Genomic DNA, 115,343 nt, shown 5'->3' with positions numbered 1-115,343 from the left:
CTACGTCATGCATTTCATTTGGTTAGTCAATTTGGCACTCATCAAATATCCAAGAAAGAACAGCAAACCCCTATTACCAATGCCATGAACAAAGACATACTGACAGTAAGTCCTAACATGGAATTAAGTGCGGCAGCCGAATTCTTTATCGAAAATAAGTATGGATGCTTACCTGTAACCGAAGGTAACAAGCTTATCGGCATCCTCACACCAGTCGATTTCGTTAAACTAGCTGATAAAATGCTAAAAGAATTAGTCTAGATTAAGCACTTGCAAGCTGTTCATTAGAGATAGGAAGTACCACTTGCACTTCTTTCTCTACATGAACATCAAGTGCTTGCACACCAAAATCTGTTTCAGATAACTCAAAGCTAACGGTTTGCCCTTTTCTAAGCGTCTTATGGCCATTACAAGCAATTGACTTGTAATGTACAAACACGTCACTTTCCGTTTCTCTTTTAATGAAACCAATTCCCTTAGCATCATTAAACCATTTAACTTTTCCAGTTAATCGCTCCATTACCTTCGCCTCTTTTTTTATTTTTATTAAAGTAAGCGCAAGGTTAGCGATCAACATTGACCACTAACCTTTATCTATTTATAAAGATTCAATACTAATTTTTTGCTCTTCTAACTTACTAACCATCAATTGCAAGTCATCACATTTCGCTCGCTCTTTTTCAACAACTTCAGCTGGAGCTTTAGCAACAAAACTCTCATTTGATAACTTACCTTGTATACGCTGAAGCTCTTTAGATGACTTATCAATTTCTTTTTGCAGACGAGCTAACTCTGCGTCTTTATCAATCAGCCCAGCCATTGGTACCAATACTTCCATGTCTCCAACCAAAGCCGTCGCAGACATAGGCGCTTCGTCACCTGTTGCCAACCAAGTAACCGTATCTAACTTCGCTAAGGTTTGTAAGAATGTTAAATTCGCATCAAGACGCATTCGATCTTGCTCAGAACCATTACGACACAAAATCGCCAAAGGTTTAGAAGGAGAAATGTTCATTTCACCTCGGATATTACGAATTCCTTCAATAACACCCTTTAACCACTCCACATCCGCTTCTGCTTCTGCATCTTTCTTGGCATCTTCTGCTACTGGATATTGACCTAACATGACAGATTCACCCTCAACACCAGCTAAAGGAGCAACCCGCTGCCAAATCTCTTCCGTCAAGAAAGGCATCATTGGATGAGCTAAACGCAAGAAAGCTTCTAAAACTCGAACCAAGGTACGACGCGTACCAGTTAGTTGAGCGGCCGTAGCATTTTCGTCCCAAAGTACAGGTTTGGATAATTCCAAATACCAATCACAATATTCATGCCACATAAACTCATAAAGTGCTTGAGCAGCCAAGTCAAAACGGTGAGTTTCAAAAGCACGATTTACGGCATCTTCAGCATGCTGTAACCGAGAAATAATCCACTTGTCCGCAAGAGACAATTCAACATCCGTACCGTTTTGACCACAATCTTGGTCTTCTGTATTCATCAAAACGTAACGAGTAGCGTTCCAAATTTTATTACAGAAATTACGGTAGCCCTCCAAACGATTTAGATCGAACTTAATATCACGACCACCTGACGCCAAAGAACAAAGTGTAAATCGTAAAGCATCTGTACCATAAGACTGTATACCTTCGGGATAAGTCTCACGTGTGTTCTTCTCCACTTTAGCCGCTAGACGAGGCTGCATCATGCCATAAGTCCGTTTCGCAACAAGAGATTCAATATCAATACCGTTAATCAAATCCAATGGATCGATGACATTGCCTTTCGACTTAGACATTTTATCGCCACGTTCATCGCGAATAAGACCTGTAATGTAAACCGTTTTGAAAGGAACTTTATTCGTGAATTTCAATGTCATCATGATCATTCTGGCAACCCAGAAGAAAATAATATCGAAGCCAGTTACCAGCACGTTAGATTCACTAAATTCTTTAAAATCTTGAGTTTCTTCAGGCCAGCCCTGTGTTGCAAATGTCCATAGAGCAGAAGAAAACCAAGTATCTAGAACATCTTCATCTTGTGTTAATTCAAGCTCAGCCGACAAACTGTATTTAGCTCGAACATCTGCTTCATCTTTACCCACATAAAATTTGCCATCTGCATCATACCAAGCAGGGATTTGATGCCCCCACCAAAGCTGACGAGAAATACACCAATCCTGCAAATCACGCATCCATGCAAAATAGGTGTTCTCCCATTGTTTAGGAACAAACTGGATATCACCATTTTCAACTGCTTCAATTGCAGGTTTAGCTAAACTCTCAACCGCTACATACCACTGATTCGTTAAATAGGGTTCAATAACGGTATTACCACGTTCACCACGAGGTACTTTCAATTTATGATCAGCTATTTTCTCAAGCAAACCTAAAGCATCAAAGTCAGCAACAACCGCTTTACGAGCATCAAAGCGATCCATGCCACGATATTTTTCTGGCGCAGTATCATTGATAGTCGCATCGTCTGTTAAAATATTAATCAACGGCATGTCATGACGCTTGCCGACTTCATAGTCGTTAAAGTCATGGGCAGGTGTAATTTTCACACAGCCAGTACCAAACTCTTTATCGACATATTCATCAGCAACAATTGGAATACGACGCCCCACCAACGGTAACTCAACTTCTTTCCCAACAAGCGAAGTAAAACGCTCATCATCCGGCGCAACAGCAACGGCTGCATCACCAAACATAGTTTCTGGACGAGTTGTAGCAACTACAATGTAATCTTTACCGTCATCCGTTTTCACGCCGCCCGCTAATGGATAGCGGAAATACCACATAAAACCATTTTCTTCTTCTGAAATAACTTCCAAATCAGAAATGGCCGTATGCAAGACAGGATCCCAATTAACTAAACGCTGACCGCGATAAATAATCCCTTCATCATAAAGACGGACAAACACTTCTTGAACAGCGGCGGACATACCTGGGTCCATCGTGAAGCGCTCTTTCTCCCACGCAACAGAGTCCCCCATAACTCGCATCTGATCTGAAATAGTACCGCCAGACTGATCTTTCCATTCCCATACTTTCTCAAGGAACTTCTCACGCCCAAGATCATGGCGAGTAAGATTCTCCGCGGCTAATTGACGCTCTACAACCATCTGTGTCGCAATTCCCGCATGGTCACAACCTGGCTGCCATAATGTTCGACTGCCTTTCATGCGCTCACGACGAATCATGGCATCCATCAGGGTATGCTGAAAAGCATGCCCCATGTGAAGACTACCAGTAACATTTGGCGGTGGAATCATGATAGAAAAAGGAGATCCGTTGCCTTGAGGGGCAAAATAGCCACCCTCTTCCCAACGTTTATAAATAGGCTGTTCAATACTCTGAGGTTGGTAAGTCTTTTCCATTATGGTGTCTTAAAGCTCTTATGTAGCGGTCAATTTGATTTTGCAGAATTATAACTTGTCGGGACAAGATAAAAAATAACATGCGTATTATTAAACGTATCAACCATGCACAAAGCACACGGAAGGTTAATTTTTTGGAGTATCAGAGTCAGACGAATACAAAGTCTGTATCACTTCTGACACAAGCTCCGGTAATCGTTTTTCAAGAACGCTTGCAATCGCTTTTGCAATGAGCTCTTGTGAAAAACCACCAGACGAGACGTCCATTTCTTCTGTTTTCTGTTCATTATCCAAGTCATCAAACGTTTGAACTAAATGCTCTTCTTGGCTAGCGCATGTAGCCACCTGTTCAGCAACAACATCCATTAATATAGGAATATCATCTTGATTCCGAAAGGCTGAAACCAAGGTTTCTTCATCTGGTTCAAGAGCACCACCTTCATGATGAGCAGCTAAATCTGACATAGGGAAAACCAACATTAAGAAAACAAAATACAACAATGGGGTCTATTACCCCCCAACCAATCATTTATTACTTCAACTTTCGCACCGAAGACAACAAAAGTCCACCCTCCCTAGTAAATCGAAATAATCAGAAAAAAATAACATCTTGATCAGGTTAATTTTTTCGACAAAAAAGCAGTGATAAAAAATCATCACTGCCTTTTAAAAGCCTTATTTTGTCAGATAAACTTACGCTTTAGATAATAAATAGCGAGTAAGTAACGCGACAGGTCGACCACTTGCACCTTTCGTTGCACCACCAGCCCATGCTGTTCCTGCAATATCTAAATGCGCCCAAGGGTAGGACCCTGTGAAACGAGACAAGAAACATGCAGCTGTTACAGAACCTGCTTCGGGACCACCAATGTTAGCGATATCGGCAAAATTACTATCTAACTGCTGCTGATACTCTTCATCTAATGGCATTTGCCAGATTTTATCAGCCGCCGTCTGACTTGCCGATTTCAACTCTGCAGCCAAATCATCATTATTAGCATACATACCAGAATTAACGCTACCTAAAGCAACAACACAAGCACCAGTCAAAGTAGCAATATCGACAACAGATTGTGGTTTAAAGCGCTCAATGTATGACAAGGCGTCACACAATACCAAACGCCCTTCAGCATCGGTGTTTAGAATTTCAACCGTTTGACCAGACATGGTCTTAACAATATCACCCGGTTTAGTTGCACGGCTACTTGGCATATTTTCCGCAGCGGCAATAACCGCAGTAAAGTTAAGCTTTGACTTCAATTCACATATCGCTTTCATGGTACCAAAAACGCTTGCAGCACCACACATATCATATTTCATCTCGTCCATCTTAGGGCCAGGCTTCAACGAAATACCACCAGTATCAAAGGTAATACCTTTACCTAGCAATACATGAGGCGCCTCATCTTTTTGACCACCACGATAATGCATCACAATTAAATAGCTTGGCTGATCACTGCCACGACCAACGGACAACAGGCAATGCATACCTAGCTCGTCCATTTTATTTTCGTCTAGCAACTCAACATCGATTCCATATTCTTCACCTAAATGCTGAGCTTTCGATGCTAAATAACTTGGCGTACAAACGTTGCCTGGTAAATTACCAAGCTGACGAGCGAAGGCTGAACCACTTGCTGTTGCGGTACCAATTACTAAGGCCTCTTCGTCCGCGCCCTCTAAAAGCAAAGACTCGACCTTCGTCGCTTTACTAGCATCATCTTGCTTGAAGCCAAGAAAGTTATAAAAACCCTCATTAAGCCACTGAGCAACCAAAGCAGTAACCTCGGACTGAGAACGTTTTTTCATAACAAGTGATGCACTAGCTAACGCAACAGACGCATAAGGCAAACCTTTTATCTGAGCCGCAACAGCCGCAACAACTTTACGAGCTTGCATATCACTTAATTCAGCATCTTTGCCAACGCCAACTAATAATGCAGCTTGGGCAAAATCTTGAGTCAAACTTGGTAATAGTAAAGTTTGCGCAACACTACCTTTGAAAACACCGGTTGCACGCAATTGAGAAACTTGTCCTGCTGAGCTTTCATCGACCCAAGCAGTCGAGTCAGGAAAATCCCCCTCACTAGGGACAAAAACAACAAGCAAATCAGCTTGAACTGTAGATAAGCGATCAAATAACGCCATATTCATGGAAAATTCCTCAAAAAAATAACTTTTTAAAAAAACTGGATAATGTTCTTCTTACCGCGAGATAATGGGGGCTTTAAATATGTAATCAACTCTACGGTTAAAAACCGATATTCATCCAGAGGTGACTTTGAGACTATTCAGATACTTAGCGAAAGAGGTGCTGGTGTCAACAGCTGGCGTCACGCTAATTTTACTACTCGTGATACTAAGCGGCCGTTTCTCTTTCTACTTGAACCGTATAACTGAAGGTAAAATGACCTTCGAGTTTCTTTTTGTCATTCTTGGTTATCATATCCCTAGCTTCATCCAGATGATTTTACCTCTGGCTTTTTTCTTGTCTTTATTACTCGCATTTGGCCGCTTATATATAGAAAATGAAATGTCAGTACTTTTTTCTAGCGGTATTAGTAAAATCAAACTGGCTGGTTACACCTTAGGTATTGCTTGTATTGTCAGCTTAACTAGTGGAGGAATTAACTTCTGGCTTGCACCATTTAGCGAATATCGCGCAGCAGAAGCATCCCAAGCACAAGACCAGTTATCTGCATTTGATTTACTCATACCAGGTCGTTTTGAAGGCAGCGGTCAACGAACCACTTATATAGAAAACTTCACACCTGATGAAGGATGGATAAACAATATATTTCTTTCTGATGTTACCAGTAAAAAAGGCAAAAACATTCCCACTCAAATGTTCGCGGATTACGCAGAACAAATTCGAGTCAGCTCAAAGAACAACGAAAAATACCTCATATTCAAAAACGGCATTCGTTATGAAGGCAAACCAGGCACCGCAAATTATCGCATTACTCAATTCGATACTTATGCTGTTCGCATGGAAACCACCGAAAGTGATGTAATTAACGAAGCCTACACAAAAAGTACAATTGATTTAATCAATAGCACCAAGCTTCTTGATCAAGTCGAATTACAATGGCGTATATCTCTTGTTGTCATGATTCCAATTCTTGCAATCATTGGCTTATCATTAAGCCAAGTAAACCCAAGACAAGGACGCTTTTTCAAAATGCTCCCTGCCATTCTATTGATGATTTTTTATATCGCGCTATTAATTTGGGGGCGTACCGCTTTAGAAAAAGGAAAACTCCCCATTCAATTAGGCCTTTGGTGGATACACGGTATTTTTACTCTTATTGCAGCGGCCTTATTTATCCAATACAACCAAATATTTGAACGTCGCAAAGCACGATTACCTAAAGTAACCAAATCAAGCTCAAGCGAGTAATCCCTATGAAGAAAATAGATAAATACATCGCAAGCAGTGTTTTATGGTCATTTTTAATTGTGACTGTTGTACTGCTCGGTTTGGATTTTGCGCTTACTTTTATTGAGCAAATAAAAAAAGTAAACGACAACTACACCATTCAATCTTTACTCCAAGTAATTTCTCTGCGGGTGCCTGGTAAACTAGCCGAATACATCCCTATAGCATCACTCATAGGTACATTAATGGGGCTTGGCACACTAGCAGCCACATCAGAACTAACAGTTATGCGAGCAGCAGGAATGCCAATCTGGCGAATCGGCTTTGCCGCCTGCCAGCCTATTATATTGATTTCTTTATTAGGCATGGGTATTTCAGAATTCATTGCCCCCATTGCAGCTCAAAAAGCGAATCTAATAGAGAAATTTCAGGATCAAAAAACAGATACTTTTTCATTAACCGGTGGCGTTTGGCTAAAAGCAGACAACAACTTCGTATACATAGATGCGGCGGACAGTGAGGGCAAGTTATACGGCATACAAATTTTCTCACCTGAAGGACAAGAGCTAAAAAATATCAAAAGTGCAGACAGTGCCCAGCACATAGATGGCTCACTGTGGCAATTAAATGCAGTCACAGAAACAAAATTCTCTCCCAATCACATCACAGCAACTAGTATGGATAGTGCAGAATGGAATGTCAGTATAATGCCAGAACATTTATTTTTAGCCTCCCAAGAGCCTGACTCCCTATCCTTAAGCCAGTTAATGAGCTACCAGCAATATTTGCGTCAGCAGAACCTTGACGCTTCTCAATACGAACTAGAGTTTTGGATGACAACCCTTCGTCCGATAGCCTCCCTTGCTTTGGTCCTCGTCGCTTTATCAAGCGTTTTTGGACCATTAAGATCATCAACAATGGGAGGACGTATTTTCTCAGGTGTAATAATAGGTTTAGCTTTTCAAAACGCCTTAAATTTATTCGGTCGAATGAGTGTTGCGGTCGATTTCCCACCAGCCATTGGCGTAAGTATCCCAATTGCAGTGTGTTTATTTGCCGGCATTATATTAATGCGACGCAGAGGCTAACTACCTAAACAACTGAGCTTAAAAGCCAGAAAATAGAAAGCTAACTTCTGCATTAGGCTTCGAAGTATTCCTTAAGTAGCTATATATCGGGCAATTCTCGATAAAGCATCTTGCAATCTCGATCCATCACAGGTGTAAGCAAAACGAACGTATTTATGTGCATCCTTGATGCCAAAGTCCGCACCAGGGGTTAACGCTACTTTTTCTTTTTCCAACAATGCCAAACACCAAGCCATAGCGTCATTAGTAACACTCGATACATCCACATAGACATAAAATGCACCATGCGCTGGTGCAACGACAGGCAAACCAATCTTTTCTAACCCTTCAAGCAAGACTAAACGTCGAGTATTCATGGTTTGACGTCGCTCTTCACATTCAGCCAACACCTCCGGCGTGAAAGCACTGAGTGCCGCATACTGAGAAACACTTGGCGCGGAAATGAATAAATTTTGAGCCAATTTCGTCGCCCCCTCTATTGCCCACTCAGGCACAACTAACCACCCTAGTCGCCACCCTGTCATGGCAAAGTATTTAGAGAAACTATTAACAACAAAAATATTCTCATCTATTGATAGCGCCGAAAAATCTTCACCCTCATATACGAGGCCTTGATAGATTTCATCAACCAATAAATGACCACCCAGCTCTTGTACTTTTTGCCAAGCTTGCGATATATACTCTTTATTCAATACAGCACCTGTTGGATTCGACGGAGACGCTAACCAAAGACCGGCAGTTTTTTCATCCCAGTTTGTCGACAAAGCATCCAAATCCATTTCAAACCCATCACTAGCTTCAGTTTCAACCAATTTAGCGTTCGCTCCAACTTGTACTAAAAAATGGCGATTACAAGGATAGCAAGGGTCTGGCATAAGAACATTTTCGCCAATATCAACCATTAAGGAAGCCATTAATAAAAGCGCCCCAGAGGCACCAGGTGTGACAATAATTCGCTCTGGAGATACGGCAACTTGATAACGAGAAGAATAGTAATCACTGATAGCAGACTTTAACTCTGGCAAACCGGTAGCTGAGGTATAGCCTGTATCTCCCTCTTTAATCGCCTGTATTCCTGCTTTAGCAACCGACTCAATCGCTACGAAGTCTGGCTCGCCAACTTCAAGATGAATCACATCTTCACCTTGAAGCGCCAATGCTTTGGCACGCGCCAAAATAGCCATCACTTGAAAAGGAGCAATTTGCTCAACTCTTGCCGCCAATTTATGCTTTTTCATTCAGTATTCTCAGTCTTATTCAAAAAAATCGTAACATTTTGCGCAAAAAATGTGGTTAACCGTCAAATTATCTGGTAAGTTTCCGGCCGAAAATAAACCACCTAATTTTATCGTTTACAGGTTACCACAACGGATACCTGCGAAGTGAGGCAATGCGTATGCCAAAAATGAACCCTGATTCATTAATGAAAGACTTCACTCCTTATGTTGCTAAGGACGGCGAAGAATACATGAACGAGAAGCAGTTGGCGCACTTTAAAAGCATCCTGCTCAACTGGAAACAAAACCTAATGGAAGAGGTTGATCGTACAGTAAACCACCTAAAAGAAGAGGCGGTAAACTATGCAGATCCAAATGATCGTGCCAGCCAAGAAGAAGAGTTTAGCTTGGAGCTTCGTGCTCGAGATCGTGAGCGCAAGCTAGTTAAGAAAATCTCTCAGACGGTTGAACTAATCGATTCTGATGATTACGGCTATTGTGAAGAGTGTGGCATTGAAATCGGCATCCGCCGTCTAGAAGCTCGCCCAACAGCAACCATGTGTATTGATTGCAAAACACTAGCTGAAATCAAAGAGAGACAAATCGGCGGTTAACTTATAGCGCTTAATTATAAGTGCTTAGTTACGCTGATTCTTTGCCTGTTATGTATCGTGGCCGTTTTGCACCTTCGCCAACCGGCCCACTCCATTTCGGCTCGCTAGTTAGTGCATTAGCGAGCTATTTGGATGCAAAAAAACACCAAGGAAAATGGCTTATCCGCATTGAAGATGTGGATGGCACTCGTTGCAAAAAGAGCTTTTCAGAAAAAATACTCAATACTCTTAGTAGCTACCACCTCTTTTCGGACGAAACAGTCAGAACACAAAGTAATCACACTGAAATATACGAACAACAACTTTCCTACCTGAAAAATCAACAACTCGTTTTTCCATGCAACTGCACACGTCAGTTCCTGACCCAAAACAACGGTAATCATCCTGCTATGTGCAAAAGCACAATCAGCCGCCCTCATTCATGGAGGTTAAAGACAAGCGATTTACTATATCAATATGAAGACCCAATTCAGGGAAGCTTAAATTTTGCTGACGACTTGAGCAATAATTGCCCCGTATTAAAAAGAAAAGACGGTTACTTTTCTTACCAACTTGCAGTTGTTGTGGATGATCATCTACAAAACATAACCCATCTTGTAAGAGGGGCTGATTTAATCGAAACAACAGCGCAACAATTATACTTGTACGATCTATTTAAATGGACACCACCAAACATTTCCCACATCCCGCTCATCACCAACACATCAGGTGAGAAAATCAGCAAGCAAAATCATGCTAAGCCAATAAAAGATGGTCATTTGCCTACACTTCTACGAGCGCTACATTATCTAAGCATCAATTTAAATTCGCCATCTTCTATATCAGAAGCCCTGTCTTTGGCGATAGAGGCTTGGGAACCTAGCAAGCTTAATGGACTTAAACACCTCCCTCTAAAGCAGCAAGATCAACACTTCATATCTTAACCCTCCCATCCCCCTTAAATAGACATTTCACATCTCGACCATTTTGCAGACTAATGTGTATAATCGTTACACTAGTAACGATAGGTGACAGTTTTATGCATAGCATCATGATTATCTGCCCAGACAATTCTTTACTCAAAGAGTCTGAAAAATGGCTATCTCGGTATGGTTTTCAAGTAAATATAGGGAACTCATTAGAACAAGTGGAGAGATACTACGAACTGAGTGAATTTGACCTATTACTAATTGACCAAGAAATCATTAACACCTTAGGTGACAGCGCAACAGAGCTGATAAATACACCTCGCCGCATTATATTGGATGCTAAGCCAAGTTTAAGCACAGGAACTCACAGCATGTCCCTTGGCGCCGCCTATTACCTTCCACTCCCCACCGATCCGGAAACTTTATTAAAACACGTTGTAAACACCCTAGAGAGCGAAGAAGCGACCGAACAAACCACAACACAAACCCAAACGCTTTTTTCAAACACGGAAACAGAAGAAACCTTACCACTAGGAACCCCTGGCAGCGGAATTATCGGACAATGTCCTCCTATGCTTGAACTGTTCACAGATATTAAAAAAATTGCAGCAACAGATGCGACAACGTTAATTAGGGGGAGTCTGGAACAGGTAAAGAATTAGTCGCTAAAGCCATCCATAACGCCAGCCTGAGAAAACACAATCAAATTGTTAGTATTAACTGTGCCGCCATTCCAGAAAACCTGATCGAATCCGAGTTATTTGGCCATGAAAAAGGCGCCTTTACTGGTGCAACAGCGGCCCATGACGGTTTAATTAAAACAGCTGACAAAGGCACCTTATTTCTCGATGAAATAGGCGAACTACCTCTCGAAGCCCAAGCCAGACTACTAAGAGTCTTACAAGAAGGCGAAGTTCGTCGAGTTGGTGCCACCGAATACAAAAAAGTGAGCATCCGCCTTATCGCAGCAACCCATAGAGATCTATTTGATATGGTCAGAAAGGGACTATTTCGAGAAGATTTATACTACCGCCTGTATGTTATGGAACTCCTCCTACCACCTTTAAGAGAGCGAGGAGATGACATATCCATGATTGCCAAAGTACTACTTGAAAAGGCTTGCCAAAAACACAAAAAACCAGCCTACCACTACAGCCGTGCATTTGATAAAGCCATTCGGTCACACCATTGGCCAGGTAATGTTCGAGAACTTGAAAACGCAATAGAAAGAGCGGTTATCTTAAGCCCTTTAGAGAAAATCGAAGCGGCTAATTTAAAACTCGCAGACCAGCAAAGCCAAAACACCTTAAAAGCCGGCACCTTTGAGCCCCTCTTGCAACCTAAAGGCACAACCCTAGACGACTATTTAAAACATTTCGTGCTTACGCACCAGGATAAGATGACAGAGACCCAACTTGCACATTCTTTGGGCATATCAAGAAAAAGCCTATGGGAAAGAAGACAAAAACTACAAATACCCAAAAAAGTAACACCATGAAGGTAACACTTGATACCAAAATACCCAAAACAAACCCTGAATATTGTAAAAAAAGTGAACAGTATTTTCTTAAAACTTAATAAAATCAGCACCTTATTATTTTTGGCACAACAAATGCCTTATACATGGCACAACGATAAGAAGATTGGCTAAGAATAAAAATAAGTTAATCGTCGGATGTAGGTTCTTAAAAATAAAAATAAAAAATAAGAACACCATGACCTCTTCAAATAAAAATAAAATTTGAGGTCGTGGATGGAAAATCGCTTTGGATAATTGATCTTTTTAGATATAAAAGCCTTCGGGCAATGAAAACAATGCAATAATAAAAATAAGACTTGAGTAGAACTGCAGAAGCAGCACTGACTTTGTTTTCGGAACTAGTATCTTCATGTATCCAAAGCGATTATTTTATTTTCTAGTCAGAAAATAACATGTCGCTCTAAACTATCTCTTCTTTCAACACACCAAATTCGTTCAAACAAAACCAATATCCGTGTAACTTTGCTCTATCACGTGTAGAATATCCTTTTCGTTAACTTATAAAAATTTGTTGTCCAATGCTCACAGGATTTAAATCTCTGGTACGTAAAGCTACCTCACTGTTTGCCTCACCACAGGCACAGACTTACCCTATCATTATCCCTCGCAGCCATCACAGCTTATCTCGACAAGACTTAAGCCCAAATGCCGTAAAAGTACTGTATCGCCTAAATAAAGCTGGCTACGACGCTTACCTTGTCGGTGGTTGTATTCGAGACCATATCATTGGTGCGAAAACAAAAGATTTTGATGTGGTTACTAACGCCACGCCTGAAGAAGTTCATGCGACTTTTTCAAACTCTAGGCTCATTGGTAGACGCTTCAAACTCGTTCACGTTACATTTGGTCGTGAAATCATTGAAGTCTCTACTTTTAGAGCGGGTTCAACACAAGAGGATAACGAAAGCACTCCTCAAACATCATTAAAAGGTAAAGACTCTGCTCGCTCAACACACGGCATTGTTTTACGTGATAATGTCTACGGCAGTATCGAAGAAGATGCTGAACGTCGTGATTTCACCTTCAACGCACTTTATTACAATGTTAAAGACTTCAGCATTCACGATTTTTGCGGTGGATTAAAAGACATTGAAGACAAGGTTATTCGCATCATTGGCGACCCTCGCCAACGATACCAAGAAGATCCAGTACGCATGTTACGTGCGATTCGCTTTGCTGGTAAATTAGGGTTCGAAATAGAAGCCTCTACCGCAGCGCCTATCAAAGAAATGGCGCATTTATTGGACCACATTCCGCCAGCTCGCCTGTTTGAAGAAGTATTAAAACTACTTGGTAGCGGTAATGGCATAGAAACCTTTGCTCTATTACGTAAATACGGCTTGTTCCGCTATTTATTCCCAGATACAGATGCATTATTACAAAGTGGTTGGAAACGAGGCGACATTGATCCTGAAGCATTTATTCTGCAAGGCTTAAAAAATACAGACAATCGCATTCAAAACGACAAAACCACAGCACCCTATTTTCTATATGCCATCCTACTTTGGCCAAGTGTTGTATTACGTCACGAAGAATTCGAAGCGCAAGGCATGCCAACAACACCCGCCTTGCATCAAGCAGCGAATATGGTGCTCGACAACCAAGTAGCGTCAACCGCAATTCCTCGTCGCTTCTCTACGCCAATGCGTGAAATTTGGGATATGCAGTTCCGACTACCAAAGCGTTACGGAAAACGCGCATTTATATTACTTGATCACCCTCGCTTCCGCGCTGGATTTGATTTCTTACTTATCCGAGAACTTAGTGGTACACAATTAGATGGTCTAGGAGATTGGTGGGAAGCATTCCAACATGCTACGGAAAGTAAGCAGCGAGAGTTGATTAAAAACATTGACGCTCGCACCAGCGACAAAGAGGGCCCGAAAAAACGCCGCCCGCGCCGCCGAAGAAAAAGTAATGGACCCGCAACAACAGAGACAAACTCGCCAAGCGAAGCCGCTAGCGAATAAGAGGATACGCTGTGATACAAGCTTATATTGGCCTCGGCAGCAATCTTGAAAATCCAATCGCACAACTTGATCGCGCGATTGAGACCCTGAAAAAACACGATCGCTTACAGGCTTTTCGTGTTTCTTCAATTTATGGCAGCAAACCTGTTGGCCCTCAAGATCAGCCTGACTATATTAATGCTGTTGCATCTTTTGAAACTGAACTATCTCCTATTGAACTCCTAGATTTATTACAAAGCATCGAACAAAAACAACGTCGAATAAGAGAACGTCATTGGGGGCCGCGCACCCTTGATTTAGATCTGCTATTGTATGGCTCCGAGGAAATACAACACCCTCGATTAACGGTGCCTCACCCTTATATGTTAGAACGAGGGTTTGTTATGTGCCCACTTAATGACCTTGCTCCAGATAGGCTCTTAGCAAATGGCAAAACAGTTGCTGAGCAGTTACACCAACTTGATACCAACGATTTGGTTTTTATCAAAGAAGTATAAAAATATGTATTCAGATAACTCACAAAAAAAGCTTATGAAACCTATCACTCTATCCACGCTTAAGAAAATGAAAGCTGATAAAGAGAAAATCACCTGCCTCACATCCTATGATGCATCATTCACTCATGTCATGAATGTTGCGGGGGTTGAAACAATTTTAGTCGGCGACTCCTTAGGTATGGTTGTTCAAGGCCAAGACAGCACCCTTCCAGTGACGATTGAAGACATGTGTTATCACACAGCAGCAGTGAAACGTGGTAACAGCAACGCTTTCATTCTTTCTGACATGTCATTCATGAGTTACAGCAAACCAGAACAAGCTCTCGATAACGCAGCGAAATTGATGCAAGCTGGTGCGAGTATGGTGAAATTAGAAGGTGGCAGCTGGTTAGCAGACACAATCAAACTATTGAGCCAACGCGGCATTCCTGTTTGTGCCCATTTGGGATTAACACCTCAATCTGTTCATAAATTAGGTGGTTATAAGGTCCAAGGCAAAAGCCAAGATGCAGCCGACTTATTGTTGCAAGAGTCCCTTGATTTGGTTGCTGCTGGAGCCGATATTTTACTGTACGAATGCATTCCGACCGAATTAGGCAAGCTACTTACCGAAGCAGTTCCTGTTCCAACGATCGGCATTGGCGCGGGGCCTCACACAGACGGCCAAGTCTTAGTATTGCATGACATGCTTGGTATTAATTTGGGGCACACTCCAAAGTTCGTTAAAAACTTTTTGACCGATGGTCGAAACGTGACAGAAGCCTTTGAAGCCTATGTTAAAGAAGTAAAAGACTGTACATTCCCAGGCTCAGAGCACGGATTTAAATAATGAAAACTTTCCACACAGTTGCCGAGCTTCGTGCGGCTTTAAAAGTAGAACGACTACAAGATAAAAGCATCGTTTTTGTTCCAACCATGGGTAATCTTCATGACGGACACATGTCACTGATTCGCAAAGCAAAGGAAGAAGGTGAAGTCATTGTTTCTTCTATCTTCGTCAACCCAATGCAGTTTTCGGATCAAAGCGATTTAGAACGTTACCCAAAAACTTTAGAAGAAGACAAACGTGTTCTTGAAGCCAACGGTTGCAATTACCTGTTTGCACCAGATGCACTAGAAATGTACCCAGACGGCAAACGCAGTCAAACACAAATCGAAGTGGTCGGCATTTCTGACATCCTTTGTGGCGCTTCTCGTCCAGGGCATTTTGTTGGCGTTTCTACCGTTGTGACAAAATTATTTAATATTGTTCAACCAGACTGTGCCATATTTGGCAACAAAGACTTTCAACAACTTAAAGTTATTGAAGACATGGTCCGCGACCTGAGCTCTAACGTACGTATTATCGGTGTCGACACCGCACGTAACGATGACGGTCTCGCCATGAGCTCTCGTAATGGTTATTTAACCGAAGAAGAAAGACGCATTGCACCAGCGATGTACCAAACTTTGTTATGGGCAAAAGAAGCGCTCATAACAAACAGTGCGAGTCACGAGGACATTCGCGAACAAGCTCAACAGAAGCTTGAAGCGGCTGGTTTCCGTCGTGATTATTTTGAAATCCGCGCACAAGATAATTTACAAACACCGTCAGAGGAAGAGAAACGCCTAGTCATTTTGGCTGCGGCATACCTAGGCAACGCACGTTTAATTGATAACCTGCGACTTGAACTAGAATAATTCACTTTCAGTGAGAGCGTTGCACGCACATGCTGCACGGTCTCAACAAACTAGGGAGATTGTAATGGGCTCACCCACAAAACTGACTGCTTGGAAAAAACTGGCAGACCATCAACAAGAGATAAACTCTGTTGATATGAAATCCTTGTTTGAAACGGATTCAAAACGCGCGGAGAAATACACCACTCACGCCGCAGGATGGACTTTAGATTACGCAAAAAACCGTGCTAATGAAAAAACCTTCTCTCTGCTTACTGATCTAGCAAAAGAAGCAGGGTTAGAAACAGCCATCAAAGGCATGTTCACTGGCGCACACATAAACAACACAGAAGACCGTTCTGTATTGCACATCGCTCTACGCGCCAGCCAAGCACAAGATTCATTGATGGTTGACGGAGTTAACGTACTAGAAGAAGTTCGCTCGACTCTAAAACAAATGGAAGCCTTTGTTGCCCAGCTTCACAGTGGCGAATGGAAAGGCTACACAGGCAAAAACATCACAGACGTGGTTTCCATCGGCATCGGCGGCTCTTACCTTGGCCCTAAAGTGGTTGCAGAAGCATTAACACCTTACACTCAAGAACAAGTGAAAGTGCATTTTGTGGCCAATATTGATGGTTCTGACATCACTGGCAAGCTAAAGCAAATGAACCCAGAAACCACACTTTTTGTTGTGGCATCAAAAACCTTTGGCACACTAGAAACACTTTCTAATGCCAACGCAGCGCGTGACTGGTTTCTAGCAAATGGCGGCTCTCAAGAGTCAGTAAGTAAACACTTCGCCGCCGTTAGCTCCAACGTGAAGAAAGCCGTCGATTTCGGCATGGCGGAAAAAAACATCTTTCCAATGTGGGATTGGGTGGGCGGTCGTTATTCGCTTTGGTCTGCCATTGGCTTACCGATTGCGATTGCCGTTGGCATGGACAACTTCTACGCATTGCTAGATGGTGCTCATCAAATGGATGAGCATTTCCGCACAGCACCATTTGAAGAAAACCTACCCGTTATCATGGGCACATTGGGTGTGTGGTACATCAACTTCCACAACGCACAAACTCACGCCTTGATTCCTTATGATCATTACCTACGCGCTATGCCTGCTCACATTCAGCAGCTCGACATGGAAAGTAATGGTAAAGCGAATCTACTAAACGGAGACGGCGTAGAAACAGACACAGGCCCAATCATCTGGGGTGGCGCTGGCACAAACGGCCAACACGCCTACCACCAGCTTTTGCATCAAGGCACACGCCTTGTGCCTGTGGATTTCATTGCACCTTTGGCAAGCCATAATCCAATTGGCGATCATCACGCGCAATTGTTTGCAAACTGCCTAAGCCAATCACAAGCGCTTATGGTAGGTAAAACACTTGAGCAAGCAAAACAAGAACTACGTGATGCTGGCGCATCGGATGAACAAATAGAAGCCGTTGCGCCTCACAAAGTCATCAAAGGCAACCGCCCAAGTAACACCCTACTGACAGACAAAATGACACCAGAAACCGTTGGTGCCTTGATCGCCCTTTATGAGCACCGTACGTTTGTACAAGGCACAATTTGGGGAATCAACTCATTTGACCAATGGGGCGTAGAGCTTGGCAAAGTCTTGGGAACAGACATCTTCAACCGCCTTGTTAGCGACAGCGACAACAGCGCACTGGATGCTTCAACCCAAGCACTGATCCAAGCCTTTAAGAAAGCTCAGGCTTAAGCACTCCGCTTTCTAGCATTGAACTCAAAACACCAGCCTCGGCTGGTGTTTTTGTTTGTCTCTGTTCCCTCCCCTTTTCTTCAAGGGGAGGGTTAGGGAGGGGTTCCTGAAAGCGAAGCTTTCTGTAGGTCGCGGCTTTAGCCCGACAGCTTCATCACAGTATTTATAAAGGTCTTGGATTGAGGTTTATTGCTGAACTAGAGTCGTCAATAGAGCGAATTAAATTACACCCAACGGCATGGCAAAAAACTAGCGCAGTCACGCATAAATGCCTACTCAACCGATTCCCATATTCAATTATTTATCAAATTAGAGCCGATTAATCAATCTATTCGGCTCACAATATCACAACTTTATGAGCCGAATAAGGCATTTATTTGGCTCAGCTGCTTATTAATAATCTAGAGAAAATAAATAACCTTATCTTTTGACCTCACTTAGCCACTCGGCAATTCGTAGGACATCATGAGTGCAGCGTAATATACTGTTGAAAACTTAGCTTTCAATGAGACTCCCATGATAGAAAAGCTTGAAATCAGTCACCTCAGAACATTAGATGCGTTATTTCAGTTCGGTAATATTTCTGCTGCTGCGGAATATTTAGCGGTTTCTCAACAAGCGACTAGCCTTCAGCTCAAAAAGATAAGAGAGATTCTAGGCGATCAACTTTTTGCCCGAACGGGTCATGGTATGACACCCACTCCTTACGCCAAGCAAATTGAGCCACATATTCAAGACATATTGATTCGTATTAATAAAATTCCGCAACTTAATACAATTGAATCAGACGAAATAGAAAGAACCATTTCAATAAGTGCAACGGACTATACTCAACAAATAATCATTGCAGATTTAATTAAAAAACTCAGGCAATATGCACCAAAGATTAAGGTGATCGTAACCAATATAGAGAGTGTCAACCTCACCAAAAGAATGCTTCAAGGCTCAATAGATATTGCCTTTACAACCAGCGCTTATGTCCCTGAAGGATTAGTTTCAACGCCTTTATTTTTAGAAAAATATCTATGCGTATCTGCAAATAAAGACATAACGGTTGATCGACCTTTGTCATTAAAAGATCTCGTTAAACACGACTTTATTATTGTATCTCCTGGTGTTGGCAGTTTTACAGGATCTGCCGATAGCTGGCTTGAACAACAAGGAGTGCAACGCAATACTGTCCTATCTGCACCTTCGTTCTTCATGGCGAAAGAGTTTTTAAAACAATCAGAGATGGTAGGATTTATTCCTTCTAGACTCATGCCATGCGAAGGACTCATTGAGATTCCATTGGAAAAATACCCTCCTGGATATCAAGTTGTTGCGGCTTATCATTCAAGCGCAAAACATGATCCTTTAATTCGCTGGATTCTCGATATTATCCATGAACGCTTTTCCAATAAATCATAAAACACCTTGTATCAGTAACAAGGCTAGCTTGCTCGTCTAGAAAAACACTTACCACTACTCTAGCGCCACTTTAAAACACTAGATAGAGGTACACATGACCATTAAACGCATTAACCCAACATCTTTATACGATGGAAAAGAAATAGGCATGTCACAGGCGACAATCGATACAAACACCGGCTTAATCTTTATATCAGGGCAAGTAGATTGGAATACTGATTCCCAAGCCAATCACAATGACATTGAGACGCAAACAATAAGAGCAACAGAAAATGTCATGACTGTTTTGGCGGCGGCCAACTCATCGGTTGAAAACATTTTACAATTACGTGTTTATGTTCGTGGCGAAGCTGCAGATTATATGGAAATTATCGTACCGATTATTGCAAATACATTAGGCACATCACGTCCTGCCCTTACTGGAATTGGTGTTACATCTTTAGCCTCACCAGACACTCTAATTGAAATAGAAGCAACAGCGAAAGTTGCTAAATGATTTTTAATTAATCGAGCCTTAAACAATAAAAAACGCCAACTCTTATGAGATAAGAGCTGGCGTAAAAGGGAATTATTATTGTTCGATTGTGATTAGAATTTATAAGCAGCACTTAGGCGGATGTCACGGCCAGCGGCATTTTGACCTGAGATATTCGACCAAGTGTCTGTCCAATTATCAATGGCTGCATGACTTAGGTACTCTTTATCAAAGAGGTTATTGATTACTAATGAAACCGTTAGTTGGTCATCACCTAGTGGTAGCCATTTTGCATAGATATTATGTACAGCGTAACCAGGTTTGTCATACTCAATATTTTGACTGTATAGGTCAACATAGGATTCTAAATCATACATGCCTTTTACGAATTCTGCAGACCAACCAGCTTGGAAAGTTTTACTTGCCTCATAATCTAAGCTAAGTACTAGAGTATCGCCTATATTGGCTGCTGTTGAACCGTATTCATAACGGGATACGAAATCATCTCCAGCCAAGCTTTCAGCGGTGTGGAAATGTAAACCTGCAATTAATTTTTCGAATTGGTAAGTAACGTCTAAATAGAAGCCTGTTGTTTCAATAGAGTCGTCTAAATTGTCGTATGTACGTGTTGCAACTAAGCCAATAGGATCATCGATGATTGATTGGTAAACACCAAAGCCTACTTCTAACTGCTTCTTACGGTAAGTTGCACCTAATTCAATGTTGTGGGATGTTTCAACATCTAAAGTGGATAGGTTCGTATAATTCCATATTGCATATACATCTTTTATTTCTGGGCCGCGTAACGCTTGTGCATAGTTGGCGTGAACATCAAGAGTATCATTTACATGATAAATAGCACCTAAGTTTGGTGATAAACCACCAGAAGAAAACTCTGTGTCATTTACATCAGTTAAACTGTAATAGTCATAGCGAGCACCGGTAGAGATAGTCATATTACTAAGTTCAATAGTATCTTGAATATATAACCCAGTAACAGAGCCAGATTCTTCATAATAAGCATGAGCGCTACTTTCATATGTGTGCATATAACTTTCATCATCACGATAGTTTATGCCATAAGTCACTTCATGATTATCTATAAGGCTTGTATTTTCTACGTTGAAACCAAATGTTGAGGTATACGCTTCAGTGTAGTCGCCAGAGCTTTCTGTTAGTTGGTTTTGATCTCTTTGAGTTTGGTAAACAGTTACTTTAGTATCTATTAAGTCATTATCCTGGTCTGTAAATCGATAATTCAATGTTGTAGTTTCACGAAGTAACTCTGTGTCACGAAGGTAGTTGCCACCTGACGGAATCCATTCTGGTCTATAAAGAATATCACCGGTTTCTTCCATGTTCTCATAGCTAAGAGTCAAGCTTTGTTCATCAGTTAACTGTGTTTTGATTTTTGCAAAACCTAATTGTTCATCTTGTTCAGAGCCAACTATTTCATTTCCAGCGCCATCTTCATAGTTATCATGACTCCCACTGGTGATATGAAGCATACCATCTACTTTTCCTGACTCTGTACGACCATAAACAGTAGCGCTATTTTTTAAACCATCGCCATTACTACTGTAAGTAGATTTGAGTAGAGCGCCGATATTTTGATCGTCACTTAATAAGTCGCTCGCATCTTTGGTTACGAAGCGAACTGAACCGCCTAGTGCTCCTGGGCCAGAAGTTGCATTGGCGGCACCCGCCTCTACTTCAACACTCTTCAAAAGTTCTGGTTCAATAGAAATTCGTCCAGAGTGATGAAATACCGCAATAGGTTGTTCAGCACCATCGATGGTGATATTTAGAGCATCTTCACCTATATTTCGCACATATATTTTCTGACCAGAGCTAATACCACCGCCAGCAGTCACTTCACTTTTGTTACGGAATAAGTCTTCTAGGCTACTAGCTTGGTTCTTTTCAATGTCTTGTGCTGTAATTTCTTGGTCTAGCTCTGTAATAGCACGACCCTCAATTTTCAATTCATCAAGTACAGTACTTTCTTCGGCGATAACGATGCCTGACAAAGCGGCTTGAGAAATGGCAATGGCCAAGATAGTCTTTGAAAATAAATGACGGGAAAGCATAAATACCTCTATAAATGAGAATTGTTTACATTTGATATTGGGTATTATCTTCATTATGTAAAGAAAGTGAATGTCTTTTACATCTGTTACATTTACCAATAGAAAGGACTATTCATTTCTTCTTTGAGTTAATGATGCACAGTAGGGTAATTGGATACAAACCATCAAACCTGCACCTTGTTCGTTGGAGAGGTTTTCTGCGTATATTGAGCCACCAAGAGCAATAATTTGACGCTTTGCCAAAGCTAGCCCTAAACCATAACCACTTTTTTTAGAACTGACACTACGCTCATTATCATGGCTATCTTGCTTTATTCGAAAAAAAGGTTTGAAGATTTTTTCTAAATATTTCTCAGGTACACCGTAACCTTGATCTCTTACTTCAATGGTAAGGTTGTCAATTTCCTGCTTAAGCTCCACCGTGACAGTTTTTCCTATTGGAGTATGAAAAAGTGCATTTCTTATGATATTTTCCAAAGCAGCAGTCAATGCCTGTTGAGCACTTTTTATAAAGAATTCATGGTCTGATTGAATTAACTTAATTTTATGCTGAGAAAATTCATATTGAGCATCGTCAACAATCACTTGCAAAAGCGAAGTAATTTCTAAGTCTTCCAGAGCAAGTTTGGGCGACTCAGTATTAAACCAAACAAGGGTCAAAGCATCGTCGATTAAGTCCTGCATATTGGAAGATTCATAACGAAGCCTTTCCAAGGCCTTCTCCGAGTCTAAGTTTTGCTCAACACAATCTACAGCAATATTTAATCGCGTTAATGGCGTTCTCAGTTCATGTGATAAATCTGCCAATAATTGGCGCTGATCTGTGATTAATGTGCTGATTCGATCCGCCATATGATCAAAAGTAGAAGCCAGTTTAGTCAGTTCATCATGACGTGGAGAAAGCCCATCACTTGCACGTACATCCAATTGTCCTTCACTGAATTGACGAGTCGCTTTTTCCAATTTTTTTAATGGTTTCATCATGTGCTTGTATAATACAAAAGTGATTAAACAAAGCAGTAAAAATGGAATGGCTATCTGTAAAATCAGATCAACAATTAATAAATTATTACCGGGACGCATTCTCTGTGGTAGTTGGATCAAGAAATGGTTAATACCATCTTCAAAAAAAATATCCATGGTTGGATTACCAGAAAAATACAAATGAATTTTCCAATCTAGGCTACGACCTAACCTAAAATCATCTATATAGCGCTGCGAGAGGCTTGTGTTTGATAATGTTGTAATCGAAGATTGTGCAATGGCAATCCACGTATCTTCTTTCTCTTCAATCTCTTTTACCCAAACGGCTAAAGCGTCTTCACCTTTTTCATAAAGAATCCTTTCAGCTTCTCTAGCGTATTCTCTAAGCTCTTCTCGATAAGAGACATCAATATAGCTCATACTTTCTTCGGTATGATGTGAAATAAGATCAATTAGCCAGAAAAATACAACGGTGCCAACGGCGATAACAAAAAGTAATTTCCACAACAGTCGATTTTTCATCGGTAGCAATACCCTTTCCCATGAACCGTTGTTAAATAATCACTTGGCATACCAGTCGCTACCAGTTTTTTGCGAATACGGCTGACATGCATATCCAGACTTCGATCATATTGGTTATAAGCTTTATTTAACGCTATTTGAGATAAGAAGGCCTTAGTAAGGATATCGCCTTTATTTTCGACTAAAAGCCACAAGAGTCGAAATTGAATAGGAGACAGTTCTATAGATTGCTGATTGTAGGCAACACTTTGTTCAAGACGAGACAGAAGTAAGTAATCATCCTTTAAATCTAATGTATTTGCAGGTTTTTTATTCTGTAAGGAGCGACGCAGCAGAGCATCAACACGCAACACCATTTCTGTGAAGTTAAAGGGTTTAGGAAGGTAGTCATCTGCCCCAATACTTAACCCTTTAATGCGATCTTCTTCTGCACCAAGAGCTGTGATCATCATCACCGGCGTTTGACGCTCTTTGCGCAGTAAATTTAATACATTTAGACCATTCATATTGGGCAACATGATATCTAACAATATCAAATCAAAAGACGATTTAAGAGCAGACAGCAAACCTTGCTCTCCATCATGACAAACCTCAGTGTTGAACCCTTTAGACTCTAATAGTTGAGACATTTTTTGACCCAAGAAGACATCATCTTCAATGATTAAAATCTTAGAACTCAACATATTAAAACGCCTACATATAAATGAAAACAGTTCTCATTCTATGTTCTTCCATAGGCAAATACAACTCACCTAGAGAAGCAAGATCCCTTTGCTTATACCCCATTAAGCAATAGAGGTTACTAACCACTCCTTCATCTCTTCTAAATTGGCTTTATGATCTGGATAGCTTTCTATCAATTCATCCACGCATTTAGCAACAGCTTCGGGAAGGTAAGTAACACCAACTAAGCGCTCACTGAGTTCTTCAATCGGGTCTGGGTATAAGCTGTCGGTAAATGCCTGCGCCGCACAAATTTTGGCTTTTTGAAGGTTTAGATAAACCTCTACTCCGCCCCATTGGAAACGCTCATTTAAGCTGTGAGTAAACTCTGGTGATTTCCCAAAGTTCCAATCCCAGCTCTGCTGTTGAGCAAACTTTTCAACAAAACCGGGAAGATCTGGTAAAATTTTTGGCGAGATATATTCGATCTCTGGCGTTTCATTAAAATACTCACAGAAGGCTTCAATAATCGCCTCGCAAACAATGATGTGATCAATATCTGGTCGTAGACTATCCAAGTTCGTCACACGAGAACGTACGGATGTAATTCCTTTTGATTGCAGTTTTTTAGGATCAGGATTCAAGTAATTAGCAAGACGGCTCAAGTCTGCGTGCAGCAACAAAGTACCATGATGAAACCCTCGGTCTTTGGTTTCTTTATATGCAGAACCTGAGAACTTACGCATATTCTCACCTTCGCCAATAACTAAGTCATTACGCCCATTGGCATAGCCTTCAATATCCAGTTTTTTCAAACCTTGCAAAACAATACTCGTGGATACATCCTTGTTGTACTCAGGCTTTCCAGCCATAAAGGTAAAATTAGTGTTACCTAAATCATGAAATACAGCACCACCGCCACTTTGACGGCGAGCAAGAGTGACCTTATCCTGATTCATTTTATTAATATTGCATTCTTTCCATGGGTTTTGCGCACGACCAATCACGACAGTGTCAGCATTTCGCCATAAAAACAATACACGTTGATCGGCTGGCATAGAGCGAAAAATACAATCCTCCACTGCTAAATTAAAATGCGGATCATTAGATTCAGACAATAAGATACGACTTGCCATTAGGTATCCTTACAATTAATGAAAAAAACCAAATATACCATAATTATAATCAATAGATTTCTAACTCAACGTCTCTCACCTAGATCCACATCACGCCTTACCAATCCCCCCTCGATTAAGTTAAGATCAGAACTCAACATTTACTTCAGACACTAGACAGGAATCTTCATGGCTGACGCGATACAACATCTTATAAAAAATCTAAAAACAACCATTGGCCAAAATCACACTTTAACAGACCCAGATAAGATGCAACCTTACTGTAAAGGTTTTCGTTTTGGTTCTGGTGAAGCAATAGCGGTTGTTCGTCCAGCCAGCTTGTTAGAGATCTGGAAAGCACTGGAAGCCTGCAATAGAGCTGATGTCATTGTCATTATGCAAGCAGCAAACACAGGTTTAACAGGTGGTTCTACTCCTGATGGAAAAGACTATGACCGCCCGATTGTTATTATCAACACCATGCGTATCGACCAGATTCAATTAATAGATGAAGGTAAACAAATTGTTGCCTTAGCTGGCAGCACGCTATTCGGTTTGGAAGAAATTCTGGCGCCTTATGGACGAGAGCCTCACTCTGTTATCGGCTCTTCTTGTATCGGCGCCTCCATTGTTGGTGGTATTTGTAATAACTCAGGCGGCGCACTTGTACAACGTGGACCAGCGTATACCGAACTGTCGTTATTCGCTCAAGTAGAAGCTGATGGCAGCTTAACCCTAGTCAACAACTTAGGAATTCAACTCGGCGACACACCCGAAGAAATCCTGACCAATTTAGACAAGAAAAAATACCGAGTTTCTGACATTGAATTTCCCAAAAAACGCGCCTCTGACAATGAATATCACGAGCGTATACGTGATGTAGAGGCCGACACACCATCACGCTTCAATAACGATGGACGACGTTTACACGAGTCTGCAGGCTGCGCTGGTAAATTAGCTGTATTCGCTGTGCGTTTAGACACTTTTGAAATCCCGAAAAAACAGCAAGTTTTCTATGTTGGTACCAATGACACTGAAGATTTCTATCACATTCGCCGCCACATGCTGGCAAACTTTAAGAACCTACCTGTCTCAGGTGAATATATTCATCGCCAATGTTATGACGATTCGAAAAAATATGGGAAAGACACCTTTGTTGTCATCGATAAGCTTGGTTCAAAATACATTCCAAAGTTATTCGGTTTAAAGCGTACAGTTGATCGCATCGCTGGAAAATTTTCCTTTTTACCAAGTAAATTGTCGGATCGTATTATGCAGGGCCTAAGTTATTTATGGCCAAATCATCTACCTAAACGTATGGAAGAATATCGTGATCAATATGAACATCATTGGATTATCGAAACCTGTAATGATGGTGTAGACGAAGCACGACAATATCTAACTGAGTTCTTTAAAGAGAAAGACGGTAATTTCTTTGAATGTACACCTGAAGAAGGTGAAAAAGCCATATTACATCGCTTTGTTGCTGCTGGTGCCATTGGCCGTTTTCACGGGCTCAATAGTTCAAAACTAGGTAGCATGATGACCATAGATGTTGCTTTTCCGCGTAATGAAAAAGACTGGTTTGAAACACTAGCACCTGAAATTGAAGAGCAAATTGCTTACAAATACTATTATGGTCATTTGTTTTGCCATGTGATGCACCAAAATTACATTGTAAAAAAAGGCGTCGATAGTAAAGCACTTAAAAACAAAATCCTGGCGACTTTTGATCAAAGGGGAGCAGAATATCCCGCAGAACATAATGTCGGCCATGAGTATGCAGCGAAAGATACATTGAAAAGCTTCTATCAAAAAATCGATCCAACAAATAGCTTCAACCCTGGTATTGGTAAAACATCAAAACTGAAACATTGGGCAGAAGTAACTAATGAAGAATCATGTGGGTGCTGTGATGATAAGCAAAAATAGATATTTCCAGTAACACATCGAATTCTGGATTGTAAAAAGAGCGCAGATGTAGCATCTCTTTTTTAAATTACATTCCCTTTCAACAAAACAGGTATAAAAAAACCACGATGCTTTCACATCGTGGTTTTTAAAAGAAAACTAAATACATTAAATGTATTCGACTTTCTCGATCTCATACGTTGCTTCGCCACTTGGAATCTTGACGACAACCTCGTCACCTTCTTCTTTCCCAATGATAGCTTTAGCAATCGGTGAAGCGTAAGAAATTTTCTTAACCTTCACATCCGCTTCATCATCACCAACAATCTTATAAGTGACTGTATCTTCAGTATCCACATTAAAAAGCGTTACTGTTGTGCCGAAAATAACTTTAGATGAAGCTGGCAATGATTTCACATCAATTACTTGTGAATCAGACAGCTTACCTTCGATCTCTTTAATACGGCCTTCAGCAAACCCCTGCTCTTCACGAGCAGCATGGTATTCTGCATTTTCTTTTAAGTCGCCGTGCTCACGCGCAGTTGCGATATCCGCAATCACGCGAGGACGAACGACAGTTTTAAGGTGATTTAACTCTTCTCTTAGACGAGCTTCACCTTCTACTGTCATTGGTACTTTTTTCATTATTTCCCCAAGTGCAAATCTTGCAGTCTTCTAACTTTCGTTTCACCTGTTAGGCCTATCGCCATACTTGTGGCTTCAGCACCAGCCAATGTCGTAGTGTAACAAACCTTGCGCTGCAATGCTGTACGACGAATGACAGAAGAATCTGTAATGGCTTGCGTGCCAGATGTAGTATTGATGATGTAATCAATCTCACCGTTTTTCATCATATCAACAATATGAGGACGACCTTCGTTCACCTTATTGACCTTACTAACCGCAACGCCATTATCTGTCAGGTATTTCGCTGTACCTTCTGTACCGACCAGATCAAAGCCTAAATCAGCCAAACGACGAGCAACAGCTACCGCGCCTTCTTTGTCCATGTCACGGACACTGATGAAAGCACGACCGGATGTTGGTAATTCAGTACCACCACCAAGAACTGCTTTACCAAAGGCTTCAGCAAATGTATCGCCAACTCCCATGACTTCGCCCGTAGACTTCATCTCAGGTCCAAGAATCGGATCGACACCTTGGAACTTATTGAATGGGAAAACCGCTTCTTTCACACTGTAGTAAGAAGGGATGATTTCTTTTGTGAAACCAAGCTCATCCAATGTTTTACCTGCCATCACCAAGGCCGCAACTTGCGCCAAAGAACGTCCGATACATTTAGAAACAAAAGGGACAGTTCGTGATGCGCGAGGATTCACCTCGATAACGTAGATTTCACCATCTTGCACCGCAAGCTGAGTATTCATCAAACCGATCACACCAAGCTCAAGCGCCATGTTCTTAATCATGTCACGAATGTCGTTTTGCACATCTTCGGACAATGAGTAAGGAGGCAAAGAACACGCAGAGTCACCGGAGTGAACGCCCGCTTGTTCGATATGTTGCATGATGCCGCCGATAACCACTTGATGACCATCAGAGATACAGTCGATATCAATCTCGATTGCTGCATTCAAGAAGTGATCAAGCAATACTGGACTGTCGTTAGACACTTTCACAGCGGTTGTCATATAACGGTTTAGATCTTTTTCGTTATAAACGATTTCCATCGCGCGGCCACCCAATACATAAGATGGGCGAACAACCAATGGATAACCGATTTCAGCGGCTTTAACAGCGGCTTGCTCAACGCTTCGAACAGTCGCATTATGTGGCTGTTTATAACCTAAACGCTGAATCATACTTTGGAAACGTTCGCGGTCTTCTGCACGGTCAATCGACTCAGGAGTTGTACCTATGATTGGTACACCTTCGTTTTGCAAAGCACGAGCGATTTTCAGTGGTGTTTGACCACCAAACTGTACGATAACGCCTTTTGGTTTTTCTTTTCGTACGATTTCTAATACGTCTTCTAACGTAACTGGCTCAAAATACAAACGATCCGATGTATCGTAATCAGTAGAAACTGTTTCTGGGTTACAGTTCACCATAATGGTTTCATAACCGTCTTCACGCAAACCTAATGCGGCGTGAACACAACAGTAATCAAACTCGATACCTTGGCCGATACGGTTTGGACCACCACCAAGAATAATGATTTTGTCTTTATCCGTTGGCGCCGCTTCACACTCATCTTCGTACGTGGAATACATGTACGCTGTATTTGTCGCAAATTCAGCCGAACAAGTATCAACACGCTTGTAGACTGGGTGCACGTTCATCAAGTAACGGCGTTCACGCAAAGATTTTTCAGTCACACTTAACAATGTTGCAAGACGAGAGTCAGAGAAACCTTTACGTTTCAAGCGACGAATCACATCATAACTCAAGTCAACCAAACCTTTATCAGCAAGTGCTGTTTCCTCTTTGATCAAATCCTCAATTTGCACCAAGAACCAATGATCAACACCCGTTGCTGCATAGATTTCATCCACTGACATGCCAGAACGGAAAGCATCACCAATGTACCAAATACGATCGGCACCTGGAGACTGAAGCTCGTAAGCCAATTTTTCTTTGCTGTTTTCTTCCGAAAAATCCAACTGAGGATTAAAGCCATCTGCACCGACTTCCAAACCACGTAATGCTTTTTGCAAAGACTCTTGGAAAGTACGACCAATCGCCATCACTTCACCCACAGACTTCATTTGAGTCGTTAGACGATCATTCGCTGTTGGGAATTTCTCAAAAGTGAAACGAGGAATCTTAGTCACAACATAGTCAATTGCTGGCTCGAAACTCGCTGGCGTTTGACCACCAGTAATGTCGTTTTGCAATTCATCTAATGTGTAGCCAATCGCCAATTTCGCAGCAATTTTTGCAATAGGGAAACCAGTCGCTTTCGATGCCAAAGCAGAAGAACGAGACACACGAGGATTCATCTCGATAACCACAAGACGACCTGTTTTTGGGTCCATACCGAACTGTACGTTTGAACCACCTGTCTCAACACCAATCTCACGCAATACAGCTAAAGAAGCGTTACGCATGATTTGATATTCTTTGTCTGTCAGAGTCTGTGCTGGTGCTACTGTGATGGAGTCACCTGTGTGAACGCCCATGGCATCGAAGTTCTCAATCGCACAAACAATGATGCAGTTGTCTTTTTTGTCACGGACAACTTCCATCTCGTACTCTTTCCAACCGATCAAAGACTCATCGATTAACAATTCATTGGTTGGTGATAAATCCAAACCACGAGTACAGATCTCTTCAAACTCTTCCATGTTGTATGCGATACCGCCACCGGTGCCACCCATGGTGAAAGAGGGACGAATAATACAAGGAAAACCTAAGTTCGCCTGTACATTCAAAGCTTCTTCCATACTATGTGCAATGCCAGCACGCGGGCATTCAAGACCTATCGCTTTCATTGCTTGGTCAAAACGATTACGGTCTTCTGCTTTATCTATCGCATCAGCAGTCGCACCAATCATTTCAACACCGAATTCAGCCAATACACCATGCTTCTCAAGATCAAGCGCACAATTCAATGCCGTTTGGCCACCCATTGTTGGTAGAACTGCATCAGGACGTTCTTTCTCAATAATTTTAGCAACTGTCTTCCATTCAACAGGCTCGATGTAAGTCGAATCGGCCATAGCTGGATCAGTCATAATGGTCGCTGGGTTAGAGTTAACAAGAATGACACGAAGGCCTTCTTCTCGTAACGCTTTACACGCTTGCGCACCAGAGTAATCGAATTCACAGGCCTGGCCGATGATGATCGGGCCAGCACCTAAAATTAAAACGCTTTTTATGTCAGTACGTTTTGGCATAGTCTTCTCGTTCCGTCCTGTCTTTTAGGCGATAGTGGCTTTGGATGCTTTGATGTTTTCAATGAACTGATCGAACAAAGGCGCAACATCATGTGGCCCTGGGCTTGCTTCCGGATGACCTTGGAAACTAAACGCGCTTTTATCTGTACGAGCAATACCTTGCAAAGAAGCATCAAACAAAGACTTGTGAGTCATCACAAGGTTCGCTGGCAAACTGTCTTCATCAACCGCAAAACCGTGGTTTTGGCTAGTGATCATCACTGTGCCTTTTTCAATAGCTTGTACTGGATGGTTCGCACCGTGGTGGCCGAATTTCATCTTCTTAGTTTTCGCACCAGAGGCCAAAGCTAAGAGTTGATGACCAAGGCAAATCCCGAATACTGGAATAGCCGTTTCAAGAATTTCTTTGATTGCTTGAATGGCGTAATCACATGGCTCTGGATCACCTGGACCATTTGATAAGAAAACACCATCTGGATTCATCGCTAAAACATCACTTGCAGGTGTTTGTGCAGGAACAACAGTCAGGCGGCAACCACGTTCAACCAGCATGCGGAGAATATTGCGCTTCACACCATAGTCATAAGCAACCACGTGAAACTCAGAAGAGTCTGGTGTTGTATGACCTTTAACAAGATCCCAAGTAGATTCTGTCCACTCGTATGCTTTCTTAACAGTCACTTCTTTCGCTAGATCCATGCCTTTCAAACCTGGAAAAGAACGAGCAGCAGCAATAGCTTCTTCTGTTTTCTCTAGAGCATCATCACCTGCGATGATGCAACCCGCTTGAGCGCCTTTTTCACGCAAGATACGAGTTAGCTTTCGTGTATCGATGTCGGCAATACCCACAACACCTTTACGTTTAAGGTAAGAATCAAGAGACTCTTCTGAACGCCAGCTGCTAGAAATCAAAGGAAGATCGCGAATAATCAACCCTTCACACCATACATTGCTGGATTCTTCATCTTCAGAGTTAACGCCAGTATTCCCGATATGGGGATAGGTCAAGGTGACCATTTGTCGAGCATAGGAAGGATCGGTAAGAATTTCTTGATAACCAGTCATTGAGGTATTAAATACTACCTCAGCAGTTGATGAGCCATCAGCTCCGATCGACACGCCTTTAAATACAGTGCCGTCTTCCAGAGCTAGAATCGCTGTTGTTGCCAAAGGAACCTCCCGTTTAGAGCCTATTCAGGTTGCAAAAAAGCGAGACGAACCTAGATTCATCTCGCTTTTAAATAATTGCGTTTTTGATACTGATTTATCATTTGTCTTTCTGATAAATACAACGCTCAAAAAATCTGAGCAATTTTACTATTATACGCCGCGATCGTCCACCTTGAATGCCAAGTAAATCACCAAAAACGCCCGATTTTACGGCTTTTTGACTGACTCTTTAGTCAAGAATAGGCAGCCCTTAGCAGAGTAGGTCATCTGCCACTTTTTGGGCTGTTTCATATCCTTTCAAGTTACCCAAAACAGTCAATGAAAACACCATGGCTGCCGCTGGCCCTTTTCCAGTAAGGATGTTCTCATCCATCACGACAGGAAGGTCGGATATATATTCAGCACCTGTTAGACCATCTTCAAATCCTGGGTAACATGTCGCCTGCTTATCAATAACATAACCATGCGTACCAAAGACAACCGCTGGTGATGCACATAAAGCCGCCAGCAAGGCGTCTTCTATGTCATGTTTTTCTAACATATTCGTTAATAATTCACTGTCTCGCAGGTTTTCAGCCCCCGGCATTCCGCCAGGCAACACAATGGCGTCATACATTATGTCAGTAACGTCTGTTAACAAAACATCAGCTTCAAGCTTACAACCATGTGCCATAGTCACTTGCTTTGAGTCATGCACACTCGCCATCGTCACTTCAATACCACCACGACGCAACACATCAATAATAGTGATTGTTTCAATGTCTTCATTGCCGTTGGCGATAGGAACCAATACTTTGCTCATATTCATACTAAAACCCCAGCCTCTTCTATAAATAAATGTATTTTACACTTTCAACGTAAACAAACAGGCTGCTTCATAGCCCAGTTCTGTTTGATAATAATTTTTTCGACGCCCCACTAGCTCAAAATCTAAAGATTTATATAAGCTAATCGCACTAATATTTGATTCTCGTACTTCTAACAAGTATTCCGTTACATTGTGTTGCGCTGCATCATATAACCAAGCTGCCATTAACTTCTTTGCGTAACCTTGCCGACGTGCAACAAGGCTCACAACAATCAACTCTAACTCAGACTGATCCCCCCATTGAGAGGCTGTCAGCCAACCCAACAATGAAGTTTCAGTTTTGCCTAACTTTTCTTCAACTTGCTCTACTACCCAGTTTTTTCTTGTTTTTAGAGCATCAAGCACCAAAGATTCCCCCAAGGATGAGGGTTCGATACAGCATCAAGAAAAACAAGAGCCTGAAGGTCAGACTCAACAGCCTGACGAATAGAGATAGACGACACCATAAGATTCAGCGCCCTGTAATAATTAGATACTTGAATGAGGGGTTACGTTAAAAAAGCTAGATTGCATAACGTCCCATGCTTCTTTACGTAACTCAGGAATACGATACAATTCCGATAAACTAACAATGCGCGCGGTTGGGTAGGTTTTCAAGGGGCTTTCAGCTGGTAAATCGTCAACCAATTGGGAAATATGATCACCAGCAAGCACCAACATGGGTTGCTCAGGAAAACTCTTCACCAAACGAGCAACATAACTTTCGACAGCACCAAACAACCAATCTGTGCGCGTCAGAAAATGCTGATTTCTTAATGCACCCGGCCAAGAAAAAGCACTACCTTGCCACTCATCGATAGGCTGCTTTAATAAAGCTTGTCCCATTTTCAGAGCAAGCCTTTCAACGTCTTCTTCTTGCGAAAACATTTGCGGCACATCACTCAAAATCAGTAATTTATTCGACAAAACATAAGCACGAATATCAAGACGCGTAACTCGACTAGTAATCGCTGGATCAGGCTCAACTATAATATCCACGGCCAACTCTTCAATTGGCTGTAAATCTTCAACAATAATTTCTGGCCCAGCATTCAGCTGTTCACGGAGATGATTGACAGATTGCTCTTTCTCTTCTGGCAACATTTTAACCACAGGTTCAGATACACCAAAACCAGCAGAGGCTGTATTCGTAACTGAATTCTGTGAAGACTTATCAAACGAAAGAGAGGTAAGGTTAGACACATTATTAACGTCAGTTGTACTAACTTCAGACACCAAACCCCAGGCTTGAGTCGGCATAAATACCGTACCCGAAACACCTTCAGACGCAGACAACCAAGAAACAACGCCCATTTGCCCTAAGCAATGAGTTTGAAAAGCTTCCTTTGGAGTGAGTTCACGAAACATATCGATTTTACATCTCTGCACTTATGGTTAAATCTATTGATTAAACAATCTGCAAGATTATTTACTGGTTTAAATGTCTTTTATTTTCGACTGAAAAACCATGACAAATATACGCGCTTACGTCATGACATGCTACTTGATCACTACAAGATTCAATGGTCTGACATTCATCTACTGTGTATAATCCCGGCCATTATTAAATCCCACACAACCCAACACATAGCCTAAAAGGTAAAACACCATGATCTCTATGCTATCTCGCTTAGCCATTATTGCGGCCGTATCCATCAGCAGCTTGAGCTTTGCCGACAGCTTGCCAGATCTAAAAGGCCGTACTATTTTGGCTGTAACTGAAAACGCTTACACACCTTTAAACTTTGTGGATCCAGCCACAGGCAAAGGCATTGGTTGGGAATACGATGCAATGAATGAAATTGGTAAACGTCTAAATGCCAAAATCGAATGGCACTTAAGTAGCTGGGACACAATGATCCAAGCAGTAAAACAAGAACAGTACGACGTTGGTATGGATGGCATTACCATCAACGAAGAACGGGCACAGCAAATTGACTTCTCTGCTCCTTACTTAACATCTCAACAGTTCATGTTGGTTCGAGCAGATGAAAACCGCTTCACCGATGCAAAATCTTTCGCGGCGAATGATGATTTTCATTTTGGAGCGCAAGCCGGCACAACGAATTTCTACGTTGCCGTTTATGATGTATTAGATGGCAATGAAGACAATCCTCGCATTACTTTATTAGAAACCTTTGGTGCATCAGTTCAAGCCCTAAAATCAGGCGATGTGGACAGTGTATTAATGGATGCGGCCTCAGCCCGTGGTTACATTGGAGCAAATCCAGGCGCGTTTAAAATCATCGGCGGTCCATTAGGCTCAGAAGATTTTGGTTTTATCTTCACTCCGGGCTCTGACCTTGTTGCGCCAGTCAACGCCGCTATAAAAAGCATGAAAGCTGATGGTACTTTGGATGCACTAAATAAAAAATGGTTCTTCGACTATAACCAGCAGTAAAGCGATAACCAATGACTCTATATTAAGAGTCTGCCTGTAACCGATCCTCTCTTGTTAAACTGACGATCGGTTTTTTCTTTATTCAACCATCTATTAAATGGTTGCACAGTTACGTAATGATGCCTTTGAAACGAACGTTAGAACGCACACCTTGGTGGCTAGTCACCATTCTTGTTATCGCCTTAGTTTTACTATGGAACATGATTGCCGATCAAAGCTACCAAAGAATTGCGGGCGCGCTAAGCGAAGGATTACTGACGACTATAGGCGTCACCTTTATGGCTTTCATCATTGCCAGTTCTATTGGTCTGGTCGTGGCTTTAGCAGGATTTTCTCGTTATCGCATCATACGTGAAACGGCTCGTTTCTATGTGGAAATTTTTCGCGGCATTCCTGTTCTCGTTTTACTTTTTTATATTGCTTTTGTGGGGGCACCGGAAGTAGTTAACTTTTACAACTGGGCAATGCAAACTCCTATTGAACAAGGCTGGATTGAAAAAGCACGAACTCGCGACTTTACTTTATTGTGGCGTGCCATCATTGCTCTCGCTATTAGTTACAGTGCCTTCATTGCGGAAGTATTTCGTGCAGGCATTCAAGAAGTGGGCAAAGGCCAAATCGAAGCTGCACAAGCACTTGGCTTATCAAGTTGGCATCGCTTCCGCCTAATCATTTTGCCACAAGCCATGAAAAAAATATTACCACCTCTTGGTAATGACCTTGTCGCCATGATCAAAGACTCTGCTCTTGTTTCCGTTTTAGGCGTACAAGACATCACCCAACTGGGTAAAGTCTTTAGCTCTTCTACCTTTCAATTCTTTGAAACTTACAACGTCGTCGCCTTCATGTATTTAACGCTAACATTGAGCCTATCACTGTTAATTCGGGCTTTTGAAAGTCACTTAAGGCGCAACGACAACCATTGACTAAAGACATAGCAAATTAACACTACCTAGCCAGTGATTATTGAATAGATAAAACCCATCGCACAAACTTCCACTATAAGATTGTCTACTTTGAAGTTATTATCGTTAGCTTCATGTACTCTACATCACACACTGGATCACTCATTGACTTCAAAAAGGCGCATTCATTCCACTGCCATTTATTGCTTTGATAGTGTTCGACGCCTCGGATCAATTAGAGAAGCATCCCGTTCGCTTAACATTGCGACATCGGCTGTTAGTAGACAAATACAAAAGCTGGAAGATGATCTTGAAATCCAGCTTTTCGAAAGATCACCGAATGGTTTGAAACTGACCTCTGCAGGAGAAAGTTTCGCAAGACACGCACAAATGGTGTTAAAAGATGCAGAGCGCCTTTACTCGGAAATTGACGCCATAAAAGGTATACAAAAAGGGCATATTGAAATCGCTACAGTAGAAGGTCCTTCTATCGAGCTCATACCCCGTGTAATAAAAGATTTCCGGAAGCGCTTTCCAAATATATCGGTTGGAGTCCACGTAATAGGCTCATCAAAAACACCCGAATTGATTATCAATGGCGATGTGGATATTGGCTTAGCCTTTGACCTTGAACATTTAAGGGATTTAAACCAATTATGGGTACAAAACTATGTCCTTGGTGCCGTCGTAGCACAGGATCACCCACTTGCTAGTAAAGAAGAAACCAGCCTTCAAGAATGCAGCACGTATCCATTAATCCTAAGTAAAAAAGGCCTCTCGATTTATAAGCATCTGAGCAGTTTTATTAATCTGATAGGCCCATCTCACCAAGTGATCGAAACCAATTCTGTAGAGTTATCACGAAAACTCGCAATGAGCGGTATGGGCATAGCGTTTCAAACGATTATCGGAATAGAAGAAGATCTAGCGCATCAAAGGTTATTTCATATTCCAATCACTCAGCCAAACAGAATTAATTCTGAACTGGGCGTCTACGTCAGAGCAAACAGAACCTTACCTGTTGCAGCAGATCATTTTGTCAGAGACCTCATTCACGAGCTTAGCCAAGCGTCACAATTTACTACCATCGAGTGATGCCTTTTCAGCAACACCCTCATCGAAAATAAGCGTTATCAACACTCACTATTCGACTGATAGGATGACACTTCATTCGTCAAACATTCGGATAATTGGTGAGATATGAAGGTTCAAAACACAATCACTACGGCGTTACCTATTATTGATTTATCTGGCTACCAACAGGCACCTCTCCCTCAAAAAAAAGAACTAGCACTAAAAATAGGAAAGGCTTGTAAAGAATACGGTTTCTTTTACATTATCGGCCACGGTATTAAAGAGTCACTGCAAACGAATCTATTTTCCGAAAGTTCACAACTCTTCGATTTACCCTTAGAAAGCAAACTCAAAGTAGACAAGCAATTGTCTAAGGCAAACCGAGGCTACGAGCCGCTTCGAAATCAAACACTGGAAGCAGGCTCACCGCCTGACGTAAAAGAAGGCTTTTACATAGGTTTTGACCATGACGCTGAACACCCATTAGTAAAAGCGAATAAATTTAACTTTGGACAAAACCAATGGCCAACGGAACGTCCAAATCTGAAACGGGTGGCAACCGACTATTTAAGTGCAATGACTTCTCTGTGCGAAGAACTTATGTCTCTGATTGCTCTATCACTCAACTTACCCGATGATTTTTTCAATGACTTCTGCCATGACCCACTCGCTACATTAAGGTTGCTTCATTACCCACCACAACCAGTTAACCCAGCAAAAAATGAAAAAGGCTGCGGTGCTCATACTGACTTTGGCGGGTTAACACTTCTTTTACAAGATGAAAATGGTGGACTGCAAGTATGGTCGAATAAAACCGAAGACTGGATTGATGCACCGCCGATTCAAGGAAGTTACGTCGTGAATATTGGCGACATGATAGCACGATGGACAAACGACCAATATCGTTCAACCTTACATAGAGTCATCAACAAAAGTGGCAATGAACGATACTCCATTCCATTCTTTTTCAGTGGTCATTTAGACCATGAAGTGAAGTGTATACCAACCTGCCTACCAAAAAACGAACAACCAAAATACGCACCAACCACGGTTGAAAAACACATGATCCAAATGTACCAAAAAACCTACGGAGAAAAATAACCATGACCAATCTGGTTTTTATCCATGGAGCATGGGCAAGTGGTTGGGCGTGGGAATCTTTGCTCCCTCACTTCGACGCTTCCGTTATGCCATGTCACACAGTTAATCTACCGGGAAGTGAAAGCTACGAAACCTCACTTGATTCAAAAGCAGGTATAAAAGAATACACGTCGCACGTTTTGAATGTCATTTCTGATATAGATGACCCTGTTTGGTTAATCGCGCACTCTGGTGGTGGCCTCACTGCAACAGCGGTTGCAGAAGAAGTACCAAACAAAATTGCAGGCATCATTTATGTTGCTGGCATGATGCTGCCCAGCGGCATGAGCTTTACTGAGCTTTGTCAGAGAGTTTCCCGGAACGGAATCAACACACAAGGCATTGCGCCCTATCTTCAGCAAACACCACACGGTACCAAAGTTAAAGTAGAAGGCATTACGGAGGTTTTTCTTCATGACGCCACAGAAGATGCCATCAATCTAGCCAATAACAAAATGGTGATTCAACCGAATGCTTCAAGAGTTATCGCTATAAACTGGACGCCAGAAGGCGTGGGCAGCATTCCAAAGTATTACATCATTGCAGAAAGTGATCGGTCACTGGTTCCTGAAGTCCAACAAGAAATGATAAAGCTTGTTTCTCCTAATGGAGTCGCCTCTCTTAATTGTGGGCACTTTCCTCAAATAGTAGTTCCAGAACAACTTGCCGAAGTCATAATCGGATTTATCAATGACAAATAGCTCGGACTGACTCGCCATAAGTAACAAAAGCCAACATCACGTTGGCTTTTTTTTGATGAAATCACATTCGAGTAAATTGTGTTTGTATAGAATAGTCTTTCTTCGGACCAATCACGCTAAAGCTCAATTCAAACTCATTATCTGATAAAAATTCAAACTTCGCGTCATAATGGTCTTTAATACATAAATGATGCGACGTCAGAACACTGGCTTGGGCGAAAGCAAAACTCAGAAACAAATCTCCTTTTGTTGCGCCATCAGAGAAAAATATATCAAAGCCTTCATCTGTCATTCGATACTGATAAGTACGAAACGCATTTGGCTTTTGATCCTGACCTTTATTCTGAGCACTCGACAAAACCATAGCTTCTTTAAAATCTAAGTAATCATCACGCACATCATTAACCTGAAACGTCGCCTGTCCTGCTATTTCGCCGAAACCAGAAATAACCCGCTGCACCCTCCAGCTCCCCAAAAAATACAATGACACTGCACTTGCTTCTATTACATACATTATTATTGTCGACCTGTGAAAGTGAGACCTAAAACAAAGCAAATATTATCGCTCCATTCTTTATCTTTGAGCATATTTAAACGAAATGTCGTGACCGATTAATATGAATCCTAAACACCCAATATTTTCATAAAAAAACATTGTGCAAGTTGTTATTTAATAAATCCGTATTTATGCCTCATAGCATCATTTTATCCACTTTAGCTTTCTCAAACTATGTAAGCTTTTCGATCTAGAGTACTTATTCATCAAGATAATTCGTTGCCTTTTGAAATATCCATCCTCATTTTCAAGAAACGCTCAGTTTCGCCCTTATTTTGCTAAAAATCTGCATATTTAAGCAATTATGGACGTAAAAATGGCTATCTGGCAAACACAAGGGAAGCGTCGGAAACGCTATTTCAATATAAATTTTTTCCTCTAATATGAACTTCATCAGACGGGGACTTACTTACTAAGCCTCAATTAATATGAATATATGAAAGGGAAATTATCATGAAAAAATTAACAACTATCGTAGCAACTCTTATTACTGCATCAGTTCTATCTACTTCTGCTTTCGCTTCTAGCGATGACAGCCCTCGTGAAGAACTACGCAGCGCTAAAGCAGGTGTTGAAGCACTTGCCGTAACTCTTGAAAACTTAGGTCAAACTGTTGATACAAACGTTGATTTGAACGGTGCTTATACTTTTAGTCAAAAAGAAGCTGTTTACAATGCTAAGCATGCTGAACTTCAAGCACAATTTAATGAATTGAACGCTCAATAAAAACGTAGTTAGCGATTAACAACTAAACCCAATTTTAAAAGGACACTATCATGAAAAAATTAACAACTATCGTAGCGGCTCTTATCACTGCATCTGTTCTATCTACTTCTGCTTTCGCTTCTAACGATGACAGCCCTCGTGAAGAACTACGTAGTGCTAAAGCAGGTGTTGAAGCACTTGCCGTAACTCTTGAAAACTTAGGTCAAACTGTTGATACAAACGTTGATTTGAACGGTGCTTATACTTTTAGTCAAAAAGAAGCTGTTTACAATGCTAAGCATGCTGAACTTCAAGCACAATTTAATGAATTGAACGCTCAATAAAAACGTAGTTAGCGATTAACAACTAAACCCAATTTTAAAAGGACACTATCATGAAAAAATTAACAACTATCGTAGCGGCTCTTATCACTGCATCTGTTCTATCTACTTCTGCTTTCGCTTCTAACGATGACAGCCCTCGTGAAGAACTACGCAGCGCTAAAGCAGGTGTTGAAGCACTTGCCGTAACTCTTGAAAACTTAGGTCAAACTGTTGATACAAGTGTTGATTTGAACGGAGCCCATACTTTTAGCCAAAAAGAAGCCGTTTACAGCGCTAAGCACTCGGATCTTCAAGCACAATTCGACGAACTAAGATTGAATTCTGCAGAGTAATCCCCTCTCTGCTTCATTCAAGATTTGTTCGATAAAAAAGCCTCAATGTTATTTTTTAACATTGAGGCTTTTTTCGTTTTGATCTCTTAATTACTCAAGCATCTTACCCCACCAGACATTACACTTAATTGTTATCTCATACTTAACCCTTCATTGACCTATATCTACGCGATGTAGCACTCCACTCTGTAGAATATAACTCAGGTTATCAAGATCGGTTTTTCCGATCATCCGACGTCAAACTCATCAGCAAGGAGTATGTTATGTCATTACAAGGTAAAGTCGCGCTAGTAACAGGTTCAGGACAAGGCATTGGTCGAGGTATTGCACTACGTTTAGCAAAAGACGGTGCAGATATTGCCATCGTTGATTTAAACGAAGACAAGATGCGTAAAGTAGCTCATGAAGTAGAGGCGCTTGGTCGTAAAGCCACTATTTTCAAAGCCGATATCAGCGATCAAAAACAAGTGTATGCTGCCATTGATCATGCCGAAAACGTCTTAGGCGGATTTGACATCATGGTCAATAACGCCGGTATTGCACAGGTTCAAGCACTTGCCGACGTCACTCCAGAAGAACTGGACAGAATCCAGAAAATCAATGTTGGTGGCACCCTATGGGGAATCCAAGCTGCCGCAAAAAAATTCATCGCTCGCAAACAAAAAGGTAAAATCATTAACGCCTCTTCTATTGCAGGACATAATGGTTTTGGCCTACTTGGTGTGTATTCATCAACCAAGTTCGCGGTACGAGCATTAACTCAAGCAGCCGCACAAGAATACGCAAGTGCTGGCATCACGGTAAACGCTTATTGCCCAGGCGTGGTTGGTACCGATATGTGGACAGATATAGACAAACGGTTCTCTGAAATCACAGGTGCAGCAATTGGTGAAACTTACGATAAATATGTGGGTGGCATTGCCCTTGGCCGAGCAGAAACACCAGACGACGTCGCCGGCTTTGTTTCTTATCTAGCCGGACCAGATTCTGACTACATGACAGGTCAAGCTCCGCTCATCGATGGCGGCATGGTTTACCGTTAATTTATCCGCAAAAACAATACTGGATAAAAAAGAACCCCAATGTAGGAAAACTAATATTGGGGCTCTTTTATTTCTTCGGTTAATACGATTTTAACGTGGAGTGGTTTCTAAATTTTGGTCAAAATGATCACATCTAGTCTGTGAATCTCACCAGATTTACTCATAAATGGTTCACCAGCCCTTGAAACGAATCACACTCTAATTTTCAATACGAGAGGAGAGTAGTGTCATGACATATAAAAATATAACGGTAGCTGGAAGTGGTGTTTTAGGATACCAAATTGCTTTTCAAACAGCCTTTCATGGATTTAATGTAAGCGTTTATGACATCAACGATGATGTTTTAGAAAAAGCAAAATCAAAATTTCAAACCTTGAGTGATGCTTTTAAAACAGACTTAAATGCGACTCAAGAACAGTTAGATAAAACATTTAAAAACTTAAGTTACACATCAGATTTGAAAGAGTCAGTAAAAGATGCTGACCTAATTATCGAAGCGGTTCCTGAAAACCCAAAGACCAAAATGGATTTTTATGAACAATTGGCTCAGGTTGCTCCAGCAAAAACGATTTTTGCAACTAACTCATCGACTCTCTTACCGAGCCAACTAGCGGAAGCAACGGGAAGACCTGCTCAGTTTGTCGCGCTGCATTTTGCGAACAATATTTGGACCCATAATACTGCTGAAATAATGGGACATCCAGCAACGGATCCTAAGGTGTTTGACGATGTCGTTGAGTTTGGTAAAGCCATAGGAATGCTGACACTGCCACTACAAAAAGAACAACCAGGGTATATATTAAACACTCTGTTGGTTCCTTTATTAAGTGCTGGTTTGGACTTACTGATAAAAGGCGTTGCCGACCCTGAAACGATTGATAAAACATGGATGAAAGCCACTGGAGCACCTATTGGTCCATTTGCCATATTAGACACAGTTGGCATCACAACCGCATATAATATCAATCAGTTATCAGCCCAAAAGACAAACGACCCGCTTAAAATTAAAACGGTAGAGTATTTAAAAGAAAACTTTATTGATAAAAATAAACTGGGTGTTTCAACGGGAGAAGGATTTTATAAATACCCAAACCCAGCGTATTTGGACTCGGATTTTTTAAAGTAAAATATTAGCAATAACCCTAAGCGATTTTCACCACAAAAAAGCCAACTCAAGGTTGGCTTTTGGATCACTTAGGGAGGTTATCTAGTGAATAGCTAAATTACGCCTTATTAAACTCTGGAATAATTTCTCTTCCATATTTCGCGATAATTTCTTCTTCATCACCACTGTCTAGATAGATGTTAAATTGCGTTGTACCCGCCGCTTCTAAATCTTTGATACGAGCGATATGATCTGCCGGTGTACCCAGTACACAGAAACTTTTCACTATGTCTTCGGTGATGAAATCTAGGAATGGGTTGTCGCTTTGACCGTGTTTTGAGTAATCGTAACCACGGCGTTTTTCGATGTAGTCGGTTAAGCTTTTTGGAACTAAGCCAGAATCACTACCGTATTTTTCAACGATATCCGCCACATGATTCCCCACCATAGCTGGGAACCATTTTGTGTGTTCAATGCAATAATCCATATCACCAAAGTATGCAGGCGCAGCCGCTTGAACTTTGAAGTTAGACATATCACGACCCGCTTCTTCACCAGCTTTAATAGATTGATCCTTAAACCATTTTACAAGATCTGGATCACCAATTTGTAGAATCAAACCATCACCTACTTGACCTGCTGTTGCCAAGGCTTTAGGCCCATAGGCACCGATCCAAACGGGTAATTCATAACCTGTTGCCCAAGGTAATTTGACTGGTTCAGGACATTCACCGTATTCAACTTCTTCACCACGAACCATGGCTTTTACTTTAGTAGTAAATTCGGCAAGACGCGCCAACGTCGCAGGTTTTTTACCCATAACGCGCATAGAGGAATCACCACGACCAAGGCCAATATCAAAACGGCCATTACTTTGATGTGCCAAACTGGCGTATAAGCTAGCAGACAAAGACCAATCACGAATATTCGGGTTAGTCACGCAAGGTCCGAAACGCATAGTTTTTGTATGTTCCATACACATAGCCATAGCGACGAAAGACTCGCGCCAAAGGATATGAGAATCGTAAAACCAGCAATAAGTAAAGCCAGCTTCTTCCGCCTGACGGATAAGATTTCGTGCGCGATCTGGGCTAACAAAACCTTTAAACGTAATACCAAATTCCATAATGTATTCCTCTTGTGATTATGCTTTTAATAATATTTTTCGACGTTTGAGCCTGTGTTTAATAATCTATTAGTGAACTGTCCCCGTATTTCAGGAACCACTCCTAATGATCAGGTGGGCAAATACGAACTCCGGCGTGCGAAAACGGTACTTCTTTCGAAATATTCAGACGGATCAAAATTGGTGTCAGAGCTTCAACACAACGAGCACTTTCAGCCAAGCCCGCGTTATAAGCTGTCGTGCCCATTTTTTCGATGAGCGTCATGACTTTTTTCTTCGCAGCCAAATCGTTACCACAGACCAAGATGTCACAGTTGATAGGACGAGAAAGGTCGTTCAAAGTAATGGCAGAGACGTTATGTAAGGCGCCAACAACGGGGATATTGTCACCCAACAAAGCTTGTGCGGCTTCGGTAACTGAGCCTTCTTTTGGCATTTCAACTGCTTTCGGGTTACCTGGTGCCAATGGTACAACGATGTCGACTAATACTTTGTCGACGAGCAAAGGTGCCAATGTACTTAGGGTCACGTCATGACCACTATAAGGCACAGAAAGAATTACTAACTCATCTGCCGCCGAGGTTGCGTCTTCCATGGACAAACCTGTGATGTCGGCCTGCCCCCCTTTTTCTTCCGGTACGTTTTCGGCCAACAAAGTCATTAGCTCTTTGGCAGCTTCTTCTGCTTTAAAGGCATCACGGGAACCCAGAACCACGCTTACGCCAGCTAATGCCAAACGCAATGCTAGCCCTTTACCTTGTGGGCCTGTGCCGCCAATGATGGCAACTTTTCCGATTGTGTCTTTCATAGTTTTCTCACTTTTTGATTCAATTTTTAATAAACTACTAGCGAAAGAGATCTTCATTATGAGCACGCATAAGATCTTTACTTGAGCTATCGGTTTTTGGCCAATCTAAACCACGGAAAATAATCACGGGAGATTTGGCACTTTTCTCCATCAGCAAACCTGACGCCGCAGCAAGTTCATCACCAAAAGCAGGTGCAGTCACACTTAAAGGTCTTCCGAATGCGTCTTCCTCTCCTAGCATGTGCATCACACCAGGCACATTCGCTAAGCCAATCGCTACATTGGTTTGCCCTAATCGCCAAGGACGACCAAAGGTGTCACTGATCACCACCCCCAAATCACAACCGAAATGGCTTTCTAGTTTTTGACAAAGCTCTCTAGCACTTTTATCTGGATCTTCAGGTAATAAAATCAGCTGCCCCGGATGATCTGCATTGGATTCATCCACTGCGGCATTAGCACAGATATAGCCCTTTTTATGCTCGGCGATTAGTACACCTTCCTCTTGATCTGGACGTTTCATGGCGCGAACAATACGACTGGATTGAGAGAGAATAACTTCCACTTTTCGCGGGTCTTTATTGACCGTTTTCGCCAATTCAATCGCTTCTTCACTGGGCGTTACATCGTCCAAATAGACGCAAGCACCTTCGCTTTTCGACACGACTTTATGAGCAATCACTAAAATATCGCCAGTAACCAAGGTTTGGTTCTGTGTGTTTAACGTATCAATAATGCTTTGCGCTAAATCGTCGCCCGCTTGAAAATCAGGCAAACCCATTAGACGGAACATACTCATAGAATCAGGCATAACGACGCTCCTTAACGGGTGATATAAAACACTCTCGCCATGCTTTAAAACGCTCTGGCTGTTGCACTACCGCAACTTGAAGGTCTTCGCTGTGATCAATATCCAAGGCAAGATTCGTAAAATGCAGACTACAACACACCAACTGATTACTCACCGCATTGGCTTTATGTGCCGATGCAGAAGCATGACCGTATTCAAAATCGATGGCATTCGGTGGTGACGTTAATAAGGCATTGGTACCTCCGTCCTTTGCGACAGCAATAACCACTTGTGCATCTTGCGCGGCTTCCATTAACGCGACAATTTCTTGCGGGTCTAATACCGCAATGTCACCTGGAATAATCAGTTGGCTGTCATACCCCGATTTTTTTACCCAATCACAAGCAAAGCTCAATGCGCCATTTAGGCCGTTAGCGCCGTCATCAAATAAGGTATTGGCTTCGTACGATTGTGCCAAAGTCAGTACTTCTAAAGACTCACTTACCACCAACACATCTAACATAGGAAAATGCCTTTGGAAGAAATCCAAGGTATTATGAAAAAGGTTTAAAGATAAACTCTCACGCGCTTCATTCGTCATGCTATTCGCGAGCCTTTGCTTAGATCGCCGGGGCGATTTCATTGGAATCACTACGCACAATTTATCCATGTGAAGGTGTGTCATTGGCTTATCCTCCCAGTACTCTGTTTTACGAGACGTTGAGTTAAAGCAAAGTGAACCACTTTGGATAACAGGTCAGATTTTTCTTCGGTAGTTTTCATCAAGGTGGGCGTGACCAAAACATCCAACCCCTGCTTTTCTAACCAAATCGTGTCTTCATGGTCTACATCATCAATAACTAAGGCGTTCAAGAAAGGTTCGTAACATTGATAAACGCCTTTCGAATCTATACTTTTACCTACACTTTCAAGCATTTTATCTGCTGGACCTTTCACGGTTTTACCTCCTATTAAAGGCGAAACTGCGATGATGTAAGCGTTACTTTTTTCAAGCGCTTGTTGGATTTCTGGAACCGCTAAAATTGCACCGATACTAACGATAGGATTACTCGGAGCTATGATAATCACGTCACTAATGGCAATTTGCTCTAGGGAAGCTTGTGTAGCAACAGCCGATTCTGCATCCTTGTATTCGATGTCTAGGACCTCTGGCTGACAATGTTCACGGACAAAATATTCTTGGAATGACAACCAACCTTTTGAAGTTTTTACTCGGGTTTGTACAACATCATCGGTCGGTAACAAGATCGGCATATCTACGCCATGACGTCTCGCCAAACAATGCGTAATTTGACTAGGACTGATCCCTTTGGTTTTTTGACTCGTACGATAAATATGCGTGGCCAAATCCAAATCCCCCAAGGTCATCCAAGTGTCTTGACCTAAAGCGCTCAACTCCTTCAATACTTGATGTGTTTCATTTTTGCGTCCCCAGCCTTGTTCACGATCAATTTGATCACCAAGGGAGTAAATTAAGGTATCAATATCAGGCGACACCCAAAGACCGTGGAATGAATCATCGTCAGCAATATTGCCAATAACCTTTGTCATACGGGCGTATTCGCTCGCGGCTAAACCTTCTGCCGCTTTTGCGCCACCAACACCACCGGCCAACAAAGTGATATTGATTTCTGTCGCTTCAGCCATTAAGCAACTCCCACAATGTCTATTCGGTTAGATTGAGGAACACTCACTCCATAATCTTTCACTGTGCCGTATTTGGTATTTCGCTGAATGGCATTTAATCCCGCCGCGTGAATATTGGCGACCATATCTTCTGGGAAAACCTCTTGTCCGTGGGTTGCACCTGCCGCTCGTGAAATGCTCTCGTTCATCAAGGTGCCGCCCAAATCATTAGCACCAGAACGCAACATGCGCGTTGCCACTTCCGGGCCCATTTTTACCCAAGAGGCTTGGATGTTATCAATGTGACCTTGCAACATAAGGCGAGCAATGGCGTGCATCTTGAAATGTTCGTCTTGCGTTGGGCCAGGGCGAACCTTGTCTGGATTGTCGTTAAATAAGCGGGTTTCATAATGAATAAAGCCCAACGGAACAAACTCAGTAAAACCGCCCGTTTCTTTTTGAATATCACGCAATAATTTAAGATGATTTGCCCAGTGAATTGGCTGATCCACATGACCGTACATAATGGTCGATGTCGTTGGTACTCCAACAGAGTGCGCCGCTTTAATAATGCGCACCCACTCTTCTGTGGTGAGTTTATTTTTCGTCAATTGTTTACGCACTTCTGTATCTAAAATCTCAGCGGCTGTTCCTGGCATAGACCCCAAACCAAGCGCTTTCAATTCAGTCAAAAATACTTCTGGCTCAAGTTTCGCTTTCTTACAGCCATACCAAATCTCAAACGGTGAGAAGGCATGGATGTGAATCGCTGGAACACGTTTTTTCACCGCAACAATCAGCTCGCGGTAATAATTCGCGTCAATATCTGGATGTAATCCACCTTGAATACACACTTCTGTCGCACCACGAGCCCAAGCTTCTTCAGCTCTGTCTGCCACTTGCTCTACATTCAAAAATTCAGCGTCTTCATCACCTTTTTCTTTGGCAAAATTACAGAAACGACACCCCATGTAACAAACATTAGTGAAGTTGATATTACGGGTAATAACAAAAGTGCCTGTATTACCAACACGCTTTTCACGTACTTTGTCAGCAGTGTCTAAAACGGCTTGTGCTTCTAGGCCTTGAGTCGCAAAAAGCACACAAGCGTCTTCTACATTCAACTCTTCACCCATCAGAGATTTTTCAAGAATGGCACGAACCGTCGGTGTAATTTGACCATTGAATAAAACGGGCGACACCGTTTTAACTGACGCGGCATTTGATAAATTCATGCTGTAATCCCTCTCTTTGTCTCGTCATTAAAATGACTTGGATATTGGTGACTAGAATGAGCAGCATGACCAACCAGTGACGCAGCTCGCTGTATTAAATTCGGTGTTAAATATTTGTTGTTTTGGTTTTGGAAACGAGAATAAATTGTTAGGCGTTCCCCCAATGAATAACCCAAGCCTTCACACGCATCTGATACGCTACTGATCTGCGGCCAAGCTCGTTCAGGATTAATAAAATCCTTGGTTAAGGGAGAAATCCCCCCAATCATTGATGCCAGCATTGATGTAGCTACCGTATTCGATTTCTAAATTAGGCGGTGCTTGAATACTGATTTCTTCAGGCAAGATTAATCGTGCTACGGCAATGGTACGTTTCATGTCATCTAGATTCGGCTCTTGATAGCCTTCCATTGCAGTTCCCTCCTTGGCACGAAAATTTTGGATGATGACTTCTTGAATATGTCCGTAAGCAAGATGACGATCTCGAATAGCCACTAAACTTCGCACTCTGTCTTCCCAGCTTTCGCCAATGCCAATCAATATACCTGTGGTGAATGCGATATCGAGTTTGCCTGCTTGCTCTATGGTATCTAGTCGACGTTTTGGAGTTTTGTCTGGGCAAGCATAATGAGCTTGGCCTTTTTTCAATAACTCATTGGAAACATTTTCAAGCATCATGCCCATGCTCGCAGCGACAGGCTTCAACTTTTTAAGTTCGTCAAAGGACAAGGCGCCAGCATTGACATGAGGTAATAATGTGGTGTGAGTTAATACGTTTTCGCATTGATCATGCAGATAATCTAAAGTGTTGTCGTAACCTAAAGCGGCTAATAAGTCGCGAGCTTTTTGGTGGCGTTCTTCTGGACGCTCACCCAAACTAAACAAGGCTTCTTTGCAATCCAATACTTGCCCTTCCCGGGCGGTTTTTAAAACCTGTTCAGGTGTCATGTAATTTGAGTGGACAGAATCCGGCGACTGCACGAAGGTGCAATAACCGCATGAGTCACGACACATATTAGTAAGAGGAATAAAAACTTTTTTAGAATAGGTTAACTTCCTTCCCCAGTAGCTGTTTCGCACATTGGACGCTTGTTGGCAGAGTGCATACAAGTCTGGCCCAGTAGCAAATTCATACGATATGGCTTCAGAAACAGAGATCATATTCACTCCAATATTTAATGAAAAAATAACTTTTTTACCATTTGGTATAAAAATTAATATCAAGTATTGGAGAAAGAGTAAATTGTTTTTTTCAGTGCAACGCATGCACTAAAAAAAACATCAAACATAATGTTCAGATAAGTTAATGGTTAACTAAATGGTTAAGATTATGAATAAAAAGAATTTTTCTGCTATTTATGATCTTTTAAAAGGAGGGTTAGATATAAAAAATATGACATAAAAATAATATTTTAAATTATCTTAAATATTTTTTAGCACCAAGAGCGCGCATAACAAAATCTGTCACTGCGACTTCTGCTCGTTGATAGTCATCGTCTTCTAAGCTTTTCTTACCTAATAAAACTTCCATTTGCACAGAAAAATCTGCATAAGTCTGTGTCGCAGCCCATATAGTAAAAAATAAATGCTCTGGATCAATTTCATTGATTAATCCCTTATTTATCCATGACTTAACAACTTCTACATCACGGTCAAACTGAGGTTTCAGATGACTAACAAGGTAGCCTTTTAGAACAGGGGCGCCACTAATAATCTCATGAGCAAAAACTTTTGAGCCATTGGGATGAAGACGAGAAATACGCATCTTTTCACGAACGTAACTACCTATGATTTCTTCAGGCGTGTCACCATTGAGTTCAATGAGAGAGAGTTTTTCGATCCAGATATCAAGGATTTCCTTCAATACTCTTTTATATAGTAAGTCTTTGTTTTTAAAATAATAAATTAAATTTTGTTTAGATATTTTTGATATTTCAGCTATGCGTTCCATTGAAGCACCGCTGAAACCTTTGGAAGCAAAAACAATTTCTGCTGAGCGCAAAATTCGCGACTCTAACACTTCTCTATTTACTGATTGCTTAGTGCGTCTAACTCTTTTCTCAGTCACTCTGAATTCCTACCCTATTAAATAATACCTTCATACAGATAACCCACTGTTTTTATTTAATTTTATGAGTTTAATTTGTCTTTAAAATATCACAAAACGCCCTCTATAACGAGCTAAATAAAAAGATAAAATAAAGTTGGCCTACTTATTGCTGACCATAAAGACAACTATATTTTTCAATTCAATCATGACTATTTTCTAGTTATTCCATAAGCATATTTTAATAATGGATTAATGATTGACTTTTTTTGATAAAAGGTTTTACCTTTTGGTAAATATTTATTTTATATATTATAAATATATGAGTTTTATAAATATTAAATCGATTTTTAATAAGAAATTATTTAAATAAATATATGAATTATTTCAAAGAGATATTAGTTATTTAGGAGATAAAAAATGCAAGATCTTCGTATCAATGAACAACGCCTTTGGGACACCTTAATGGAAATGGGAGAAATTGGCGGCACAGAAAAAGGTGGCTGTAATCGTCTTGCCGGTACTGATTTAGATAAACAAGCCCGTGATCTTTTCGTTTCATGGTGCAAAGCCTGCGGGTGTGAAGTTGAAGTCGATAAGATAGGTAACATATTTGCTCGTCGCCCAGGAAAATACAACGACCTTCCTGCTGTAGGTACTGGCAGCCATCTTGACACCCAACCAACTGGCGGTAAATTCGACGGCGTCTTTGGTGTACTTTCTGGCGTCGAAGTATTGCGTACGATTCACGAAAACAATATTGAAACACCAACCGCGATGGAATTTTCCGTCTGGACCAATGAAGAAGGTTCACGCTTTCAGCCTGCCATGCAAGGCTCAGGAACTTACGTTGGTCGCTTCGATTTAGAAACTGAATTAAACAAAACTGATGTGAATGGTATCCGCCTAGGCGATGAACTCGAACGCATTGGCTATTTAGGCGATATGGAATTAGGCAGCCGTAACATGGGCGCTTTCTTTGAAGCTCACATAGAACAAGGCCCTATTTTAGAAGATGAAGAAAAATCCATCGGTATAGTAAGGCTGGGTCAAGGCATTCGTTGGTATAACGTAGAAGTTATCGGTCGCCCTTCTCACTCTGGCACCACGCCAATGCATTTACGTAAAGATGCCATGTTTGCCGCTTCTGCAATTGTCACTGAAATGAACGCCATCGCACTTCGTCATGAAAATGGCTTAGGCACTGTAGGCTTTATGCAAGTCTGGCCAAATTCTCGCAACACCATTCCTGGTAATGTGAAGTTCAGTGCAGATCTTCGTAATCCTCGCCCTGATGTCTTACTTACCATGCATGAAGAGCTAGTCGCTTTTTGTGAAAAGATCGCTAAAGAGCACGATTTAGAAGTAAACCTTGATCCTTTTTGGTATTTCGCTCCAGTGGAGTTCAATGCTTCTGATGATGTGAAAGCCGCAACTGAAAAGCTTGGTTATAGCCATATGGATATCTACGCAGGAGCAGGACACGATGCTTGTTACATGGCGGATTTAGTCCCAACAGGCATGATTTTCACACCTTGCTTGAAAGGTATCAGTCATAACGAAGCAGAATACAGCTCACCAGAAGAATGTGCAGCAGGTGCCAATGTACTGCTACACACAATGTTAGAAGCTAGTAAACGTATCGCAAAAGAACACAGTTAAGAACATATTTGAGAGAAAATTCAGTGAATCAAAAATAGAAAAAAGGGGAACAATATGAGTAGTAAGTCCGTTCAACAAGGTGAATTTTATGAGTTAAAGGTCGATAGCGACCTCCAACAGAGTCCAGCCTATAATGATGATTTGGCGCCAACAAAAGTAAAAGATCGTACTTGGAATAAATGGAACATAGCAGCACTGTGGGTTGGTATGTCTATTTGTGTACCTACTTATACATTAGGTGGTGTTTTAACGGCTTACTTTGGTCTTTCTGTGATGGAAGCCCTATTTACCATTTTAATCGCTAACGTGATTTTGTTGGTTCCATTAACCTTAAATGCTTATCCAGGTACTAAGTTTGGTATTCCCTTTCCAGTTTTATTACGTTCCTCCTTCGGTATTGTAGGCTCCAATATTCCCTGTTTGATTCGTGGTTTTGTTGCCTGTGGTTGGTTTGGCATTCAAACTATGTTTGGCGGTCTCGCAATTCACTTGTTTCTATCAGCAATTTCCTCTGGCTGGGCGAGTTTAGGTGGCGTTGGTGAAGTTATTGGCTTCTTCCTGTTTTGGGCACTTCAAATGGTTGTCGTAATTCGCGGCGCTGAGTCTATTAAATGGTTAGAAACATTATCTGCTCCTCTATTATTAATCGTTAGTATTGGTTTGATGGTTTGGGCTGGCGGTAAAGTATCTGTTACCGAAGTACTTGCCATTCCTGCAAACCGTCCTGAAGATGCTGGTTTTATGAGCTATTTCTTTGGCGGCCTAACAGCTATGGTCGGTTTCTGGGCAACCTTGTCTTTGAATATTCCAGACTTCAGCCGTTATGCAAGATCTCAGAAAGACCAAGTTATTGGTCAAATTATTGGCTTGCCAATCACCATGTTCTTCTTCGCGGCTTTGGGCGTCATGCTTACTGCTGCTTCAACCACATTGGTTGGCGAAACTATTTCTGACCCTATTTCTTTGATCGGTAAAATTGATAGCCCAGTTTGGGTTGCTAGCGCTATGGTGTTGATCATTATTGCTACGATTTCAACAAACACAGCAGCAAATATTGTCTCTCCTACCAATGACTTCCAAAACATTGCACCTAAGTATATTAATCACACCCGTGGCGTTCTATTGACTGGTTTTGTCGGCATCCTATTAATGGGTTGGGAACTACTTAAAAAAATGGGCTGGTTGGATTCTGATGTCAGCGTTGAAAGCATGTACTCAAACTGGCTATTAGGCTACTCAAGCCTATTAGGCCCTATTGCCGGCATTATGATTGTGGATTACTTCCTTATCAAACGTCAGCATTTAGACTTGGTTGCTCTTTACACTCCAGGCAGTTTGTACCCAGCCTTCAACAGCGCAGGTTTAATCTCGTTCGCTGTTCCTGTAGCCATCACTTTAGCTGCATTAAATGTGTCTGCACTTAGCTGGTTCTATAGCTACGGCTGGTTCACTGGTGCTTTTACCGGGGCAATTGTGTATTTCATTCTAGCGAGTATGCAAGCGTCTTCAGCAGAACAATCTGATGCTTTACCATCTTAATCAATGGCTCCATCAGTGACGCTTTTTAGCGTCACTGATCTTTTTTATTAATACAGCACAGTTTTCTTATTTTTATTCATTAGCAGGACGAAATAATATGAGTTTATTAATTAAAGGTGGGACGGTCGTCACCCATGAAGAAACCTTCAAAGCAGACATTCTTTGTAAAGACAATAAAATCGTCGAAATAGGTAATATTACGAGTATTCCGAGCGATGTAGAGGTTATTGATGCGACAGGAAAATTTATCATGCCGGGTGGTATTGATCCTCACACTCACATGCAATTACCTTTTATGGGGACAGTCGCAAAAGATGACTTTGCCTCTGGTACTGTTGCTGCATTGGCTGGCGGTACAACAACGATTATCGATTTCGTGATTCCAAACCCTCAACAGTCTTTATTAGAAGCTTATGCTCAATGGCGAGAATGGGCAGAAAAAGCCCATTCGAATTACTCTTTTCACGTTGCGATTACTTGGTGGGAAGACAGTGTTGCTGAAGAAATGGAAACCTTGGTTAAAGATCATGGGGTAAATAGTTTTAAACATTTCATGGCATACAAAAATGCCATCATGGCGACCGATGATATTCTGGTTTCAAGCTTCACAAAATGTTTAGAGCTTGGCGCTGTGCCAACGGTTCACGCGGAAAATGGCGAGCTTGTTTATCATCTACAAAATAAACTTTTTGCCGAAGGTATGACCGGCCCAGAAGCACACCCTTTGTCACGCCCTTCCTCTGTGGAAGGCGAAGCAGCCAACCGTGCCATTAGTATCGCGAATACCTTAGGCGCGCCTATTTATCTTGTTCATGTATCAACTGAAGAAGCCGTCGATGCCATCCGCTATGCAAAAGACCATGGTCACACTGTTTTCGGTGAAGTATTAGCAGGTCATTTAACAGTAGATGAAAGCGTTTACCAAAACCCTGATTGGGCCACAGCTGCAGCGCATGTTATGAGCCCTCCTTTCAGACCAAAGCATCATCAGGATGCACTTTGGAAAGGTGTACAAGCTGGCACTTTACAAACTACCGCTACTGACCATTGTGCTTTTTGTGCTGAACAAAAAGCCATGGGTAAAGACAACTTCGCGATGATTCCAAATGGAACTGCAGGTGTAGAAGAACGCATGATGGTATTGTGGGAAAAAGGCGTGAACGAAGGCAAGATCACACCAAATGAATTTGTCGCACTAACCTCTACAAACACAGCAAAAATATTCAACATCTACCCAAACAAGGGCTGTGTTCGAGTTGGCGCAGATGCAGACTTGGTAATATGGAATCCAGCGGCAACGAAAACCTTGTCAGCTAAAACCCATAAATCCAACATTGAACACAGTATTTATGAAGGTATGGAAATTCACGGTGTTCCGGAAACCACCATTTGTAATGGTAAATTGGCTTGGCATGAGAACACACTACTAGCGAAATCAGGGGACGGAAAATACATCGACCGCCCTACTTATGCTCCTTTCTATGAGTCATTAAGAAAGCGTAAGGAATTGAATAAACCTGTTGCGGTTCAGCGCTAAAAAAGCGCTTGTGGTTAAAAGAGGTCAGATCCCTAAAACGATGAGATCTGACTTCTTTAAGATTAAAACACAAAATGCGCCAAGGCTTGCAGTACAACTAAGGACATAACACCAGCTACAATGTCATCAAACATTATACCAAAACCGCCATGAACGTGTTTATCTATCCATGAGATCGGCCAAGGCTTCAATATGTCGAATAAGCGAAACAAGACAAAACCCAGCACAATATACATCCAACCAGCAGGTGCGAGCCACATAGTAATCCAATAGCCAACAAACTCATCCCAAACGATTCCAGAATGATCATGCACACCTAGATCTTTCGATGTTTTCCCACAAAGGTAAATTCCCACCAGTGAGGTAACCACCAGCATGATTAGGTATTCAATATTGCTTAAATCTTGCAGCAACCATAAATAAAGAGGCACCGCCGCCAAGGTTCCAAATGTTCCCGGCGCTTTAGGTGCTGCGCCAGCCCCCAAACCGAAAGCCAGAAAATGTATCGGATTACGCCACACTGATGCTGGGGCAGAGTTTGCCATGAAATATCCTTTCTAATGTTTATTTAAATAGGTTTAATCAAAATAGAACTACGCTTTCGTTAGAAATGCTGCCATCCACTTATTTCACCATTGTACCCTTGAATACAAAAGCCTTTTTCAACAATCTCGCCAACCCTGACACAAGGTAAGCTCAATGTTTGAGTAATCAAAGCAATTTCTGCCGCCTGTTCCTTTGGTGCAGTAAAACACAACTCGTAATCATCACCACCAGTTAATGCCAATGTTACAGCCGATTCTGGCTGCCAATTCATTAACTCTGATGAGATTGGAAGAACGCTTACATCTAGGTTCGCGCCAACGCCAGATGCTTTCAATATATGCTGAATATCTTGAGCAAGACCGTCTGAAATATCCATCATGGCATGAACTACACGCTTTAATGCCATACCAACAATAAGTCTTGGTTTCGGTCGCCAATAACGATCATAGAAGTAGTCAAAGCGTTCACTCGACACTTGTAGTTCCCCCGTCACAATAGGCACCGCTGCCGCCGCATCCCCCAATAAACCAGTGACATAAATGTCGTCGCCTACTTTTGCCCCAGACCGTAGCACAGCTAATTCTTGTTCCACATAACCATGCACTTGTAGTGTAATCGTCAGTGGCCCTTTGGTGGTATCGCCACCAACCAAGGCCAAACCAATGGGCTCAGCAAGTTCCGCCATGCCTTGTGCGAGCCCGACTAACCATTGCGGGTCAGATTCAGGGATCGTCAAACCTAAGGTGAAAAATGCTGGTTTTGCGCCCATCGCAGCAAGATCACTCACGCACGTTGCCACTGCACGATAACCAACATCAACAGGATCGGCATCAAAAGGAAAATGTCGACCTTCCACTAAAGTGTCCATAGAAAACACCAAGCTCTGTCCCTGTGGTACATGCACCTGAGCACAATCATCACCAATACCCAATAATATATCACCGCGTTCTTGGGTGTTTGCCATGACAGAAGCTTGAAAGATGTTTTGTATTAACTCGAATTCTTTCAACACACTATCCTTTTATTCTGACGACAAAAAAGTATTTCGGCCTCTAGTATAAATAAAGCCACCTGAAATGAAATTTATAATGCGTGGCGTAATAAGTTTCTGAGCACTTTAAAAACCTCAAGATCACTGTGTCGCTGATGTTGGAGCATATCTACATTAGCCGACCATCCCATTTCTTCGAATTCAATGGGAAGCTTGATAAGTGTGCCTTTTTGTACTTCCTCAATCGCCACATGGTTTGGCAATAAGCACCAACCATATCCTTGTGCTGCCAGCTCAAGTAATACGAAATAATTATCGGCATACCAAACGTCTGGACTTATTTTTAATTGAAAGCTACTTGTTTGCGTATTACGAGAGCGAATAAGCAACTGCCTATGTAGGCGTAAACCATCAATATTCTTACAACCCAGTCCTGCTAAAGGGTGTGATTTAGCAATGTATAAATCAAACTTCACGGAACCAAGGCATTCATAGTCTAAATAACTTGGAATCTTCAACTCGCTAAATATGATACCGGTTAATGGCTTTTCGCCTTTTAACATATCGATTATGTCGAGACTGGATGCACTTAAAAACTCAAGAGATACATTCGGGTATTTATTTTGAAGCTCTGCAACAGCGTTGGTAATGACTTTAAGTGGAATTCCTTCATCAAGTGCAATGGTAATTTCTCTTGGTGTTTCATCATTTAATGCTAGCGCGGAATTTGTTAAACGCTGATGCTGATTAAGCAAGGCCATTGCTTGTGGCAATAACTTTTTACCCGCATCAGATAGTTGCGGATAACGACCAGCGCGCTCGAATAATACGGCGTTGCAGTCTATTTCTAAATTAATAATATGTTGGCTGACAACGGATTGCGCCTTATTTAAACGTCGGGCAGCCGCAGAAAATGAACCTGTTTCGACCGTTGCTACAAATGCTTGAAGTTGTTCGACACTAAACATATCGCTTTTCCAGATACTATCTAACTGTTTAATATCTTAATAATGGATAAAAATAAGCAATTAGTCACTATATACAGGCGTAAAATTGATAATGAAAACCGTTGAACGAATCTTTCAAGCCATTCTTTTTGAAGTCACTGTACTTGCTATCATTATTCCTTCGTCAGTCATCATTGGCGGATTTAATGCTGGAAAAATGACCATTGTGGCGGTCGCCATATCGTTATTTGCAATGCTTTGGAATTATATTTACAACCTAATCTTCGATAAGTTAATGGGCTTTAACCGTTTAGAAAGAGGTCTAGTTCTTCGTGTTTCTCATGCGGTTGGTTTTGAAATAGGAATGGTTATCATCACATTACCAGTAATGGCTTGGTATTTAGAGATCACCTTACTGGCCGCTGCCATTTTAGAGGCTGCTTTTTTAATATTTATACTTATATATACTCTTGTATTCAATTGGATATACGACCAATACCAGCCCTACCGAAAATGGTTCAATAAACACTAACTTAATCGGGCACAAAAAAGCCCTCGTTATGAACGCTAAATTTGCTCTAATAACGAGGGCTGTTCTTTTAAAGATATAACTCACAGTCTATTCGAAGATATTACTGCAGAACTTCGATTTTGACGTTACTGAAATCAATACCATTATCTGGCGTATCTTTCTTTTTAGAAGAACCAAATGTTTTACTGTTTACATGGAAAGCCAGCATACCAAAGTTGTTCACATCACTGCCTTCATCCATAACACTGAACTCTGTTAATAACTTATTACCTTGGCTCAATGAACCTGCTACCTCAACACCATTCGCAACTTTCTTAACAGAAATCGTTCCTGTGTAAGTTTGATTTGGTTTAAATTGATAAGCAACTCCACCACCACCAAGGTGTTGATAGCCCTTTGTAGTACCCAACAAACGACCTTGTGTGTCATCTTTGTGTTTACGAATATCAATATTCGCTGCAGAGGTATCCTTCAAACCTACATCAAAATCCAACATATAACCAGGCAGACCATCAAAGGCAGCAATAGGTTTTTTGGATGATGCAGATAAATCCCCCTCTAACTCTTCGCGACCTAACTTATCATATAGCCCAACACGCAAAGAAGAATCACGATTGCTGCCAATGGTAGCTGGTGTTGTGAAGGTAAATGAGGCTTTTAGAGTTTGACCAAGGCTTAGTTTTTGCGGCGTAAAGGAACTACGAAAGCCTCGACCTGAACCTCCTGAGACCAAACCTAAGGAACCTTTAGAAATTTCAAATGCACTACTGCCTGTTGTACTTAACCAATTTGCATCAAGATTATCTGAACCACCTTTGAAGTCTCCATCGGTAAAACTATCATCCACAACAACGCCTGCGATAGCAGGTGCAACCGAAGCTGATTCAGCTTTTTTCAAAGAGGTTGTTGCCATACCTTTCTCCAATACTGGAACGGGAGAATGAGAGTAATCCAACTTATAAAAGATGATCTTATCAAAGTCTGTTTCAGGCTCAGGGCTCGTATTATTTTGAGAATAAGCACCCGCTTTGAAGAACATAAAATCATCTTCGACATTAAATCCGCTATCACGCATATCAAACGGCTCAGCACTCACTTCCGTACCATCATCACGAATAATTTTTACGTAGAGCATAGGAATGATTTTGTTGCCTTCTGGCTTACCTTTCACCTCAATTTCGTAGCTGAAAACTTCATCTAAAGCGATACCGTCAGCGGGATTATCTGCTCTATCACTACGACTACCAATGATTTCTATCCACTTTTCTTTACCAGTTGCAGGCTCATGGGCAAAATAAATAGAACCGAATTTATTCTGTGGTAACTTGCGATAATAAAGACGAATTGGCTCATCATCTTTCGCATGTATTTGACCAATAATGACACGACCCACCTGATACGCTTTACCAAGCCTTGTAACTTGGTTAATGGACAATGTCGCTTTTAGGACACCATCGACGCCACCAGACAATGCTTGAGCAGATTTTGGTGCTGATGAAAATACCCAGTTATTTTTATTAGGAATACCACCGTCAATACGAGTTTCTATACTGTAGTCACCTTTACGTAACATGCCACGTAATTCGGTACGAGTGTATTTGGTATTTTTAGAGGTCTTCGCTCCGGCTGGAGTCGAACGAAATACCATGCCACCTGTTGCAGGGTCTGTGTAGAAGTAACGAGAATCCGTCCAACCAGCGGCTAGTTCGTTTTCAAATACGTTATCGGATTTACCATCACCATCGTCGTCGGCAGGTGTTGTGACATACCATCCCGTTAAATCAAAGTTTTTACCTGGTGGTAGGTCTGTATGTAAGCCGAAAAGGCCTTTGCCCTTACGCTCTGTCACCAATGGTACAGCTGGTTTTTCAACATGAACGCCACAACCATAAGCAGCAACTTCAACAATACTATTCCAGTCGTTACTTTCGTTTCCGTTAGCAACTAATTTAATAAACTGAGCTTGAAGATCTTTGAAATCATAGGTTTCCAACCCAACGCTTGTACCACTGGATTTCTTACGCGGCACAATCTCACTGAATTTTTTACCATCTTTTGAAGCTTCAAGAGAAAACTCTGACCAACGGCTATCGCCTTTGTGCCAAGCAATACCGAATGACTTAAGGGTTTGTACTGCACCTAAATCAAACAGAACAGTTTTTGGTTCACCTTGAGATTGGTTAGACCAACGGGAGTCAGCATCTAAATCGCCATCAATTAAATTATCAGGACCGTGAGTCTCTTCATATAAACCATCATCCTGCGCAGAAATGATGGTAAGCACATCGCTGGCATCACATGCAGTGTTCGCACTAACAGAGCCTGCACACAATAACAAAGCGACCGATGTGGTTGCAGCTAGATTTTTCATCCTAAATCCTCTTATTTTTATTTTTTGATGCTAATGTCTCCATAGAGACAATAGTATGATGAATATACTCGATAAAAATTAAAAAAATAAGTATCAGAATGAATATTTACTTAGTTTGAAAAATGACAAAATTTGAAATGAAATAGTGAAGAACAATTATAGATCTGTACTTTAAAACCAAATATATTTAAAATAAAACCTTATAAAACAAACAGTTAAATATAAAATTAGTTTTCCCTGGATACTTTTTCAACCTTGTTAAAAATAATAAAAATCTTTCAACATCGCTTATAAGTCATTCTTTAAAATAAAAAATAAGTTTCTCGACAGCCACATTAGTATTACTAATAATTCAGATAGATTCACGTTTAACAATAATTATTACTCATGAAAAGACAAAAAACACGAGCCTTCCCGCCTTTGAAAGGTAGAAAGATCTGAGGTGGCCATTTTTTATTTAATTAAGGGCAGCGATATGAATACATGCCGCCCTTATCTACAAAGAAAGGGGTGAGAAATGAAGCGCCTTAGCTTGTCGCGTCTGGACGCTTAATGCGAGTTTTTGGTGTTGCAACAACTTCAAGATAAAAGGATTTCCAATGTTGACTCTGAGCAGAGCTAATATTGGTATTAATATCTCCTTCGTGAATCACTCTAGCTTTATCTGCTGTTTGACCAAACTTGCAATCAAATCCCCAAAAATCAGTATTCTCAGGCAAGGCTTTTGCGCGTTCTTGCTTGATGTATTTTTTCACTTCATTTTTCGCTTCTTCTATGATGCGCTGATAGGGCTTTTTTGGGTGAGATAAAACAAAGTTCTTTTTCATTATAATCCTAAAATTGTTCGGCAAGCTTACATAGCAACCTTAATATCACGCATAATAACTGGTTCCCTGTAAAGCAGCCAACGATATTGCCATTATCTAGCTCGTTGCTGCGTAAAATCTGTTGATGGCGTGCCTTTGTAACAACGAGGAATAACAGGGAAGGTGTCTGTTAAAAAGTACGCATAAGTACCATTAGGAAACTCTGGAGTGATGGTGCTTTGCCCATTACATTCATCCAAACTTCCAGCGCCTTCTACATATTCGTAATCAGCAACGAAAGTGCCGTCGTAATGTCCACCAGGATTACTGCCACCCTCTGGTCTATGGCCACCTTTCAACCGGTAACTAGAAGTCTGTTCGACAATATCAGAATGTTTGTCTTCAGGATCTTTATAACCATAAAGTGCATAGATAGGAAAACCATCCGCAGCCCAGCCAATTAAAGGAGAATGTTCTTCGCTTGAAAGATGAAGACGTGACACTAATAAGGTAGGTAACGCATGATAATGGTAAGCACCTGTAGGTTGGACATGAGCATGATTTTCGTCCAGACCTAATTCCACAGCACCAGACATAGCTTCGTATTGCCAACCGCTGTTTCGATCACCCAAATACCATTCTGCCGCAATAGGATCAAACGGTACGCCGTTCAACCCCAAACCAAAATCATGTAAACCTAAAGGTGTAATTTCTTTTGCAACCTTTGGGTTAGCTGGAATATTAAACGTATAGCTTTGCTCTTTGATCTCGTTCGGATTACCAGAATTTGGGAACTGCCCTGTTAGGTGTTCAGAAACACCATTGGCAACAAGGATGCGTACATCACCTTCGACACGAACACTAATTTCATTATCCGTAATCGGTTCTACATTCGCTTCCAACATTTCAATCTTTCCATCTGATTGAATCGCAGTATGTTTTCTTGGCGCGCGTCTTTGCACTTGCCCACTAGCATTAGATGAACCAGCGTCAGAGAGTTGATTGCCAGACAGTCCATTCGCAGCGCCTCTTTCTGGTACACAAACCAGTTGTTTTTGAGAAGGTGGCTGACGGCAAATACCTTCGACTGTATTTCTTGGCGAACTAAAACTGCAGCTGTTTCCAGCAACCTGACTTTCACAAGCATCAATAGCCACTTGTGGTGCTTTGGCATAAGTGAAAAAAGAAACACCCATTACAATAAGGCTCATCAATATCTTCATCTGCTTTTTCCTATAAGAACGTTTTAAGCATTAATCAGACTTAAAATTAGCATCAGTAAGAAAGTTAGTAATTTCATTTTACGCAGATTTACATCACACATTTGAAAACATCTAAACGTCCTATAAATGACTCTTGATGAACGAGTTCTCTTAATAGTAAACAAATTCGGAGACGCTAGGGCTTTCATCATCTGTAAAAAAAGCCCCGTTATTAACAAGTAATAACGGGGCTCTTAACTATTTTTTATAAACGCTTTCGATGACGGTTGGCTGCCTTTAAGGAGCTAACCTTTTATCGACTACTTATTCGCTTCTCGACGTGCTGCAATTTCTTCACGACGAACACGTTGTGCAAGTTTGTCTAAAATACCGTTAACGTATTTATGGCTTTCCGTTGCACCAAAGCCTTTCGCTAATTCAACACTTTCGTTAATAGCAACGCGGTATGGTACGTCTAGGCGTTCTGACAATTCGAATGCGCCGATACGCATAACAGCCAATTCAATTGGATCAAGTTCGCTTAATGGGCGATCAAGTAATTCTTCAAACAATCCGTCTAGCTTTTTAGCACTGGCTGTTACACCTTGCAGAAGCTCACGGAAGTAAGGTTTATCACAAGAGTCCATGTCTTGGTCAATTACGAATTGGGTTTCAATTTCGCTAACAGCCGATTGGTTCATCTGCCATTGATAAACCGCTTGTAATGCCAAACGACGAGAAGCACTGCGCATTTGTGAACGCGAAGGCTTTTTGGCCTTCTTTTTCGGTGCTGGAGTTTGGTCGTTTGTTGTTTCCACTTCGCTCATTTTTTGCCTCAGTTATCCAGACTACATCGCCTTATGGGCTAACATTTTGTCTGTTTGGTAGTGCTTATGTTCGTCTGCTAGACAGTGCTTTCGATCATTATGATCCAAGGCACAAATATAGGTTTCATCTTGGGCGGCGATTATAGCAATTTTTATCCTACGTTTCTCGGCAAAGTTTTCTAAATATCACAAAGAAAACATCCTTTTTTACAATCCACAGCAAAGAAACGAGAAAAAGACTTAGAAAGCAATGACTCAGCGTTAACGAGAAGCCAGCACTTTTTTCAACATCACTACTTTAAAGCTCATCATCCAAATAGGTTGGCAAATATACCAAACGCAAATCCTGACCAATCTTACGAACTGATTTAAGCTCTAACTCAACCGCTTCATCCATCGCTTCTAAAGGCAATTGGAACAAGGGACGCGCACTTGAACCTAACAACTTAGGAGCCATGTAAACAACAATTTCATCCACTAAACCGGCTTGTAAAAAACCACCTGCTAATTCCGAGCCTGTTTCGAGCAAAACCTCATTAATACCCGCGTCAGCAAGCTGCTCCATAGCATCTAACAAATCCAAACGGCCATCATCACCACGAGAACAAAAACGCACAGTAACGCCTTTCTTTTTTAGTACTTCAAGATGTTCATCTTCAATTTCTTCTTCGATAGAAAATACACAAGCTTGTGAAGTGGGATAAAGAATCTTAGCTTCAGGCACAATCGATAATGCCGTATCCATAACAACACGCAAAGGCTGGCGCACAGTTTTCGGATCAGCTTCTTGATCATTACTATCAATACGCACCGTCAAACTTGGATTATCTGTTAGAACGGAGCCAATACCCGTCACAATCGCATCACTTTGTGCACGTAAACGCTGCACATCAAGACGCGCTTCGGCTCCAGTAATCCATTGGCTTTCGCCAGATTCCATTGCTGTTCGACCATCAATACTCATTGCCAGTTTCACACGTATGTAAGGTAAACCTTCTCGCATACGCTTAATAAAACCTAGATTGATCTCTTCACATTCGGCTTCTTGAATTGGCCCTATCACTTCGATACCGGCTTTTTTCAATTTCGCCAAACCACGACCGGATACTTCTGGATTTGGGTCTTGCATACCGAATACGACACGCGCCACACCCGCTTTGATTAAAGCATCGGCACAGGGTGGTGTTTTACCTTGATGACTGCAAGGCTCTAAGGTGACATACGCCGTAGAGCCTTTTATTTGCTCCGCCCCATTATTTTGCGCATCAGCCAAAGCATTCACTTCAGCGTGAGCTTGCCCTGCTTGCAAGTGAAAACCTTGTCCAATCAACTGACTATCTTTGACTAACACACAGCCGACACGAGGATTAGGGTGTGTTGTGTAAAGGCCTTTTTGGCCAGCTGAATGGCTTTCGCCATCCAGTATTCATGGTTATAAACTGTCATTAGTTATCTTCTTTAGGTGCTTGTGATTCCGTACTGTTACTTTCTAGACGATCGATCGCCTCACGAAATTCACTAATGTCTTTAAAGCTTCGATAAACCGAGGCAAATCGAACATAAGCCACTTGGTCAAGTCGCTGTAATTCGTCCATAACGGCTTCGCCAGTCCAACGAGAAGGTAATTCACGCTCACCAGTTGCCTGCATTTTCTCTTTGATTCTGGTGATGGCGGTTTCAACAGCTTCACTGCTCACTGGGCGTTTTTCTATGGCCTTGATAATGCCATTACGCAATTTGTCTTCATCAAAAGCTTCACGACTACCATCGCTTTTAATCAATTTTGGCATTTGTAATTCAGCCACTTCGAACGTGGTAAAACGCTCGTGGCAATGAATACAGGTACGACGACGGCGTACTTGTGCGGCTTCCGAAACTAACCGAGAGTCGACTACTTTAGTATCTAGAGTTCCACAAAAAGGGCATCGCATAGCGCTTCCAATATCACTAAATTGGTGTAAGAATGCCTCAATAAAGGCCATCATTTTCTGGCTCAAATCATACCAATCCCGCCACTATATAGCTACAAATGTACTTTTCTTGGAAACGTACGTTTTCATAGTAACGGGCGAGTTAACAAGGATATTTATGCCATTTGCAGAGTTAGCCGGTTTGGCCGCCGCGTTATGTTGGACCATCTCAAGTTTAATGGCGCCTAGATTAATACAGCGCTTTGGTACCATGCGTTTCAATACCGTTCGAATTGCAATCGCCAGCTCTATATTATTACTTGTTTGTGTTATTGGTCAGCGCTTTAGTACTCAGCTATGGCAACATTCAGAAATGGTCATGCTATCTGGTTTATTGGGCATTTTTCTTGGTGACACAATGCTGTTTAGCGCTGTACATCGTCTTGGGCCAAGACGTACTGGCGTCCTTTTCGCAACCAATGCCCCCATGTCAATTTTACTCAGTTGGTTATTCCTAGATGAGTATCTTTCCTTTAGCCAATTACTTGCTTGTGGCCTAGTTCTAACCGGTGTAATCATCGCCATATTATTTGGTAAACGAAACAATAATCACGCATGGGAGCAAACTAAAGGTAAGCTGAGTGCAGGTATTCTTATGGCATTAGGTGGTGCTCTTGGACAAGCCAGCGGTGCATTACTCAGCAAGCCAGCTTTACTGGATGGTGCAGATCCGATTGCCGTATCAGCATTACGTGTTAGCACTGGCGCAATCGCTCTTATTCTTGCGTATGGTTTGTTTTATCGACACAAGCAACCCGCCGACGCCCTTCACTTTTGGCAATTGAACTCTTCTGACTTTCTCGGTGTAATTGCCATGGCGACGATTGGCATGGTAATCGGTATGAGTCTTTTGGTTTGGGGTGTCGGAAACGCTAATGTAGGTATTGTCACTACCTTGTCCGCAGTGGTACCTGTACTTATCTTACCAGCATTATGGATTACCACTGGCCAGCGACCTGCATTTGGCGCTTGGCTAGGGGCAATTTTAGTGGTGGCTGGTGCCTCGCTGATTATTCTTCATTAGCGCCAGCTGTGCTATTCTTAGCAGACTTGCTTTGTTCTTAGCACATTTGTTTTGTTCGTTCTCCACCGAATGCCCATACTGATTCAATATCAGGTTTGGCAAGCCGTGGGGCGTTTTCTAAATCATAGGATAGTTGATTCTTTTTATGGCTCAATTTGTATACAGCATGAACCGCGTTGGGAAGGTTGTTCCTCCTAAACGTGAGATTCTTAAAGACATTTCTCTTTCATTTTTCCCTGGCGCTAAGATCGGTGTATTGGGCCTTAACGGTTCTGGTAAATCGACTCTTCTTCGCATCATGGCCGGTGTTGATACCGAACATAATGGTGAAGCACGACCAATGCCGGGCATCAAGATCGGCTATTTGGAGCAAGAACCCCATCTTGATCCAGAGAAAAACGTACGCGGTATTGTCGAAGAAGCGTTTTCTGACGTTATCGAAGCTATGGCTCGCCTAGATCAAGTCTACGCAGAATACGCCGAGCCAGATGCGGATTTCGATGCGCTTGCTAAAGAACAGGGTCAGCTTGAAGCCTTGATCGAAGCAAAAGAAGGCCACAACCTAGAACGTGCCCTTGAAGTCGCAGCTGATGCCCTTCGCCTTCCACCTTGGGACGCGAAAGTAGAACATCTTTCTGGTGGCGAACGTCGCCGTGTTGCACTGTGTCGTTTATTACTCGACAAGCCAGACATGATACTTCTAGACGAACCAACCAACCATTTGGATGCGGAATCCGTTGCTTGGTTAGAACGCTTCCTGAAAGATTATCCGGGTACCGTTGTGGCCATTACCCATGACCGTTATTTCCTTGATAACGCAGCAGGCTGGATTCTGGAACTTGACCGTGGACACGGTATTCCATACGAAGGTAACTATTCTTCTTGGCTAGAACAAAAAGATGCTCGTCTTGCTAGCGAAGCGAAGCAACAAGCATCTCATCAGAAAGCCATCAAATCTGAGCTTGAATGGGTTCGTCAAGGTGCCAAGGGTCGTCAATCTAAATCTAAAGCGCGTTTGGCCCGATTCGAAGAAATGAACTCTCAAGAATTCCAAGATCGTAACGAAACTAACGAATTGTACATTCCACCGGGACCACGTCTTGGTAGTAAAGTCATCGAAATCGAAGGCGTCAGCAAAAGCTTCGAACACAAGATGCTACTAGAAGACTTCAACATGGTCGTACCTCAAGGCGCTATCGTGGGTGTGGTTGGTGGTAACGGCGCGGGTAAATCAACACTGTTTAAAATGATTGCCGGTATCGAAAAACCAGATACAGGAACAGTCACACTGGGCGAAACGGTACAACTGGCTTACGTAGATCAAATGCGTGAACTGGATGGTGATAAAACCGTTTTTGAAGAAATTGCCGACGGCCAAGACATGATTACAGTGCACAACTACAAAGTTGTGTCTCGTGCTTACATAGGTCGCTTTAACTTCAAAGGATCAGATCAACAGAAATTGGTTAAGCATTTATCTGGTGGTGAACGTAACCGTTTGCACCTTGCCAAACTGCTTAAAGAAGGCGGCAACGTATTGCTACTGGATGAGCCGACCAATGACCTTGATGTGGAAACCTTACGAGCACTGGAAGACGCATTACTTGCCTTCCCAGGTGCGGCCATTGTTATTTCCCATGACCGTTGGTTCCTAGACCGTATCGCCACGCATATCCTTGCGTACGAAGGCGATTCAAAAGCCGTCTTCTTCGAAGGCAACTACGCAGAATACGAAGCCGACTACAAACAACGTACCGGCAACGAAGCCACACCAACACGTATCAAATACAAACGTATTGATGCTTAATTGTTGAGTTAAGGCTTAGAAATACAAGAACCGCTTTCAGAGATGGAAGCGGTTTTTTTTTATACTTGATAGGCCCTAGAATCTAGTTCTTTTCTGAATTTTCAATTTTTTTTGTATATCCCTAATATTGTCCAACGACTGCTTAGCTTCCTGTTCAATTTCCACATATAAATCATGATCTTTAGATATATCTATAAAGCAACCAATATCTATTGAATAGAGGTGTGATAGTCTTGAAAATGTATCAAGAGCATTACTCAACACTTTTAATGATTCACGATATTTTCCCTTTAATGCGCCCTCACCTTTCATATGAATATTACTTCTAGCAATCAACAGAGCCATATCAAACGTATCAATTAAATCTACATTTTCCTGCTTATCAGCCCAATTATCTGCAAAAATTATACTTTTAACACAATCATCACTATTGCTAGCATGCTTCCAGCCATCATAAATTTCTTCGATTCTTTGTTTAGCTTGTCCATTTCCATTTTTAAAATCTGAATGTGTATCGCTAGCAAGAAATACTGCAATTCGACCAAGCTGCCTAAAATATGAATACGCAACTAATGCAGAATCACGCTCTTTTCTTAACAACTCGTGTCTATCTTTTTCAATTTGTTTATCCGTTCTCTCAATCTGAGCAGCAGTTTGAGCAGACCTATGGTTCGAAGCAACCAGAGCAACCGCAGGAAAAATAAGGGCTATTATAGTGAGTGGAACTTTAAGACGAGTAATCGCATCGTTAATACAATCAGATGTCCAACATGCGGGCCCAGCGAAATACGAATCATGATATACAATGAGACCAGCGACTACAGCTCCGAAAATAAGGGGCACAACAAGCGCAGCTTTAAACCAGAAAAGCTGAGTAAGTGTTTTATTATGTGACATGCAGCATCCTTGTTTCGTAAGATTTCCGTACCAATAATTATAGGCTAGAAAGAGATTAACCCCATCTTCCGTCTTCCCCTTCAAAGACACAAGGGGAAGAGACTTGTTCGTCAATTGTTATAATTCCTCAAGCTATTGCTTCAATTCCATTTTTCTCAGCCAGTGACAGCATTTTCAGCGCGGCGCCTCTGGGTTTGCTTTCACCCTGCTCCCATTTTTTGACCAGCTTGTCACTGACATTTAGATATTGGGCAAAAACAGGTTGCGAAAGATTGTTAGCCAATCGTAGTTGACGAACTTTCTCAGGCGTAAATTCATGAATAGAAGTGAGGCACAATGCATCAAACTTACGCATGGTGGTTTTATCAATCACACCTGCTTTGTTTAACCCTTTAGCCGTTTTATGAACGGATTTTAAAATATCACTCATGGCTATCTCCTTCCTGATAATTATCCATTTTAATAAGTTCGCCAGTCACTATTAGAATAGCCCCTAAACATACGAAACAACAGCCATAAAAAAGCCGCTTATCTTGCGATAAACGGCTTTATATTTTCATTTTGAAATGAGTTAAGAAAGACTAAACCTTAAAGCTGCCTACTTGATGATCAAGCTCTTTATACAGTTTAGATATGTCTTCCGATTGTTGATGTATCAAATCGGCAACCGTTTGTACTGAGGTGGTTTGTTCGTTTAAAGACACCATATTTTGATTCAAGTCGTTGGCGACAACAGATTGTTCTTGTGTCGCTTGGGCTGTTTGCGCAGCCATTTCCTGAACCTTGCTAAAGGATTCACTTAATGCCGTAAATGTTTTAGTCACTTCATCAAAGTTACTTGCTGTGAACTCTGCATTATCATGGCTGTTACGAATCGCCTTCGCTGATTCAGAAACATTGATATTAAGCTTTTCGATCATGGATTCGATTTCATTTGTGCTATCTTGTGTTCGAGTTGCAAGGGTTCTTACTTCATCTGCAACAACTGCGAAACCTCGGCCTTGTTCACCAGCTCGTGCTGCTTCAATGGCCGCATTCAAAGCCAACAAGTTAGTTTGCTCGGCAATGTTACCTATCACTTCTAAAACAGAGGTGATGGCTTCTGAGCTTTTTTGTAATTCATTCGAACGGGCAAGTGCTGATTCAATGTCTGCTACCAATTCTTTTATAGCTTTCTGAGAGTTAGTTACCGCTGACATTCCACTCTGAGTAAGTACATTTGAATTATTCGCTTCATCTGCGGTATCACGAGCAACAGATGCCATTTGTTGGTTAGACATGTCCATTTCATGGCCTGCACTAACAATAAACTCAGAAGCATTGGCTAACGCAGAAGTAATATCAGATGTTCTGACTGAGACGTCTTTTAATCCTGTGGTCATTTGACCTAATGAATCAGATTGTTTATGGATACTACTAATGATGCCTCTAAGTCGATCCATAAATCCATTAAATTCATCCGCCAGATCTCCTAACTCATCTTTTGTCGAAAATTCGATTTTCTGAGTTAAATCACCATCACCTTCAGAAATCTCACGAATACGCTGCCCTAAATAACGAACTTGATTTGTTAGCGTTTTAGGTACCTTGTAGCTAAACCAAATAGAAATCAGCAATCCAATGATAATAACGACAAGAAAGATATTTCCGAAGCTTTCAACATGTGTTGCTACTTCTTGTTGAGCTTCACGGGAACGTTGATTAACTAATTCACCCGCTGAGTCTAGAATATCTCTTAAAGCGGAGAAATCTGCATCCGTTTTTTCTTCAGCGGCTTGAAAGTCTGATGAGTTCACATTCATTTTAACCAACGCATTTGAAGAGCTTAACCAGGTGGAGAAGGCCACATCAAATGGCTCTATCATTTTATTAAGGCTAGGCTCGTCTTTAAGGTAGGTACGGTATAACTCAACTCGATCTTTAACTTGTTGAGCATTTTCCACTCGATCTTTTTCTTCACTTTGAGCATCCCCTACACCAGTAGTGAGACGCTGCTCCGCTAATTTAGCCTGATAGAGGTCTCTATCCGCATTCAGAATTTCCGACACAGCGACAGTGTAATTATCAACTTGGGCAATTAAGGCGCCTTCTAATCGATTAATAATGTGTGTCATTGCCGACAAAGCAATAACGAAGGTAATAGTCATAACAACTATAGGTATTGAGCTTTTTACTCGAATGGAATTTAAACGCATATTTTAATCTCCCCACAAAGCTGATGGATACAGCATATATGAGACATATTAAAGTTAATTATTAATATGGAGCAATCAAGATTAACAATTTCCTACATATTTCGACCCTTTAGGTGACATTTATCTGATTGTCTTAAATAAAATAATTATATAAAGCTTACTCGCGAACACTTTTCTTAGACCCCAGAATTCCACTGGCAAATACAACACCCACGCCCACTAAAACTAATCCAGCGACAATCTCTAACGTAGGGATTTCACCTAATAATGGAATGGCCAATAAAGACGTGAGCACTGGAGTAAGTGCACCGACTGCTGAAGTACGCTCTGCGCCCAATTTATTGATGGCAAAACCATAGCTGAAGCCTGCGATCACACCCACCAAGATAGACTGTACAAGCAGTTGCTTTAATATTACATCAAGACTGACTTGGTTAATTCCTGAATCAACAACACCAAAAAGAAATAAAGCAAATAACAAAATCAATGAAACTAAGCTCAATAATCCGCTAGCGGCTAACGGTGGTAAACCTGCAACTCGCAAACTAATTGTATATAACGCCCAACATAAACTACCACCTAGCAAGCATAAATCACCTAACCAAACTTGCCCTTCTGTCACCAATAAAGAGATTAATAACAACAAAACAATGCCAGAAAAAATACCGATTAACCCACATAAACGTAAACGACTTAATGATTCTTTATAGAAAAAATAGGCAATCGCACTCACAAATAAGGGGAAAGTTCCGGGGAGCAGTAAACCCGCATGAGAAACAGGCGCAAATGTCATTCCTGCTGAGCTTAAAAAAACGAATGGCACACCAGCACCAAAGGTGATGCCAATTAAATATTTCAGCGGTAAAGCAAGTATTTGTTTTCGCGCCCGCCAAGCAAAAGGCAATAAAACAAAACAAGGCACACCAAATCGAAATAACGCTAGATCATAAGAAGTTAAGGCTGTTTGTGTGCCTAATTTAATAACAACAAGCCAACAGGCCCAAATACAAACAGTAAAAAATGCCGCACCAATGCCCAAATACAAAGCCTTACCGCTCGCAATTTTTCGATAAGAAGGCTCTTCTACTGTCTTTACTTCAAGCGCTTTTTTTCGACAAGGTATGGCATCTTCATTCCTCAGTTAAACGAAGCATCATTATGCTGATGAGACTCGAGCATGTCCTTGCCAATTACACCTTTAATTCGCTATATTTTAGTATAAATACTTATTTTAAAACCAAAAACTTAATGGATATGCCAAAATCATGTCAGATAACACCGACTTTCTAATTTTACAGAAATTACAACATGACGGACGCTTGAGTAATGTTGACCTAGCGGGACAAATTAACCTGTCTGCTTCACCTTGTTTACGTCGCGTAAAAGCGCTAGAAGCTGAGGGTTATATCAAGAATTACAGCGCCAAGCTAGACCGTACAAAAGCGGGTTTTGCGATGACAGTATTCATTGAAGTGAGACTCAATAACCACAGCACCGAAGGCATCGAAGAATTTGAGAGAAAAGTATTGGATTTAGACAATATTATTAGTGCGTACTTGGTGTCTGGTTTTGCCGATTATAGATTAGAAGCTGTGGCAAAAGATTTAACCGATTACGAACGAATCTTAAAAGAAGTACAAAACCTACCTTTCGTAAAAGGCATTCAGAGTAATTTTGCTATCCGAGCAATAAAAGCCGACGCGCCCTTACCATTAGCAAACACATTTAGTAAAACAAAGTGATCAACACTATGGCAAACTATCATCACAACTTAGTATTGATAACGCTTAAAAGAGTAATGCGATAATATGGCTTTTCCTACAAAACGCGCCAAACTTGCCCTTGCGGCTTGGTTAGAAACGCACACTCAGTTTCGCCTGCCAGCTCATGCGAACGATCTGACGTCTGCACTAGAAGTGCTTGATACGTCACCTAAACCGACCAGTTATTCCATTCAGTTTTCTTTAATGAAGCGCTATTTCAATCGCGTTATTTTAGGCATTTTGGCTGTTTCTTTTTTGTTAGGGCTCATCGCAGTCCCTTCTGCTTTTGCCACCAGCCAATCAAATCAAGTTAATATTTTCTGGCTCTTTATCGTCTTATTAGGCTTTAACCTACTGAACCTTACCGCTTGGTTCATTACTATGCTTGCAACCATGAGGCACAGATCCGAAAGCAAAGGGATGTTGTTAAGTACTTTGATTTTTCTGAATAAAAAGATAAGTAAGTATTCACATATAGATAAAGACACCACCGAAGCCTATCTACATTGGCAATGCCCTACCCAGTCAAATAAATGGTTAGTCAGCAGTATTTCACATGGTGCGTGGGGATGTTATTTATTCGCAGGCTGGCTGATGACTTTATTATTATTGCTAACCAATCAAGTCGACTTTGTCTGGGAAACAACGCTGCTAAGTGATGAGGCATTTATCCAGCTCACTCAAACATTAAGCATCATTCCACAATGGTTTGGGTTATCCCTTCCTAATCAGCTTGATATTTTGGCAAGTCGAATCGATCTGGTTTCTCAGAATTCAGCGACCAGACAACACTGGGCGAATTTCTTGCTCGCTAGCATTATGATTTATGGCGTACTTCCAAGACTGATACTCACGTTAATCAGTATAAGTATGTATTACGTAAAACGCTCAATACAGCCACTTAGTACGCAGGAACGCCTTATTCAAAACCGTTATCAATACCAAGAAAAACACAGTAAAGTCATTGTAGATCATGATTCAAATAAAACCGTTAAAACAGAAAGCACATCGAACCAAGAACATATAGACACGCTCGACGACAGTGCTTTTTTACAGGCTTGGGCGCTGTTTGAATGGAGCGCACCTCAACCAAATTTTTTAAATAAAGCCAGCACCTTATCTTTGTTAAACAGTCGAGAAGAGCAAGCACAATTCTTAATCAACGCGACCCCAACACCTGTTTATATTTTGGTTGATGCAACACAAAGCCCTGATCGAGGCAGTAGACGCTTTTTCACTCAAGTGAGCACATCTTATTCTTCACCATTTATGGCGATATCTGGTGGTGAAGGTGCTAACTTTGCTGAAGACTGGCAACGGCTTGCAAAAGAAGTCCAGTTGCCGTTTACCCGAATTATAAGAAAGGAGTAACCTGTGTCGATATCTCTTCTTGTCGTTGGTCACGCCAATACAGGCAAAACCTCACTCATTCGCACCTTGTTACGCCGACACGACTTTGGCGACGTGAACGACAGAGCGGGAACCACTCGTCATGTGGAAAGTGTCAAGGTAAACATTGGTCTGCAAACTATCATGACATTAACAGACACGCCAGGATTCGAAGATTCAACCGGCCTATGGGACGTTCGCCATTCTAATGACTTTCGCGGGTTACAAGGTTCCCAGTGGCTACAGCCTTTTTGTGACAGTCGCTTTGCAAAAAATGAGTTTGAACAAGAAGCCAAAATCATTAAACAATTAACAAATACCGATATCATTCTCTACGTGATTGATATACGACAAGCGCCTCTCGGGAAATATTTAGACGAACTGGCGTTATTAGCCAGTGCCAACAAACCCATTATTCCAGTATTAAACTTCAGTGCGACACCAAGCGCCCACTTAAAAGCTTGGCGCGATGTATTAGCAGAACGACACTTACATGCGGTGGTTAAATACGACTCTGTGGCATTTTATTTTGAAGATGAAAAACGGCTTTATCAAAACATCCAGAGTTTAATGCCTGAATATTACGAAACCATTAACCAATTGATTGAATCCCGCGAAGTCGCTGCCCAGCTACGCCTTACCATAGCAACCAAACAATTGGCTGAATTACTTATAAAAACCGCCAGTTCACGTCTTGAATGTGCTCAATATCCTCCCAGCCAAACAGAATCTGCTTTATTTGAAGAGAAAATACGTCAAATGGAACGAAACCATATCGCCGAGTTATTACACCTTTATGAATTTCAAAAAGAAGACTTAATTGCCTCTCCATTACCAATCAATAACAATCAATGGCAACAAGATATTTTTGATAGCGAAACGCTAAAAGAATGGGGAATTGAAACAGGAACAAGTGCACTAACAGGTGCTGCAATTGGAGCAGGGATCGATGTTATGTCTGCGGGTTTAACCTTAGGAACCGCCACAACCATTGGCGCACTTTTAGGCGCGACCTGGAAAACCGGGCAGCATTATAAAGACACTTTAAAAAGCAAGCTAACTAGCCGTCATTACTTGTGCCTAGACTCAGCAACACTAACACTCTTGTGCTTGCGTGGCTTAACCGCCATTCGGCATTTACACCAACGAGGACACGCTTCTCAGCAAGCATTTCAGCTTGTCACACCATCCAAGAACAATGAATTCATGGCACAAATAAATCCTTTCTGGAAACAGGCACAACAACATCCAGAGTGGGCAACACGAGCCTTATCCGATACTCACCCCGTTAAACTAGGGATGCAGGAAGCACTGAAAACCGCCCTTTCTCTCAAAAGCTAAAGCTAGCTCTGGGAAAGTTCACGATCCAAACGTTCTTGAGTTTCACGCATTTTTTGCTCACAGACTTTGATCAAATGAACAACATCCGTCTCATGCAAGCCTTTAGTATCGATTGGATCAAGCATTTCAACGATAACTTTACCGTTATTTAAACGATTCAAGTTCACTTGCCCATGAGTACTACTGCAAATAACTGGCACAACAGGTACACCAGCCTGTACAGCCGCATGAAAAGCTCCTCGCTTAAACGGCAACATGCCCCTTCCGCGGCTACGAGTCCCCTCAGGAAACATCCAAATAGAAAGCCCAGTTTTTTTCATGCTGAACACCACTTGATCAATTGTCTTTATCGCTTTTTTTCGATTATCGCGGTTAATTAATATATTGCCGCTCACCCAATAGAGCACACCGAAAAAAGGAATCCACAATAAGCTAGACTTACCCACAGTAACGACACCTCTGGGCAATACTGCAGCCAATGTAAATAAATCAAAATTATTCTGATGATTGGCTACATAGACAGCTTGAGGAGAACCTTGAGACAGCGGAGACACACGCCCTTCAACAGACAAACCAAAAAGCGGTGTTACTTTAGAAAAGACCTGTCCAATATGATAGACACGATTCTTTGAACCTAAAGTAAATAAACAAAAAACAATGCCAACTAATGTGACACTGACGATAAGTAATAACAGCAGTATCATTCGCACTAAAAATAACATAGTTAACTAACCTAACAGAGACAGCATAAAAGGATTATGAAAGTTTATGAAAGTCCTCACGCCATTGGAAGAAATCTTCAGCAACCATAGGTTTCGCGAAGAAATAGCCCTGTATTTTATCGCATTCGTAATTTCTTAGTAGCTCAACACCTTCAGCATTTTCAGCACCTTCGGCCGTTACCTGAAACCCCAAGCTATGGGACAAGCCGATAGTCGCTTTAGCAATAAATTCATCACCTTTATTAGTATCAATATATTGAATAAAAGCTCGGTCTATTTTAACTTCGTTAACTGGAAGCTCTCGCAGATACGCCAATGATGATTGGCCTGTACCAAAGTCATCAATTGCCAGATGAATGCCCATTTCTTGTAGAGCGTTTAATACCTTAATCACTTTAGTACGATCTTTCATCACCGCACTTTCGGTAACCTCAAGAGCCAATGCTCGCTCTGTCAGATTATTTTCTTTTAAGGCCTGAGCAACCATTGCTGGCAACTCTTCATCAATTAAGTCATGAGCAGATAAATTCACCGCAACACGAATTTCATAACCATTTTCCCACCAAACACTAAGCTGAGATAAAACCGTTTTGATTACCCATTTAGTTAACAACTGAATGCTACCGGCATGCTCTAACAAGGCAATAAACTCATCTGGAGGTAAAAAGCCAAGTTCTGGATGAATCCAACGAATAAGCGCCTCAGCTTCCTGACAATCATTTGCTGCCACTCCTACTTTTGGCTGGTATACGACGAACAACTGATTACTTGCTAAGGCGATGGGCAAATCACGAATAATGGTTAGTTGACGCTGATGATTTTCATCTTGTCCTTGCTCATAAAAGACACACAAACCACTTTCTTCTCGAGCTTTATCAGAAACAATATCTAAGCGTCTCATGGCGCTATTAACATTGCCTGTTGCCTGTTCGAAATGCAGCACTGCAATACTAATATCGAGACGCATACAAGATTGCGCACCCGAACCACTTTCAGTCTGAAACTCTTTATCAAACAAGGCTTTTAAATCACTACAATCTTGAGTCGATACGTTTTGATCAAATATCAGCAGGAATTTATCTCCATGTAATCGAGCTCGCATCTTGGAGCATTTTTTCCACCCTTTAAGACGTTCTGCTACCTTTGATAACAAGATATTACCTACATCAACACCCAACATATTATTGATATTTTTAAAGTGCCTAATGTTAACAAGTACTAAACTACCTTGATCTTTTGGCAAAATATCCGCCAGATGCAACTCAACAGCACTTTGGTTAAATAATCCAGTTAAAGCATCATGGGACGCGCGATAAGTTAGCTCTTCTTCACGATTTTTAATCGAATCTTGCATGGTTCCCATAGTGTTAGACAAAACACAAAATTCACCACTCAAACTGGGGGCTTTTACTTTACTCTCACCCAAACCGATCTGTTTTGCATAATCGACCAATCGACCAATCGGCTTGGTCATGTTTCGTGCAAACACCACACCTAATAACAATGCCAACGCGAGAGCAGCAGAGAAAATTAACAATAATTGATTACGAGTGTTGTTGTAGCTTTCCAGCCAAGGACCATAGGACAAATGAATCACGCCCCATTGTTTTTCGACCCCCAAATCAACCCCCAAGGATAAGTATTTTTCATCATTAGAAAACACAGGAGACTGAAAGATGTTACCAATGTTACTTAGACTACCAAACAGTGTACTTTGTTCTTCTTCAGGCAAAGTCGAGCCGACAGGAGTAATATAAGAACTACTGATTTCATTAACAAAGCTAATATCTAAACCCGCAACATTTTTGATCTGTTCCGCTAAAGCTTGGTCTAGAGAAAACGCCATACCTACCCATGCGACGACATTCGGGGCCTTAACAGGCACTAACACAAGTTGATAAGCACGATCTTCAAGTGCCATCATTGTGCTAATCGATGAACTGCCAGATCGTCGAGCCGCAATAACTAATTCCGAAATCGTATTATTATCATCGAGTTTTTGAGTCGTTGTAATTATCTCGCCACTTGGTGACACCAGAAGCGAAATATCAGCATTAATACGAGCACCATGATTTTGCAATACTGAGCGGATTGTGCCTGTTTCGCGTGTCGCCACAGCTTGTTTAAAACCAAAATCCGACGTCAAAATCTGAACACTCTTAGTTAACTGTTCAGCACGTTCTTCGAGTAATAAATCAAAAATATTACGAGACACATCAATGGCATGAACACCCTGTGCATAGTTATCTTTTTTTAACGATGACAATACCGCAACCGCGGTCCCAAGTTGAACCAACGCGAGCAACACCAGAACAAATATAATCAGTCGTGCTTGAAAGCTTTTTAACACCCGAAAACCTCTTTAATGTTAGTCACCAAGACCTTAACAAATAGACTATTGAGTCGAAACAAAAAAAGCCTCTAAGGCTTAAGAATAGTCGACTTTATTGCATTTCATGTCACATTCACTTCAAAACACTTGTATCAATACTTTTTTTAACATAAGTTAATACTTTAAACTTTTGTTAGTTTTATTATGAAAGATCAAACTTATCGCGTATATGAAGCAATTAAACTCGATCCGCTCGCATCACAGCAAGCTATTGCGGACCGACTTAATATGAGCCGAGAATCCGTTGCTGGACATATTATGCAACTCACTCGACAAGGCTATATTCTAGGCAAAGGTTATTTATTAGCAGAGCAAAATACTTATATTGTCATTGGTGGTGCTAACGTTGACATCAATGGACATAGTAATACTTTGCTTACACTAGGTGACTCCAACCCAGGAAGCATCACCCAAAGCCCTGGTGGCGTTGGTCGCAATATTGCCGAAAATCTTGCTCGCCTAGGTGAAAATGTACACTTAATTTCGCCTATTGGCTTGGATCAGCGAGGTGATTGGCTGATCGAAAAAACACGTTTAAGTGGTGTAAACACCCATAATATTCTTCGCCATGACAACTTACCTACAGGCACTTATCTTTCGATCAGTAATGAAAAAGGTGAATTACAAGCTGCTATCGCTGATATGCGTATTATAGACACCTTAGATGAACATAAGTTAGAGACAAAGCAAGCTTTGTTAAAAAGCGCCTATAGCATCATCATAGACGCTAACCTTTCTGAAAAAAGTATTATATGGCTTGCAAGCCAAACCCTAACTGCAGATTTTGTTGCTGATGCTGTATCCACAGCAAAAGCACCTAGATTACGTCCAATTCTTTCCAGGTTGGCTTTATTAAAAGTCAATCAAGACGAAGCCCGTGCGATTCTCAGTGTGGATGAAAAAAGTCCAAAAAAACTAGCTCAAGCTTTGTTAAACGAAGGCGTTCGGGCTGTTCTTCTAAGTCTTGGCAGCAAAGGCGTTTATTACGCTAGTGCAGAAAAGACACTAGAGAAAGCATGTCACCCAAGTCAGCCAAACAGTGATACTGGTGCAGGTGATGCATTATTAGCCGGATATTTGAGCGCTTGCCAACAGAATAAAACGTTAGAACAAGCCTTATCGTTTGCTTTGGCTTGCGCTGCAATGACCTTAGAAAGTCCCCACGCAAACAACCCAGATCTTACCGTTCAAAATGTAACCCAATGGATAGAAAGTTTATGAATCAATACCTAGATATCAATCCAGACGTCGCAGCAGCACTTGCGTCAGGAAAACCAGTTGTAGCACTAGAAAGCACGATTATTTCCCATGGCATGCCTTGGCCTCAAAATGCTGAGACAGCTAAAAAAGTAGAACAAATCATTCGTGATAACGGTGCTGTGCCAGCAACAATCGCTATTATTGATGGCCGCCTTAAAGCAGGTTTGAGCAATGACGAAATCGATACTCTCGCAAAAGCTGGGCTATCTGTTACTAAATGCTCTCGCCGTGACTTACCTTTTGTTGTTGCCCAAAAACAACATGGTGCAACCACTGTTGCAGCAACCATGATTATTGCGGCAATGGCTGGTATTAAAGTATTTGCAACAGGTGGAATTGGTGGTGTTCACCGTGGCGCACAGCAGACTTTCGATATTTCAGCAGACTTACAAGAGTTAGCTAAGACCGATGTTGCTGTTGTCTCGTGCTGGTGCAAAATCTATATTGGATTTAGCATTAACAAGAGAATATTTAGAAACACTAGGCGTACCAGTATTAGGTTATAAAACAGATACTTTACCTGCATTTTATACTCGTGAAAGTGAACACAGTGTTGATTACAACCTGCAATCTGCCAATGACATTGCTAACTTCATCCGAGCAAAATGGGATATGCAACTACATGGTGGCGCAATTATCGCTAACCCAATTCCAGAAGAGTTTGCGATGGATAAAGCGGCAATTGATTCAGCGATTAATCAAGCATTAGCTGAAATGGAAGAGCAAGGCGTTGCAGGTAAAGAATCAACACCTTTCTTGCTAGCACGTGTTGCCGAATTAACGGGCGGTGACAGCTTAGCCAGTAATATTCAATTGGTATTTAATAATGCGCGTCTCGCTGCAGAAATTGCCGCAGCACTTTAACAGAGATAAAAGAGACTATTAGCTCTGCCAGTAATTGTCTCTCCAATAGTCGATTTGATCGTCTTCGAGGAAACTCCAAGCGACAAATCGACTAATCTTCTGGCCTTGTGCCATTTCTATGGTTTTCACTTGACGAGCGCCTGCTTGTTTTAGTGTGCGATATATCACTTCAAGATTCCCCTGACGTGCCACCAAAGATGTAAACCAAAAACAACGATCACCATACTGAACACTTTCTTTGATCATACGAGCGATAAAACCAGCTTCCCCACCGTCACACCATAATTCCGGTGCGGTACCGCCAAAGTTCAAAACCGGTTTAGTATTACTGTTTGGTTTCCCCTTTACACCACGCCATTTACGCTGAGACTCATCAATCATAGCAGATTCACTGGCGTGAAAAGGAGGGTTACACAGTGTGACATCAAAGCGTTCTTTATCTTTCCAAACACCTTCGAATACTTTATTCGGCTGTGATTGCAAACGAGCAAAAACGACTCCTTTTAGGCATGCATTCGACTTAATAATGGTTTCACAGGTTGCCACAGCAACAGGGTTGACGTCGCAACCAACAAATTGCCAACCATATTCTTGATGACCAATAATTGGATAAACGCAATTTGCTCCAACGCCGACATCCAATACCTTGATGCCTTTTCCTCGTGGAATAACCCCTTGATTAGAGGCGGCCAATAAATCAGCCAAATAGTGGATGTAATCTGCTCGTCCAGGAATTGGCGGACAAAGATAACCTGACGGAATATCCCAAAAGGAAACACCATAAAAATGATTCAGTAAGGCACGGTTTAAGGTTTTAACCGCTTCAGGGTTAGAAAAATCAACCGATAAATTTCCGTATTGATTCAATTGAATAAAACTAGATAATTCAGGACAAGAATCCGCTAACAACGCAAAATCATAACGCGCACGGTGTGGATTACGAGTATGAAGCTCTAGTTTGTTAGTCCGTTTACTTTTCGTGTTCTTATTTTTTAAAACCACTGATATGCCATTGCTTGAAACTAAAACGCGAGTATAACCGAATTCCTTTATATGAACTAAAGAAGCCTTATAGCCACATCATAAAGGGTACGATAGAAATACCAAGAATAAGCACGACGGCAAATAGGGTAAAAAGTGCTTCGATAGGATTTTGACGAGCATGTTGTAAATAACCAAGTATCCACTGTCCAAATGACGGAGGTACCATGTCCTTTGCTCGCTCTACTTGATCCGCTTTAATTAAAGCTCGCGCCTGTAATGCTTGTTCTTTGTCTTTAACCCATAGACCGGCCATCGATATCTGCCAACGTCCTGCGTTGGTTTCATAAAAGGGGATGTCATGGTCCGTTAGCAATTGACGAATTTCATCCGCTTCTTCATCCGGTACATATTTAAGTCGAAAAACCAGTGTCGCCATGGAATAAAACCTTGAGCAGAAAAATAAGAGAGTAAAGGGTAAGAGAAGCCGGTTAGGAATACAATCTTAGGAATACACTCTCGTGTTAGCTTCTACTTATTTAGCATCATTTTCCGCTATCCAAGTAAGAACTTGCTCTGGAGGGAGTGGTGCACAGAAATAATAACCTTGCACACTGTCGATACCTAAGGCTTTCACGGCGTCCAATTGGTCTTTACGCTCCACCCCTTCGGCAACAATTTTCATATTGAGCTCTTTTGCCAAATTAGTCATAGAGGTTAATACTTGTTGAGTAAATTGATCGTCTTTTAAACTCGCAATAAAAACTCGATCAAGTTTTAAGGTGTCATATGGGAAACGACGAAGAAAATCTAAACCAGAATAGCCAGTACCAAAATCATCAACAGATAAAGAGATGTTTAGGGCTTTGATCTGTTCAAAACGACTCACCATTAGCGGCAATTCTGTTTCTGTTAATGCAGTAGTTTCCGTTACTTCTAAACCCAATCGACCTTTTAACTCAGGATATTCATCAAGAATCTTTATAAATGTAGGTACGAAATCATCATTTAATAAACAATATCTGTCTACATTTACCGCCGTTGTAATATCCTTCAATATTACTTCGTTGTCCCTATAAAATTGCCCAACTTTACGAATCACCATCCAAGTGAGTTCACCTAACAAATTTAAACGCCCTGATATTTCAATAATAGATAAAGGAGATACTTGACCATGATAAGGTGAGCGCCAGCGGATTAACGCTTCCATATCATGAATTTTATTGTCGCCCAAAGTAATGACAGGCTGGAAATACACCTCCATGTCATTGCCTCTGATGGCTCTTTTTAGGCAGTGAGGTAAGGATCGACGCAAATATAGGAAGCCACAATGAATCGCACAAGAAGCAACCCAAAGTACAAGCCATAAAACAAAACCAAAAGGCAATAAAGCCATAGCCTTGTTAACATAAACATTTAATGGCAAATAAACTTCTAACGTCATCGCCCAATCATCAAGAGAAACAACTTTTTTTTCTAATATTTCAGAATCTATTTGAAGTTCTTTTGATACTAAAGCCTGCTTACCTATAGTTAATTCATAAGGGTAATCAGGTAATAATAGGTAATCTATATCTATTGAGAGGCTGTTAGGAGGTGCCAAACCATTCGCTCCAATACCATTATCACCAAGGTAAAAAGCTAAAAATGTTTTTTCACCAAGAGTATAAGACTTAACAAGAGATACAGTTGTATGATCTTTACTTTGCTTTATACGATTTTTAATCGTTGAGAAAATACCAAAATCTTTGGAGCCGAAATTCGTACAGTACACTCTAAAATTTTCATTGAACAAGCCGAACTCTTTGAAAATGGGAGAGTAGAATGTCTTATTTCGTAATAGTTTAATGTCTTCTATTTCACAAGCCAAAGAAGCGTCGTCAACAACAAACTTAAGCTCTCTAAAAATCTCGTCCATCCGATAAATCAAAGCATTTTCAGCAGACAGGGATTTATCATTTAAATCTTTCAGTAGATAGAAGTACAAGCCTGAAGCAAAAGCAAGCAAACTTAGAAGTAATGAAACAATGGCATAGGAAGCGATAAGACTCTTTTTTAAAGGTGTTAATGTCGTAATCCTTGTAAACATAAAATGCCTTATAAATACTGCCAATGTTTCAATAAACACCTTATTAAAGAAAGTACTAAGCTAATAAGATAATTACATACTACAGTTTTATTACCAATAAAAAATACGACTAAAGACGCAGTCTTTTTTCATGAATACAGAAATATATACCTTATTAGTTGTATTAAACAATCAGTAATCAGCGATCCATATTCAGAGGACACTTAAGTTTTTTAGATATTATTAAGTTAGAGGTCAGGTTTTTTTGAATGACAATAGACAAATAGCCAACTTCAAAGCCAAATTTTGTCATCACAGATTCATTAATAGCAACACCATCTTTTACCATATACATGCGATCATCTACTTTCACTTCCAATAGACCATCATCATAAGGAACCTGTAAAACATAATTCATAAACAAAGCATTCCCTGATATTTTCACCTCTCCAAAACCAACAACATCATTCGCTGTCGCAATATACTGACTGTTTTCATCAGGTGTCATGGTCCAAGTACGATTTTGAATTTCACCATCATCAAAAAGAAACTCTTCAGCAAGTGTCCCTACTCCGTTTTCCCAACTGCCTTCTAATGTGGCATTAAAGTAACGAATCACTTCACCACTCCGATTTTTAAGAATGCCATGGGCTGTTAATGAGCCTGAGAAGAAATTCTGTAGATCAAATTTCGGTTCATTTTTAGTATATAAAGACACGTCTGGAGCTGAACATGCGGAAAGCATTAATAAACACATTAAAGCTAGCCCTTTGATTTTTATTGCTTGCCATACATTGCACATACTATTTCCTTTAAATTAGATAACTGAAAACTTGCATGAATATATTGAATAAACTGAAGGTAAAAGGCTTAAAAATAACGATATTGAATATCAACGCTTTCGTATTTTCCTGTTGAATTGGCAATATTGCCTCGTCCAGTAAAGCGTAATAGTTTTTTCTCTGCTGTACTGTAAGCAACAATAATCGGATCGACGGCCAGTTTCACGACCCAAGAAATTGGAGATAACGAAAAACATGTAGCATCACTTTGCGTCCCATCAATACATTCCGCACGGCTAAAACGAAAACGAAATGTGGTTTGCTCACTAGGTACTAAATAATCAACATCGAGTTTCTTGCCTGAATCCAATACAGTCCAGTATTGCTTAATAAAATGATCAAAACCTGCATCAATGATCATGCCTGCGTCTACTTTCAAGCGTTCTAATTCTTGCTTAGATGTCAGATTCTCTTTATAGGTAACAATAAGATTATCGCCTTCTTGTCTTACATAAATTTCTTCGCCATTACGTTCGTTTATTTGACGAAAACTTGGTGCTATAAGAGATTGTGACAAATCAATAGTTTTACGCCCGAAAACATTGCTATCAGGCTCTGCATATTCAACTTGGTGAAGCAGATCATTAATCTTTTTATGGGTTTCTCGATATAATAAAGAACCCGTTTTCAAACTATAGGCACTACCTACAATCTCACTACCGACAGTATTGCTATCTGCTGCATTAGCTAGGTTAATAGAGCTAATCAACAAGCTAAAAAGGACAGTAATCCCAGCAAACCTTCTTTTTATATTGATCAAAGACATCATCACCTCCTTTATCGTATTTAGTCTGTAAACAAACGCCACTTTTCACTGAGCCAAAACCCAAATGGCAATACCATAGCCCAAGTAAAAGCAACAACTAATAAAGACATAACAATAGGTTCAGCTAATGTAATGCCAGCAAGCTTAGCGCCTGCAAAATAACTTATCGTTGGCCCAATCATGCCAATTAGTGAGCTTAATAAGTATCTAGATCGTAGAAACGACAGGCTATGAACAAACAAGGTTCCAGTACTTACCCAAAGGCATAATAGCCAAACTGGTGGTATAACAATGCAGCTATTCTTGTCGCCGTTTGAAAAAATCCCCAGCTGAAATAAGGCGCCATCAACCAATAATCCGAGCGCAACAAACACAAACAACAAGCGCCATTCACGACGCGTAGTCATAAAATAGCGATCATGTAGAAACAAATACAAAGAGGTTGCTACAAGCCCCCAAACACTGCCTGCAAGTAAACAAACAAACCAGACGATTTGGAACAAAGCAGCATTAAGGAAGCGCTTCATATTGCCAGCCAAACCTATCTTCGTACTGTCGGAACAGGTTGTTCGATGGACAAACGATGCTCAGGTTTTGCAAACACAAACTGTCCAGTACTGATCGCTCGCTCTTTGAAGCCACCTTCACAATAAGCGAGGTAAAAATCCCACATACGGCAAAAGACATCATCAAATCCCATATCCATGACATGATGACGAGCGGCATGGAAGCGTGTGCGCCAATCAGCAAGTGTTTTGGCATAATGCTCAGTGATATCTTCTAAACCGACAATTTGCATATCTGTTTTAGATGCAATTTTATGAGCAATCACTTGGTTAGATGGTAAGCAGCCACCAGGAAAGATATAGCGCTGAATGAAATCAACTGAACGACGGGCATAGTCATAACGCTGATCTGCAATGGTAATGGCCTGAATGACCATTACGCCATGAGGCTTTAATAGTTCACTGCATTTTGAAAAGTAACTGTCATAGTATTTATGACCAACCGCTTCAATCATTTCGATCGATACCAACTTGTCATATTGGCCTTCTAAATCACGGTAATCTTCAAGCAATAGAGTGATTTTATCTTGTAAGCCTTCCGCTTCTACTCGCTCTTTGGCAAATTCATATTGCTCTTTAGAGATGGTCGTTGTTGTTACTAGGCAGCCATAATGTTTTGCAGCATGAATCGCCATACCGCCCCAACCTGTACCAATTTCTAGAAGGTGATCCTCTTTACTCAGCTGTAATTTTTGACAGATACGATCCAGTTTATGAACAGAAGCTTCTTCTAACGAGGCCTCTTTTTGAGGATAAATCGCAGAGGAATACATCATGGTCGGATCAAGGAACAAAGAGAAAAAATCGTTACCGAGATCATAGTGCGCAGATATATTTTCTTTGGAACCTTTCTTAGTATTGGCATTCATACGATGGATGATTTTGGCACCAATACGGCTCCAAATAGGACGTTTAGCATCCATTTTATTAATCAGATTTAAATTCGCCACCATTAATCGAATTACAGCGACGACATCAGACGATGTCCACCAGCCTTTCATGTAAGCTTCGCCTGCACCAATACTGCTGTTTAAGAAAACATCGCGATAGGTATTTATGTCATGAATATGTATGTGGGCGATGTATTGCGCACTTTCTTTTTCTTCACCGAAGAAATAGGTATTACCATTTTCTTCGAGAATTAAATGACCAACTTCTAATCGTTCTAACATAGCAAAAACCATTTTTCGGGCTAGGTTATCAAACCATGTTGCTGTGTGGCTTTTGCTCATTTTTTGATTATCCATACTTACAGTGTTCATAATTTTTAAGCCCCTTAATGAGTTAACTATTTTCTTGGTAGACGATTAATGACTAGGGTGTGAATAAAAAGGTACTTTTTTCGCCCACAATTTAACGGCTTGCCAATAAATTCCAAATGCTACTTGCATCGTCATAACCGGATAGCTAAAAAGCACCTTGGTCATAGAAGAAGCCGTCATTGGCATACGAGACAAAGATAAGGTAGCGTCAAATACACATTGGTCACCAAGCAATTCTTTATTCTGCATATGTACAGCTAGTTTCTTAGCTGGAACATTGCTACGCCAATCATAAAAATGATCCATTGGATGAAACGGCGACACATGCATTTCCTTATTAAATTGAATACGTTGCGTCTGCTGGTTTGGATCACATTTCAAGACATAGGTAATTTTCTCCCCCAAGGTGTATTCGTTACTTCAAGCAACATAGCTTGTAATTGCTCTTCCTCATCAAAACAGTAGTAGATAGTTATTGGATTAATAATAAAGCCAAAATAACGGCAGTTGGTTAACATACGAACTGGGCCTGAAAGGGCTAAACCAAGGCGTTTATTCACTGCATCGAGTACCGCCGTTTTGATGGGGACAGCAGCATCACCGAAATAATCTTTACGAGAAAAACGAGCTAAAGACCAAGATTTCATGGACCACCAAGGACTTAAAGTTAGTGCTTCGTCTAACTCGTCTAAATCAAAATACATCATAAAAATGCGATATCTAAACGAATGGGATCGAGGTGCAAAACGACGGTGTCGAACGGTGCCTTGATAAATAGCACTGTGTTTCATCGCACCGTTTTCCCTCATCGTTTCAATGGGCTGACTCACCATTCCACACCCAGCCCATTCGCCACTCGAACTCCACTCCAGCAACCATCTTCATGGAAACCATTACGCCAATAGGCACCACAGAACCAAGTGTTGTTAACGCCATTAATTTCTGACCAACGACCTTGCGCTTTAATACCTTCTAAGGTGAAAGTAGGATGCGCATATTTAAAACTGCCAATAATTTTATCTGACGCAATCATATCGGTTTGATTCAGAGTAACCACATAAGTGGTATCACTTGAAAAGTGTTGCAAGATATTCATGTTGTAGCTGAGGGTGGCTGGCTTGTTTTGGTCCACGCCTAGGTGATAATTCCAACTTGACCAAGCTAACTTTGTTGTTGGTAACAAGCTAGTATCTGTGTGTAGCACCACATCATTACTACGATATGGAATAGCAGACAATATCTCTTTTTCGTCTTGGCTTGAATCAGCAAGCAACGACAATGCTTGATCACTGTGGCAGGCAAAAACCACTTGATCGAATGTTTCTTCAGAGCCATCTTCTAACTCAACAACCACACAATCAGCCAAGCGTTGTACTTTTTGGATTTGAATACCTAAACGAATCTTATCTGTAAAACTTGCAACTAAAGGTTGTAAATACGCAGAAGAACCACCTTCAATAACGCGCCATTGTGGACGATCACTCACACTCAACAAACCGTGATTTTTGAAGAAACGAACAAAGAACACCAAAGGAAATTCCATCATTTCATCCAGTGTAGATGACCAAATAGCGCTCCCCATTGGAATCAAATAATGACTCGCAAAGCGTTTTCCGTAGCCTTTCTCTTTAAGATATTCGCCTAATGTAACGCCTTCTCGCAATTCGCCACTTTCTAAGTCTTGAATGGCTTCTTTATTAAAGCGAAGAATGTCTTTCAACATACCAAGGAAAGGGAAATTAAAAAGATTACGACGTTGAGAAAACAAGGTATTTAAATTATTTCCGCCATATTCCAAACCCGTACGCTGGCAACTGACACTAAAGCTCATTTCCGTCGCACGGGAAGAAACACCAATCTCGTTCATCAATCGAATAAAGTTCGGGTACGTCCAATCATTAAAGACAATAAATCCGGTATCAATTGCTCTGATACCACCTTCTTCTTGTACTTCTACCGTTGCTGTATGGCCACCGATTCGCTGCGCTGATTCAAATACCGTGACATCATGTTTCCGCTGTAAAAGATATGCACTGGTTAATCCTGAAATCCCTGATCCTATAATGGCTATTTTCACTTACTTGTCTCCTTAAAAACTCAGCGCCTTATGTACTAGGCACGATAATCTATTTTGTTGGCTTCACTTGTTTTGAAGCGTTAATTTTTGAATTACTTTGTATCTGTACTTTTAGGCGCCAACATAGAAAGCCATAATTTGGGGAAATGACGCCCAATCCAAAGCATCATGGACAACCGTTTCGGAAAAGCGAATTCGTATGGACGTGACTCCAGTGCGGTATGCATGCGTTTTGCGGCTTCATCTGCAGACATTAGAAAAGGCATAGAAAAGGTATTTTTCTGCGTTAGAGGCGTATCGACAAAACCAGGTAATAAGCAAGTAACATCAATATTAAATTGTTTCAGATCCATTCGAAGAGAAGATAAGAAATACCGAGTTGCCGCTTTACTCGCGCCATAAGCTTCTGCTTGTGGAAATGCAGCTTGCACCGCTTGAGAACTGACACCAACAAGATGTGGTCGTGCCGCTTTTTTCAATAACGGTAGACAAACTTCTACGCTGTTCATCAAGCCAAAGAAGTTAACCGACATGACTCGCCCCATCATTTCCCAATCAGGATTTTCATCTGCCATGTCCAAATATTCACAAGTCCCTGCATTTAAAACCACGCAATCTAGATGTGAAGTCAAAACACCAAGTGTATTTTGCAAAATTCCGACTTGATCAATATCAGATACATCAAAAGGAACAAATGCCAAGTTTTCATAGGCATATAAAAGAGGTGTTAGTTCTCCCTGAGTTCTGGCGCTTGCCAACACCTTCCAACCATCATCTAAATAACGCTTAGTAAGTGAGAGACCAATTCCAGAACTGGCTCCTGTTATCCAAACAACTTGCTGATTTACATCCTTCATCGGGAGCTCCTTTGGCTAAACCGCTAAACGTCTTTTTAGTCCTTTCACAACAGACCCCAATAAAGGCACATGCTCATAAATAAGCTGCCCTAAATCATAAACATCTTCGTGAAAGTAAATACGTCCATTAAACTGCACCTGACTAATGCCACGAACTGTGATGGTTTCTTTACCAAGCTTAGGATGCTTAAAGTGCATATTCCATTTTATATAAGCTGTGTCTTCTGAAACCACTTGGTCCAAATATTCGAAACGGCCACTTTGAACATTGACACTCATCTCAGAGAGATACGCATGCAATGCCTCTGCTCCACGCAATTCGTGAACAGGGTCTTTGAATACAAGATCCTCTGTATAAACTTCATCAATCTTATCCAACTGCGGATGTTTAACATCTTGATAAAATGCTTTGAAACGCTCAATTAACAAATAATTAGAATCCATTTTAGAACCCACCATACGCTCCACTTTTCTTAAAATAGGGAATCAATCCGTTTTCTCTTGTCTCATATAAACGTCGTCATTTCTGTTTCAGATCACATTTTTTATGACACAGTTCAATAAAGAATGAATACCCTAACCTAGGCTTTGCGTATCTATTCATTCACCCCGTTAACTTTTCACTTATTTCTATCTTTTATTTAGGTAAAAAGAAAAAAGTGATCCACACTTATCTTTCTTGCGTACATTTAGATAACGCAAACGAAGCGTGATAACAGCTTTCCTTTCTTTACGGAGTTACAAATGGAACGCGCAACACAATTACAATCAGACGAGCAGCGCATAGATGATATGTTTGCGATTGCTGAACATAGGGATCAAGCCGCTTTAGCTCGCCTGTTTGATCACTATGTTCCAAAGGTAAGAGCCTTTTGTCTTGCCAAGCAACCGGGAGCGAATCTAATGGCCGATGATATTGCTCAGGAAGTCATGATCCGTATTTGGAATAAGGCTCATACATATAAGCAAGAGTCGGCTTCTCTCAATACATGGGTTTTTACTCTGGCAAGAAATGCACGTATTGATTACCTGCGTAAAAACAGCCGTCATCAATCCGATATTGACCCTGAATATCTTTGGCAAAATGTGGTCGATGAAAACGCCGATCCATTTAAAGACGCCCAGCAAAAAAGAGATCAAGAACGCATACAACAAGGTTTAAACAAGTTACCTGCTGACCAAAAACAGGTGTTAGCAAAGGTCTACTTAGAAGGCAAAACTCACAAGGAGGCAGCGGAAGAATTATCTCTTCCCCTAGGCACAATTAAGTCTAGAGTCCGTCTTGCTTTGCACAAACTCACTATTTACGTTAAGAGGTAGTATTCGATGACCAACTACCATCCATCGATTGAAATGTTAACCGATTACGCCGCAGGCTCATTAGCTTTAGCGCATTCTTTATGTGTTTCTACACATCTAGAACATTGCCATGAATGCCAACAACAGGTTAAAAAACTTGAGATGCTAGGCTCACATCTATTTGATCAAACACCGATAGAAGAGCGGCAGTTAAGCAGTTTAAAAGACAGTTTCTTCGATTCTCTTATGAAGCAGCCGAAAGTAGAAATTCGTGCTGATGAACCTCTTCAAGAAAAAAATGCGTCGCAGTGGGATGAATATCGAATTCCTAATAGCTTACGTCAGTTCATTACGAAAAGTTATGATGACCTTACTTGGATGCGCTTATCTCCTTCTTTTAAAATTGCCACTCTTTATAACGAAGAAGGCGGTGCACAGATTGCACTAACTCGAGTAAAAGCAGGCTCGCACATGCCAACTCACACTCATACTGGAGATGAAATAACCTTAGTATTAGAAGGTGCATTTTCTGACGAAAGTGGCGTTTATCGCCAGGGCGACTTTATTAATCGAGATGCTAGCCATAAACATAAACCTATTGTCACCAAAGACGCAGAATGCATTTGCTTAACCGTCTTAGATGCGCCAATTGAGTTTACAGGTTGGTTTGCAAGGTTATTGAACCCTATTATTCGTCGATATCACCCATATTCTCGAGTTTAGAGGAGAGATAAAAAACTGATTAGCCAGTATTAATCATGAGCTAAGATGGACGCACGATTGCAGACGTTAGCCAATAACAAGCAAACTTTGTGAAATTCTGGTATAGTCCTTGTTCAATCAAATAACAAGGACTATTTATCATGGCAACTAAAAAGAAACAGCCGGCTGCTTCGGAAACTTCGGAATCCATAGAAAAGCAGATGCAAGAGTTTCTTGCTCGCGGTGGACAGATAGATAAGATTGATTCAGGGGTTAGTGGACAATCTCAGCTAACAGGATCTCGTCATATTTCGTTAGGTAATAGCAAAACAAAAGCACAAGCTTAAGACCATAAGTCTTAGTGTTATAGGCTTTACAAACTCTGCTATTACTTTTTTGTACGCCAACTCTATGTTTATGTATTTTTTACCAAAACGAAACTAGGTTGGCGCAGCAAACCGACTTGCTCTACAGTGCCTATCTTATACAAAATAGAAGCTAAAAAAGAGAGCTCACCAAACAGGTATATTATGCTTACTGATTCTGATCGCGCATTTTTTCGTCCCAAATGGCGTCGCGTCGTCACTACTTTATTTTGTATGGCTTGGGCTATTCTCGAATGGGTATCTAATGAACCTATTTGGGCCGTTGTTGCAGCAGGTATCACTCTGTACTGCTTATGGCACTTTTTTTATAAATTCGACGAAAATGAAGATACCTCAGCGGATTAAGTGGCCACCTTTATCTTCAAATAAGTAGACCAACAATACCTTCAATACTTATTCATTTCATACACTAGCTGGTAATAGTTTAGCCACACAAGTGTCACGACTTTGTCATATATTCACTCTACTCTCACTAATAAGATAACCAAGAACTTATTAAGAGCGGAGCATCACTGTGATACAAGTCGAGCAAATGATTACTAGTAAATCACCTCAGTTTTTCGACAAGAGTCCACTAATAACACGCCCTACGTTAAGCGTACTAAAACGCTTATTCCACGAAAATGAAGTTAATCAATTCCTGGAAATCAACAACGGCTGTGTCGGCTTCGAATTTATTGACCGAGTTTTAGATCATTTCAACTTTAGCTATCAAGTAAGCCAAGTTGATCGACGTAACATTCCCGCCAGCGGACGCATGATGATCATAGCAAATCACCCCCTCGGCGCTTTAGATGGTTTGGCTTTACTCCGTCTCATTGGTGAAATCCGACCTGATGTGAAAATCGTTGCCAATGATTTATTGATGGGCTTTGACGGTCTCAAGAGCCTAGTTCTTCCGGTTGATAATCTAGGTGGAAAAACGGGTAGACAACAGCTAAAAGCCATCATGAGCTGCTTACATAACGAAGAGGCTGTGATTATTTTCCCTGCGGGAGAAGTGTCTCGGATGTCGCCAAGTGGTGTCAAAGATCAGCAGTGGAATCAAAATTATTTAAAAATAGCACAAAAGACAAATAGCCCATTACTGCCTGTACATATTGGCGGCCGTAATTCCATGCTGTTTTACACCAGTTCTCTTTTATACCGACCTCTTTCAACGATACAACTTGCTAATGAAATGTTCCGCCAGAAAAATCGTAAGATTCCCATGCAGGTAGGACAAGCCATTCCTATTCAAGAATTAGCAAAACTACCATTAAGTGATAAAGAAAAAAACAAACTGGTAAAGCGCCATTTATACCGCATTGCAAAAGGCAAAAAACCTCTATTAAAAACAGAGAAAACGGTTGAACATCCACAAAATAGACAGCTAATCAAAAACGAACTTAAACAAGCCGAGCACCTCGGCAGTACCAAAGACAATAAACAGATCTATTTATTTGATTATGACCCCATGTCAGTCACCATAAAAGAAATTGGCCGTTTGCGTGAAATTGCTTTTCGTAAAGTAGGTGAAGGCACTGGCGAACGTTCTGATTTGGATAAATTTGATCAACATTATCGTCATTTAATCTTATGGGATGAAGATGAGTTAGAGATCGTTGGTGCATACCGCATAGGCGAAGTCGCTCGCTATATGAAGGAAGACAAACCAAACCGTATTTACAGCGCTGACCTTTTTCAGTATTCCTGTGATATGGAACCTTACTTTGAACAGGGTATTGAATTAGGCCGCAGTTTCATTCAACCAAAGTATTGGGGAAAGCGCAGTTTAGATTATTTATGGTATGGAATCGGAGCATATCTAGATAAGCACCCTGATATCCGTTACATGTTCGGGCCAGTGAGCCTAAGTAACAGTTACCCAACAGTCGCAAAAGATTTTATTGTATCTTTCTACAAATTGTATTTTTCAGATAATGAACATCTAGCTCGTTCTTTCACACCCTACCAAATAAACTCAGAACATGCAGAGATCATTTCTAGAATTTTTAGCGGTGATAATTACGACGAAGACTTTAAAATATTAAAAGAACAACTGAGTCACTTTGGTGCTAGCATTCCAACTTTATTTAAACAATACAGTGAGTTATGTGAGCCTGGTGGTGTACGCTTTTTAGACTTCGGAGTTGATGCAGATTTTGGCTATTGCGTAGATGGACTCGTTCTTGTTGATTTAGAAACAATCAAAGAAACGAAGAATAAGCGCTATCGAGGCAACAATGACATTAAGACATTGTAACTAGTTAAGTAAGAGCAAAACGAAACCATCACGATCTGTGATCGTGATGGTGACTTTGTGAATTATGATCGTAATCTTGCTCTGGCCCTTTGAAAACAACCAAGTAAACAATAGCAGTAACAAGCGCCACACTTAACGCAATTAGAATAATCATTTGAATGTCCATAAAACACTCCTTCTCTTTGTGGTATGCATTTATTAATTGTATGGTATTTGTACAGTTTAAAATGTAAGTTTACGTCTCAATTTGTATCTGCATACTAAGCACAATAAAGGTGCATTTTTCGGCATTTCATCCATTCACATCACAAGAAAGAGAGCATAAAGACTGCGATTTGAACAAATTATCTACAAGATTAATTAGTTAAAAAGCATGGCCTGAGCTTTGCTTGTTATTCATCTCATACTTTAGGTTTTTTGCTGTAGCCTCATCTTACGTTCACATCAGAACCATGGAGCAGAAAATGATCACAAAGACATATTTAAAAACCAAACCTGAATGCAAAGTAAAATTCATCTTACCTGCTGAAGTCATTGGTGATGCCCAGGCAGTTTCTGTCGTCGGTGACTTTAATAATTGGGATGCTTCTCTAAACCCTTTACGTAAACAAAAGTCAGGAGAATTTGCTTCCAGCTTAAATCTAGAGGTGTCACACACCTACCAATTTCGCTATCTCATAGATGGCAATTACTGGCTAAATGACGATATGGCGGACGCTTATGTGACAAGTCCAATTAGCCATGATTCAAATGGTGTTCTTAATCTATAACTATTGACCACTTGATCCATAGTAAATTGCCCTTTTCTCTTCTTCTTGCGAAGCTTTATGGTAAAGCTGTGATTGCAAGAAGAAGAGTTTTCATTAAATCCCCCCTCATGATCACAAAGATTCGCTTTGTCAGTCATTTACCTATCAAGTAATAGTTGTCATAAACGACCTATAAGCTTCCTGTCAGCGTCCCACTTTCATGATGACCCTGACATTACTAGTCAGAAATGTGTACAATTGATTCTTTATTAAACGGACGTTTAATAAAAAACAGATAATTGATACATGATGGCGACTCAAAAAAGAGTGCCATATAACAAACGAATTAAAGAGGTTTACCATGGCACATCAGCAGCAATACATTCACGGCCGCTACCATGCATCCACCAGCGGAGAACACTTTGAAACCATTAACCCTGCAACAGGGGAAGTGATTGCAACGGTTGAACACGCAGGCCAAGCTGAACTCGATGCTGCCATTAAATCCGCAAAAAAAGGTCAACAAGTTTGGGCTGCTATGACAGCAGTAGAACGTGGCCGTATTCTTAAGAAAGCGGCAGAATTACTTCGTGAAAATAACGAAGAACTGGCTCGCCTAGAAGTATTAGACACAGGTAAACCTCTACAAGAAGCTATTTGCGTAGACATAGAAACAGGTGCTGACGTCATTGAATATTACGCTGGCCTTACTGATAAGATCCAAGGTGAATACCAAGATCTTGGTAACGGCAACTTCTTCTATACTCGCCGTGAACCATTAGGTATCTGTGCTGGCATTGGCGCATGGAACTACCCAATTCAGATCGCTATGTGGAAATCTGGTCCGGCGCTTGCCGCTGGTAATGCGATGATTTTCAAACCGTCTGAAGAAACACCATTAACCGCTTTGAAGCTTGCTGAAATATACACTCAAGCCGGTTTGCCAGACGGTGTTTTCAATGTCATTCAAGGCGATGGCCGTACTGGTCAAATGATCACAGCACATCCAGAAATAGATAAAGTTTCTTTCACTGGTGAAGTAGGAACAGGCAAAAAAGTCATGGCCGCTTCCGCTCAGTCTTTAAAAGATGTGACTATGGAACTTGGTGGTAAGTCGCCAATGATCATCTTCCCTGACATGCCAGTTGATCAAGCCGTTTCTGCAGCCATGTTGGCTAACTTCTACACTCAAGGAGAGGTTTGTACAAACGGCACCCGTGTATTTGTTCACGCAGACATGATGGACGCTTTCACCAAAGAACTAAAAACACGTACAGAAGCCATGATTATTGGCGACCCAATGGACATGAACACACAAGTTGGTGCCTTGATTTCAAAAAGCCACATGAACAAAGTATTAGGCTACATTGAAGCGGCAAAAGACGCAGGTGCAACCTTGCTTTGTGGTGGTTATCAAGTCACAGAAAATGGTTTAGACAAAGGCGCCTTTGTTGCTCCAACAGTTTTCACAAATTGCACAGATGACATGCCTCAGGTACAAGAAGAAATCTTCGGCCCTGTTATGTCAGTATTAAGTTTTACTGATGAAGACGAAGTCATCAAACGCGCAAACGCGACTAAGTTTGGTCTAGCGGCTGGCGTTTTCACAAAAGACTTTGCTCGTGCACATCGTGTTATTAATCAAATGCAGGCGGGTATTTGCTGGATCAATGCTTGGGGATCTTCTCCTGCAGAAATGCCAGTGGGTGGTTACAAAGAATCCGGTGTTGGTCGTGAGAATGGTATCGACACTTTATATCACTACACACAAACGAAAAGTGTGTTTGTCGATCTTAACGACATCCAAAACCCTTACTAAACGGAAAGCATTATGGCAAACGAAATATACGATTACATCATCGTTGGTGCTGGCTCCGCAGGTTGTGTGTTAGCAGATCGACTGACAGAAAGTGGTGAGTACAAGGTTCTTCTACTTGAAATGGGTGGCTCAGATAAAAGTATTTTTATCCAAATGCCAACGGCCTTATCTTACCCAATGAACACTGAAAAATACGCTTGGCAGTTCCATACTGACAAAGAGCCAGGGTTAGACAATCGCGAAATGCATTGTCCACGCGGTAAAGTGTTAGGCGGTTCGTCTTCTATCAACGGCATGGTGTATGTTCGCGGTCACGCGTGCGACTTTGATCAATGGGAAGAAAGCGGAGCAAAAGGCTGGAATTACCAAACCTGTTTACCTTATTTCAAAAAGGCAGAATCTTGGAAAGGTGGTGCAGACTTGTACCGCGGTGGCGACGGTCCATTGTCGACCAATAACGGTAACGACATGACCTACAACCCACTTTATCAAGCCTTCATTGATGCAGGTAACCAAGCAGGTTACGGCGAAACCGCAGATTACAATGGCCATCGCCAAGAAGGCTTTGGACCAATGCACATGACGGTAAAAAATGGCGTTCGGGCGTCTACGTCTAATGCCTATTTACGTCGTGCGATAAAACGTTCAAACCTAACCTTAAAAACCGGTGTCCTTAGCCACAAAGTCATTTTTGATGGCAAAAAGGCCGTTGGTATTGAGTTCAGTAAAAATGGCCAAAAAAGCCAAGTTAACGTGAGTAAAGAAGTCATTCTTTCAGCGGGTTCTGTTGGTTCACCACAATTGTTACAACTGTCTGGTGTTGGTCCAAAAGACGTGCTAGAAAATGCAGGTGTACCACTGGTTCATGAATTGCCAGGTGTGGGTGAAAACTTACAAGACCACTTGGAAGTGTATTTCCAATACAAGTGTAAAACCCCCGTCACACTAAACGGTAAACTGGATTTGATCAGCAAAGGCCTTATCGGTACTCGTTGGATCTTATTCAAAAGTGGCTTGGGTGCAACCAATCATTTCGAATCTTGCGGTTTCATTCGTTCACGAGCCGGTTTGAAATGGCCAAATATTCAATATCATTTCTTACCTGCGGCCATGCGCTACGATGGTCAAGCAGCCTTTGAAGGCCATGGTTTCCAAGTCCATGTTGGGCCAAACAAACCAGAAAGCCGCGGAAAGCTATGGATTGAATCCGCCGATCCAGCGGCTAAACCTCGTATCTTGTTCAACTACATTTCCACCGAACAAGACAAACAGGACTGGCGCGATACGATTCGCCTAACCCGTGAAGTACTTCAACAGTCAGCATTGGATACATTCCGTGGCGATGAAATTCAGCCTGGTATGAACATTCAAAGTGATGAAGAAATAGATCAATGGGTAAAAGAGAACGTAGAGAGTGCATATCACCCCTCTTGTACCTGTAAGATGGGTGATGATAACGATCCAATGGCCGTCTTAGATGAAGCTTGTCAGGTGCGTGGTATCGAAAACCTTCGCGTGGTGGATTCGTCTATTTTCCCAACCATCACCAACGGAAACTTAAACGCGCCAACCATCATGGTTGCAGAAAAAGCGGCAGACATGATTCTAGGAAAAGACCCGTTACCAAGTCTCAATGCGCCCGTTTGGATTCATCCTGAGTACGAAACTAAACAACGCTAATAGTGTAGGTTTAATAGACTCAATAGAAAAAACCCTAAGACGAATCATCTTAGGGTTTTTTTATACCTATAAATAAGCATTAATCATCATTGTCAAAAGGGTTTTCAACTACCTTATATCGTTTTCGTTTAACATCAAAACGATACCAAATACCTTTACTAGTGAAATAGTCTTTGTCTTTATGTCGAACGACTCTGTGTTCTTCAGGAATATCATCTACCCAAACACCCGGTGTTGGCGTAACAACCAAGTAACCGCGGGGTGTGTCTCGATAAAAAACACCATCTGCATAATAGGTACGATCATCCACTACAACATGACGATGAGGCAAGGTTGTCAAAACAGAACCTATTGCGATGCCTGTTCCTAATGCGAACAATCCAAAAGGCGCACCACCAAACCCTCTCGGACCGCCAGCACAGCCAGATAGAGTCAGGCAACAACACAAAGCAATAATAGAACGAAGCGTCATAACCTTTTCCTCACCTTAATTAATGATTTGGAGGCTCAGGTAATTCGTCTTTCGTAAGTGAGCCACTACCGTCGGCGTCGAAACGATCGAAATCATCGAGCAAAGGTCCTTTAAGCTCATCTTTTGTTAGAACCCCATCACCATTTGAATCCATTTGATCAAATGATGGCGGCTCTTTAGGAGGCTGTCCGTTTGCCAGACTATTTATGGAAAAAAGTGATAGTAAGCTTGCCGTCATAATAGGCAAAAATACAGTAGATAATATTGTCTTCATAATATACTTCCTAGGTGTGCATAAAACACAAAATAGATAATGGAACAAAGAAAGTATATTGCGAAAGTTTGTACTCAATATGGAGAAAATGACTGTTAAACGTCAAACTTATAACCGACTCCATAAACAGATTTAATACAATCTGATGATGGGTCAACTTCAGCTAGCTTACGTCGTAAGTTTTTGATATGACTGTCTATTGCTCGATCAGCGACGACTCTATGATCCGTATAAATATGATCCATAAGCTGATCTCGACTATATATTTTACTATTATTTCTAAATAAAAAAGCTAAAATTCGAAATTCTGCAGGTGTCAGTGACAGTCGCTGCTGATGAAAAGTGACTGTCATTGAAGATTCGTTGATCACCAAATCTTCTTGAGAAGTAAAGGTCGACATTTTATTACGGCGCAAGATATTCTTGGCCCTTACGACTACCTCTCTCGTACTATATGGTTTACAAATATAATCATCAGCACCGAGTTCAAGACCAATTAGTCGGTCAATTTCCTCTACTTTAGCCGTCGCCATAATAATAGGTACTTCGTTAAAAGTACGAATTTCACGATAAATATCCAACCCATTTCGATTTGGTAACATCAAATCCAAAATGATTAAATCAGGTGAATTCTTTCTAACAAAGTCGACAACAGCTGCACCGTCATCAAGACTTTGCGCTCTAAAACCTGCGTGTTCAAAATACTCACAAAGGATAGCCGACAAGGTTGGTTCATCTTCAACCACCAAGATAAACTTTTTTGTATCGTTCATTCTTCACTCTCTTTTAAATCTAATGTCGATGGCCAAACCACCCAATTCGGATTCATTTGCTGAGATTTCACCGCCATGCATAATGACGATGTTACGGCAAATTGACAAGCCTAAGCCTGATCCTCCATGTTGGCGACTGCGGGATTTATCAACCCGATACAAGCGCTTAAATAAATTTGGTAAATGCTCTTTTCCCACACTAGGTGAAGAATCTTCTACACGTATTAAAAGCGTATTAGACTCTTCAATAATAGAAATAAGAATTCGCCCAGGAGCATCCGTATAACGTAAACTATTTTCTAAGAGATTAACGAAAAGTTGCTCTAAAGTTTTTTCATCACCTTTTATGAAAGATAAAGAGTCTGGCTGAATCAACCCTATTTGCAGATTTTTTTCAGAAACTCTTGGCTCAAATTGATTTACAACTCTTTTTATCAATGAAACCACCTCAAGGGTTTGAACTTCCATTTGATAAACACCTGAATCCGTCTTTGACAACACATACAAGTCATCAACGAGACGTCTTAGCCCCATCACTTGATGATGCATTGAGTCTATTCTTTGCGTATCAGGGCGACGAATACCATCTTGTATGGCTTCTAATTCACTACGTAGCACAGCTATGGGTGTACGTAATTCATGAGAGATATCCACTAACCATTGCTCACGACTTTCTTTTTGCTTTTTCAAACTACCAATAAGAGATTGGAAACTATCTGACAGCTCACCAAATTCGTCATTAGTTCGATTACCAAAAGAGAACTCGTAATTCCCCTCCCGTAGCGCATTTGCCCCTTGTTTTAACTTTTTCAAAGGAGCAAGAAAATGACGAACCAAGAGCAAAGCAACCATTAGAGAAGCAAAACCCGCTAAGCCAATAATCCAAAACAAGTTACTTTGTTGTTGCTCATAAAACTGAGTCACAAGCTCACCTGATAACAAGCTTTTCTGCTCTAAAACCAACCAACCAACGGTTTTCGAATTTACGACAACTGGCACATTCAAATGCTCAGTTGAGTCTTCATCTTGCGCCTTTGATGGAACCCCCGTCACCCAGTGACGCTGGACATCTTCCAAGTGAATACGATGACTCAAAGGACTTAAATTTTCGTCCATGCCATTGTCTCTACCAAAAGGTACAAAATGCTCTTCGTCCGGCATTGGCATACCTTCATTAGGAGGCGCAAAGCCATTTGGCGGTTCAAAACCCTCTCTTTCTGGTCTTGGAAAGCCGTTATTTGGCGATGGAAAACCTTCTCTATCCGGCATGCCTCTTTCTTGTCTGGGAGGCAAAGGGCTATTCATATTGACAAAAAGATCCACCCATATTTCAGGTCGCTCTCTGAGTAATTGCCAACCTTGTTCACTAGAATAATATTGAGAGACACCTTCCGCTAACTCAATAACTTGCTTCTCTTCCTGCTTATTGAGATAAGTTTGAAAACCAGATTTGAAACTATAACTCACTAAAAACGCCATCCCCGTAACCAATAAAACACTGGTTACGAACAAGGAAATAAACAACTTGGAGACAATTGGAATACGCACAGAAATGGTTTTCTCTCTTATTTTGGACGATATAAAGTCCATCATACTCTTTAAAATAGAGAGCAAATATGTAGATTCAATAAGAAAAGTAGAAAGGAAAAAGAAAATTGCAGTAAATCAATACAGAACCAAGAAGACACGCCTTGCAGCGGCCTTCTCAATTCTATATCGAACAGGCACTCGCCCTATTTCATCTCAAAAACAGCAAAGCCATTTTCATCTAAAGACTGATACGACATCTTGTCGCTTGCCATATCTCTTGCTTTCGGAGAAGTCACAAACTGTACCTTCGCTTTGCCGAAGTCCGCAAACGACCAGTTGTTATCCGCCGCTGGATTGATGGTTTTCTGGCTTAATAAATAGTTCGCAACAACATCTCGGTTTTTATCTGGTGCATCAATCACAATGGTGTCGCCTGATAAGTTAGGGAAATGGCCACCGCCTGTTGCACGGTAATTATTCGTCGCCACCAAAAAATCGTCTGTCATATTCAAAGCTTTGCCATTGAACATGACACTCTTAATACGATGAGAACTAGGGTTTACCAATTTTCCATCACCGTCATAACGCGCTGGCTGAGTCACATCAATACGATATGAAATGCCATCAATGACATCAAAGTTATAAGTCGGGAAAGCCGCATTCACCAGACTCTGAGGCGCACTTGAAGCAGCATCGATTTGATTAAACTGACCAGCTGCAAGCTCTAACCACTCAACAACCTGTTCACCTGTTAATTTTACGACCTTCAAATCGTTTGGATAAATGTACAAATCGCTCACGTTTTTCAGCGCAATATCACCCTTTGGCACATCGGTATAATAATCTGGGCCGCCTCGACCGCCAGCTTTAAATGGTGCAGCAGCCGATAGAATCGGTAAGCCTTCATAAGATGTACCGCGCACAATGTTCTTCACATACCAAATTTGAGCGTTATTCACGATCTGAATCGATGGATCGTCTTGGACAAGAGCAAAGAAACTATTAATGTCTGCGGTGGACTCACCCACTTTACGACGCATGTACGCCAAAGTACCTTGGTGCTCGGTTTCAACGGCGTCATTAATACTTTCATCGGCTTCTACCAAGGCAATGGTTTTACGCCCTTCTCTGCGTGATATAGCACGCACATCGGCTTTACCATCTGCCACTTTCCAACCGTCACCAGAAGGCTCTAACGTCAGATCAATCACACCAAGGTGAGAACCCCAAAAGCCAGGCATAGTGGCAGGCTTGCCAAACACTGTGCCTTTTTCACCGTCTACACCATCAAATGCATTTAATGCCTTGTCGCCTGGGAAAATACGATGGGAGTGACCGAAAAGAATAGCGTCAATGCCATCTACTTTGGCTAAATGGTAAGACGCATTTTCTTCACCTTTCATATAAGGCGAGTTCATCATGCCACTGTGAGGAATCGCGATAACCACATCCGCGCCTTTAGCTTTCATTTCTGGAACGTATTTATTCGCGGTTTCAATGATGTCTTTCGCGATCACTCGGCTGGTTAAGTTGTCTTTATCCCAGGTCATGATTTGCGGTGGCACAAAACCAATGTAACCAATTTTCACCGTTTGCGTTTTACCATCAGAATCAACGAAGGTTTTATCTTTAATAATGTAAGGCTGAAAGTAGGGTTGGTCATTAGAAGGGTCGTTATCACCATCATCAACATAGACATTGGCGTTCACATAAGGGAAGTTCGCTCCGCTCAAACTCTTCATCAAAAAGTCTAAACCGTAGTTAAATTCATGGTTACCTATATTACCCACATCATAATCAAGTAAGTTCATCGCTTTAAAAGCTGGATGTGTTTCACCAAAGCGCAGCACCCGTCCTTTCGCCACATAATCGCCCAGAGGCGTACCTTGCAATAAATCACCGTTATCAACCAACACAGAGTTTGTCACTTCAGCACGAGCCGCTTTGATCAAAGTCGCCACACGGGACAAACCAACTCCATCACTTTGCTTATCACCGTAGTAATCATAATCCACTAAATTCATATGAATATCAGTGGTCTCCATGACTCGTAAGTCAATAGTGGCTGCTTGGGCAAGCGATGCAAAAAGAAGTGAAGAAGCTAAAACAGACGCCTTCCTAGGAAAAAACAATGTCATGACATTACTCCATAAAACAAAATAGTTTTCGATGATAGATACTAACCAAAAAGTCAGCTTTTATAGTAAGGCGATTTTATGCGAACTTCATGCCTTTTTTGTGACAAGGCGTGGAAAACCATAAAAGGCATTTTTATCTAAAATAAGTTGATTACTATGTACCCAAAAACTAATGTGTACAAAATAACGTACATGAACATTTTGGAGTTTTTATGGATGCAATCAGCTACACAGCTGCTAGAGCAAACTTAGCCAAAACAATGGCAAGTGTTTGTAATGATCACGCACCAGTCATCATCACCCGAAAGAATGAAGAGCCTGTTGTGATGATGTCTTTAGAAGATTATAACGCCATGCAAGAAACGACTTACTTACTAAGGTCTCCAGCAAACGCCAAAAATCTTTTAGAATCGATTGCCGAGCTTGAAGCAGGTAACGGAGCGAGAGCTAATTGAATGAAGCTAACATTTTCGACTAAAGCTGGGGAGGAATATCTTTATTGGCAAACCACAGATAAGAAAGTACTTAAACGTATTAATTTGCTCATTAAAGATATTCAAAGAACACCAAATGAAGGTATTGGAAAACCCGAGCCACTGAAACACGGCTTATCTGGGTAATGGTCTCGCCGTATAAATGATGAACATCGTATTGTGTATAAACATCAAAACGACACTATTCTCATCGCACAACTTCGATATCATTATGGTACTTAACGCTTAAACCAGCGCCAAACGAATAGAACTCTCACCAAAGCAGCAGCGACGTAAGTCATGGCACAGGCCGTTAGGATTTTTTTCACTTTCGGTAAGTCTTCTTGGGGAATGTAATTTCCTTCTGCCAAGATTGGCAAGGCTTTATTAAAACTAGCGTCCCATTCTTCTGGCAAGATTGCCAATTGCACCACTACAGCTAAAAGGCCAGACAAACCAACCACTAAAGCATGCAATGCCACGGCATAAGGTAGATGTAACAACGCAGAAATAAGCGGCCAGCCAATGAGCAAGCCAGCCGTAATGCGTCGAGCAAAATGCGCAAAAGGTAGGTATCTAGAGCTTAAATGCGAGATTTTTTGCTTTTTCTCATGAGCAATGGCGTGACCTATTTCGTGTGTAGCCACAGCGACTGCGGTCAAAGAGCGGCCATTAAGAACGCTTGGACTAAGACGAACAACGTGCTGCCCAAAATCAAAATGATCTCGTCCTTCCTGTGTAGCTTCAATTTTGACGTCATTCAGCTCAAAGCGTTCTACGAAATGCTTCGCAAGTTCACCACCCGTTCCCGGTAAATCGTCACGATCTGCGGCATAACGTTTTAAGGTAAATTTCACCCACGCACTTGGTCCAACCAACAATAAGAGAGCGATTACAATACCAATAATCCACAACATATTTTCTCTTGGCCTTGCCCTTAATTAATAAAAAATCCAGCTCAATTTTGACCCTTTTCGGTTTCATCACATACACTATGACCATCATTACATCATAAGAGTCAGATATGAAGAATCCTTTGGTTGGCCCAATTCTAGCGATTTTAAAAAATCACCCGAATGGCATAAGCGAATTCGACATTTTAAAAGAACTGAGAGATCAGTTACCCGAATTCAAAAAGCTCGCCGAAGACGTCAACTTACTACTGTTTCGTCAACACTTTCTTATCATGAACGCCCTGTATCAATTACAAAGCAGCCTCTGGCAAGAAGACAACCTGTTGCTTAGCATATGCTCTACTCGCATTCATTTACTCAGTAAGACCCAAGTTCAGTTGTCGGATACAACCACATTAAACAACAGCGTCGACGCCAAACTGGCTGCCTACTATTTAGATTGGAGTGAATACGAAAAAACAGATGTCGACGAAGTTTCTCGTTTGCTGAACAGCTTTTATAAAGGCATAAGTTTAAGTGGAGATCGAGATGCAGCATTAAAAACGCTAAAAATAAACGACAGTAACCCAAGTAAAGCCGACATTAAACAACAGTACCGTAAACTCGCTCAACAGCATCACCCGGACAGAGGTGGTGACCAAGATATTTTTATCGATTTACGTCAGGCTTACGAATACCTCATGTTTTAAAATGTAAAACTGCCCTTCAAAATATTGCTTTCACCTTCACAAATAACCAAGATGAACCTCGTGTTTTATTTGTGGTCAAACTTTCCACACGGTTTAACTTTTATATGCTTTTTTTCTGACTTACATCGTCGGTTTATTTTTCACTTTTTATAACAAAGAGCTTTTATGAAAATCATCTCTGTATTGCAGTCTTTTATCCCTACACCAAAAAATAACCAATTCACCTTTCGCCCTCTTTACATTGCGTCTTTGAGTCTACTGACGATCAGCTGTAGTCTCACAGAAATAGACAGTTCTAATGATTTTGAGAATAATGGTCGAGACACGACAGCACTGAAACGTGACACCTTGTATTTAAAAGAAAGTCTACCACCAGGATTACCCTACCCTGACGCCAGTTTTCAAAATGGCTTACAACAACAAATCGCCTATTTAAATCGAATCTCAGATAAACAGTACTTGCTTGAGAACACACAGACAAACACGGAAGACTTAAAAATCGTCGCTAACGAAATTAATAATTGGCTACAAAACCCAGCACAACAACCGCAACTTATCGCCCACCAATTAGCCGGACAAGACAGCAGAGGCAATGTACAAATCACAGGTTACTACGTTCCTATTTTACCTGTACGCCATTTACCAGATGACGTTTATCGCTACCCGCTTTATCGCAAACCAACACAACGTAATGAAGACGGTGGATTCCCTTCTAGAGAAGAAATTGATTTTGAAAGTGCTCTAGCAGGACAAGGTTTAGAAATTGCGTACACCTCAGATTTGGTCGACAATTTTTTCTTACATGTACAAGGCTCTGGTGTTGTTGAATACGAAGATGGTGAACAAAAACTTCTATCTTGGGGCGGAGTAAATGGTCATGCTTATCGCAGTATAGGGAAAGAACTGATTGAGCGAGGAGAGATAGATCGTGCTGATATTTCAGCACAAAGCATTCGCCAATGGTTAGCGGATAACCCAGACCGCATGAGAGAAATCCTTTCAACTAACCCAAGCTACTTATTTTTTAGTGAAGGACTTCGCGACCCTGTTGGTGCTGCAAACGTCCCACTAACACCATTGTATTCTGCGGCCGTTGATCCGAACGTTATTCCCCTAGGCTCCATTTTATTAGCTCAAGTACCTAAACTCGACTCTTATGGAAATCTGGTTGGTCATGAATTTCGTCTTCTGCTTGCTCAAGACAAAGGTGGCGCGATTAAGGGTCCAGGACATATTGATTGGTACCAAGGTATAGGAGAAGAAGCCCATTTCCATGCGGGACAGCTTAAACACTTTGGAAAGGTTTGGTTACTGCTACCTCAGAACCCAAGCCCTAAAAAGCTCATTGCCCATTGAGCAAACTTCACGAATAAGTCTTCATAAAAAAAACACCGCCTCTTATATCCATTTCAAACATAAAAGGCGGCGCTTTGATTTAGCAGGTATATAAACTCAAATAATTAGATTTTCTGTTAATTAACATCACCCAGTTTGAATGAAACTGGCAAGCTGATTTTCAATTCTGTTTCTTTCATATCACTAGAGAACTTAGGCAAAGGTGTCGATTTTCGAATCATGTCTAATACAGCTTTATCCAAACGTTTATAACCTGAACTCTCAGTAATTGAAACGCCCGACACAGAACCATCCGCGTGAGCGACAAAAGACAATGTCACAACACCTTCTTCATTACGACGTCGAGAAGCTCTTGGATAACGTTTATTTTGAGCTAATATAGAGAGCAGCTGAGTCGTATAACTCGCTTTAGCCCCAGGGTTACCACCACTGCTTGCTGAATTGCCAGAGCCTGTTGATGCTTTCATGTTCGCCATGGATTCCGGTGCATTCTTCTTCGGCGTCGGCTTCACTACAGGCTTAACATCTGGTTCTGGTTCTGGTTCTGGTTCTGGTTCTGGTTCTGGTTCTGGTTCTGGTACGATTTTTGGTGTCGGCTCTATTTTTCTCACTTCAATAGGAGATTCTTGCTTAACCTCAACAGGGTCTGGTTCGATTATTTCTGGTTCGACAATGGGCTCAGGCTCAATTTCTGGCTCTGGCTCGATGATCTCAGGTTCAACAATCGGCTCTGGTTCAGGCTCAATTTCTGGCTCTGGCTCAACTTCTGGTTCAGGCTCAACTTCTGGTTCAGGCTCAACTTCTGGTTCAGGCTCAACTTCTTCTTGAATGTCTTCAACTTCTTTGGTCTCTTCTTGAGCAAGTGTGGTTTGCGCTGATGCTCCTAAATCTCCCATCATACCAAGACCAAATTCAATCCCTTGAGAACCTGCGGCCTGACTACCTTCGACTGGATTATAAAATACGGTATAAAAAGCACCAGCATGAACTGAAATAGCCAACCCACTCGCAATAATCCAATGACGCGTGGAAATCATTCTTTTCCTCGCTCAAGTTGAGTTGCCAGACTGACTTTCGTTAAACCAGCCAAACGAACCTGATTAAAAATCGGTCGTAACTTATCTAATGAAATGGCCCCATCAGCTTTAATTTGTACCCAGAACCCCTCTTTATTTAAAGACAACGAAAACTGCTCTTCTAAGTAAGCTTGTATTTTTTCTATCGTTTGTAATTGGTCATCCACGTAAAGACTCTCATCCACACCGACCACGATAACAACATTTGGATCATTCGCCGCACGGGTATCATTAATAGAATATGGAGGCACGACGGCAATGGGATCTGCTTTTTTAATTTGACCAGCGACCATAAAAAAAACCAACATTAGAAAAACAACATTGATTAGAGGCACCATATTGTCATCATCGCTGGATATACGTTTAGCGTACTTTTCACCTATTTTCATAGCGTCTCCGGCATAGCAAAAGCATTAGCAATAGACACTCTTGTTGCACCGTGAATCTTCAACCGATCGGCTAGGTGCATCAGAGTTTGCAATGTCACTCCTTCTTCGGCTTTGATAATAAAAGTACCGTCATTATGATCCGCAATCAGGGTTTCAAAATACGATTGATCAGTAAGACTAATAACCTGATTACTCAGCCACACTTGATCGTCGTTTGACTTCAAGATCAGCGTGACGTTCTCTACTTCTTCAGCTGTTTTTGGGTTCTCAGACGATACTGATAATGGCGTGTCAACAATGCGCCAAGGCACAAAACTTGAGGTCAACATAAAGAACAACAAAAGAATAAAAACCACATCTATAAGTGGCGTCAGACTGATTGCATTCTTACGTTTAGGTTGAGAAAGGTTAAGCGGCATGCAACATCTCTTGCGCAGCTTTTTCAGTCAGAATTTTTGCTTCTTTACTAGTAAACACCTGAGTGACAGCATCATTCATGTTATGAGCGATACGCTCTACTTTACGTTCTAACCAGCTTTGCAATGTCACTACAGGTATTGCCACTGCCAAACCAACGGCTGTCGTCAATAAAGCCTGCCAGATGCCGCCGGACAACACAGAAGGATCAACTTGACTGCCAGCACCCTCCATTTGCTGGAAAGCTGTAATCATGCCTAATACTGTGCCTAGTAAACCAAGCAAAGGACTCAGAGTCGCAATAATTTCCAAAGGTCGAAGATAAGAACGAAATTGACTTAGCTGATTCATCGCACGACGCTCTGTTTCTTCGCGAATCAAATCGACACTGACGTTCGCACTTAATAAAGCTCGTATGGTGTAACCCACTAGAGCATCAATCGGGCGTTTTTCATCTAATTTTTCCAACGATTTTTCACCGCCACCATTGCGCCATTCATCCAATCCTAGCTGGGATGTTTTCAGACTTTCGGCACGTAATGAAGAAAACTGCCACAACTTTAAAAGAACAATGGTCAAAGCGACAACGGAAAACACCATCAATATCCATACAACTGGGCCACCTACCTGTAAGAAATCAATAATTCCTTGCTGTACTGAATCTTCCACAACACTCTCCATTGAATAAAAAACACAACAAAGCAAATGGTATTCATTCTCAATAGCATTTTCAATAAATAATTATATTTGTTTACGAGTGTTGATATTGATAAAGGTATGTCCACATTATGAATATGCCATCAAATCCATAGTATTTAACCAACATTCAACACCATAAAAAAAACACCTCCCAAAAATGGAAGGTGTTTTACGGCTGATCACTAATAAGTATTGCTATTTATATTGACGATCATAAGCAGACTGATAAGCCTTAAGAACTTTGTCGTAACCTAGCTCTTTAATACGTGTGATGTAATCATCCCACTCTTCATCAACATCAGCACTACCAAGAATCCAACGCTGTTGAGCTTCTAACATATAAGTTAGAATACCTGGCCAATACTTGTCATAGATAAGGCGCTCTGCCACTGTCATAGAGACACCGTTGAATTGCTCAATAATGTAATTATTATCGGTATACAATTCAATTCCCTTGGCAGCAATTCCATTTGTCCATTGCCATTCGTAGTTATAATCCTGACGGAAGCCAATTGGAATCTGCGCCCCCACATTCCACATTTGAGAGTTGACGGGTTGAGAATCAGTCAACACTTCTTCAGTATATGTTGGTTTTCCGTCCACCATATTCCAATGGACACCTTCGACACCAAAATTAGCAATATTTCGCCCTTTTTCAGTAAAGATAAAGTCCATATATTTAATGCTGGCGACTGGATTTTTGTTCGAATAAGTTAATGCCCAACCATCTGGTTTAACTGTCGTACGACCATTTTCTTCCATACGAACACCGCTTGGCGAAGCTGGCGGTGCAAATGGAATCCAATTAAAACCAGGTATAGTATCTCTTAAACTATCATTATAGCCTGCGGTACTTGCAAACCAGTCATGAGTCATACCACCTAAGTTATTACCTAATAAGTACTCTCGAGCTTTGGAGCCACGAGTAAAGACTTCTTTATCTATTAGGCCTTCTTTATACCATTTAGCTAGATTACGAATACCAGTTCGGTAACTTTCATCTACATAACCATGCTTCACTTCTGAATGATCTTTAATATAAAACTGATGATAGCTATCAGTTCCTGTTGTACGAGCGTCCCACAGAGTTACCATACGAATCATTTCTTCCCAATGACGGAAGAAAGCAGGTACTTCATCTTTTTTCCCATTTCCATTTGGATCTCGATCACGGAATGCTTTTAGTACTTCATATAACTCATCAACCGTTTGTGGTTGCTCAAGATCTAACTTATCTAACCAATCTTGGCGAATATAATAAGCACGAGCGGCTTGACCATCTGGAAAATAAGCTAGGTGGTAAATATTTCCATCTGGGGCAGTAATTGCTTTTCTAATTTCTGGATTTTTCTCAAAATAAGCTTTGATATTTGGCGCGTAATTATCAATTAGCTCATTCAAAGGTAAAAATGCGCCTTCCATTCCATATTGAATGAAACTATCTTTCAGACTATTACCACCAACAATATCGGGCAAATTACCAGAAACCAACATCAGATTAAAAAGTTCTTGGCTATTTGTACCAATCTTAGAAGCAACCCCTTTAAGCCGAACACCTGTTAATTTTTCATACTCTTTTGCTACAGGCCAATTTTCATCCCATGCATACTTATTACGAAAATGCATGTGAATGGTTAATTCTAAAGGTTTATCAGTAACCTTGTATTGATCATCAGCACCAGCAGCAACAGTCGTCCCTGACGTTGCAGCTAATGCTAATGCTAATGCGGTAGAAGGTATTATTTTGTTTATCATTTTTTTCTCCATTTATTATATTTATGTTTGAAAAAACAACCCTACTCTTTAACTCCACCCATCATAATTCCTTTATTAAAGTGCTTCTGAAGATATGGATAAACCAGAAGAACAGGAATGATGGAAACTACAATAATTGCCGCCACAATCGTCTCAAAAGAATAACTACTTGATAACAAAGTACTGGCAAATTCTTCATCCATATTAGCTTCAATGATTATTCGTTTTAAATAAACTTGTAATGGAATTTTATCTTCTTCCCTAAGAAGAATCATCGCCCAAAAATATCCATTCCATCGGGCAACAATACAAAATAAAGCAACTGTGACAATGGCTGGCTTTGATAATGGAATAAATACTTTCCATAAAAGACTGAAGTCATTAGCACCATCCATCCTTGCTGCTTCTTCAAAAGATTTAGGAATAGCTTCAAAGAAATTTCTTAATAAAATAATATTAAAAGCAGTACATGCAAAGGCAATCAATATACCAAACCTAGAATCCAACAAATCTAAATCTCTTAAATTTAGAAAAAATGGAATCATTCCGGCATTAAACCACATGGTAAACGCCACAAAGAAATTAAAATATCTCTTCCCTACTAATTGAGGCCTAGATAAAGCATAAGAACCTGGAATAATAATAGCTAAACTAACTAATGTACCGAAAATAGTGTAAAAGAAAGTATTGCCATACGACTTCCAAAAAACCACATCACTTAATACTTTTTCATAGGCTGAAAAAGTAATTTCTTTTGGTAAAAACACTACCTGACCAGAAGAAACAGCAAAACCTGAGCTAATAGAAGCTGAAAAAATATAAATAAATGGATATAGCGTACTAAGTACAAATAATGAAATAAGAAATATATTTGCATAACCAAATATCTTATCTCCACGGGAATATAAATTGAAATCTGACATTTAATTAGTTCCTACCACAAAGAAGACGATGAATACTTTCTACTCAACCAGTTAGCTGTGTAGACCATGGCAAAAGCAACAACGGCATTAAACAAACCAGCCGCTGTAGCAACATCGTATTGGCTACCTTGTAGACCAACGCGGTAAATATAAGTACTGATTACATCAGCAGTTTCAAAAGTAGATGGTTGATATAAAAGAATGATATATTCAAAACCTACTTCCACCATGTTACCTATTTTAATAATAAGCATGATAAGTATGGTTGGAAGGATAGTTGGAAGTGTGATTTTGTACATCATTTGAAAACGTGTCGCACCATCTACCTTTGCCGACTCATAAAGTGATGGGCTTACACTTGCAATTGCAGCAAGATAAACAATGGAATCAAAACCAGCCTCTTTCCAAATATTACTTCCTATAAAAATAGCTCGAAAATAATCAGGATTAGTTAAGAAATAAATTTTATCAAATCCTAATGCATCTAAAACAATATTAACAATACCTGTTGTTGGAGATAAAAAACTAATAACAAGACCCGCTACAATTACTACAGAGATAAAATGCGGTAAATATGCAATTGTCTGAGCAACTCTCTTAAATATAAAATGATGAATTTCATTGAACATTAGAGCTAGCATAATCGGAATAGGAAACCCAAAAATCAAACCATAAAAACTAATCACAAAAGTATTCTGAATAGCTCTCAAAAAATTATCATCTTCAAACAAAGTGACAAAATGCTCAAATCCGACCCAACTACTTCCTGATATTCCACGGAACAAGCTGAAATCTTTAAATGCTATTTGTAAACCACTCATTGGTGTATACAAAAACACGATGAACCAAATAACCATTGGGGCGAGTAAAAAATAAACTTGCCAATCTTTTTTAATCCTTTGAATTAAATCCACACGTTTTTTTATCGATTCAGCAGACCGAATCTGCTTTTTAATATCTAATGTGCTCATATTAAACCTATTATTAGTATATTGATTTTTCTGTTACAGCATCGAATATATGTAAATAATCTAAATTTAAAAACACTTCTGAACTTTCGCTCATTTCATCAATAGATATATTACGACTGTCCGTTTTTATAACAGCATCTTGACCATCTAGCTTAACGTGCAGCAATGCTTCGGCACCTAATGGTTCAACAAGATCAACATGACAACTAATACGTTCACAATTATTCAACCCGTTCTTCTTCAAATACATATCTTCAGGACGAATACCCAAATATACTTTTTGGCCATTTTTGAACGAACAACCTTCTTTAGAAGGAACAGGGACTTTATTATCTTTTAACCTAATAAAAAACTTCGAATCACTTTCTACCATTTCACCCTCTATTAAGTTCATTGGCGGACTGCCAATAAAACTCGCAACAAAGGTATTAATAGGTTTGGTAAAGACTTCCATTGGCGTACCAATTTGTTCAATCTTCCCGTCTTTCATAATGACGATTCTGTCCGCTAGCGTCATCGCTTCAACCTGATCATGTGTGACATAAACAGTAGTAACACCCAAACGCTTATGTAGACGTTTAATCTCAGCACGCATTTGCGTTCTTAATTTCGCATCTAA

General features: G+C 41.0%; 111 protein-coding genes and 4 pseudogenes (2 of these 115 running past the window's edge). 49 read left to right on the top strand and 66 right to left on the bottom strand.

Going from position 1 to position 115,343, the window contains the following annotated elements; translation table 11 throughout:
* Window positions 1-261, top strand: the 3' portion of a protein-coding gene (locus tag AC0L3Y_RS07455) for a CBS domain-containing protein (RefSeq protein ID WP_473470205.1). 162 nt of this gene lie to the left of the window's left edge; 261 of the gene's 423 nt are visible here — the last part of the coding sequence; the start codon falls outside the window, past its left edge; the stop codon is at window positions 259-261.
* A gap of 1 nt (window position 262) precedes the next feature.
* Here the strand turns inward: AC0L3Y_RS07455 and AC0L3Y_RS07450 are convergent, their stop codons facing one another.
* The 4 genes from AC0L3Y_RS07450 to AC0L3Y_RS07435 form a co-directional block, all read right to left on the bottom strand.
* Window positions 263-577, bottom strand: a complete 315-nt coding sequence (locus AC0L3Y_RS07450; protein WP_473470203.1) for a cold-shock protein — start codon at window positions 575-577, stop codon at window positions 263-265.
* 21 nt (window positions 578-598) lie between these two features.
* Entirely contained in the window at window positions 599-3,382 is a 2,784-nt protein-coding gene (locus tag AC0L3Y_RS07445; protein ID WP_473470201.1) for a valine--tRNA ligase, read from the bottom strand.
* Between the two features lie 126 nt (window positions 3,383-3,508).
* Window positions 3,509-3,847 (bottom strand): hypothetical protein, encoded by a 339-nt coding sequence (locus AC0L3Y_RS07440; RefSeq protein WP_473470199.1) that lies wholly within the window; start codon window positions 3,845-3,847, stop codon window positions 3,509-3,511.
* 228 nt (window positions 3,848-4,075) lie between these two features.
* Window positions 4,076-5,536: a leucyl aminopeptidase gene (locus AC0L3Y_RS07435; RefSeq protein ID WP_473470197.1), complete on the bottom strand. Its 1,461-nt coding sequence runs from the start codon at window positions 5,534-5,536 to the stop codon at window positions 4,076-4,078.
* Between the two features lie 121 nt (window positions 5,537-5,657).
* Here AC0L3Y_RS07435 and lptF point away from each other — a divergent pair, with 121 nt between their 5' ends.
* On the top strand, window positions 5,658-6,782 hold the full coding sequence (gene lptF, locus AC0L3Y_RS07430; RefSeq protein WP_473470195.1) for an LPS export ABC transporter permease LptF: 1,125 nt from the start codon (window positions 5,658-5,660) through the stop codon (window positions 6,780-6,782).
* 5 nt (window positions 6,783-6,787) lie between these two features.
* On the top strand, window positions 6,788-7,849 hold the full coding sequence (gene lptG, locus AC0L3Y_RS07425) for an LPS export ABC transporter permease LptG (protein ID WP_473470193.1): 1,062 nt from the start codon (window positions 6,788-6,790) through the stop codon (window positions 7,847-7,849).
* 71 nt (window positions 7,850-7,920) lie between these two features.
* Here lptG and AC0L3Y_RS07420 read toward each other — a convergent pair whose 3' ends face one another.
* Window positions 7,921-9,087: an aminotransferase class I/II-fold pyridoxal phosphate-dependent enzyme gene (locus tag AC0L3Y_RS07420; RefSeq protein WP_473470191.1), complete on the bottom strand. Its 1,167-nt coding sequence runs from the start codon at window positions 9,085-9,087 to the stop codon at window positions 7,921-7,923.
* A gap of 158 nt (window positions 9,088-9,245) precedes the next feature.
* Between AC0L3Y_RS07420 and dksA the strand changes: the two genes are divergently transcribed.
* From dksA to AC0L3Y_RS07360, 12 genes and pseudogenes are all read left to right on the top strand, one after another.
* Window positions 9,246-9,680 (top strand): RNA polymerase-binding protein DksA, encoded by a 435-nt coding sequence (dksA, locus tag AC0L3Y_RS07415; RefSeq protein ID WP_473470601.1) that lies wholly within the window; start codon window positions 9,246-9,248, stop codon window positions 9,678-9,680.
* Window positions 9,681-9,700: 20 nt separating this feature from the next.
* Window positions 9,701-10,603, top strand: coding sequence for a tRNA glutamyl-Q(34) synthetase GluQRS (gene gluQRS / locus AC0L3Y_RS07410; RefSeq protein ID WP_473470189.1), 903 nt, complete (start codon window positions 9,701-9,703; stop codon window positions 10,601-10,603).
* 95 nt (window positions 10,604-10,698) lie between these two features.
* On the top strand, window positions 10,699-11,250 hold the full coding sequence (locus AC0L3Y_RS07405; protein ID WP_473470187.1) for a DNA-binding transcriptional response regulator: 552 nt from the start codon (window positions 10,699-10,701) through the stop codon (window positions 11,248-11,250).
* 11 nt (window positions 11,251-11,261) lie between these two features.
* Window positions 11,262-11,594, top strand: a pseudogene (locus AC0L3Y_RS07400) (sigma-54 factor interaction domain-containing protein); the annotation flags it as partial.
* An 84-nt stretch (window positions 11,595-11,678) separates the two neighbouring features.
* A complete protein-coding gene (locus tag AC0L3Y_RS07395; protein ID WP_473470185.1) occupies window positions 11,679-12,086 on the top strand; it encodes an AAA-type ATPase lid domain-containing protein in 408 nt (135 codons plus the stop codon).
* Between the two features lie 560 nt (window positions 12,087-12,646).
* Window positions 12,647-14,098, top strand: a complete 1,452-nt coding sequence (pcnB, locus tag AC0L3Y_RS07390; protein ID WP_473470183.1) for a polynucleotide adenylyltransferase PcnB — start codon at window positions 12,647-12,649, stop codon at window positions 14,096-14,098.
* A 14-nt stretch (window positions 14,099-14,112) separates the two neighbouring features.
* Window positions 14,113-14,595, top strand: a complete 483-nt coding sequence (gene folK, locus AC0L3Y_RS07385) for a 2-amino-4-hydroxy-6-hydroxymethyldihydropteridine diphosphokinase (protein ID WP_473470600.1) — start codon at window positions 14,113-14,115, stop codon at window positions 14,593-14,595.
* A 4-nt stretch (window positions 14,596-14,599) separates the two neighbouring features.
* Window positions 14,600-15,424: a 3-methyl-2-oxobutanoate hydroxymethyltransferase gene (gene panB / locus AC0L3Y_RS07380; protein ID WP_473470181.1), complete on the top strand. Its 825-nt coding sequence runs from the start codon at window positions 14,600-14,602 to the stop codon at window positions 15,422-15,424.
* Window positions 15,424-16,275: a pantoate--beta-alanine ligase gene (gene panC, locus AC0L3Y_RS07375; protein ID WP_473470179.1), complete on the top strand. Its 852-nt coding sequence runs from the start codon at window positions 15,424-15,426 to the stop codon at window positions 16,273-16,275. Before panB ends, panC begins: the two co-directional genes overlap by 1 nt.
* 64 nt (window positions 16,276-16,339) lie before the next feature.
* Window positions 16,340-17,986 (top strand): glucose-6-phosphate isomerase, encoded by a 1,647-nt coding sequence (pgi, locus tag AC0L3Y_RS07370; protein ID WP_473470177.1) that lies wholly within the window; start codon window positions 16,340-16,342, stop codon window positions 17,984-17,986.
* A 516-nt stretch (window positions 17,987-18,502) separates the two neighbouring features.
* Window positions 18,503-19,396: a LysR family transcriptional regulator gene (locus AC0L3Y_RS07365; RefSeq protein ID WP_473470175.1), complete on the top strand. Its 894-nt coding sequence runs from the start codon at window positions 18,503-18,505 to the stop codon at window positions 19,394-19,396.
* 94 nt (window positions 19,397-19,490) lie between these two features.
* A complete protein-coding gene (locus AC0L3Y_RS07360) occupies window positions 19,491-19,892 on the top strand; it encodes a RidA family protein (RefSeq protein ID WP_473470173.1) in 402 nt (133 codons plus the stop codon).
* 92 nt (window positions 19,893-19,984) lie between these two features.
* On the opposite strand, the gene AC0L3Y_RS07355 is transcribed toward AC0L3Y_RS07360, so the two are convergent.
* The 4 genes from AC0L3Y_RS07355 to AC0L3Y_RS07340 form a co-directional block, all read right to left on the bottom strand.
* A complete protein-coding gene (locus tag AC0L3Y_RS07355; protein WP_473470171.1) occupies window positions 19,985-21,961 on the bottom strand; it encodes a TonB-dependent receptor domain-containing protein in 1,977 nt (658 codons plus the stop codon).
* A 108-nt stretch (window positions 21,962-22,069) separates the two neighbouring features.
* A complete protein-coding gene (locus AC0L3Y_RS07350; RefSeq protein ID WP_473470169.1) occupies window positions 22,070-23,467 on the bottom strand; it encodes a histidine kinase sensor domain-containing protein in 1,398 nt (465 codons plus the stop codon).
* Window positions 23,464-24,150, bottom strand: a complete 687-nt coding sequence (locus AC0L3Y_RS07345) for a response regulator transcription factor (RefSeq protein WP_473470167.1) — start codon at window positions 24,148-24,150, stop codon at window positions 23,464-23,466. The genes AC0L3Y_RS07350 and AC0L3Y_RS07345 overlap by 4 nt, the downstream gene beginning before the upstream one ends.
* Window positions 24,151-24,252: 102 nt before the next feature.
* Window positions 24,253-25,266 carry a lipoate--protein ligase gene (locus tag AC0L3Y_RS07340; RefSeq protein ID WP_473470166.1) on the bottom strand — a complete coding sequence of 338 codons (1,014 nt, stop codon included), beginning with the start codon at window positions 25,264-25,266 and terminating at the stop codon, window positions 24,253-24,255.
* A 168-nt stretch (window positions 25,267-25,434) separates the two neighbouring features.
* On the opposite strand from AC0L3Y_RS07340, the gene dld reads away from it, so the two are divergent.
* Window positions 25,435-27,177, top strand: coding sequence for a D-lactate dehydrogenase (gene dld, locus AC0L3Y_RS07335; protein ID WP_473470165.1), 1,743 nt, complete (start codon window positions 25,435-25,437; stop codon window positions 27,175-27,177).
* 147 nt (window positions 27,178-27,324) lie between these two features.
* Here the strand turns inward: dld and greA are convergent, their stop codons facing one another.
* From greA to AC0L3Y_RS07305, 6 genes are all read right to left on the bottom strand, one after another.
* Window positions 27,325-27,801, bottom strand: coding sequence for a transcription elongation factor GreA (gene greA / locus AC0L3Y_RS07330; RefSeq protein ID WP_473470164.1), 477 nt, complete (start codon window positions 27,799-27,801; stop codon window positions 27,325-27,327).
* Complete coding sequence (gene carB, locus AC0L3Y_RS07325) at window positions 27,801-31,016, bottom strand: carbamoyl-phosphate synthase large subunit (protein ID WP_473470163.1); 3,216 nt, start codon at window positions 31,014-31,016, stop codon at window positions 27,801-27,803. Before carB ends, greA begins: the two co-directional genes overlap by 1 nt.
* A gap of 24 nt (window positions 31,017-31,040) precedes the next feature.
* Window positions 31,041-32,186 (bottom strand): glutamine-hydrolyzing carbamoyl-phosphate synthase small subunit, encoded by a 1,146-nt coding sequence (gene carA, locus AC0L3Y_RS07320; RefSeq protein ID WP_473470162.1) that lies wholly within the window; start codon window positions 32,184-32,186, stop codon window positions 31,041-31,043.
* A gap of 250 nt (window positions 32,187-32,436) precedes the next feature.
* The gene (locus tag AC0L3Y_RS07315) at window positions 32,437-32,994 is read right to left on the bottom strand and encodes a DJ-1 family glyoxalase III (RefSeq protein ID WP_473470161.1); all 558 of its coding nucleotides are present in this window, start codon (window positions 32,992-32,994) and stop codon (window positions 32,437-32,439) included.
* 36 nt (window positions 32,995-33,030) lie between these two features.
* Window positions 33,031-33,399 (bottom strand): GNAT family N-acetyltransferase, encoded by a 369-nt coding sequence (locus tag AC0L3Y_RS07310; RefSeq protein ID WP_473470160.1) that lies wholly within the window; start codon window positions 33,397-33,399, stop codon window positions 33,031-33,033.
* Window positions 33,400-33,522: 123 nt separating this feature from the next.
* Window positions 33,523-34,401 carry a hypothetical protein gene (locus tag AC0L3Y_RS07305; RefSeq protein ID WP_473470158.1) on the bottom strand — a complete coding sequence of 293 codons (879 nt, stop codon included), beginning with the start codon at window positions 34,399-34,401 and terminating at the stop codon, window positions 33,523-33,525.
* Between the two features lie 241 nt (window positions 34,402-34,642).
* Between AC0L3Y_RS07305 and AC0L3Y_RS07300 the strand changes: the two genes are divergently transcribed.
* From AC0L3Y_RS07300 to AC0L3Y_RS07280, 5 genes are all read left to right on the top strand, one after another.
* A complete protein-coding gene (locus AC0L3Y_RS07300; protein ID WP_473470157.1) occupies window positions 34,643-35,434 on the top strand; it encodes a transporter substrate-binding domain-containing protein in 792 nt (263 codons plus the stop codon).
* A 116-nt stretch (window positions 35,435-35,550) separates the two neighbouring features.
* A complete protein-coding gene (locus AC0L3Y_RS07295) occupies window positions 35,551-36,360 on the top strand; it encodes an amino acid ABC transporter permease (RefSeq protein WP_473470156.1) in 810 nt (269 codons plus the stop codon).
* Between the two features lie 90 nt (window positions 36,361-36,450).
* Entirely contained in the window at window positions 36,451-37,434 is a 984-nt protein-coding gene (locus AC0L3Y_RS07290; RefSeq protein WP_473470155.1) for a LysR family transcriptional regulator, read from the top strand.
* A 105-nt stretch (window positions 37,435-37,539) separates the two neighbouring features.
* Window positions 37,540-38,514, top strand: a complete 975-nt coding sequence (locus tag AC0L3Y_RS07285; RefSeq protein WP_473470154.1) for an isopenicillin N synthase family dioxygenase — start codon at window positions 37,540-37,542, stop codon at window positions 38,512-38,514.
* A 2-nt stretch (window positions 38,515-38,516) separates the two neighbouring features.
* Entirely contained in the window at window positions 38,517-39,254 is a 738-nt protein-coding gene (locus tag AC0L3Y_RS07280; RefSeq protein ID WP_473470153.1) for an alpha/beta fold hydrolase, read from the top strand.
* Window positions 39,255-39,315: 61 nt separating this feature from the next.
* Here the strand turns inward: AC0L3Y_RS07280 and AC0L3Y_RS07275 are convergent, their stop codons facing one another.
* Window positions 39,316-39,744 carry a DUF6314 family protein gene (locus tag AC0L3Y_RS07275; protein WP_473470152.1) on the bottom strand — a complete coding sequence of 143 codons (429 nt, stop codon included), beginning with the start codon at window positions 39,742-39,744 and terminating at the stop codon, window positions 39,316-39,318.
* A gap of 519 nt (window positions 39,745-40,263) precedes the next feature.
* Between AC0L3Y_RS07275 and AC0L3Y_RS07270 the strand changes: the two genes are divergently transcribed.
* The 5 genes from AC0L3Y_RS07270 to AC0L3Y_RS07250 all read left to right on the top strand — a co-directional run bounded on the left by AC0L3Y_RS07270 (window position 40,264) and on the right by AC0L3Y_RS07250 (window position 43,360).
* The gene (locus tag AC0L3Y_RS07270; RefSeq protein ID WP_473470151.1) at window positions 40,264-40,536 is read left to right on the top strand and encodes a hypothetical protein; all 273 of its coding nucleotides are present in this window, start codon (window positions 40,264-40,266) and stop codon (window positions 40,534-40,536) included.
* Window positions 40,537-40,586: 50 nt separating this feature from the next.
* Window positions 40,587-40,859: a hypothetical protein gene (locus tag AC0L3Y_RS07265; protein ID WP_473470150.1), complete on the top strand. Its 273-nt coding sequence runs from the start codon at window positions 40,587-40,589 to the stop codon at window positions 40,857-40,859.
* Between the two features lie 50 nt (window positions 40,860-40,909).
* Window positions 40,910-41,191, top strand: coding sequence for a hypothetical protein (locus tag AC0L3Y_RS07260; protein WP_473470149.1), 282 nt, complete (start codon window positions 40,910-40,912; stop codon window positions 41,189-41,191).
* A 263-nt stretch (window positions 41,192-41,454) separates the two neighbouring features.
* On the top strand, window positions 41,455-42,234 hold the full coding sequence (locus tag AC0L3Y_RS07255; protein ID WP_473470148.1) for an acetoin reductase: 780 nt from the start codon (window positions 41,455-41,457) through the stop codon (window positions 42,232-42,234).
* Window positions 42,235-42,463: 229 nt separating this feature from the next.
* Complete coding sequence (locus AC0L3Y_RS07250) at window positions 42,464-43,360, top strand: 3-hydroxyacyl-CoA dehydrogenase (protein ID WP_473470147.1); 897 nt, start codon at window positions 42,464-42,466, stop codon at window positions 43,358-43,360.
* Between the two features lie 97 nt (window positions 43,361-43,457).
* Here AC0L3Y_RS07250 and AC0L3Y_RS07245 read toward each other — a convergent pair whose 3' ends face one another.
* The 9 genes from AC0L3Y_RS07245 to AC0L3Y_RS07205 form a co-directional block, all read right to left on the bottom strand.
* Entirely contained in the window at window positions 43,458-44,465 is a 1,008-nt protein-coding gene (locus AC0L3Y_RS07245; RefSeq protein ID WP_473470145.1) for a TIGR03842 family LLM class F420-dependent oxidoreductase, read from the bottom strand.
* A 103-nt stretch (window positions 44,466-44,568) separates the two neighbouring features.
* Window positions 44,569-45,273 (bottom strand): NADPH-dependent F420 reductase, encoded by a 705-nt coding sequence (gene npdG / locus AC0L3Y_RS07240; protein ID WP_473470144.1) that lies wholly within the window; start codon window positions 45,271-45,273, stop codon window positions 44,569-44,571.
* Between the two features lie 37 nt (window positions 45,274-45,310).
* Window positions 45,311-46,084 (bottom strand): coenzyme F420-0:L-glutamate ligase, encoded by a 774-nt coding sequence (gene cofE / locus AC0L3Y_RS07235; protein ID WP_473470143.1) that lies wholly within the window; start codon window positions 46,082-46,084, stop codon window positions 45,311-45,313.
* On the bottom strand, window positions 46,077-46,733 hold the full coding sequence (gene cofC / locus AC0L3Y_RS07230; RefSeq protein WP_473470598.1) for a 2-phospho-L-lactate guanylyltransferase: 657 nt from the start codon (window positions 46,731-46,733) through the stop codon (window positions 46,077-46,079). The genes cofE and cofC overlap by 8 nt, the downstream gene beginning before the upstream one ends.
* Before the next feature lie 11 nt (window positions 46,734-46,744).
* Window positions 46,745-47,731: a 2-phospho-L-lactate transferase gene (gene cofD / locus AC0L3Y_RS07225; RefSeq protein ID WP_473470142.1), complete on the bottom strand. Its 987-nt coding sequence runs from the start codon at window positions 47,729-47,731 to the stop codon at window positions 46,745-46,747.
* A complete protein-coding gene (gene cofH / locus AC0L3Y_RS07220) occupies window positions 47,731-48,945 on the bottom strand; it encodes a 5-amino-6-(D-ribitylamino)uracil--L-tyrosine 4-hydroxyphenyl transferase CofH (protein WP_473470140.1) in 1,215 nt (404 codons plus the stop codon). Before cofH ends, cofD begins: the two co-directional genes overlap by 1 nt.
* Window positions 48,942-49,226 (bottom strand): hypothetical protein, encoded by a 285-nt coding sequence (locus AC0L3Y_RS07215; RefSeq protein WP_473470139.1) that lies wholly within the window; start codon window positions 49,224-49,226, stop codon window positions 48,942-48,944. Before AC0L3Y_RS07215 ends, cofH begins: the two co-directional genes overlap by 4 nt.
* Complete coding sequence (cofG, locus tag AC0L3Y_RS07210) at window positions 49,174-50,106, bottom strand: 7,8-didemethyl-8-hydroxy-5-deazariboflavin synthase CofG (protein ID WP_473470138.1); 933 nt, start codon at window positions 50,104-50,106, stop codon at window positions 49,174-49,176. The genes AC0L3Y_RS07215 and cofG overlap by 53 nt, the downstream gene beginning before the upstream one ends.
* 256 nt (window positions 50,107-50,362) lie before the next feature.
* Window positions 50,363-51,013, bottom strand: a complete 651-nt coding sequence (locus tag AC0L3Y_RS07205) for a TetR family transcriptional regulator C-terminal domain-containing protein (protein ID WP_473470137.1) — start codon at window positions 51,011-51,013, stop codon at window positions 50,363-50,365.
* A 399-nt stretch (window positions 51,014-51,412) separates the two neighbouring features.
* Between AC0L3Y_RS07205 and AC0L3Y_RS07200 the strand changes: the two genes are divergently transcribed.
* The 3 genes from AC0L3Y_RS07200 to hydA all read left to right on the top strand — a co-directional run bounded on the left by AC0L3Y_RS07200 (window position 51,413) and on the right by hydA (window position 55,730).
* Complete coding sequence (locus tag AC0L3Y_RS07200) at window positions 51,413-52,654, top strand: allantoate amidohydrolase (protein WP_473470136.1); 1,242 nt, start codon at window positions 51,413-51,415, stop codon at window positions 52,652-52,654.
* 54 nt (window positions 52,655-52,708) lie between these two features.
* Window positions 52,709-54,193, top strand: a complete 1,485-nt coding sequence (locus AC0L3Y_RS07195; RefSeq protein ID WP_473470135.1) for an NCS1 family nucleobase:cation symporter-1 — start codon at window positions 52,709-52,711, stop codon at window positions 54,191-54,193.
* A gap of 97 nt (window positions 54,194-54,290) precedes the next feature.
* Window positions 54,291-55,730 carry a dihydropyrimidinase gene (hydA, locus tag AC0L3Y_RS07190; RefSeq protein ID WP_473470134.1) on the top strand — a complete coding sequence of 480 codons (1,440 nt, stop codon included), beginning with the start codon at window positions 54,291-54,293 and terminating at the stop codon, window positions 55,728-55,730.
* Between the two features lie 62 nt (window positions 55,731-55,792).
* Here the strand turns inward: hydA and AC0L3Y_RS07185 are convergent, their stop codons facing one another.
* The 3 genes from AC0L3Y_RS07185 to AC0L3Y_RS07175 form a co-directional block, all read right to left on the bottom strand.
* Complete coding sequence (locus AC0L3Y_RS07185) at window positions 55,793-56,275, bottom strand: phosphatidylglycerophosphatase A family protein (protein ID WP_473470133.1); 483 nt, start codon at window positions 56,273-56,275, stop codon at window positions 55,793-55,795.
* Between the two features lie 59 nt (window positions 56,276-56,334).
* Entirely contained in the window at window positions 56,335-57,288 is a 954-nt protein-coding gene (gene thiL / locus AC0L3Y_RS07180; RefSeq protein WP_473470132.1) for a thiamine-phosphate kinase, read from the bottom strand.
* 71 nt (window positions 57,289-57,359) lie between these two features.
* Window positions 57,360-58,235: a LysR family transcriptional regulator gene (locus tag AC0L3Y_RS07175; protein WP_473470131.1), complete on the bottom strand. Its 876-nt coding sequence runs from the start codon at window positions 58,233-58,235 to the stop codon at window positions 57,360-57,362.
* Between the two features lie 91 nt (window positions 58,236-58,326).
* Between AC0L3Y_RS07175 and AC0L3Y_RS07170 the strand changes: the two genes are divergently transcribed.
* A complete protein-coding gene (locus AC0L3Y_RS07170) occupies window positions 58,327-58,746 on the top strand; it encodes a PACE efflux transporter (protein ID WP_473470130.1) in 420 nt (139 codons plus the stop codon).
* A 100-nt stretch (window positions 58,747-58,846) separates the two neighbouring features.
* Here the strand turns inward: AC0L3Y_RS07170 and AC0L3Y_RS07165 are convergent, their stop codons facing one another.
* The 6 genes from AC0L3Y_RS07165 to nrdR all read right to left on the bottom strand — a co-directional run bounded on the left by AC0L3Y_RS07165 (window position 58,847) and on the right by nrdR (window position 65,883).
* Window positions 58,847-61,117: a polysaccharide lyase family 7 protein gene (locus AC0L3Y_RS07165; protein WP_473470129.1), complete on the bottom strand. Its 2,271-nt coding sequence runs from the start codon at window positions 61,115-61,117 to the stop codon at window positions 58,847-58,849.
* 527 nt (window positions 61,118-61,644) lie between these two features.
* Window positions 61,645-61,944: a DUF6172 family protein gene (locus tag AC0L3Y_RS07160; RefSeq protein WP_473470128.1), complete on the bottom strand. Its 300-nt coding sequence runs from the start codon at window positions 61,942-61,944 to the stop codon at window positions 61,645-61,647.
* Between the two features lie 92 nt (window positions 61,945-62,036).
* Window positions 62,037-63,146, bottom strand: coding sequence for a YHYH protein (locus AC0L3Y_RS07155; RefSeq protein WP_473470127.1), 1,110 nt, complete (start codon window positions 63,144-63,146; stop codon window positions 62,037-62,039).
* 299 nt (window positions 63,147-63,445) lie between these two features.
* Window positions 63,446-63,952, bottom strand: a complete 507-nt coding sequence (gene nusB, locus AC0L3Y_RS07150; RefSeq protein WP_473470126.1) for a transcription antitermination factor NusB — start codon at window positions 63,950-63,952, stop codon at window positions 63,446-63,448.
* A 298-nt stretch (window positions 63,953-64,250) separates the two neighbouring features.
* On the bottom strand, window positions 64,251-65,303 hold the full coding sequence (gene ribD, locus AC0L3Y_RS07145; protein ID WP_473470125.1) for a bifunctional diaminohydroxyphosphoribosylaminopyrimidine deaminase/5-amino-6-(5-phosphoribosylamino)uracil reductase RibD: 1,053 nt from the start codon (window positions 65,301-65,303) through the stop codon (window positions 64,251-64,253).
* Window positions 65,304-65,397: 94 nt separating this feature from the next.
* Window positions 65,398-65,883 (bottom strand): transcriptional regulator NrdR, encoded by a 486-nt coding sequence (nrdR, locus tag AC0L3Y_RS07140; protein ID WP_473470597.1) that lies wholly within the window; start codon window positions 65,881-65,883, stop codon window positions 65,398-65,400.
* A 157-nt stretch (window positions 65,884-66,040) separates the two neighbouring features.
* Between nrdR and AC0L3Y_RS07135 the strand changes: the two genes are divergently transcribed.
* Window positions 66,041-66,946, top strand: a complete 906-nt coding sequence (locus AC0L3Y_RS07135) for a DMT family transporter (RefSeq protein WP_473470124.1) — start codon at window positions 66,041-66,043, stop codon at window positions 66,944-66,946.
* Window positions 66,947-67,091: 145 nt separating this feature from the next.
* Entirely contained in the window at window positions 67,092-68,753 is a 1,662-nt protein-coding gene (ettA, locus tag AC0L3Y_RS07130) for an energy-dependent translational throttle protein EttA (RefSeq protein WP_473470123.1), read from the top strand.
* A gap of 75 nt (window positions 68,754-68,828) precedes the next feature.
* Here the strand turns inward: ettA and AC0L3Y_RS07125 are convergent, their stop codons facing one another.
* The 4 genes from AC0L3Y_RS07125 to AC0L3Y_RS07110 form a co-directional block, all read right to left on the bottom strand.
* Window positions 68,829-69,650, bottom strand: a complete 822-nt coding sequence (locus AC0L3Y_RS07125; RefSeq protein WP_473470122.1) for a hypothetical protein — start codon at window positions 69,648-69,650, stop codon at window positions 68,829-68,831.
* 127 nt (window positions 69,651-69,777) lie between these two features.
* Window positions 69,778-70,080, bottom strand: coding sequence for a helix-turn-helix domain-containing protein (locus AC0L3Y_RS07120; protein WP_473470121.1), 303 nt, complete (start codon window positions 70,078-70,080; stop codon window positions 69,778-69,780).
* A gap of 151 nt (window positions 70,081-70,231) precedes the next feature.
* Window positions 70,232-71,845, bottom strand: a complete 1,614-nt coding sequence (locus AC0L3Y_RS07115) for a methyl-accepting chemotaxis protein (protein ID WP_473470120.1) — start codon at window positions 71,843-71,845, stop codon at window positions 70,232-70,234.
* Between the two features lie 157 nt (window positions 71,846-72,002).
* Window positions 72,003-72,884 (bottom strand): DMT family transporter, encoded by an 882-nt coding sequence (locus AC0L3Y_RS07110; RefSeq protein WP_473470119.1) that lies wholly within the window; start codon window positions 72,882-72,884, stop codon window positions 72,003-72,005.
* 226 nt (window positions 72,885-73,110) lie between these two features.
* Between AC0L3Y_RS07110 and AC0L3Y_RS07105 the strand changes: the two genes are divergently transcribed.
* From AC0L3Y_RS07105 to AC0L3Y_RS07095, 3 genes are all read left to right on the top strand, one after another.
* Window positions 73,111-73,587: an Lrp/AsnC family transcriptional regulator gene (locus AC0L3Y_RS07105; protein WP_473470118.1), complete on the top strand. Its 477-nt coding sequence runs from the start codon at window positions 73,111-73,113 to the stop codon at window positions 73,585-73,587.
* Window positions 73,588-73,653: 66 nt separating this feature from the next.
* The gene (locus AC0L3Y_RS07100; protein ID WP_473470117.1) at window positions 73,654-74,979 is read left to right on the top strand and encodes a DUF2868 domain-containing protein; all 1,326 of its coding nucleotides are present in this window, start codon (window positions 73,654-73,656) and stop codon (window positions 74,977-74,979) included.
* Window positions 74,980-74,982: 3 nt separating this feature from the next.
* Window positions 74,983-76,338: a DUF3482 domain-containing protein gene (locus AC0L3Y_RS07095; protein ID WP_473470116.1), complete on the top strand. Its 1,356-nt coding sequence runs from the start codon at window positions 74,983-74,985 to the stop codon at window positions 76,336-76,338.
* A gap of 2 nt (window positions 76,339-76,340) precedes the next feature.
* Here AC0L3Y_RS07095 and AC0L3Y_RS07090 read toward each other — a convergent pair whose 3' ends face one another.
* The gene (locus AC0L3Y_RS07090; protein ID WP_473470114.1) at window positions 76,341-77,060 is read right to left on the bottom strand and encodes a 1-acylglycerol-3-phosphate O-acyltransferase; all 720 of its coding nucleotides are present in this window, start codon (window positions 77,058-77,060) and stop codon (window positions 76,341-76,343) included.
* 34 nt (window positions 77,061-77,094) lie between these two features.
* Entirely contained in the window at window positions 77,095-79,410 is a 2,316-nt protein-coding gene (locus AC0L3Y_RS07085; protein WP_473470113.1) for a putative bifunctional diguanylate cyclase/phosphodiesterase, read from the bottom strand.
* A 186-nt stretch (window positions 79,411-79,596) separates the two neighbouring features.
* Here AC0L3Y_RS07085 and AC0L3Y_RS07080 point away from each other — a divergent pair, with 186 nt between their 5' ends.
* Window positions 79,597-80,673, top strand: a complete 1,077-nt coding sequence (locus tag AC0L3Y_RS07080; RefSeq protein ID WP_473470112.1) for a carbohydrate kinase — start codon at window positions 79,597-79,599, stop codon at window positions 80,671-80,673.
* Window positions 80,670-81,576: pseudogene (locus tag AC0L3Y_RS07075) on the top strand (pseudouridine-5'-phosphate glycosidase). Before AC0L3Y_RS07080 ends, AC0L3Y_RS07075 begins: the two are co-directional and overlap by 4 nt.
* Window positions 81,577-81,594: 18 nt before the next feature.
* Here the strand turns inward: AC0L3Y_RS07075 and rlmF are convergent.
* The 11 genes and pseudogenes from rlmF to AC0L3Y_RS07020 all read right to left on the bottom strand — a co-directional run bounded on the left by rlmF (window position 81,595) and on the right by AC0L3Y_RS07020 (window position 91,439).
* Window positions 81,595-82,578 (bottom strand): 23S rRNA (adenine(1618)-N(6))-methyltransferase RlmF, encoded by a 984-nt coding sequence (gene rlmF, locus AC0L3Y_RS07070; RefSeq protein ID WP_473470111.1) that lies wholly within the window; start codon window positions 82,576-82,578, stop codon window positions 81,595-81,597.
* A 67-nt stretch (window positions 82,579-82,645) separates the two neighbouring features.
* The gene (locus tag AC0L3Y_RS07065) at window positions 82,646-82,996 is read right to left on the bottom strand and encodes a DUF6164 family protein (RefSeq protein ID WP_473470110.1); all 351 of its coding nucleotides are present in this window, start codon (window positions 82,994-82,996) and stop codon (window positions 82,646-82,648) included.
* Window positions 82,997-83,092: 96 nt separating this feature from the next.
* Window positions 83,093-84,646, bottom strand: coding sequence for an EAL domain-containing protein (locus AC0L3Y_RS07060; protein ID WP_473470109.1), 1,554 nt, complete (start codon window positions 84,644-84,646; stop codon window positions 83,093-83,095).
* A gap of 178 nt (window positions 84,647-84,824) precedes the next feature.
* On the bottom strand, window positions 84,825-85,427 hold the full coding sequence (locus tag AC0L3Y_RS07055; protein WP_473470108.1) for a DUF3833 domain-containing protein: 603 nt from the start codon (window positions 85,425-85,427) through the stop codon (window positions 84,825-84,827).
* A 68-nt stretch (window positions 85,428-85,495) separates the two neighbouring features.
* Window positions 85,496-86,227 carry a hypothetical protein gene (locus tag AC0L3Y_RS07050; RefSeq protein WP_473470107.1) on the bottom strand — a complete coding sequence of 244 codons (732 nt, stop codon included), beginning with the start codon at window positions 86,225-86,227 and terminating at the stop codon, window positions 85,496-85,498.
* A 26-nt stretch (window positions 86,228-86,253) separates the two neighbouring features.
* A complete protein-coding gene (locus AC0L3Y_RS07045; protein ID WP_473470105.1) occupies window positions 86,254-86,760 on the bottom strand; it encodes a DUF2878 domain-containing protein in 507 nt (168 codons plus the stop codon).
* 14 nt (window positions 86,761-86,774) lie between these two features.
* Window positions 86,775-88,061: a class I SAM-dependent methyltransferase gene (locus AC0L3Y_RS07040; RefSeq protein ID WP_473470104.1), complete on the bottom strand. Its 1,287-nt coding sequence runs from the start codon at window positions 88,059-88,061 to the stop codon at window positions 86,775-86,777.
* A 45-nt stretch (window positions 88,062-88,106) separates the two neighbouring features.
* A pseudogene (locus AC0L3Y_RS07035) lies at window positions 88,107-88,852 on the bottom strand (DUF1365 domain-containing protein).
* A 35-nt stretch (window positions 88,853-88,887) separates the two neighbouring features.
* Window positions 88,888-90,138 (bottom strand): NAD(P)/FAD-dependent oxidoreductase, encoded by a 1,251-nt coding sequence (locus tag AC0L3Y_RS07030; RefSeq protein WP_473470103.1) that lies wholly within the window; start codon window positions 90,136-90,138, stop codon window positions 88,888-88,890.
* Window positions 90,139-90,230: 92 nt separating this feature from the next.
* Complete coding sequence (locus AC0L3Y_RS07025) at window positions 90,231-90,995, bottom strand: SDR family NAD(P)-dependent oxidoreductase (protein WP_473470102.1); 765 nt, start codon at window positions 90,993-90,995, stop codon at window positions 90,231-90,233.
* Window positions 90,996-91,010: 15 nt separating this feature from the next.
* Window positions 91,011-91,439 (bottom strand): nuclear transport factor 2 family protein, encoded by a 429-nt coding sequence (locus tag AC0L3Y_RS07020; RefSeq protein WP_473470101.1) that lies wholly within the window; start codon window positions 91,437-91,439, stop codon window positions 91,011-91,013.
* Window positions 91,440-91,739: 300 nt separating this feature from the next.
* Here AC0L3Y_RS07020 and AC0L3Y_RS07015 point away from each other — a divergent pair, with 300 nt between their 5' ends.
* The 5 genes from AC0L3Y_RS07015 to olsF all read left to right on the top strand — a co-directional run bounded on the left by AC0L3Y_RS07015 (window position 91,740) and on the right by olsF (window position 95,627).
* Window positions 91,740-92,315 carry a sigma-70 family RNA polymerase sigma factor gene (locus tag AC0L3Y_RS07015; RefSeq protein WP_473470100.1) on the top strand — a complete coding sequence of 192 codons (576 nt, stop codon included), beginning with the start codon at window positions 91,740-91,742 and terminating at the stop codon, window positions 92,313-92,315.
* 6 nt (window positions 92,316-92,321) lie between these two features.
* Complete coding sequence (locus AC0L3Y_RS07010) at window positions 92,322-93,017, top strand: ChrR family anti-sigma-E factor (protein ID WP_473470099.1); 696 nt, start codon at window positions 92,322-92,324, stop codon at window positions 93,015-93,017.
* A gap of 140 nt (window positions 93,018-93,157) precedes the next feature.
* Window positions 93,158-93,343 (top strand): hypothetical protein, encoded by a 186-nt coding sequence (locus AC0L3Y_RS07005; RefSeq protein WP_036163676.1) that lies wholly within the window; start codon window positions 93,158-93,160, stop codon window positions 93,341-93,343.
* A gap of 183 nt (window positions 93,344-93,526) precedes the next feature.
* Window positions 93,527-93,727 carry a hypothetical protein gene (locus tag AC0L3Y_RS07000; RefSeq protein WP_473470098.1) on the top strand — a complete coding sequence of 67 codons (201 nt, stop codon included), beginning with the start codon at window positions 93,527-93,529 and terminating at the stop codon, window positions 93,725-93,727.
* A gap of 169 nt (window positions 93,728-93,896) precedes the next feature.
* On the top strand, window positions 93,897-95,627 hold the full coding sequence (gene olsF / locus AC0L3Y_RS06995) for a bifunctional ornithine lipid synthase OlsF (RefSeq protein WP_473470097.1): 1,731 nt from the start codon (window positions 93,897-93,899) through the stop codon (window positions 95,625-95,627).
* 28 nt (window positions 95,628-95,655) lie between these two features.
* Here olsF and AC0L3Y_RS06990 read toward each other — a convergent pair whose 3' ends face one another.
* A complete protein-coding gene (locus AC0L3Y_RS06990; protein WP_473470095.1) occupies window positions 95,656-95,793 on the bottom strand; it encodes a hypothetical protein in 138 nt (45 codons plus the stop codon).
* Window positions 95,794-96,091: 298 nt separating this feature from the next.
* On the opposite strand from AC0L3Y_RS06990, the gene AC0L3Y_RS06985 reads away from it, so the two are divergent.
* The 3 genes from AC0L3Y_RS06985 to betA all read left to right on the top strand — a co-directional run bounded on the left by AC0L3Y_RS06985 (window position 96,092) and on the right by betA (window position 99,875).
* Complete coding sequence (locus AC0L3Y_RS06985; RefSeq protein ID WP_473470094.1) at window positions 96,092-96,397, top strand: isoamylase early set domain-containing protein; 306 nt, start codon at window positions 96,092-96,094, stop codon at window positions 96,395-96,397.
* A gap of 340 nt (window positions 96,398-96,737) precedes the next feature.
* Window positions 96,738-98,195 carry a betaine-aldehyde dehydrogenase gene (gene betB, locus AC0L3Y_RS06980; RefSeq protein ID WP_473470093.1) on the top strand — a complete coding sequence of 486 codons (1,458 nt, stop codon included), beginning with the start codon at window positions 96,738-96,740 and terminating at the stop codon, window positions 98,193-98,195.
* Between the two features lie 12 nt (window positions 98,196-98,207).
* Window positions 98,208-99,875: a choline dehydrogenase gene (betA, locus tag AC0L3Y_RS06975; RefSeq protein ID WP_473470092.1), complete on the top strand. Its 1,668-nt coding sequence runs from the start codon at window positions 98,208-98,210 to the stop codon at window positions 99,873-99,875.
* 79 nt (window positions 99,876-99,954) lie between these two features.
* Here betA and AC0L3Y_RS06970 read toward each other — a convergent pair whose 3' ends face one another.
* From AC0L3Y_RS06970 to AC0L3Y_RS06950, 5 genes are all read right to left on the bottom strand, one after another.
* Window positions 99,955-100,347 (bottom strand): DUF6515 family protein, encoded by a 393-nt coding sequence (locus AC0L3Y_RS06970; RefSeq protein WP_473470091.1) that lies wholly within the window; start codon window positions 100,345-100,347, stop codon window positions 99,955-99,957.
* A gap of 19 nt (window positions 100,348-100,366) precedes the next feature.
* Window positions 100,367-100,621: a hypothetical protein gene (locus AC0L3Y_RS06965; RefSeq protein ID WP_473470090.1), complete on the bottom strand. Its 255-nt coding sequence runs from the start codon at window positions 100,619-100,621 to the stop codon at window positions 100,367-100,369.
* Window positions 100,622-100,716: 95 nt separating this feature from the next.
* Window positions 100,717-101,394: a response regulator gene (locus AC0L3Y_RS06960; protein ID WP_473470089.1), complete on the bottom strand. Its 678-nt coding sequence runs from the start codon at window positions 101,392-101,394 to the stop codon at window positions 100,717-100,719.
* Window positions 101,395-101,397: 3 nt separating this feature from the next.
* Window positions 101,398-102,987 (bottom strand): ATP-binding protein, encoded by a 1,590-nt coding sequence (locus AC0L3Y_RS06955; protein WP_473470088.1) that lies wholly within the window; start codon window positions 102,985-102,987, stop codon window positions 101,398-101,400.
* A 140-nt stretch (window positions 102,988-103,127) separates the two neighbouring features.
* Window positions 103,128-105,062 (bottom strand): bifunctional 2',3'-cyclic-nucleotide 2'-phosphodiesterase/3'-nucleotidase, encoded by a 1,935-nt coding sequence (locus AC0L3Y_RS06950; protein ID WP_473470087.1) that lies wholly within the window; start codon window positions 105,060-105,062, stop codon window positions 103,128-103,130.
* A gap of 212 nt (window positions 105,063-105,274) precedes the next feature.
* Here AC0L3Y_RS06950 and AC0L3Y_RS06945 point away from each other — a divergent pair, with 212 nt between their 5' ends.
* Window positions 105,275-105,517 (top strand): type II toxin-antitoxin system Phd/YefM family antitoxin, encoded by a 243-nt coding sequence (locus AC0L3Y_RS06945; RefSeq protein WP_473470086.1) that lies wholly within the window; start codon window positions 105,275-105,277, stop codon window positions 105,515-105,517.
* Window positions 105,518-105,778: pseudogene (locus AC0L3Y_RS06940) on the top strand (Txe/YoeB family addiction module toxin).
* Here AC0L3Y_RS06940 and AC0L3Y_RS06935 read toward each other — a convergent pair.
* Window positions 105,775-106,452: a zinc metallopeptidase gene (locus AC0L3Y_RS06935; protein WP_473470084.1), complete on the bottom strand. Its 678-nt coding sequence runs from the start codon at window positions 106,450-106,452 to the stop codon at window positions 105,775-105,777. The pseudogene AC0L3Y_RS06940 and the gene AC0L3Y_RS06935 overlap by 4 nt on opposite strands.
* 107 nt (window positions 106,453-106,559) lie before the next feature.
* Between AC0L3Y_RS06935 and AC0L3Y_RS06930 the strand changes: the two genes are divergently transcribed.
* Both AC0L3Y_RS06930 and mltA read left to right on the top strand, forming a co-directional pair.
* The gene (locus AC0L3Y_RS06930) at window positions 106,560-107,138 is read left to right on the top strand and encodes a DNA-J related domain-containing protein (protein ID WP_473470082.1); all 579 of its coding nucleotides are present in this window, start codon (window positions 106,560-106,562) and stop codon (window positions 107,136-107,138) included.
* Between the two features lie 165 nt (window positions 107,139-107,303).
* On the top strand, window positions 107,304-108,494 hold the full coding sequence (mltA, locus tag AC0L3Y_RS06925; protein ID WP_473470081.1) for a murein transglycosylase A: 1,191 nt from the start codon (window positions 107,304-107,306) through the stop codon (window positions 108,492-108,494).
* Window positions 108,495-108,610: 116 nt separating this feature from the next.
* Here mltA and AC0L3Y_RS06920 read toward each other — a convergent pair whose 3' ends face one another.
* The 8 genes from AC0L3Y_RS06920 to AC0L3Y_RS06885 all read right to left on the bottom strand — a co-directional run.
* Entirely contained in the window at window positions 108,611-109,531 is a 921-nt protein-coding gene (locus AC0L3Y_RS06920; RefSeq protein WP_473470080.1) for an energy transducer TonB, read from the bottom strand.
* Window positions 109,528-109,959, bottom strand: coding sequence for an ExbD/TolR family protein (locus AC0L3Y_RS06915; RefSeq protein ID WP_473470079.1), 432 nt, complete (start codon window positions 109,957-109,959; stop codon window positions 109,528-109,530). The genes AC0L3Y_RS06920 and AC0L3Y_RS06915 overlap by 4 nt, the downstream gene beginning before the upstream one ends.
* Window positions 109,956-110,378 carry an ExbD/TolR family protein gene (locus AC0L3Y_RS06910; protein ID WP_473470078.1) on the bottom strand — a complete coding sequence of 141 codons (423 nt, stop codon included), beginning with the start codon at window positions 110,376-110,378 and terminating at the stop codon, window positions 109,956-109,958. Before AC0L3Y_RS06910 ends, AC0L3Y_RS06915 begins: the two co-directional genes overlap by 4 nt.
* Window positions 110,368-111,045 carry a MotA/TolQ/ExbB proton channel family protein gene (locus tag AC0L3Y_RS06905; RefSeq protein ID WP_473470077.1) on the bottom strand — a complete coding sequence of 226 codons (678 nt, stop codon included), beginning with the start codon at window positions 111,043-111,045 and terminating at the stop codon, window positions 110,368-110,370. Before AC0L3Y_RS06905 ends, AC0L3Y_RS06910 begins: the two co-directional genes overlap by 11 nt.
* A 225-nt stretch (window positions 111,046-111,270) precedes the next feature.
* The gene (locus AC0L3Y_RS06900) at window positions 111,271-112,830 is read right to left on the bottom strand and encodes a type 2 periplasmic-binding domain-containing protein (protein WP_473470076.1); all 1,560 of its coding nucleotides are present in this window, start codon (window positions 112,828-112,830) and stop codon (window positions 111,271-111,273) included.
* A gap of 41 nt (window positions 112,831-112,871) precedes the next feature.
* A complete protein-coding gene (locus AC0L3Y_RS06895) occupies window positions 112,872-113,753 on the bottom strand; it encodes a carbohydrate ABC transporter permease (protein WP_473470075.1) in 882 nt (293 codons plus the stop codon).
* Window positions 113,754-113,764: 11 nt separating this feature from the next.
* On the bottom strand, window positions 113,765-114,724 hold the full coding sequence (locus AC0L3Y_RS06890; protein WP_473470074.1) for an ABC transporter permease: 960 nt from the start codon (window positions 114,722-114,724) through the stop codon (window positions 113,765-113,767).
* Window positions 114,725-114,737: 13 nt separating this feature from the next.
* Window positions 114,738-115,343: the 3' portion of an ABC transporter ATP-binding protein gene (locus tag AC0L3Y_RS06885; protein ID WP_473470073.1), read on the bottom strand. It continues 498 nt past the right edge of the window; only the last 606 of its 1,104 coding nucleotides appear in the window; its start codon lies beyond the right edge, outside the window — the gene reads right to left on this strand; its stop codon occupies window positions 114,738-114,740.

It is taken from the genome of Marinomonas sp. GJ51-14, assembly GCF_055808695.1.
The sequence above is the reverse complement of the archived record's forward strand: the minus strand, read 5'-3'. Positions and strand labels throughout refer to the sequence as shown.

Bases quoted from the DNA above. Each gene is read 5' to 3' on its own strand.
- AC0L3Y_RS07170 (WP_473470130.1), top strand. From the start codon at position 58,327: ATGAAAACCGTTGAACGAATCTTTCAAGCCATTCTTTTTGAAGTCACT.
- AC0L3Y_RS07250 (WP_473470147.1), top strand. From the start codon at position 42,464: ATGACATATAAAAATATAACGGTAGCTGGAAGTGGTGTTTTAGGATAC.
- AC0L3Y_RS07215 (WP_473470139.1), bottom strand. From the start codon at position 49,226: ATGCTGGCATCAATGATTGGGGGGATTTCTCCCTTAACCAAGGATTTT.
- AC0L3Y_RS07255 (WP_473470148.1), top strand. From the start codon at position 41,455: ATGTCATTACAAGGTAAAGTCGCGCTAGTAACAGGTTCAGGACAAGGC.
- AC0L3Y_RS07270 (WP_473470151.1), top strand. From the start codon at position 40,264: ATGAAAAAATTAACAACTATCGTAGCAACTCTTATTACTGCATCAGTT.
- AC0L3Y_RS07405 (WP_473470187.1), top strand. From the start codon at position 10,699: ATGCATAGCATCATGATTATCTGCCCAGACAATTCTTTACTCAAAGAG.
- AC0L3Y_RS07200 (WP_473470136.1), top strand. From the start codon at position 51,413: ATGCAAGATCTTCGTATCAATGAACAACGCCTTTGGGACACCTTAATG.
- AC0L3Y_RS07395 (WP_473470185.1), top strand. From the start codon at position 11,679: ATGATTGCCAAAGTACTACTTGAAAAGGCTTGCCAAAAACACAAAAAA.
- AC0L3Y_RS06930 (WP_473470082.1), top strand. From the start codon at position 106,560: ATGAAGAATCCTTTGGTTGGCCCAATTCTAGCGATTTTAAAAAATCAC.
- dld (WP_473470165.1), top strand. From the start codon at position 25,435: ATGGCTGACGCGATACAACATCTTATAAAAAATCTAAAAACAACCATT.
- ettA (WP_473470123.1), top strand. From the start codon at position 67,092: ATGGCTCAATTTGTATACAGCATGAACCGCGTTGGGAAGGTTGTTCCT.
- AC0L3Y_RS07105 (WP_473470118.1), top strand. From the start codon at position 73,111: ATGTCAGATAACACCGACTTTCTAATTTTACAGAAATTACAACATGAC.
- AC0L3Y_RS07160 (WP_473470128.1), bottom strand. From the start codon at position 61,944: ATGAAAAAGAACTTTGTTTTATCTCACCCAAAAAAGCCCTATCAGCGC.
- AC0L3Y_RS06965 (WP_473470090.1), bottom strand. From the start codon at position 100,621: ATGAAGACAATATTATCTACTGTATTTTTGCCTATTATGACGGCAAGC.
- AC0L3Y_RS06960 (WP_473470089.1), bottom strand. From the start codon at position 101,394: ATGAACGATACAAAAAAGTTTATCTTGGTGGTTGAAGATGAACCAACC.
- AC0L3Y_RS07080 (WP_473470112.1), top strand. From the start codon at position 79,597: ATGAAAGATCAAACTTATCGCGTATATGAAGCAATTAAACTCGATCCG.
- AC0L3Y_RS07065 (WP_473470110.1), bottom strand. From the start codon at position 82,996: ATGGCGACACTGGTTTTTCGACTTAAATATGTACCGGATGAAGAAGCG.
- AC0L3Y_RS07440 (WP_473470199.1), bottom strand. From the start codon at position 3,847: ATGTCAGATTTAGCTGCTCATCATGAAGGTGGTGCTCTTGAACCAGAT.
- AC0L3Y_RS06935 (WP_473470084.1), bottom strand. From the start codon at position 106,452: ATGTTGTGGATTATTGGTATTGTAATCGCTCTCTTATTGTTGGTTGGA.
- AC0L3Y_RS07025 (WP_473470102.1), bottom strand. From the start codon at position 90,995: ATGAAGGATGTAAATCAGCAAGTTGTTTGGATAACAGGAGCCAGTTCT.
- AC0L3Y_RS07280 (WP_473470153.1), top strand. From the start codon at position 38,517: ATGACCAATCTGGTTTTTATCCATGGAGCATGGGCAAGTGGTTGGGCG.
- pgi (WP_473470177.1), top strand. From the start codon at position 16,340: ATGGGCTCACCCACAAAACTGACTGCTTGGAAAAAACTGGCAGACCAT.
- AC0L3Y_RS07040 (WP_473470104.1), bottom strand. From the start codon at position 88,061: ATGAACACTGTAAGTATGGATAATCAAAAAATGAGCAAAAGCCACACA.
- AC0L3Y_RS07315 (WP_473470161.1), bottom strand. From the start codon at position 32,994: ATGAATATGAGCAAAGTATTGGTTCCTATCGCCAACGGCAATGAAGAC.
- AC0L3Y_RS07285 (WP_473470154.1), top strand. From the start codon at position 37,540: ATGAAGGTTCAAAACACAATCACTACGGCGTTACCTATTATTGATTTA.
- AC0L3Y_RS07135 (WP_473470124.1), top strand. From the start codon at position 66,041: ATGCCATTTGCAGAGTTAGCCGGTTTGGCCGCCGCGTTATGTTGGACC.
- betA (WP_473470092.1), top strand. From the start codon at position 98,208: ATGGCAAACGAAATATACGATTACATCATCGTTGGTGCTGGCTCCGCA.
- AC0L3Y_RS07045 (WP_473470105.1), bottom strand. From the start codon at position 86,760: ATGAAGCGCTTCCTTAATGCTGCTTTGTTCCAAATCGTCTGGTTTGTT.
- AC0L3Y_RS07125 (WP_473470122.1), bottom strand. From the start codon at position 69,650: ATGTCACATAATAAAACACTTACTCAGCTTTTCTGGTTTAAAGCTGCG.
- AC0L3Y_RS07005 (WP_036163676.1), top strand. From the start codon at position 93,158: ATGGCAACTAAAAAGAAACAGCCGGCTGCTTCGGAAACTTCGGAATCC.
- AC0L3Y_RS07420 (WP_473470191.1), bottom strand. From the start codon at position 9,087: ATGAAAAAGCATAAATTGGCGGCAAGAGTTGAGCAAATTGCTCCTTTT.
- lptG (WP_473470193.1), top strand. From the start codon at position 6,788: ATGAAGAAAATAGATAAATACATCGCAAGCAGTGTTTTATGGTCATTT.
- AC0L3Y_RS06895 (WP_473470075.1), bottom strand. From the start codon at position 113,753: ATGTCAGATTTCAATTTATATTCCCGTGGAGATAAGATATTTGGTTAT.
- AC0L3Y_RS07365 (WP_473470175.1), top strand. From the start codon at position 18,503: ATGATAGAAAAGCTTGAAATCAGTCACCTCAGAACATTAGATGCGTTA.
- AC0L3Y_RS07185 (WP_473470133.1), bottom strand. From the start codon at position 56,275: ATGGCAAACTCTGCCCCAGCATCAGTGTGGCGTAATCCGATACATTTT.
- AC0L3Y_RS07165 (WP_473470129.1), bottom strand. From the start codon at position 61,117: ATGAAAAATCTAGCTGCAACCACATCGGTCGCTTTGTTATTGTGTGCA.
- dksA (WP_473470601.1), top strand. From the start codon at position 9,246: ATGCCAAAAATGAACCCTGATTCATTAATGAAAGACTTCACTCCTTAT.
- AC0L3Y_RS07060 (WP_473470109.1), bottom strand. From the start codon at position 84,646: ATGTTTACAAGGATTACGACATTAACACCTTTAAAAAAGAGTCTTATC.
- AC0L3Y_RS07305 (WP_473470158.1), bottom strand. From the start codon at position 34,401: ATGTTTCGTGAACTCACTCCAAAGGAAGCTTTTCAAACTCATTGCTTA.
- AC0L3Y_RS07010 (WP_473470099.1), top strand. From the start codon at position 92,322: ATGACCAACTACCATCCATCGATTGAAATGTTAACCGATTACGCCGCA.
- cofD (WP_473470142.1), bottom strand. From the start codon at position 47,731: ATGGCTGAAGCGACAGAAATCAATATCACTTTGTTGGCCGGTGGTGTT.
- AC0L3Y_RS06910 (WP_473470078.1), bottom strand. From the start codon at position 110,378: ATGCCGCTTAACCTTTCTCAACCTAAACGTAAGAATGCAATCAGTCTG.
- AC0L3Y_RS06985 (WP_473470094.1), top strand. From the start codon at position 96,092: ATGATCACAAAGACATATTTAAAAACCAAACCTGAATGCAAAGTAAAA.
- AC0L3Y_RS07090 (WP_473470114.1), bottom strand. From the start codon at position 77,060: ATGTTATTTTTAGTGCGAATGATACTGCTGTTATTACTTATCGTCAGT.
- AC0L3Y_RS07055 (WP_473470108.1), bottom strand. From the start codon at position 85,427: ATGTGCAATGTATGGCAAGCAATAAAAATCAAAGGGCTAGCTTTAATG.
- AC0L3Y_RS07245 (WP_473470145.1), bottom strand. From the start codon at position 44,465: ATGGAATTTGGTATTACGTTTAAAGGTTTTGTTAGCCCAGATCGCGCA.
- AC0L3Y_RS07100 (WP_473470117.1), top strand. From the start codon at position 73,654: ATGGCTTTTCCTACAAAACGCGCCAAACTTGCCCTTGCGGCTTGGTTA.
- AC0L3Y_RS07195 (WP_473470135.1), top strand. From the start codon at position 52,709: ATGAGTAGTAAGTCCGTTCAACAAGGTGAATTTTATGAGTTAAAGGTC.
- cofE (WP_473470143.1), bottom strand. From the start codon at position 46,084: ATGCCTGATTCTATGAGTATGTTCCGTCTAATGGGTTTGCCTGATTTT.
- cofC (WP_473470598.1), bottom strand. From the start codon at position 46,733: ATGGATAAATTGTGCGTAGTGATTCCAATGAAATCGCCCCGGCGATCT.
- AC0L3Y_RS06970 (WP_473470091.1), bottom strand. From the start codon at position 100,347: ATGACGCTTCGTTCTATTATTGCTTTGTGTTGTTGCCTGACTCTATCT.
- AC0L3Y_RS07115 (WP_473470120.1), bottom strand. From the start codon at position 71,845: ATGCGTTTAAATTCCATTCGAGTAAAAAGCTCAATACCTATAGTTGTT.
- mltA (WP_473470081.1), top strand. From the start codon at position 107,304: ATGAAAATCATCTCTGTATTGCAGTCTTTTATCCCTACACCAAAAAAT.
- AC0L3Y_RS06915 (WP_473470079.1), bottom strand. From the start codon at position 109,959: ATGAAAATAGGTGAAAAGTACGCTAAACGTATATCCAGCGATGATGAC.
- greA (WP_473470164.1), bottom strand. From the start codon at position 27,801: ATGAAAAAAGTACCAATGACAGTAGAAGGTGAAGCTCGTCTAAGAGAA.
- AC0L3Y_RS06990 (WP_473470095.1), bottom strand. From the start codon at position 95,793: ATGGACATTCAAATGATTATTCTAATTGCGTTAAGTGTGGCGCTTGTT.
- panB (WP_473470181.1), top strand. From the start codon at position 14,600: ATGTATTCAGATAACTCACAAAAAAAGCTTATGAAACCTATCACTCTA.
- AC0L3Y_RS07000 (WP_473470098.1), top strand. From the start codon at position 93,527: ATGCTTACTGATTCTGATCGCGCATTTTTTCGTCCCAAATGGCGTCGC.
- AC0L3Y_RS06945 (WP_473470086.1), top strand. From the start codon at position 105,275: ATGGATGCAATCAGCTACACAGCTGCTAGAGCAAACTTAGCCAAAACA.
- AC0L3Y_RS07015 (WP_473470100.1), top strand. From the start codon at position 91,740: ATGGAACGCGCAACACAATTACAATCAGACGAGCAGCGCATAGATGAT.
- pcnB (WP_473470183.1), top strand. From the start codon at position 12,647: ATGCTCACAGGATTTAAATCTCTGGTACGTAAAGCTACCTCACTGTTT.
- AC0L3Y_RS06950 (WP_473470087.1), bottom strand. From the start codon at position 105,062: ATGACATTGTTTTTTCCTAGGAAGGCGTCTGTTTTAGCTTCTTCACTT.
- panC (WP_473470179.1), top strand. From the start codon at position 15,424: ATGAAAACTTTCCACACAGTTGCCGAGCTTCGTGCGGCTTTAAAAGTA.
- AC0L3Y_RS07360 (WP_473470173.1), top strand. From the start codon at position 19,491: ATGACCATTAAACGCATTAACCCAACATCTTTATACGATGGAAAAGAA.
- cofG (WP_473470138.1), bottom strand. From the start codon at position 50,106: ATGATCTCTGTTTCTGAAGCCATATCGTATGAATTTGCTACTGGGCCA.
- AC0L3Y_RS07445 (WP_473470201.1), bottom strand. From the start codon at position 3,382: ATGGAAAAGACTTACCAACCTCAGAGTATTGAACAGCCTATTTATAAA.
- npdG (WP_473470144.1), bottom strand. From the start codon at position 45,273: ATGAAAGACACAATCGGAAAAGTTGCCATCATTGGCGGCACAGGCCCA.
- AC0L3Y_RS07350 (WP_473470169.1), bottom strand. From the start codon at position 23,467: ATGAAAAATCGACTGTTGTGGAAATTACTTTTTGTTATCGCCGTTGGC.
- AC0L3Y_RS07435 (WP_473470197.1), bottom strand. From the start codon at position 5,536: ATGAATATGGCGTTATTTGATCGCTTATCTACAGTTCAAGCTGATTTG.
- nusB (WP_473470126.1), bottom strand. From the start codon at position 63,952: ATGAGCGAAGTGGAAACAACAAACGACCAAACTCCAGCACCGAAAAAG.
- AC0L3Y_RS07295 (WP_473470156.1), top strand. From the start codon at position 35,551: ATGATGCCTTTGAAACGAACGTTAGAACGCACACCTTGGTGGCTAGTC.
- AC0L3Y_RS07340 (WP_473470166.1), bottom strand. From the start codon at position 25,266: ATGGCAAGTCGTATCTTATTGTCTGAATCTAATGATCCGCATTTTAAT.
- AC0L3Y_RS07355 (WP_473470171.1), bottom strand. From the start codon at position 21,961: ATGCTTTCCCGTCATTTATTTTCAAAGACTATCTTGGCCATTGCCATT.
- AC0L3Y_RS06900 (WP_473470076.1), bottom strand. From the start codon at position 112,830: ATGATAAACAAAATAATACCTTCTACCGCATTAGCATTAGCATTAGCT.
- AC0L3Y_RS07345 (WP_473470167.1), bottom strand. From the start codon at position 24,150: ATGTTGAGTTCTAAGATTTTAATCATTGAAGATGATGTCTTCTTGGGT.
- AC0L3Y_RS07175 (WP_473470131.1), bottom strand. From the start codon at position 58,235: ATGTTTAGTGTCGAACAACTTCAAGCATTTGTAGCAACGGTCGAAACA.
- AC0L3Y_RS07450 (WP_473470203.1), bottom strand. From the start codon at position 577: ATGTTGATCGCTAACCTTGCGCTTACTTTAATAAAAATAAAAAAAGAG.
- AC0L3Y_RS07155 (WP_473470127.1), bottom strand. From the start codon at position 63,146: ATGAAGATATTGATGAGCCTTATTGTAATGGGTGTTTCTTTTTTCACT.
- AC0L3Y_RS06955 (WP_473470088.1), bottom strand. From the start codon at position 102,987: ATGATGGACTTTATATCGTCCAAAATAAGAGAGAAAACCATTTCTGTG.
- carB (WP_473470163.1), bottom strand. From the start codon at position 31,016: ATGCCAAAACGTACTGACATAAAAAGCGTTTTAATTTTAGGTGCTGGC.
- hydA (WP_473470134.1), top strand. From the start codon at position 54,291: ATGAGTTTATTAATTAAAGGTGGGACGGTCGTCACCCATGAAGAAACC.
- cofH (WP_473470140.1), bottom strand. From the start codon at position 48,945: ATGAATTTATCAAATGCCGCGTCAGTTAAAACGGTGTCGCCCGTTTTA.
- AC0L3Y_RS07265 (WP_473470150.1), top strand. From the start codon at position 40,587: ATGAAAAAATTAACAACTATCGTAGCGGCTCTTATCACTGCATCTGTT.
- AC0L3Y_RS07300 (WP_473470157.1), top strand. From the start codon at position 34,643: ATGATCTCTATGCTATCTCGCTTAGCCATTATTGCGGCCGTATCCATC.
- betB (WP_473470093.1), top strand. From the start codon at position 96,738: ATGGCACATCAGCAGCAATACATTCACGGCCGCTACCATGCATCCACC.
- nrdR (WP_473470597.1), bottom strand. From the start codon at position 65,883: ATGCGATGCCCTTTTTGTGGAACTCTAGATACTAAAGTAGTCGACTCT.
- AC0L3Y_RS06890 (WP_473470074.1), bottom strand. From the start codon at position 114,724: ATGAGCACATTAGATATTAAAAAGCAGATTCGGTCTGCTGAATCGATA.
- AC0L3Y_RS07120 (WP_473470121.1), bottom strand. From the start codon at position 70,080: ATGAGTGATATTTTAAAATCCGTTCATAAAACGGCTAAAGGGTTAAAC.
- AC0L3Y_RS07260 (WP_473470149.1), top strand. From the start codon at position 40,910: ATGAAAAAATTAACAACTATCGTAGCGGCTCTTATCACTGCATCTGTT.
- AC0L3Y_RS06920 (WP_473470080.1), bottom strand. From the start codon at position 109,531: ATGATTTCCACGCGTCATTGGATTATTGCGAGTGGGTTGGCTATTTCA.
- AC0L3Y_RS07020 (WP_473470101.1), bottom strand. From the start codon at position 91,439: ATGGATTCTAATTATTTGTTAATTGAGCGTTTCAAAGCATTTTATCAA.